Here is a 112,391-nt window from a genome sequence, read left to right on the forward strand (position 1 = left end):
GGCGCGCAGGCGCTCGTGGACGCGGGCGCCGATGCCGTGAAGGTGGGCGTCGGCCCGGGCTCGATCTGCACGACGCGCGTCGTGGCGGGGGTCGGCGTTCCGCAGGTGACCGCGGTGTACGAGGCATCCCTCGCCGCTCGCGAGAGCAACATCCCCGTGATCGCCGACGGCGGCCTGCAGTACTCGGGCGACATCGCCAAGGCACTCGTGGCGGGCGCCGAGACCGTCATGCTCGGCTCGCTCCTCGCCGGCACGGACGAGAGCCCCGGCGACCTCATCTTCGTCAACGGCAAGCAGTTCAAGAGCTACCGCGGGATGGGATCCCTCGGGGCCCTCCAGACCCGCGGCAAGAAGACCTCCTACTCCCGCGACCGCTACTTCCAGGCGGACGTGCCGTCGGACGAGCAGCTCATCGCCGAGGGCATCGAGGGCCAGGTGCCGTACCGCGGCCCGGTCGGCTCCGTGGTCTACCAGCTCCTCGGCGGCCTGCGCCAGTCGATGTTCTACACCGGCGCGCGCACGATCGACGAGCTGCGGATGAAGGGCAAGTTCGTGCGCATCACCGCGGCGGGGCTCAAGGAGTCGCACCCGCACGACATCCAGATGGTGGTCGAGGCGCCGAACTACCGCGGGTAGGCCGCCGGCCCCGGCCCGCTGCCGCCCGCCGACTGCTGCTCCCGCCCCGCCCGCCGATCCGGAGGACGCCACGCCGCGATCCAGGCCGCGCGCCCAGGACGGACGGCGCGCCGTCCTCCGCAACGGAGCCGGGCGGTCGCGCGCGCCGGTCCTCCACAGCCGCTGATGCCCTGGCCCGTGTACTGCTCGGACCCTGGGCGCTTCGTGACGCGCTAGCTCCCGCAGGATTGACCCACTCGGGTCGAGACGGGAGCGGAACATGAAGGCAATGAGGGCTCGGCTGCTGGCCGAGCGCGGCGCGGCGACGGCGGAGTACGCGGTCGCGACGCTGGCGGCGGTCGGCTTCGCCGGCCTGCTGGTGGTGATCCTGCGGTCGGAGGAGGTGCGCGGCATGCTCACCGACGTCGTGCGCCAGGCACTCACCCTGCCCGGATGACCTCGGGCGAGCGCGGGGGCGTGACCGCGGAGCTCGCGGTCGCGCTCCCCGCTGTGGTGATCCTGCTAGCGACGTGCCTGTCCGGAATCGCGGTGGCGGGGCAGCAACTGCGGGTTCAGGATGCCGCGGCTCTTGCCGCGCGCACCCTCGGGCGCGGCGGCGACCCGCACGCCCTCGCCTCTCGCCTCCTGCCCGGCGCGCAGGTCATCCCGAGCGCGGACGGCGACCTCGCCTGCGTCACGGTCGCCCTCCCGGCCCGCGGCCTCCCGATCACGCTCACGGCCCGGTCGTGCGCGCTGGACGCCGGGAGGTGAGTGGTCGCGGGCCTCGTGCCGTGAGCGCCGGAGGGGACGATCGCGGCGCGGGCACGGTCGTCGCGCTCGGGCTCGGCCTGGGCATCCTCGCGGCCACCATGCTTGCCGTGCCCCTCTTCTCTGCGCTCGCTGCACGGCACGCCGTGACGGGTGCGGCGGACGCCGCGGCACTCGCCGGAGCCGATGCGGCGAGCGGCCTCGTGTCCGGGTTTCCGTGCGAGGTCGCGGCGCGGGTGGCGCTGGCGAACGGCGCCATAGTCGAGAGCTGCCGGGTCGACGGGCTGGTCGTGACGGTCTCGGTCGGGCGCACCGTCCTGGGTTTGTCCCTGAGCGAATGGGCCTCTGCCGGTCCGGCGGGTTCCGCCCCCGATTAGGCAGAGGCGTGGTTCTGGTGTGTATGGTGTCGCTGACGGAGGTCAACCGTGCTCCGTACCTTTACTTAGGAGTGTTGTGCCCGTGAAGCTCGTCATCGTCGAGTCGCCGACCAAGGCCAAGACGATTGCCCAGTACCTGGGCGAGGGCTACGAGGTCCAGTCGTCCGTCGGACACATCCGCGACCTCATCGAACCCAAGAACCTCCCCGCCGAGCTCAAGAAGGGCTCGCTCGGCAAGTTCTCTGTCGACGTCGAGAACGGGTTCGAGCCGTACTACGTGGTCTCCGACGCGAAGAAGAAGACCGTCGCCGATCTGAAGCGGGCACTGAAGAACGCGGACGAGCTCTTCCTCGCCACTGATGAGGACCGCGAGGGCGAGGCCATCGCGTGGCACCTGCTGCAGGAGCTGAAGCCGAAGGTTCCCGTGAAGCGCATGGTGTTCCACGAGATCACGAAAGACGCCATCCAGCACGCCATCGAGAACCCGCGCGAGCTCGACACGGCGCTCGTCGATGCACAGGAGACCCGGCGCATCCTCGACCGCCTCTACGGCTACGAGGTCTCGCCCGTGCTGTGGCGCAAGGTCGGGCCCGGTCTGTCGGCCGGCCGTGTGCAGTCAGCGGCCACCCGGCTCGTCGTCGACCGGGAGCGCGAGCGCCTGGCGTTCGTCACCGCCGCGTACTGGGACCTCATCGCCCAGTTCACCCCGAAGGGCGACAAACAGGACTTCGAGTCCCGCCTGGTGCGCCTCGACGGCAAGCGCATTGCGGCGGGCCGCGACTTCGACGACCGCGGAAACCTCAAGGGCGATGCGATCGTCGTGGACGAGGCCGCGGCCGAGTCGCTGGCCACGGCCCTGCGCGACCCGAGCGTTCCGATCACCGTCACGAGCGTCGAGTCCAAGCCGTACACGCGGCGGCCGGCCGCTCCGTTCACCACCTCGACCCTACAGCAGGAGGCCGGCCGCAAGCTGCGGTTCTCCGCGCGGCAGACGATGAGCGTGGCCCAGTCGCTCTACGAGAACGGCTACATCACCTATATGCGCACCGACTCCGCCACGCTCTCGCAGCAGGCGATCGACGCGGCGCGCACCCAGGCCCGCAAGCTCTACGGCCCCGAGACGGTGCCGGACGCCCCGCGCGTCTACGCCGGGAAGAGCAAGAACGCGCAGGAGGCGCACGAGGCGATCCGCCCCTCGGGCGACACCTTCCGCACGCCGAGCGAGCTGCAGCCGGTGCTGCGCGGCAACGACTGGAAGCTCTACGACCTGATCTGGAAGCGCACAGTCGCGTCGCAGATGGCGGACGCTAAGGGCTCGACGGCCTCCATCACCATCGGCGCCGGCCCCACGAGCACGGGGTCCATCGCCGAGTTCGTCGCGACGGGCACCATCATCACGTTCCGCGGCTTCATGCACGCGTACGAGGAGTCGCAGGACGAGGAGCGCAACGAGACCTCCGAGGCGAAAGAGGCCAAGCTGCCTCCGCTCACCGAGGGGCAGTCGCTGAACCTGGTCGATGTCGAGGCCAAGGGGCACGAGACATCCGCGCCCCCTCGCTACACCGAGGCGAGCCTCGTGAAGACGCTCGAGGAACTGGGTATCGGGCGCCCGTCGACGTACGCGTCGATCATCTCCACGATCATCGACCGCGGCTACGTGACTCCGCGCGGCCAGGCCCTCGTGCCCAACTGGATAGCCTTCTCCGTGGTGCGCCTGCTGGAGGAGTACTTCGCCGACCTCGTCGAGTACGGCTTCACCGCCGGCATGGAGGACGACCTCGACCGCATCGCCGGAGGTGAGGCGGACCGCGTCGAGTGGCTCACCGGCTTCTACTTCGGCAGCACCAACCACCGGGGCCTGCGCACCGTCATCGACAATCTCGGCGAGATCGACGCTCGCGAGATCAACTCGATCCGCATCGCAGACGACGTGACGCTGCGCATCGGCAAGTACGGCCCCTACCTCGAGGCGCCGGGCGAGACCCCGGAGACCCCGCGCCGCGTCAACATCCCGCAGGACCTGGCTCCGGATGAGCTCACCGCCGAGAAGGCACGCGAGCTGATCAACGCGCCGGTGGTGGGCGACCGCGTCATCGGCGTCAACCCGGAGAACGGCAAGGAGATCGTCGCGAAGGACGGCCGGTTCGGCCCCTACGTCACCGAGCTCGAGCCGGAGCCCGAGCCGGTCGAGCCCGAGTACGTGCTCGACAAGAAGACCGGCGAGCTCAAGGAGAAGAAGGTGAAGAAGCCCGTGGCCGTGAAGCCGCGCACGGCCTCCATCTTCAAGTCCATGGATCTCGCGACCATCGACCTCGACACCGCACTGGCCCTACTCTCCCTTCCCCGCGTCGTGGGAGTCGACCCCGAGAGCGGCACCGAGATCCTCGCGCAGAACGGCCGCTACGGCGCCTACCTCAAGCGCGGCACCGACACCCGCTCGCTCGTGAGCGAGGACGACATCTTCGCGATCGACCTCGCCGGGGCGCTCGAGCTGTACTCGCAGCCCAAGTACGGCAACCGTGCGGCGTCGAGCGCGCTCGCCGAGTTCGCCGAGGACCCGGTGAGCGGCAAGCCGATAAAGATCAAGGACGGCCGGTTCGGCGCCTACGTGACCGACGGCACGACCAACGCGACGATCCCGCGCGGGGAGCAGATCGAGGACATCGACTACGACCGCGCCGTGCAGCTGCTCGCGGACAAGCGCGCCAAGGGCCCCGCCAAGCCCAAGGCGAAGGCGGCCCCGAAGCGCAAGGCGCCCGCGAAGAAGGCACCGGCGAAGAAGGCTGCCTCCTAGTGGAACAGCGGGCCGGCCTGTTCATCACCCTCGAGGGCGGCGACGGGTCGGGCAAGTCGACGCAGTCGGCGCGCCTCACCGGCTGGCTGACGGATGCCGGGCACGCGGTCGTCGTGACGCGCGAGCCCGGCGGCACCTCCCTCGGGCTCGAGTTGCGCGACATCGTGCTGCACCGCCGCGGCGAGATCGCCCCTCGAGCGGAGGCGCTCCTCTACGCCGCTGACCGCGCCCACCACATCGCCACCGTCGTGCGCCCCGCGCTCGACCGGGGCGAGATCGTGGTGCAGGACCGCTACATCGACTCGTCAGTCGCCTATCAGGGCGCCGGCCGGGTGCTCGACGGCGACGAGGTGCGCGGCATCTCACTGTGGGCCACCGAGAACCTGCTTCCCGACCTCACCGTCCTCCTCGACCTGCACGAGGCCGACGGCCGCGACCGCATGGCCGAGCGCACCAAGTACGACCGGCTCGAGGCCGAGAAGAGCGACTTCCACGCGAGGGTGCGCGCCGGATACCTCGCGCTCGCCGCCGCGGAGCCGGAGCGGTTCCTCGTGCTCGACGCCACGCTGCCGATCGACGAGCTCGCTGCGGCAATCCGCGAGCGCGTCGAGTCGCTGCTCGCGGCACAGGCTGGTTGAGTAGTGCGCTCTGGCGCGCGTATCGAAACCCGGTGGGTTGAGTAGTGCGCTCTGGCGCGCGTATCGAAACCGGAGTTCGGGGTTGGGGTTTCGATACGGCCGCGGGCGGCCTACTCAACCCGCCGGGTTTCGATACGGCCGCGGGCGGCCTACTCAACCAGCTTCTCGTCAGCGCCCTGCTTTAGGCTGTGCCCATGGCCGCTGTATGGGACGAACTGACCGGGCAGGCCGATGCCATCGCGGTCGTCGAGGCCGCGGCATCCGCATCGGCGCTCGGGGGCAGTGACGACTCGTCGATGACTCACTCGTGGCTCATCACGGGGCCGCCCGGGTCCGGCCGCTCGAACCTCGCCTACGCGTTCGCGACCGCGCTGCTGAGCCCCGGCACCCCCGAGGGCGACGCCGCGGCGGCGCGCCAGGTCGCGGCCCGCACCCACCCCGACCTCGGGGTGCTCGCGACCGAGCGCGTGATCATCCCCATCGAGGATGTGCGCCAGCTCGTCGCCACGAGCCAGTTCTCGCCGAGCGTCGGCCGCTACCGCGTCATGATCATCGAGGATGCCGACCGCATGGCCGAGCGGACCTCCAACGTCCTCCTCAAGGCCCTGGAGGAGCCGCCGCCGCGCACGGTGTGGATACTCTGCGCGCCGAGCGAGGCCGACCTCATCCCCACGATCCGCTCGCGCGTGCGCACCGTGCGGCTGCGCGTGCCCGACATCGCCGAGGTCGCCGAGCTGCTCGAGCGGCGCGACGGGGTGGACTCCGCGATCGCCCTCCGCGCGGCCCGTGAGGCCCAGTCGCACATCGGCATGGCCCACCGGCTGGCGACCAACGCCGAGGCGCGCGCGCGGCGCGAGCGCACGCTCGACATCGCGCTGGGCATCCGCTCGGTCTCCGGCGCCGTGCTCGCCGCGGTCGCGCTCCTCGATCTCGCGAAGGCCGACGCCGAGGCGATCACCGAGGAGAAGGACGCGGAGGAGCGCGATGCGGCCATGCGGTCGCTCGGCATCGAGCCCGGGGGCACGATCCCGCCGGCGCTCCGCAGCCAGCTCAAGGCCCTCGACGAGGACCAGAAGCGCCGCGCAACCCGCAGCCTGCGCGACGGCATCGACCGCATCATGGTCGACCTGCTCTCGCTGTACCGCGACATCCTGCTCATCCAGCTCGGCGTGCCGGGGGAGCCGATCAACGTGCGTATCCTCGACCGCCTCGAGTCCGCGGCATCCGGCTGCACGCCTGTTGACACGCTCGCAACGATGGATGCGATAGCGACCGCGCGCGAGCGCATCGAGAGCAATGTCGCGCCGGCGCTCGCCCTCGAGGCCATGCTCGTCACCGCCATCCGCACCGGGAGAAACTCATGAAGCACCGGCCGCTCGTCGCCATTGCGCTCGCCGCCGCCGTGATGCTCCCGCTCAGCGGCTGTGTCTCCTGGTTCCTCCCACCCACCTCCGGCGCGAGCGCGACCTCGTCGCCCACCGGGGAGGACGTCGCCGCCGACCTCAAGCCGTTCTACGACCAGGTGCTCGTCTGGAAGGACTGCCAGGGCGGCATGCAGTGCACGACCGCGAAGGCGCCGCTCGACTGGGCAAAGCCGACCGCGGGCAAGATCGAGCTCGCACTCATCCGCCAGCCCGCCCAGGGGAACCGTCTCGGCTCGCTGCTCGTGAACCCGGGCGGCCCCGGCGGGTCGGGCTACGACTTCATCAAAGACAGCGTCGACTACGCCACGGATGCCCGCCTCCAGTCCAGCTTCGACATCGTCGGCTTCGACCCCCGCGGCGTGAACCGCTCCACCCCGGTGAAGTGCTACAAGAACCCCGCCGAGCTGGACGCCTACCTGTACGACATCTACCCGGGCGTCCCCGGCAGCGACGAGTGGCTGGCCGCCGCGAACAAGACCATGAAGACGTTCGGGGAGCGCTGCCTCGAACTCACGGGCCCGCTGCTCGGAGACGTCGACACCCCGAGCGCCGCCCGCGACCTCGACATGCTGCGCGCCGCGCTCGGCGACAAGAAGCTCAACTACCTCGGCTACTCCTACGGCACCCTGCTCGGCCAGGTCTACGCGGAGCTGTTCCCCGACAAGACGGGAAGGCTCGTGCTCGACGGCGCGGTGGACCCCGCGGCGAGCGACTTCGACGGCACCGCCACCCAGGCGAAGGGCTTCGAGAGCGCGCTGAGGGCCTTCCTGGCGGACTGCTCGAAGCAGAGCGACTGCCCGTTCTCCGGCTCGGTCGACGACTCCATGCTCGAGATCCGCGCGCTGCTCGACAGCCTCGACGCGAGCCCGCTCTCCAACCCCGACGACGGCCGCAAACTGGGCAGCAGCGCGATGTTCACGGCGATCATCCTGCCGCTCTACAACGCCGACAACTGGATGTACCTCCGGCAGCTGTTCACCGGCGTCAAGCAGGGCGACGCCACCTACGCGTTCCAGCTCGCCGACAGCTACAACGGCCGCAACCCCGACGGCACCTACGCCGACAACCAGACCGAGGCGTTCATCGCGATCAACTGCCTCGACGCGCACGGCGACGGCAACGTCGAGCAGATGCGCGCCGAAGCGGCAGAACTCACGAAGATAGCGCCCGTCTTCGGCCCGCAGATGTCGTGGGGCGGCACGGGATGCCCGAACTGGCCGGTCCCGCCGAAGCGCGACCGCGTCCCGATCGTGGCCGCGGGGTCCGCCGACATCCTCGTGATCGGCACGACCAACGACCCTGCCACCCCGTACACCTGGGCGCAAACGGTCGCCTCGACACTCGAGCACGGGCACCTCATCACCTTCACGGGCGAGGGGCACACCGCGTACAACAAGTCGAACTCCTGCGTGAACGACGCGGTCGACGACTACTTCGTGAACGGGACGGTCCCCTCCTCCGATCCGAGGTGCTGATGCCCCGAGCCCGAGCGCCCCGCTAGGCTCGGCTCGTGACCACGGCAAACACAGTCCTTTCGCGCGCCCCGTTCGTCGCCGCCGCGACAGCTTTCGTCCTGCTCCTCTCGGGCTGCTTCTTCGGCGGCTCCCGGCCCGAGGTGGTGCCCGACTCGGATGCGCCGACCGCCCTCGCGCCGTACTACACGCAGAAGGTGACCTGGAAGGCGTGCGGCGACGGCGCGGAGTGCGCCACGGTGATCGCCCCCATGGACTGGGCGAACCCCTCGCCGGAGACCGACATCACGCTCACCATGGCGCGGCATCAGGCCAAGGGCACCAAGCTCGGCTCGCTGTTCGTGAACCCGGGCGGCCCCGGGGCGTCCGGCTACGACCTCGTCCACGATGATGTCGATTTCGCAGTGGATAGCGCGCTGCAGCAGAACTTCGACGTGATCGGGTGGGATCCGCGGGGAGTCGGGCGCTCGACGCCCGTCACCTGCTACGACGGGCCGGAGCTCGACCAGTACATCTACGGCCTGCCGGTCAACCCGATCGGCACGCCCGAGTGGCTCGCCGAGGTCACGCAGTCGTCGATCGACTTCGGCCAGGCCTGCCTCGAGAACACCGGCCCGGTGCTGCAGTTCATCGACACCCAGAGCACCGTGCACGACCTCGACATGCTCCGGTCCATCGTGGGTGACCGGAAGCTCAACTACCTCGGCTACTCCTACGGGAGCGACATCGGCTCGTACTACATCGAGAACTTCCCCGAGAAGGTCGGCCGCATCGTCCTGGACGGCGCCACCGACTCGTCGATCTCCGTCTTCGAGGTCGGGCTCGTGCAGACCGCCGGCTTCCAGCTGGCCCTCGGGAACTACCTCACGGCGTGCCCCGACATGTTCGACGACTGCCCCTTCCAAGACGGTAAGGATGCCGCGCTCGCGACTATCCGCGGCCTCTACGACCGCTACGACGCGAACCCCGTCGCGGCACCCGACGGCCGCATGATGGATGCCGGCGTGCTCGACACCGCCATGAGCATGGCCCTCTACTCCGAGGACTCGTGGAGCTACCTCAACGACCTGTTCTCCGAGGCCGAAGCCGGGCAGACCGACACGGCGTTCTTCCTCTCGGACTACTACTACAGCCGCGACACCGACGGCACGTACGCGGACAACTCGTTCGAGGCATTCATCGCGATCTACTGCGTGGACTACCCGGTCGAGGCCGATCCGGCCGTCCTCGCCGACCAGAACGTGCAGCTGCAGGCCGCCTCGCCGACGACCTACCGCGGCTACCCGCCGGTGGGCGACCTCACGTGCGCGAACTGGCCGTACAAGTACACCGGCCCGCCGCTCACCGAGCTCACGGGCAAGGGAGCGCCCGACGTCCTGATCGTCTCCACGACCGGCGACCCCGCGACTCCGTACCAGTGGGGTGTCGCGCTCTCCGAGCAGCTCGAGAGCGCCCACCTCATCACCTACAACGGCGAGGGCCACACCGCGTACAACAAGTCGAACTCGTGCGTCGACGACGCCGTGGACGACTACTTCGTGAAGGGCACGGTGCCGTCCTCCGACCCCAACTGCTGATCCGGCGCAATATTGCACTCTGTGCAAGAATGGTGATGTGACAACCACCGACCTGACCGGGCTGGGCCTTCGCGAGCGAAAGCGCCTCGCAACGCGGCGTGCCATCCAGGTCGCGGTGCTGGAGCTGCTGGCCGAGCGCGGGTTCGACGGCGTCACGGTCGACGAGATCAGCAGGCTGGCGGACGTCTCGCCGCGCACCTTCTTCAACTACTTCGCCTCCAAAGAGGAGGCCATGCTGGGGGACTCCCCGGAGCTGCCCGACCAGAGGGTGATCGACGAGTTCCTCGTCGGTCGGGGGAGCGTGCTCGACGACCTCGTCACGGTGCTCCGGCACGCCGGCGACAAGTCAACATCGGACGCCGAGATGCTCCACCTGAGGCACCAGCTCCTCAAGCAGTTCCCCCAGCTGTTCGCTATGCGGATGGCGAGCATGCGCGCGTTCGAGGAGAGCGTGGGCGAGATCGTCGCCCTGCGCCTCGGTCGGGACGAGCCCGCACTCGCGGCCGACGCCGATCGACTCAGCAGCAAGGCCCGTCTCATCACCCTTGTCGCCTTCGCGACGATGCGCCACGCGTGGACCTGCTGGGCGCACAGCGAGGCCTCGACCTTGCTCACGGACCAGCTCGACGAGTCTTTCGCGGAACTCAAGTCCCTGTTTGCGTCCGAGCCCGCCTGAACTTCGGCTAAGCTTTCATGCTGTGCCTCGGGAAACCGGGCCCGCCGCCCTAGCTCAGTCGGTAGAGCATCTCACTCGTAATGAGAAGGTCAAGAGTTCGATTCTCTTGGGCGGCTCTGTATATATGGCGCGATCTTCGCACGCTCAGATCGACGCGTTCGTCACGAGCCGGAGTGCATCGGCGCGTTTGTCACGAGCCGGCGTCCTCCGGCGCGGTCGTCACGTGCTGGCTCAGATCGACGCGTTCGTCACGAGCCGGGCCGGCCGCCGAATTGTCCCCCTTAGTGCGGACATCCGGCGCGATCTGTGCCCCCAGTGTGCGGGTGAACTCGATGGTTTGTACCCCCATTTCCTTGCCGGGTACCCCGAGCCGCCCTACGTTGGTCGCGAAGACACAACTGCACGGGGGTACTGATGAAGAGGATCGCGTTTCTCGCGACGCTCTTCACAGCCGTGCTCGTCGTCGTCCTCCCCTTCGTCGGTGGAGGCGGGCCGGGGCTCACGTCCCAGGCGGTGGCCGATTCGGGTTCGGCCACCCCGCTGCTCGCCTCGATGACGTTGCCGGCTAACGCGCCGGTGGTCGAAGCGCCTCGGGTGGCGCTCGCGACCACCGTGCGCGTGACCGACGAGTACGCCGCAGCCCAGGCCGCCGCGGCCGCAGAGGCGCTCACGCAGGACTGGGAGCACATCGCGCAGAAGCCCGTGCCCAAGCCTGTTCCTGTGGTGCTGGATGACGGTTCGCTTAACCCTGACCGCCGCGCTCAGCTCGCAGACCAGGGTCTCAGCTGCCCCGGTGACGCGGGCGGCGGAGTGGGCGGCGCACCCAGCGCCTACTCGGCCCAGGGTGTCGCTGGCACGACCTCGGACGACCTGGCCTCGTTCGTCTACACGTACAACGCGATCCGCCTCGAGAACTGCCTCGAGCCCATCCCGTATGGAAACTTCTACTACGACTCCTGCATGGAGGCGCGCCTCTTCTGGATGGCCGAGTCGCCCAGCCCCGACCCGGCCGACGCCTGGGGCCACATGGGCTCCGTGCGCAGTGACGGGGTGCCGAGCGTCGGCTGCGACGGCAACCTCGCGGGCGGCTCGGGCAACACCGGCGCGACAGTCGCCAGCAAGTGGTGGTACTCGCTCGATCACCGGGCCTCGCTGTACCGGCCCGGGGATGATGTATCTGGTGCGTGCATCGCCTTTGCGATGACCCACGGCGGCATCGACGAGCCCTACGACTTCACCCGCGCCGCCGCCCGCTGGACGTGGTGCTAGCTCCGACCTCGAAGGCAGCCGCCCCGAGTATCATGGCCGGGTGACGGATTCGAACGACCAGCCGACCGAGGTGTTCAGCCGTCGCGCGGCGCGCGGGGGCACGACGAAAGCCCCGTCATCCGGAGGTCCCGTCGCCAGCATGCGCGCCGTCATCGCGAAGCACCCGACGGCCTGGTTGTTCTCGGCGCTCGGCGTCGTCTTCCTCCTTCTCGCGACGGGAGCCCTGTTCGCCGGCATCGCGTCGGGCTCGGGCAAGGCCGAGGCGGTTCCTCTCCCGACGGAGAGCGCGCCGCCGCCCCGCCCGCAACCGAGCGCCGTGCCCGCCGGCACGCACCTGCGAACGTGCTCCATCGCCAGCGCCGCCGCCCTCCCGAACCTCGGAACGCTCGCGGCCTCGGTGATCAACGCCAGCACGGGCGAGGTCCTCTTCGACCGAGGCGGTGCGACTGGCGCGCCGCCCGCCAACGTGAGCCAGCTGCTCACGGCCGCCAGCGCGATCAAGATCCTCGGCGCCAGCACGCAGCTCTCCACCCGGGTCATCGACGGCTCATCGCCGGGCTCGATCGTGCTCGTGGGCGGCGGCGACCCCACCCTCGCGACCACGTCCGACAGCTTCTACGAGGGCGCCCCGCTCATCGCCGACCTCGCGAGCAAGGCGATGGCGGCGTACACCGCGAAGCACCCGGCCGACCCCATCACGCAGATCGTGCTCGACACCTCGCTGTGGAACGCCTCCGACAACTGGGACCCGTCGTGGCCGTCATCGGAGCGCGCCAACGGCTACATGTCGTTCATCACACCCCTCATGGTCGACGGCGATCGTGACGACCCGACGAACAGTGAGAGCGCCCGCGGCGAGGACCCGATCATGCGGGCCGCGCAGGCCTTCGCCGACGCCGCCCACCTGACGGGCGTATCCTTCTCCACCGGTACCGCGATCGGCTCGACCGTGCTCGCCGAGGTCAAGTCGCAGCCGGTCAGCACCCTCGTCGGCCAGATGCTGCTCAGCGGCGACAACACCCTCGCCGAGATGCTCGCGCGCGTGATGTCCAAGAAGGCGCAGTTCGACGGCTCCTCCGCCTCCATCGCCCAGATGATCCCCGCCACGATGAAGGACCTCGGGCTCGACACCGCCGGCCTCGTGAGCGTGGACGGCTCCGGCGAGAGCCCCAACAACCTCGTCCCCCCGAAGCTCATCGCCCAGCTGCTCGTGAAGATCAAGGCGAACGAGGCCGACCTGGGCACGATCTACTCCGGGATGCCCGTGGCAGGCGAGTCCGGGAATCTCTACGACCGCTTCTCGGGCGACAATGCCGCCGCGAGCGGCAAGGTCGTCGGGGTGACGGGCTGGATCACCAACGAGCGATCACTGGCGGGCATCATCAACGCGGCGGACGGCACCGCCCTGGCCTTCGCCTTCTACGGGCTGGGCGAGGTCATCTCGACCGATACCAAGGAAGCGCTCGACACCCTGGCCACCGCCGCGTTCACGTGCGGCAACAACCTCTCCAACAACTGACCGGAGGCATCCCGTGACGTCTGCGCTGTTCATCATCGACGTGCAGAACGACTTCACCGAGGGCGGGGCGCTGGGTGTTGGCGGGGGCGCCGCCGTGGCGGCGGGGATCGCGCGGCTATTGGCCGGGCATCCCGACCGCTATGACTACGTGTTTGCCTCGCGCGACTGGCACGACGCGGACAATGACAACGGCGGGCACTTCTCCCCGTCGCCGGACTTCGTGGACACCTGGCCTCCGCACTGCGTCGCCGGGACCGCCGGGGCCGAGTACCACCCGGCGCTGGACCCGTCCGTGTTCGACGTGCACGTGCGCAAGGGGCAGGGCAAGCCCGCGTACTCGATCTTCGAGGGCACCACGGACGGCGGTGAGACCGTGCCCGCCGCGCTCGACCGGCTCGGGATCACGGAGGTCGACGTCGTGGGCATCGCGACCGACTACTGCGTGCTCGCGTCGGCGCTCGACGCGCTCGACTCGGGCCGGAGCGTCCGAGTGCTCACGGACCTGGTGGCGGGCGTCGCGCCCGAGAGCAGCGCTGCCGCACTGGAGCGGCTGGACGCCGCGGGCGCCCGCATCGTCTGAGCCGACGGGCTCCTGAGCCGGCCGTCCTCGCGCGAACCATCGCCGCAGAGGGGAGAATGGGCAGATGCCGTCATCCGATTCGGGCACCGACCTCGGCGAGTTCGTCGAGGTCGCCCCGCCGCCCGCGCGCGGCCCCCTCGTCCGCCTGCTGCTCTCGCTGCTGACCGCGGGCCTCGTCCTCGGCGTGGTGGTGGTCATCGGCAGCTGGCTGTTCGGCACCTTTGCGCAGACCGAGCAGGGGCTGTGCCGCATCACCTGGGCGCCGTGCACCGAGCTCTCCGCCGCTAGCGTCGAGCAGCTCTCCGGGGTCGATCTGCCCGAGGGCACCGAGGTGGTCTCCGGCTACGCGCAGGAGCTCGGCACCCTGACGGAGTTCCGCGCGGAGGTCGTGCTCCCGGAGGGCGGGCGCGTCACGATGTCGAACGCCTACCAGGAGGCCGCCGCCCTCGACCCGGTGCCCGCTGCCGCCCGTGATCTCTCCCAGGCGCGGTACTGGCAGAAGCCGGTGGAGGACGCGGAGGGCTACGCCGTCGCCGTCACCGGCGCCCGTGCCGACGGCCGCGAGGTGATCGTGTTCGACGAGCGACAGGTTCCCACGAACCGGTGATCATCCCCGTGACCGACCTGGCCGACCCGCGCCTCGCCGACTACTCGCACCGGACCGATGTCGCCCTCAAGAAGGCCCGCGGCACGGAGCACGGCATCTACCTCGCCGAGTCTGCCCTCGTGCTGTCGCGGGCGCTGCGTGCCGGGCACGTCCCGCGCTCGGTGCTCGCCCTGGGCGGCACGGCCGAGGAGGCGGTGGCCCTCGTGGGGGAGGACGTGCCCGTGTTCTCCGGGCCCGGCGAACTGCTCGCCGAGCTTACCGGGTACGAACTGCACCGCGGTCTGATCGGGTCGATGAACCGTCCGGCCCTGCCGAGCGTGAGTGCGCTGATCCGGGATGCCCGCCGCATCGTCATCCTCGAGAACGTCGCCGACCCGACGAACGTGGGGGCGATCTTCCGCTCCGTGGCCGCGATCGGCGCCGACGCCGTGCTCGTCACGCCTCGCTGCTCCGACCCGTTCTACCGCCGCGCGATCCGGGTCTCGATGGGCACGGTGCTCCAGGTGCCGTGGACGCGACTGGGCGAGTGGGATGCCGCGCGCACTGAGCTCGCGGGCTTCCATGTTGCGGCACTCGCCCTGGCCGACGGCGCCGTTCCCCTGCGCGAGTTCGCCGCGGCCGCGCCCGAGCGGGTGGCCCTCGTCCTGGGTGCCGAGGGGGAGGGGCTCACGCCCGAGGCGCTCGCCGTCGCCGACACGGTCGTGACGATCCCGATGCGGCACGGCATCGACTCGCTCAACGTCGCCGCGACTGCCGCCGTGGCGATGTGGGCGCTCGCGGGTTGAGTAGGCCGCCCGCGGCCGTATCGAAACCCGGTGGGTTGAGTAGGCCGCCCGCGGCCGTATCGAAACCTACTTAGCCCGCACCGAGTTGTTGCGCGCGTCGTGCGTCAGCTCGACCAGCCCGAGCTTCTCGAGCAGGGGCGGCAGGTACATCCCGAACCTGCCGCGGTAGCCCTTGCGCAGGCCGTACCAGCCGCCCACCGGGTTGCTCTCGGAGCGGCCCCACGCCTCGACCGTGCCCTCCGCGGCGGGCTTGTTCTCGTCCGCGGCGCCGAGCTGCACCCAGTCGCCCTGCTCGCGCAGCCATGCGGCGAGGTCCTCGATGGCGCGCACCTGGTACTTGAGCGTCGTGGACCCCACCACGCAGACGAGCTCGTCGCCGTCGCGATACATCGTGTAGCTCGAGCTGCCGGGGGCGGTCACGAGCTCCCAGGGGTCGTCCTTCGTGCCAGCTTCCATGGGGTCACCGTACCCCTGCGGGCTGCGTCACACCAGCAGCTGGTGCTTCGCGAGCTGCTTGTACAGCGGGGTGGTCTTGACCAGCTCGGAGTGCGTGCCGACGCCGACCACGCGGCCGTGGTCGAGCACCACGATCTGGTCGGAGTCGACCACCGTCGACAGCCGGTGCGCGATCACGATGAGGGTGCGGTTCTCGGCCACGGCGTCGATAGCCTCGCGCAGCATCTGCTCGTTGAGCCCGTCGAGCGACGAGGTCGACTCGTCGAGCAGCAGGATCGGCGGCGCAGCGAGGAGGGTGCGCGCGATCGCGAGGCGCTGGCGCTCGCCGCCGGAGAGCATCACTCCGTCTTCGCCGACCGCCGCGTCGAGGCCCTTCTCGTTGCGCTCGAGCACCTCGGTGAGGTTGACGGCCGCGAGCACCGCGACGCACTGCTCGTCCGTGGCATCCGGAGCGCTCAGCAGGAGGTTCTGGCGGATGCTCCCCGCGAGCACGGGGGCGTCCTGCTCCACGTACCCGATCTGCGAGCGCAGGTCGGTGCGGTCGAGGCCGCGGATGTCGATGCCGCCGAGGCGCACCACGCCCGACGTGGGGTCGTAGAACCGCTCGATGAGCGCGAGGATCGTGCTCTTGCCGGCGCCGGACGGGCCGACGAGGGCGGTGCGCTTGCCGCGCTCCGCGGTGAAGGAGACGCCGTGGAGGACGGTGAGGTCGTGGGCCGCGTCGTCGTCCCGCAGGGCGACGGCCTCCGCGGGGTACGTGAACACCACGTCCTCGAAGCTGATCGCCGCGTCGGTCTCGATGGCGGCGACCGGCACGATCGCGGCATCCCCGTCGGTCTCGCTCGGGAGGCTGATGATCTCCTGGATGCGGCCGAGCGCGCCGAGCGCCTGGTTCGTCGAGTTGATCGCCCCGAACGCACTGCCGAGGGGCGCGATCATCATGAACAGGAACAGGATGAACGAGATGAGGCTCGCGATGGTGATCGCCCCGCTGGCCACCCGGAAGCCGCCGACGCCGAGGACCACGAGCAGCGACACCTGCAGCGCGATTCCGGCGACCGGGACCACGAGCGCCGAGATCTTCGCCACCTGGATTCCCATGGTCCAGGCGCCCTCGGCGTCCTTCTCGACCGCGGCGATCTCGCGCTCGGTTGCGTTGGACGCCCGCACCGTGCGCACGGCGCTGAGACTGCGCTCGACCGCCGAGGCGAGGTCGCCGACCTTCTCCTGCTGCTTGCGGCTGGCGACCCGGATGCGGCCGGAGAGCAGCACCACGGTCACGACAGAGACGCCGATGACGAGGACGGTGAGCCCGAGCAGCACGGGGTCGATCACGAGCATGGCGATCAGCGCCCCGATGAAGACGAGCGCGCCGCCGATGGCGTCGATGAGGCCCTGGGTGATGACGGCGTACAGCAGCGTGGTGTCAGACCCGACCCGCGAGACGAGGTCGCCCGTGCGCCGGGTGTCGAATTCGCTGATCGGCAGCCGCAGCATCCGGCGCACGAGCTGGCGGCGCGCGGAGAGCACGACGCTCGTCCCGGTGCGCTGCAGCAGGTAGTGCTGGAAGCCGCTGAGCAGGGCCGAGGCGACGACGAGGCCGACGAGCACCCACACGATCGCGCCGAGTGCGCCGCCCGCCTGCACGGTGGTGATGAGCTGGCTGACCAGGAGCGGCTGCGCGAGCGAGGCGCCGGCGGAGAGGATGCTCAGCCCGATGACCACCCCGAGGATCGTCTTGTGCTCCGCGAGGTAGGGCAGCAGCTGGCTGAACTTCGCCTTCGGGCCGTCGTCGTTCTTCGGGGAGAACATGCCGCGGCGTGGGGTTTCGGTGTTGCTCATGGTTCCTAGTCTTTCGTGGCGCGCGGGAGTGCGCGTACTGCTGTCGGGGTAGTCGTCAGCCTCTGCCGTACTTCTTGTGGACTGCCTGCCGCGAGACGCCGAGGGCGATAGCGATGAGCTGCCAGGGCGCGCCGGCGTTGCGGGCGCGGCGCACGGTCACGGCCTCCACCCGGTCGAGCTCGCGGTGCAGCTCGGCGATCGCGTTGAGCGCGACGATGGGGTCGTCCGAGCCTGCCGAGGCGGCGAGGGTGTGGATCGTACCGGTGTCCATGCCGTCAACCGTAGTTGACACCGTTGTGCCTGTCAACTTGGGTTGACGCGAATCGAGTGGACAGTGTGAACATATCGTCGGTTGTTGTTAGTGTCGTCTGGTGCCAACTTCCGTCATCACAGCGAACGCTCTCACCAAGAAGTACAAGGACTTCGCCGCCGTCGACGGCATCAGCTTCGAGGTCGCGCCGGGGGAGTCCTTCGGCCTGCTCGGGCCCAACGGTGCCGGCAAGTCCACGACCATGCGCATGGTGGGCGCGGTCTCCACCCGCACGAGCGGCGACCTCAGCATCCTCGGCATGGATCCCAACGACCACGGCCCCGAGATCCGCTCCCAGCTGGGGGTGGTGCCGCAGGCCGACAACCTCGACACCGAGCTGCGCGTGCGCGACAACCTCCTCGTGTACGGCCGCTACTTCGGCCTCCCGCGTGCGGCCATCGCCAAGCGCGCCGACGAGCTGCTCGACTTCGCCCAGCTGACCGAGAAGTCCAAGGCCAAGGTCGACGATCTGAGCGGCGGGATGAAGCGGCGCCTCACCATCGCGCGCGCCCTGATCAACGACCCCCGGATCCTCCTGCTCGACGAGCCCACGACGGGCCTCGACCCGCAGGCGCGGCACATCCTGTGGGACCGTCTGTTCCGGCTCAAGGAGCAGGGCACCACCCTCGTGCTGACCACCCACTACATGGACGAGGCCGAGCAGCTCTGCGATCGGCTCGTCGTCGTCGACAAGGGCCAGATCATGGCGGAGGGCTCGCCCGCCGCGCTGATCCGGGAGCACTCCAGCAAGGAGGTGCTCGAGGTGCGCTTCGGCTCAGACAAGAACGAGGGCGCCGCCGCGAAGCTCGAGGGCATCGGCCGGCTGGAAGTGCTTCCCGACCGCATCCTCGTGTACTCCGAGAACGGCGAGGCCGCTCTGGTCGAGGTCGTCAAGCGCGGGCTCGAGCCCATCACGAGCCTGGTGCGGCGTTCGTCGCTGGAGGACGTCTTCCTGCGCCTCACCGGTAGGACGCTGATCGAATGAGTGCGGCAACCAGCGTGCGGGTCGGCAAGGCCTGGTACGTCACCGAGCACAAGATCCGCGCCATGCGCGGTTACACGGGCACGCTGATCGCGACGGCGATCGGCACCCCGTTCCTCTACCTCTTCGCGTTCGGCGTGGGCCTCGCGACGCTCATCACCCAGAACGTCGGGCCGGGCGGCGTGACCTACCTGCAGTTCGTGGCGCCCGCGCTGCTGGCCTCCGCCGCGCTGCTCGTCGCGCAGGAGGAGTACACCTTCGGCATCCTGCTCGGGCTGAAGTGGAACCCCACCTTCGTCGCCATGAACTCCACGCCGATCACACCGCGGCAGATCGTCGACGGCATCATGCTGTTCGTCCTGATCCGCATGCTCATCACCACGGTCATCTACTTCCTCGTGATGGTACTGTTCGGAGCCATCACGTCGGCGTGGGGCGTGCTGGTGATCGTGGCCGGGCTTCTCGCCGGGTTCGCGTTCGCGCCGGTCGCCGCCTACTCCGCCACCATTGAGGAGGACCGGGGTCAGTTCGCGATCCTGCAGCGCACGATCATCCTGCCGCTCACGCTCTTCAGCGGCACGGTGTTCCCGCTCACCCAGCTGCCCGTGTACCTGCAGTGGATCGGGTGGATCTCGCCGCTGTGGCACGCGAGCGAGCTCGGGCGGCAGTTCTCGTACGGGCCGACGGAGCCGATCTGGCTCACGGTCACCCACGTGCTGTACCTGGTCGGGCTCGGCGTGCTCGGCTGGCAGCTGTGCGTGCGCAACGTGGCGAGGAGGTTGAACAAGTGACGGTCACCACGACGAAGGCGAGCGGCGGCGTGCGCGCCCTCTACTCGGGCAACGCGCGCGCGGTGGTCGGCCGCGGCCTGCTCGCCACCCGCAGCACCAACTGGATCATCGTGCTCACCGGCGTGTTCGAGCCGGTGTTCTACCTGCTCGCGCTCGGCATCGGGCTGGGCGGCTACATCGGCGGCGTGCAGAACGCGCAGGGCGACACCATCCCGTATGCGGCATACATCGCGCCCGCGCTCCTCGCGGTGTCGGCGATGAACGGCGCCATCTACGACTCCACGTGGAACGTGTTCTTCAAGATGCACTTCGGCAAGCTCTACCAGGGCATGCTCGCGACCCGCCTGGGGCCGTTGGATGTCGCGCTCGGCGAGATCTCGCTGGCCCTGCTGCGCGGCGCGGCCTACGGGCTCACGTTCCTCCTCGTCATGCAGGCGCTCGGCCTCAACCTGGCGTGGACCGCCGTGCTCGCCCTGCCCGCGATCCTGCTCATCGCCTTCGGGTTCGCGAGCCTCGGCATGGGCATCACGAGCTACCTCAAGACGTTCCAGCAGATGGACTGGATCCAGTTCGTGATGCTGCCGATGTTCCTGTTCTCGGCGACGTTCTACCCGCTGACCGTGTATCCGGCGCCGATCCAGTGGTTCATCCAAGCGCTGCCGCTGTGGCACGGGGTGGAGCTGGTCCGCGGGCTCACGACGGGCGCGATCGGCCCGGTCATGCTCGTGCACCTGCTGTACTTCGTGGTGATGATCGCCCTCGGGCTCGTGTTCACCACGCGCCGGCTGCGGGCGCTGTTCCTCGACTAGCCGGCCGCCCCTCCGGCCCATGCGGAGGTTTCGACACCATGCGGCTGCCGAAACCTCCGCATGGGGTCAGAGACTCCGCGTCGCTTGAGCGGCCGCAGTTCTCGCGCGCTACTTCACGGACTTGATCGGGATGACCGCGAGGCCGCCCAGGGCGGCGGCGACGGCCGAGGCGATGAACAGCCCCGTGAACCCGCCGAGCGCCGCGACGATGGCGGAGCCGACGAGCGGCGCCACCGCCTGCGGCACGGCGGTCGCGATGTTCATGATGCCGAGGTCTTTGCCGCGCGTGTGCGAGCTCGGCAGCACCTGGGTGGCGAGCGCCTGGTCGACGGCCATGTAGCAGCCGTACCCGAGGCCGAGCATCGCGGCACCGACCAGGGCGATCGTGAAGTCCGGGATGAAGGCGAGCAGCAGCGCCGCGAGCCCCTGCAGGTAGGCGGCCGCATAGACGAACGGCTTGCGCTTGCGGATCACGTCGCTGAGCTTGCCGAATCCGAGCGCGGCGACGATGAAGAAGACGAGGTACACGGCGGTGAGCGTGAGCAGGTCGTCCTCGGCTGTCGCCTCGCGGCCGAGGCCGAACATGATGAAGTACAGCAGCAGAGTCGTGCCGAGGGCGTTGCCGAGGTTGACGAGGATGCGGCCGAGCAGCGTCCACCCGAAGTCGGGGTGGGCGACCGGGTTGATCCAGAACCCCTTGATGAGCGCGGCGAGGGTGAACGGCGGGCGAAGCACCTTCGGCAGCACCTCGTCCTTCATCGTCAGGGCGAAGGGCAGGACGAGCAGGGCGACGGCCACGGCGGAGACCGCATACCCGGCGAGGAGGCCGAGCGAGAGGACCGTGACCAGCAGGATGCCCAGCACGGTGCCGATCGCCTGCGGGGCCGAAACCCAGCCCGAGACGAATCCGCGCTGGTTGACCGGCACCTGGTCGGAGATCGTCGCCGTGATGGCGGCGGTGACCATGCAGAAGCCGATGATCGCGAGCGACCAGAAGATGCCGACGCCGACGATGTTCGTCTGCAGGCCGAGAAGGAACAGCGCGAGGGCGAAGACGCCGCCGCCGATCAGGATCCACGGCCGCCGCCGCCCGAGCTTCGACGTCGTGCGGTCGGAGAGCGCGCCCGTCAGCGGATAGGTGATGAGTGCGCACGCGCCGGCGATACCGGAGATGATGCCGAAGGCGACGACACTCTCTGTCCAGTCGGTGGGATGCAGGATGCTGTCGACCTGCGTCGGCAGCAGCAGCTGCACCGGGGTGAGCTGGGCGAGCCAGATCCCGAACCAGGCGGTCGCGAAGAGCGCGATCCACCCGGCGGTGACCTTGCGCTTCGGCTCGGCGAACGGTGTGAAGGCGGCGGGGAGTGTGGGGGTCGTCACCCCGTCAGGGTAGCGCTTCTGGAGGACTAGCCCCGGATGCCCCGCAGCACGATCGCCGTCGCGAGTGCCGCCTCTGCGGCCTCCGCGCCCTTGTCCTCCTTCGAGCCGGGCAGACCGGCGCGGTCGAGGCCCTGCTGCTCGTCGTCGAGGGTGAGGACGCCGAAGCCGACCGGCTTGCCGGTGTCGAGCGCGACCCTCGTGAGGCCGTCCGTCGCGGCGGCGCTCACGTACTCGAAGTGGGGCGTGCCGCCGCGCACGATGACGCCGAGTGCCACGACGGCGTCGGCACCGGCATCCAGCGCCGCCTTGCTCGCCAGCGGCAGCTCGAAGCTGCCGGGGACCTGCACGATCGTGATCTCTGCGCCCGAGGCATCCAGCACCCGCTTCGCGCCGGCGAGGAGGCCGTCGGCGATCGCGTGGTGCCAGAGTCCGGAGACGATGGTGACCTTGAGTCCAGTGCCGTCGGTGTCGAGTACGGGGTGGCCTTCGCCGCTCATGAGTGTGCCTTCTCTTCTAGTACTTCGTTGGTGGGGAGCGCGTGCCCCATACGGTCGCGCTTGGTCTCGAGGTAGCCCTCGTTGTTCTCGCCGACGCCCACGACGAGCGGGACGAGCTCGGTCACCACCACGCCGCGCTCCTCGAGCTGGCGGCGCTTCTCGGGGTTGTTGCTCAGCAGGCGGATCGACGTGAGGCCGACATCCTTGAGGATCGCGTATGCGGCGCCGTAGTCGCGCGCGTCAGCCGGGAGGCCGAGCGCCAGGTTGGCGTCGAGGGTGTCGAGGCCGTCCTCCTGCAGGCGGTACGCGCGCAGCTTGTTGATGAGGCCGATGCCGCGGCCCTCGTGCCCGCGGAGGTAGACGACGACTCCGCCCTCCTGCTGGACGGTGTCCAATGCGGCCTGGAGCTGCGGGCCGCACTCGCACTTCTGCGAGCCGAACGCCTCGCCCGTGAGGCACTCGGAGTGCACGCGCACGAGCGCGCCATCATGGAGCGGACCTTTGATGAAGGCCACGTGGTCGGCCCCCGTCGAGCGGTCGCGGTAGGCGCGCACCGTGAAGGGACCGTGGTCGGTGGGGATCGTCGTCTCGACTTCGAACGACACGCGCTTGAACTCGGGGAGCGGCTCGATGGCCTCCGGGATGGTGTCGCAGCGGTGCTCCTGCAGCCATTCGATGAGGGCCGCGATCGTGATGACGAGCACGCCCTCGCGGAGCCCCAGCTCGAGGAGCCCGGGCAGGCGCATCATCTCGCCGTCGTCGGCGACGATCTCGGAGATCGCGGCCACGGGGGAGAGGCCCGCGAGCTTCATGAGGTCGACCGCGGCCTCGGTGTGCCCGTCCCGCTCGCGCACGCCGCCGTCGACGGCGCGCAGGGGGAGGATGTGGCCGGGGCGGTGCAGGCTGCCCGGCGTCGAGTCGGGGTTCGCGAGCACGCGGAGCGTGTGCGACCGGTCGGCCGCGCTGATCCCGGTGCTGAGCCTGTCGGCGGCGTCGACGGAGACGGTGTACGCGGTGCCGCGGGGGTCCTCGTTGACGGCGACCATCGGCGGCAGGTTGAGCTTGTCGGCGATCTCGTTCGTCATGGGCGCGCAGATGAAGCCGGAGGAGTGCTTCACCATCCACGCGATCCACTCCTGGCTGGCGAGCTCGGCGGCGATGATGACGTCGCCCTCGTTCTCGCGGCCCTCGTCGTCGGCGACGATGATCGGCCGACCGTCCCGCAGCGCCTCGATGGCCTCGGGGATGGTGGAGAGACTCATGCGAACTCCTTCAGTCGTGCGACGTGGCGGGCGAGGATGTCCGTCTCGATGTTGACGCGATCGCCCGGCGTGAGGCCGCCGAGCGTGGTGGCGGTGAGGGTCTCGGGGATCAGGGACACCTCGAACCAGTCCGTGCCGACCGCGCTCACCGTGAGGGAGACGCCGTCGACGGCGATGGAGCCCTTGCGGGCGACGAGGGGGGCGACATCCGGCGCCAGGCTGAACCGCAGGACGCGCCAGGCGCTGCCGTCCGTCTCCGAGATGAGCGTCGCCGTGCCGTCGATGTGTCCCTGCACGATGTGGCCGCCGAGGCGGTCGCCGACCTGGGCGGCGCGCTCGATGTTCACGCGGCGATCGGCCGACATGGCGTCGAACCAGCTCATGGCGATCGACTCGGCCATGACGTCGGCGGTGAACCAGTCCGGGCCCTGGTCGACGACGGTGAGGCACACGCCGCTGACCGAGATCGAGTCGCCGTGCTTGGCGTCGGAGACGGCGAGGGGTGCGCGGACCGTCAGGCGGGCGGCATCCGCGCCCCGCTCCCAGGCGGTGACCTCGCCGAGCTCTTCGATGATTCCGGTGAACATGGTTACTCCTTCGGGCGGGCGGTGATCAGGAGGTCGTCGCCCAGTGATTCGACGGCGGTGATACGGAGCTCGCGGGCTTCGCCGATGCTCGCGACGCCGATGTCGTCCACGGCGAGCTTGTCGCCGCCGAGCAGTTTCGGCGCGAGGTAGACGAGGTACTCGTCGACGAGCCCGGCGGCGATGAACGCGCTGGCCAGTGTCGGGCCGCCCTCGACGTAAGCGCGGCGGATGCCCTGCTCGAACAGCCACGTGAGCACCTCGTCGAGGTTCCGGGAGCCCGTCTCGAGCACGCCGCGCGGGTGGTCCCACAGTTTCGCGTCGCCCGGGATCGGGCGCGTGCCGATCACCACGGGGAGGGGCTGCTGCTCGAGCAGCTCGCCAGCGTCGCCCCGCGCCGTGAGCGTGGGGTTGTCTGCGAGCACGGTGCCGGTGCCGACGAGGATGGCGTCGCTGGCGGCGCGCTGCTCGTGCACCCGCTGCCGCGCGGCGGTGCCGGTGATCCACTGGCTGGAGCCGTCGGCGGCGGCCGCCCGCCCGTCGAGGGTGGACGCCCACTTGACGGTCACGTACGGGCGCTGGAGCCGGGCCGCGGTGAGCCACACGTGCAGGAACTCCTCGGCCTCGTCGGCGAGCACGCCCGACTCGACGGCGACTCCGGCGTCGCGGAGGGTCTGCGCCCCGTCGGAGCTGTTCTTGCCGGGGTCGGAGATCGCGTAGACGACCTTCGTGATTCCCGCCGCGATGAGTGCGAGCGAGCAGGGCCCCGTGCGGCCCGTGTGGTTGCAGGGCTCGAGGGTGACGACGGCGGTGAGGCCGGTCGCATCCGCGACCTTGGAGAGCGCGTCGACCTCGGCGTGCGGTGTGCCGGCGCCGCGGTGCCAGCCCTCGGCGACGATGGTGCCCTCCGCGTCGAGGAGCACGCAGCCGACCTGGGGGTTGACGCCGAGCGCCGGCCCGTTGGCCGCGAGGGCGAGCGCGTGGCGCATCGCGGTCTGGTAGGTCTGGTTCATCCGTGTCCTGGTCTTCTCGAAAGACGGACTCCGGGTTAAGCGGATCGACAATGCCGAACCGCCGTGCTTCCTCTCATCCGGACTGAGGGCTGCTGCCAACCCATTACCGTCGGTCCCGGAATTCCACCAGGTCAACCCTCCTTGCGGAGGGCTCGCGGACTATCACCGCCGGTTCGGACTTTCACCGACCCCGGAGCACGTTTACTACGACGAGTGTAACGCCGGGGGCCGGGGAGTATTCCCGGAGGGGGGTTGAGTGGGCCCTCTAGGGCCGTATCGAAACCCGGTGGGTTGAGTAGGCCCTCTAGGGCCGTATCGAAACCTCGCCCTCGTTCAACCGGTTTCGATACGCGCGCCAGAGCGCTCTACTCAACCGACGGGTTTCGATACGCGCGCTAGTGCGCACTACTCAACCAGCGGGTTTCGATACGCGCGCCAGAGCGCACTACTCAACCAGCCAGCAGCGCCGGCAGCCCCGCGAGCGACCGGATCACGTGCACGCCGGCCGCCGCCTCGGCCTGCTCGTCCGGGGACGGCTCGCGGTCGCGCAGCAGCCACACCCCGGTGAGCCCGGCGTCACGGGCGCCGATCGCGTCGGTGTGCAGCCGGTCGCCGACGTACACCGCCTCGGACGGGTCGACCCCGAACAGCGCGCAGGTGTGGAGGAAGATCGAGGGGTTCGGCTTGGGGACGCCGAACTCCCCGCTCGTGACGACGTGCTCGAAGTGGGCGGCGAGCTCGAGCGTGTCGAGCTTGGGCTGCTGGAAACTCGGGATCCCGTTGGTGATCATCCCGAGACGGAGGCCCGCCGTCGTCAGCGCGCGCAGGCAGGGGAGCGCGTCGTCGTAGAGCGTCCACGCGCGCACGTACTCGAGGAGGTACTCCTCGAACCAGGCCTCCGCGTCGGCGTCGGAGTCGAGGGCGACGTCGAACCCGGCCATGAAGTCGCGAGCGCGGGCACGGCGCTGGCCGAGGTAGTCGAGCTCGCCGGTGAGGTAGCGGTGGTAGTGCTGCTCCTCGAGCGCGTCCCAGCGATCGAGGTGGGCCGCGGCGTCGACCTCCGGCAGCGTCGAGGCGACGTGCGCGGCGATGCCGTCCCGCACCGCCTGACGGTGGTGGAAGAGCGTGTCGTCGAGGTCGAACAGTGCGACGCGGATCACGGCAGCGGCCAACCGGGCTTCTCGCTGCGGTCGTCGGTGGCGGCGAGCATCCCGTGCCACGCGGTTGCGGGGGCCCCGTCTCGGGCGGCCAGCGCGGTCGGCCCCTCGCCCGTGTGCGTGAAGCCGAGCTTGCGCGCGACCCCGGCCGAGGCAAGGTTGCCCGGCGCGCACTCCCACGCGATCGAGGCCCAGCCCTGTGCGAACAGCCAGTCGACGACGGCCGTCGCTGCCTCCGTCATGTACCCGTGGCCGCGGTGGGGCGCACCCAGCCAGTAGCCGACGTCGCCGGATGCCCCGCGCGCGCCGATCATCCCGACGAGGTCGTCCCCCGCCCGGATCGCCCAGGTGTACTCGCGCTCGTCCTCCCAGCCGATCGGCACGAGCGACTCGACGAACTGGACAGCGTGCTTGCGCTCGTAGGGCCAGGGCGTGTTCATGGTGGTCTCGAACAGCGGGTCGGCGCAGTACTCGGCGATGAGGGCCACGTCGGCGAGGGTCGGCTGGTCGAGCACCAGGCGCTCGGTGGTGAGGGCGACCGGGATCATGCGCGGGGCAGGAAGCCGACGCGGTCGTAGGCGCGCGCGAGCGTCGCATCCGCGATCTCCGCCGCCCGGTCGGCATTGCCGGCGAGGATGCGGTCGAGCTCGGCCCTGTCATCGAGAAGCTCCAGCGCCCGCGCCCTGATCGGGCCGAAGGTCTCCGTCACGACCTCAGCGAGCCCTGACTTGAAGTCGCCGTACCCGTGCCCGGCGTACTCGTCCTCCAGAGAGGCGATCGACCGGCCGGTCAGCACCGAGTAGATAGTGAGCAGGTTGGAGATGCCGGGCTTGGCGGCCTGGTCGAAGCGCACGCTGCCCTCGCTGTCGGTGGTCGCCGACTTGATCTTCTTCGCGCTCACCGACGGCTCGTCGAGCAGCCACACGACGCCCTTCTCCGAGGATGCCGACTTGCTCATCTTGTTCCCGGGCTCCTGCAGGTCGTAGACCTTCGCGGTCTCCTTCTGGATGCTCACCTCGGGCACCACGAAGGTGTCGCCGAACCGCTGGTTGAAGCGGGTGGCGAGGTCGCGAGCGAGCTCGATGTGCTGGCGCTGGTCCTCCCCGACGGGGACGATCTCCGTGTCGTAGAGGACGATGTCGGCCACCTGCAGGATCGGGTAGGTGAACAGGCCCACGTTGGTGCCGTCCGCCCCCTGCTTCTGCGACTTCTCCTTGAACTGGATCATGCGGCTCGCCTCGCCGAACCCGGTGATCGTGTTGAGGACCCACGCCAGCTGCGCGTGCGCGGCGACCTGCGACTGCACGAACAGAATGGACTGCGCGGGGTCGATGCCGGCGGCGATGTACTGGGCCGCCGTGCGGCGGGTGGCCTCGCGCAGCTGCGCCGGGTCCTGCGGAACCGTGATCGCGTGCAGGTCGACCACGCAGAACACGGCGTCGTGCGTCTCCTGCAGCTCCTTCCACTGCAGCAGCGCCCCGATGTAGTTGCCGATCTGGAGGGAGGCGGCGGAGGGCTGCATGCCGGAGAAGAGTCGGGGCTTGGTGCTCATCCCCCGATTCTTCCAGACGGAATGGCAGGCCGAGGTCGGCGGGCTAGATCGCGTAGTCCACCACGACCGGCGCGTGGTCGCTCCACCGCTGGTCGTGGGCCGCCGCGCGGTCGACGGCGTAGTTCGCGACAGTTGCCGCGAGGGCGGGCGTCGCCACGTGGTAGTCGATGCGCCAGCCGGTGTCGTTGTCGAACGCCTGACCGCGCTGCGACCACCAGGTGTAGGGGCCGTCGACCTCGCCGGCCCATCTCCTGCCGACGTCGACCCAGCCGAGACCGGGGCCCGTCGTGCCGTCGACTCCCTCGACCGGCTCGCCGAGCGGGCCGAAGAACCTGTCGAAGTAGGAGCGCTCGCGGGGGAGGAACCCGGCCTGGTTCCGGTTGCCGCGCCAGTTGCGGATGTCGAGCTCGCGGTGGCCGACGTTGAGGTCGCCCACGATCACGGCGAACTCGCTGTGCCGGGCGAGCTCCGGCATCCTCTCCTCCATGGCGTCGAGGAACTTCCACTTCTCCGCCATCTTCGCTGCGTCGGTCGCGACCCCGGAGTGCACGTAGGTGCTCACGACGGTCACGACCCTGCCGTCGACCTCGTAGTCGGCCTCGAGCCAGCGGCCCGCGCTGTCGAAGTCGTCGGCGCCGAGGGCGACGCGGTGGATGCTTGCTCTGTTGCGCGAGGCGATCGCGACGCCCGCGCGGCCCTTCGCGGTGGCCGCGTCGTGCAGGATGTCCCACTCCGGCCCGAGGAGCGCCTCGAGGTCCTCCGTGGACGCGCGCACCTCCTGCATCGCGAGGATGTCGACGTTGCGGTCGGCAAGCCAGTCGCCCATCCCCTTGCGGAACGAGGCGCGAACCCCGTTGGTGTTCACGGACGCAATGCGGAGGGCCATGCCCCAAGCCTAGAGAGCGGCACCGACACCGGTCGGCGGCTCCGAGGTCTTGCGCCCCTTCATCCGGCGCCCGCTCAGGTCGACTCCGTCGTCGTCCGAGCTCACGGCGATCCAGGTCGCCCCCACGAGCGTGACTTGGCAGATCAGGTTGAACCAGATGAGGAGTCCGATGATGACGGCGAACGACGCGAGCAGGGGGTTCTTCGTGGCGCCGCCGAGCAGCGAGCTTCCGAGCGCCTGCAGCACGCCGAGCGCGATGGCGGCGAGCAGCACGCCCTGCGCGAGCTGGCGGAACGGGATGTGGATGCCCGAGACGATCCGGTAGAACGTGCCGAGCACCACGGCGTCGAGCACAAGAACGATGAGGAGGCCGACCGCCCGGGCGGCGATGATGGCGAGGTCCGACTCCTGGTCGACGCCGAGCCAGTCGAACACCGAGCTGAGCGCCGCCGTGCTGAACACGGAGAGGCCGGCGGAGAGCACCATGGCCAGCCCGAACCCGAGGGCGAGGCCGAGGTCTTTGAGCTTGAGCAGCAGGAAGTTCGTCGGGGCGGTGGGCAGGCCGAAGAGCAGGCGCACGGCGTCGCGGCCCGAGGCGAGCCAGCCGAGCGCGGTGAAGAGGAGGCCGACAGCGGCGATCGCGCCGGTCCAGGTCAGGATGCCGGAGGAGAAGAGGGAGTCGGCATTGATGGCCCCGCCCATACCGGTATCGATGAGGCCCGGCACGTTGGTCTGCAGCAGCGTGAGGAAGGCCTGCTCGAGCTCCGGGTTGGACTTGATCGCGAAGCCCGCGATGGCGAACCCCACCCAGATCGCCGCGAACACCGCGAACAGCGCCTGGTACGAGAGCCCGGCGGCCAGCAGAGGGCCGCCTTTCGCGTTGTACTGCATGAACACCCGCACGGGCTTGAGCTTCTGCACCCGCGTGACGACGGCCGCGATCCGCTGTTTCAACGCCATTCCCTCACCCTAGGGGGCCCGGGAGCGGCGACCCGAAGCCTTGACATTAGGCTGGCCCCGGGCAACGTCGACGGAGAGGACCAATTCAATGGAACTGCACGGAGTGGGTGTCGGGCGCGGTATCGCGGTCGGCCCGATCCTCAGGATGCCCGACCCCCTGCCCGAGCCCGAGGCCGGCAGCCACGCCGGCGACGCGGCGGCCGAGTACGCGAGGGTGCAGGAGTCGCTCACCGCCGTCTCGGAGGAGCTCGCCGCGAAGGGCGCCAAGGCCGGCGGCGAGGCGCAGGCCGTGCTCGAGGCCGCGTCCATGATGGCGCAGGACCCGACGCTGAGCGACGACGTCAAGGCGCGCATCGACTCCGGCACGACAGGCGAGCGGGCGGTCTTCGAGGCCTTCGCCGCGTTCCAGGAGATCCTGATCGGCATGGGCGGCTACATGGCCGAGCGGGCGACCGACCTCGGCGATGTCGCCCAGCGCATCATCGCCCACCTTCGCGGCGTTCCGGCTCCTGGCGTGCCCACGAGCGACACCCCGTTCATCCTCGTCGCCCCCGATCTCGCGCCCGCCGACACGGCCCTGCTCGACCTCGACAAGGTGCTCGGCCTCATCACCCGCGACGGCGGCCCGACCAGCCACACCGCGATCCTCGCGCGCTCCAAGTCGATCCCTGCCATCGTCGGGGTCACGGGGGCGCTCGACCTCGCGGACGGCACGGTGGTGGTGGTGGATGCCGCGGCCGGCCTCGTCACGTCCGACCCCGGCGAGGCGCTCATCGCCGACGCGAACTCCCGCATCGCGGCCCGTGCCGCGGCCTCGACGATCCCGATCGTGGACGGCGCGCTCGCCGACGGCACGAAGGTGCCGCTGCTCGCGAACGTCGGCTCTCCGAAGGACGGCCCCGGCGCGGTCGAGCTCGGCGCGGAGGGCGTCGGCCTGTTCCGCACCGAGTTCCTCTTCCTCGACTCCAAGACGGCGCCGACGGTGAAGGAGCAGCAGGAGAAGTACACCGAGCTGCTCTCGTACTTCCCCGGCAAGAAGGTCGTCGTGCGCGCCCTCGACGCCGGCGCGGACAAGCCGCTCGCCTTCCTCAACGCCGCCCACGAGGAGAACCCGGCCCTCGGCCTCCGCGGGCTGCGCGCGCTGCGGGCGAGCGAGCAGATCCTGCTCGACCAGCTCACCGCGCTCAAGGGGGCGCAGGATGCCACCGAGGCCGACCTCTGGGTGATGGCGCCGATGGTGGCGGACGCCGAGGAGACCAAGTACTTCGTGAAGCTCGGCAAGGCGCTCGGGCTCAAGACCGTGGGCGTGATGGCCGAGGTGCCGTCGCTCGCGGTGATGGCCGACCAGGTGCTCGCGGCAGCGGACTTCGTGTCGATCGGCACCAACGACCTGACCCAGTACACGCTGGCGGCGGACCGCATGCTGGGCTCGGTCGCGAGCTACCAGGACCCGTGGCATCCCGCGGTCCTTCGACTGGTCAAGATGCTCGGGGACGCGGGCGCCGCCGCGGGCAAGGGCGTCGGCATCTGCGGCGAGGCGGCGGCGGACCCGCAGCTCGCCGTCGTGCTCGTCGGCCTCGGTGCCACCACGCTCTCGATGACGCCCGCCGCGCTCGCGGACGTGCGGGCCGAGCTGGCGACCGTCACTCTGGAGCAGGCGAAGGCCAGAGCAGCGGCAGCCCTGGGCGCCTCGGACGCCGCCTCCGCGCGAAAGGCTGCGGCGGGCTGAGCCGTGGCCCCCGAAGAGGGGGTGCCGCGAGTTTCTTGACTTCGCGTCATAATCCACCCGTAGTGGGGTCTCTCTGTATGAAGGAAGTACTAGTGCAACCTTCATCCCACAGGGGACAATAAAAGAGGACCCGGGAATGGATCAGGGGGATGAGCGAAAATGAAGGTCCGGAGCCAACCACTTCGGACGAGTCACTGGTTGAGCGCACGCGGTCGGGGGACCAGCGTGCGTTCGCAGAACTGTGGCGCCGTCATTATCGCTCGGGGGCACGAGTCGCCCGCCAGTTCACGTCGTCTATAGATGCCGATGACCTCGTCTCCGAGGCCTACACGCGCATCTATCAACGTGTTCTGGCGGGCGGCGGCCCGACCGGCGCATTCCGCCCGTACCTGTACACGACCATCCGCAATCTCGCATCGACCTGGGGCGCCAAATCCAGGGACGTCCAGGTGGATGACATCGCAGACTTCGAAGATCCGGACACGATCGACGACCCGGCAGCTCTGGCTCTCGACCGCACCCTGACGGCGCGCGCGTTCCGCAGCCTGCCCGAGCGCTGGCAGTCCGTGCTCTGGTACACCGAGGTGGAGGGCATGGACCCGCACGAGGTCGCGCCCATCCTCGGCATGACGGCCAACGGCGTCGCCGCGCTCTCGTACCGCGCCCGCGAGGGCCTCCGGAAGGCGTGGCTGCAGGCCCACATCAACGACGCCTCCGCCTCGGGCGAGTGCCAGTGGACCATCTCCCGCGTCGGCGAGCACGCGCGCCACAGTCTGAGCGCACGCGACCAGGAGCGCATGTCGTTCCACCTCGCCACCTGCGCCAAGTGCTCGATCATCGCCGAGGAGGTCGACGAGGTCGGCTCGCGTCTCGCGCTCGTCATGCTGCCGATCCTGCTCGGGGGTGTCGCGGGCGGCGCTATGCTCGCGACCTTCGGCCACGCCGGCTCGGCGATGGCCGCCGCCGCGGACGCCATCCCCGCCCTCCCGGAGGCCATCGGGGCCGGGGCGGCAGCCGCCGGTGCCGGAGCCGGCGCGCTCGGACTGTTCGGCTCGGCCACGGCGCCCGTCGCCCTCGTCGGCGGGCTCGCGATCGCGGTCGCGCTCGGCGGCGGCGTGGTCGCCATCACCTCGAATGCACCGGATGCCGACACCACCTCGGCCACGTCGACCAGCGACCCCGGCGCCGGCACTGTGGCGCAGGGTCCGCTCGCGGTCGACGTGGACGCCCCCACGCCGACGCCCTCGCCCGTGGACCCCTCCAACGTCGACGGCGTCGTCGGGGGAGTCGGCACCGTCGTCGACTCGGTGGTCGACACGATCACGGATGACGACGGCCAGATCGCCACCGTCAGCATCAGCCTGAGCGGCACCGGTACCCCCGGTGCGCAGGTGTCCCTGCAGGCGCTCGGGCAGGTCTACGCGACCACCACAGTGAGCGCGGACGGCAGCTACTCGATCAGCGCGTCGGCCATTCCGGGCGGGCTCGCCTCGCTCGACCTCGTGCAGACCGTCGACCGGGAGTACCTGAAGGGGCTGCTCGGCACGGGCATCCTCGGGAATGTCCTGGGCACTGTCGACGAGCTCGTCAACAAGCTCATCACGCCGCTCGGCCTCGCGAGCAACTCCGGCGGAATCGCGATCAACCTCGTCGGCTGAGCGCTTCCCTGTGCTCCGCGGGTCCGGTCGTGCCGCACGTCGCGCTACAGAATTCGAGTTGCGCTACTGAAACATCTGTAGCGCGACCAGGAAGCTGTAGCGTCACCGCGCGGCCGCGCCACCGCGCGGCCGCGCCGCCGCGCCACGCGCGGCCGCGCCACCGCGCCACCGCGCCACCGGAATAGTTTCGCCGGCCCGCGTCATAGTTGCGCGATTCGGGAGTCTCCCTAGGTAGGACATACCCGTCCCGCCTCCTCGACGTCAATCTGGGAGGCCACGGCCCCGCCCCTGCGCCCCCAGAACGCAGGAGGCGGGGCCGGTTTTTGGGCGCGGTCCCGCCCACGCGCGTCCAGTCGGGAGTTGTGCCCGCTCAGACAACGACGAGCGACCGAAACTCCCGAGCGAGCGAACGCGCGAGCGCGCGAACGACCGCACGGCCGAGCGTCGAGCGAGCGAACGGGGCGCGACCTACGGCTTGCCGCGCAGGATCGCCTGCTTGACCTCGGCGATCGCCTGCGTCACCTGGATGCCGCGGGGGCAGGCGTCCGTGCAGTTGAAGGTCGTGCGGCAGCGCCAGACGCCCTCCTTGTCGTTGAGGATGTCCAGGCGCACCTGGGCGTTCTCGTCGCGGGAGTCGAAGATGAAGCGGTGCGCGTTGACGATCGCGGCCGGGCCGAAGTACTGGCCGTCGGTCCAGAACACGGGGCAGCTCGAGGTGCAGGCCGCGCACAGGATGCACTTGGTGGTGTCGTCGAAACGCGCGCGCTCGACGGGGCTCTGCTTGCGCTCCTTGCCGTCCTTGGGCAGGCCGCCGGCCATGAGGAACGGGTTCACCGACTTGAAGGAGTCGAAGAACGGCTCCATGTCGACGACGAGGTCCTTCTCCAGCGGAAGGCCCTTGATCGCCTCGACGTAGATCGGCTGCGAGATGTCGAGGTCCTTGATGAGCGTCTTGCAGGCGAGGCGGTTGCGGCCGTTGATGCGCATGGCGTCAGAGCCGCAGACGCCGTGGGCGCACGAGCGGCGGAACGTGAGCGAGCCGTCCTGCTCCCACTTGATCTTGTGGAGGGCGTCGAGCACGCGGTCGGTGCCGTGCAGCTCGACGTCGAAGTCCTGCCAGCGGGGCTCGGTGTCCACGTCCGGGTCGAAGCGGCGGATGATCAGCGTCGCGGTGAAGGTCGGAATCTCCTCCGGCACGCTCGGCTTGGACTCCATGACTGCGTTCGACATCAGTACTTTCTCTCCATCGGCGGGTAGTTCGTGATCACGACAGGCTTCCAGTCGAGACGGATGTGCTCACCCGCGTCTGCGGACTCCGGGTCGCCCACGAGGTAGGCCATCGTGTGCACGAGGAAGTTCTCGTCGTCGCGCTTCGGGTAGTCCTCGCGCATGTGCCCGCCCCGGGACTCGTGGCGCGAGCGCGCGGAGTAGACGAGCACCTCCGCCAGGTCCAGCAGGAAGCCGAGCTCGACGGCCTCGAGCAGGTCGGTGTTGAAGCGCTTGCCCTTGTCCTGCACCTGGATGTTCTTGTAGCGGGCGCGGAGCGTCTCGATGAGCTCCGTGACCTCCTTCAGGCTCTCCTCGGTGCGGAAGATCTGCGCGTTGCGGTCCATGGAGTCCTGCAGCTCCTTGCGGATCACCGCGATGCGCTCGGTGCCGTCACCGGAGCGCACCATGTCGAGGATCTTCTGGATGCCCGCAGTCGGGTTCTCCGGCAGGGGGAGGAACTCCACGCCGCCCTGCACGTACTTCACCGCGTTCTGGCCGGCGCGCTTGCCGAAGACGTTGATGTCGAGCAGCGAGTTCGTGCCGAGGCGGTTGGAGCCGTGAACGGAGACGCAGGCGCACTCGCCCGCCGCGTAGAGGCCCTTCACGACCGTGGTGTTGTCGCGGAGCACTTCGGCGTCGACGTTGGTCGGGATGCCGCCCATTGCGTAGTGCGCGGTGGGGAGCACGGGCACCGGCTCGGTGTACGGCTCGACACCGAGGTAGGTGCGCGCGAACTCCGTGATGTCAGGGAGCTTCTCGTCGATCACCGCGGGCTCGAGGTGCGTGATGTCGAGGTAGAGGTAGTCCTTGTTCGGGCCGGCGCCGCGGCCCTCGCGGATCTCCAGGGCCATCGACCGCGCGACGATGTCGCGGGGGGCGAGGTCCTTCAGGGTCGGCGTGTACCGCTCCATGAAGCGCTCGCCGGAGGCGTTGCGCAGGATCGCGCCCTCGCCCCGTGCGGCCTCGGAGAGCAGGATGCCGAGGCCCGCGAGCCCGGTCGGGTGGAACTGGAAGAACTCCATGTCCTCGAGGGGCAGGCCCTTGCGCCAGATGATGCCGACGCCGTCACCGGTGAGGGTGTGGGCGTTGGACGTCGTCTTGAAGATCTTGCCGAAGCCGCCCGTCGCGAAGACGATCGCCTTCGCCTGGAAGACGTGGAGATCGCCGGTCGCGAGCTCGTAGGCCACGACGCCGGAGGGCTGCTCGACGCCGTCGACCTCGGTCATGACCATGTCGAGCACGTAGTACTCGTTGAAGAAGTTGATGCCGAGCCGCACGCAGTTCTGGTACAGCGTCTGGAGGATCATGTGGCCGGTGCGGTCGGCGGCGTAGCAGGCGCGGCGCACAGGGGCCTTGCCGTGCTCGCGGGTGTGACCGCCGAAGCGCCGCTGGTCGATCTTGCCGTCGGGCGTGCGGTTGAAGGGGAGGCCCATGTTCTCGAGGTCGATGACCGCGTCGATGGCCTCCTTCGCGAGGATCTCAGCCGCGTCCTGGTCGACGAGGTAGTCGCCGCCCTTGACGGTGTCGTAGGTGTGCCACTCCCAGTTGTCCTCCTCCACGTTGGCGAGCGCCGCGGCCATGCCGCCCTGCGCTGCCCCGGTGTGGGAGCGGGTGGGGTAGAGCTTGGAGATCACCGCGGTGCGGGCGTGCGGTCCGGCTTCGATGGCGGCGCGCATCCCGGCACCGCCCGCGCCCACGATGACGATGTCGAACTGGTGGTAGTGCACGCCGTCAACCACGGCGCCGTCTTCGAACTCAGCCACTAGGGCACCGGGCAGAAGCTGGGGAGCAGGTCGGCCGGGGAGCCGGCGGGGCAGGGGTCGAACGTGTAGATCACAAGGGTCCCAAGGATGAGGAGGACGGCGGTCGAGACCGCGACCGCGCCCAGGAGGATGCGGCGCACGACCGGCTGGTTGGCGTAGTCGTTGATGATGGTGCGGATGCCGTTGGCGCCGTGGATGAGGGCGAGCCAGAGCAGCAGCGTGTCCCACACGACCCAGAACGGGTCGGCGAGCTTGCCCGCCACGAACGCGAAGTCGATGGCGTTGACGCCCTCGCCCGCGACGAGGTTGACGAAGAGGTGGCCGAAGATGAGGACGACGAGGACCACACCGCTCGCGCGCATGTAGATCCAGCCCCACTTCTCCCAGTTGATGCCGCGCTTCTTGCGCCGCTGGATCGCGGGGCTGCGGGGTGCTTCGATCAGGGACATCAGTGCGCTCCAAAGATGTGCATGAACTGGCGCGGCACGAAGCCGATGAGGAGGACTGCCCAGAGCCCGATGACGATCCAGAACATCAGCTTCTGGTGCTTGGTGCCCCAGCTGGAGAAGTCGATGAGGATGATCCGGAGTCCGTTGAGGGCGTGCAGCCCGATCGCCGCGACGAGGGCTGTCTCGCCCAGGCCCATGATCGGCGTCTTGTAGGTGTTGATCACCGCGTTGTACGCCTCGGGGCTCACGCGCACGAGGGCGGTGTCGAGGATGTGCACGAGCAGGAAGAAGTAGATGGCCACACCGGTGATGCGGTGCAGCACCCACGACCACATGCCCTCGCGGCCCCGGTACAGCGTTCCCGCCGGACGTCTGGGCATGGCGATCTTGGGCGCGGCGGGCTTGTCGCCCACCAGGGTACCCGCCGTCTTCTCTGGCACGAGCAACCCCTCCTTGCGGAATGAGGGCCGCGCTGCTTCTGTCGAACCTGGCGGCCGGGTTATGTCCGGAAAGCGGACGCTTCCCAGTGTATTGCGGCCGAACGGCGCCCGCCGCTTAGGCCCGCCTAAATAGCTTGATGTCGAGATTGTTTTGGTAAGAACCCGGATTCTTTAGCGATTACAGCGCCACCGGCGCAGACCGGCGCGCGATGACGCTCTCGTAGTGCCCGACGAGCTCGTCGCAGATCGACGCCCACGACTTTCCGAGCACGGCCCGCCGGCCAGCCTCTCCCATGCGGGCCCGCAGCTCGTCGTCGATCACAAGGCCCTCGACGAAGGCGCGCAGCTGGGCGTCGTCTCCGGGGGTATAGAGGAATCCGTTCACGCCGTGGTCGACGAGGTCGATCGGGCCGCCCGCCCGCGGCGCGACGACGGGGATTCCGGTCGCGTGCGCCTCCTGCACGGTCTGGCCGAAGGTCTCCTCAGTGCCGGTGTGCAGGAAGACGTCGAAGCTCGAGTACGCGGTGGCGAGGTCGGCGCCGCCCATCGAGCCGAGCATGGCCACGGGCATCCCGGCCAGCTGCTTCTTGAGGGCGGGCATCGAGGGCCCGTCGCCGACGAGGACGAGCCTGATGCCCTCCAGCCCGCGCAGCGCGGCCATGCGCTCGACCTGCTTCTCCGGGGCGAGGCGGCCGACGTAGCCGACGATCACCTCGCCGCGGGGGGCGAGCCGCTGGCGCAGCCGCTGGGTGGCGGCATCCGCGCGCTTGTTGGGGTGGTACGTGGTGAGGTCGACCCCGCGGCCCCAGCGCGCGAGGCGCTGGACGCCCGCCGCCTCGAGGTCGGCCATCGACGCGCTCGAGGGCACGAGAGTGAGGTCCGCGCCCTCGTGGATCCAGCGGACGATCCGCCAGGCCGCCTTCGTGAGGGCCCCGAGGTGGTTGCGCCGCGCGTAGCCGGCGACGTCGGTCTGGAAGATGGCGACCGAGGGGATGCCCAGCCGCCCGCCCGCGGCGATCGCCTGTGCTCCGAGCAGGAAGGGCGAGGCGGCGTGGATCACGTCCGGCCTGAAGTCCGCGATGAGCTTCTGCACGAGCGGGCTCGGCAGTCCCATCGGGAACTGGCGGTAGGCGATAGCGGGCACCTCGTGCACGCGGAATCCCGCGTACTCCTTCGGTGCTCCTGCGGCCGGGACGATGACGATCGCCTCGTGCCCGTTCGCGGCAAGGTGGTCGAGTACCTTCTTGACGCTGTTGGTGACTCCGTTGACGGTGGGGAGGAAGCTCTCGCTGACGACCACTACGCGCATGACTATGACGCTAGGAAGGCCGGATGGCGGGACGGGGCCGGTGCCATGGAGCCGGGGTGAATGGCTCCTTAAGTCTAAGTTTGACGCTATGAGCACACCGAAGGCGTTCGACGACTTCTACAGCGTGATCCCCGCCGGCGGCATCGGCTCGCGCCTGTGGCCGCTGTCGCGGGCGGACGCCCCGAAGTTCCTGCACGACCTGACCGGCTCCGGCCAGACCCTGCTGCGGGACACGTGGGACAGGCTGGTCCCGCTCTCCGGCTCCGACCGGATCATGGTCGTCACGGGCCGCGCGCACCGCGCCGCTGTGGAGGAGCAGCTGCCGGAGCTGGCCGACCCGAACGTCGTGCTCGAGAGCGAGCCGAAGGACTCGTCCGCCGCCATCGGGCTCGCCGCCGCGATCCTGCTGAAGCGGGAGCCCGGCGTGATCGTCGGGTCGTTCGCCGCCGACCACGTCATCCGCGACATCCGCGGCTTCCGGCGTGCTGTGGGCGAGGGCATCGCCGCCGCCCGCGCCGACTACATCGCCACGATCGGCATCACGCCGACCGAGCCCGCGATCGGGTTCGGGTACATCCACTGCGCCGGCCCGCTCGCCATCGAGGGCGCGCCGAACGCCGTCGGGGTGGAGTCGTTCGTCGAGAAGCCCAACCTCGCGACGGCGGAGCGGTACCTCGCCGACGGCGACCACCTGTGGAACGGCGGGATGTTCATCGCGCGCGCCGACGTACTCCTCGCGCAGCTGGGCGAATCGCAGCCCGAACTGCTCGCGGGCCTCACCGAGCTCGCCGAGGCGTGGGACACCCCCCGCCGCGGCGCCGTCGTCGACAGGGTGTGGCCGCGGCTCACGAAGATCGCCATCGACTACTCGGTTGCCGAGCCCGCCGCGGCCGCGGGCAGGCTCGTGGTCATCCCGGGCGACTTCGACTGGGACGACGTGGGGGACTTCGCCTCGATCGCGAAGCTGCACTCGGGCGGCCGTAAGTCCGACCTCGCGATCCTCGGGGAGAATGCCCGCGTGCTCGCCGACGCCTCCACGGGCGTCGTGATCAGCCAGAGCGGCAGGCTCATCTCGCTCATCGGCGTGACCGACATCGTGGTCGTCGACACCCCAGACGCCCTCCTCGTGACCACCACGGCCAACGCCCAGCGCGTCAAGGCCGTCGTTGACGCGCTCAAGCTCTCGGGGCGCAACGACGTGCTCTGAGCGGTAACGTTTCACGCATGTCGAAGTCATTTGCATTCCGTGCCAGCGCCGTGATCGGCGCCGCCGTGCTCCTGCTCGCCGGCTGCGCGCCCGCGCCGGAGAAGCCGGGCGAGAACGGCGGGGGCGAGCAGTTCTGCGCCCGCATGGTCACCAACTCCGGCGGCCTCGACGACCGCTCGTTCAACGACGCGAGCTGGAAGGGCCTCCAGCAGGCCGAGAAGGACTTCGGCATCGACGCCGACGTGCTCGTCTCCAACTCCGAGACGGACCTCGCCCCCAACGTGCAGCAGGCCGTCGACACCGGCTGCGGCTTCGTGCTGACCGTCGGCTACGAGCTCGCGGACGCGACCGCCGACCAGGCCGCGAAGAACCCTGACGTCGACTTCGCGATCGTCGACGAGGTCGTGGATGCCCCGAACGTCAAGCCGATCGTCTTCGACACCGCCCAGGCGGCCTACCTCGCCGGCTACCTGGCCGCGGGCGTGACCAAGACCGGGAAGGTCGCCACGTTCGGCGGCGGCAACCAGCCGCCCGTGACCCTGTTCATGGACGGCTTCGTGGACGGCGTCGCCAAGTACAACGAGGTGCACGGCACCACGGTCGTCGCGCTCGGGTGGGACAAGGCGGCGCAGGACGGCGTCTTCACCGGCGACTTCGAGGACATCAACAAGGGCCTCACGATCACGCAGGGGCTCATTGACCAGGGCGCCGACGTGATCCTCCCCGTCGCCGGCCAGGTGGGCGAGGGTGCGGCCCGTGCCGCCCTCGACTCGAACGGCAAGGCGTCGATCATCTGGGTCGACTCCGACGGCTACGACGTTCTCGCCGCGGAGTTCCGCCCGGTGCTGCTCACCTCAGTCCTGAAGAACACGGGCGACGCGGTCGTCGAGATTGTCAAGTCGAGCATCGACGGCACCTTCGACAACAAGCAGTACGTCGGCACCCTCGAGAACGGCGGGGTCGATATCGCCCCGTTCCACGACCTCGCGAGCAAGGTGAGCCCCGAGCTGTCGGCGGAGATCGACGGACTGCGCGCCGACATCATCAGCGGCGCCCTCGTCGTGACGAGCCCGAACACCCCCAAATAGCTGGTAGCGGGCGGTTTTCGTCCCACTTTGTGTCCGGCTGATTTCGGCGCCGTCGCGAGTTTGTAACCTTTCAGCGACGGCCCGGAATTAGCCCGTTCGGGGTTCGTAACTTTATGTAACCTGTAAGGCACTATGTCCCGACGTTCCTCGGCGGGCAGCATCTTGGAGGACACCTTGAGAATCACCTCTCGCGGCCGCGTACTCGGCGGTATCGCACTGATCGGATCGAGCGCCCTCGTGCTCGCCGGTTGCGCAGCAGCACCTGAATCCACTGGCGACAGCACCGAAGGTGCCAGCGACTTCATCCCCTGTATGGTCTCCGACCTCGGTGGCTTCGACGACAAGTCGTTCAACCAGCTCGGCTTCGAAGGCATCAACGACGCGGCTGACAAGCTCGGTGTCGAGGCCATCACCGTGCAGTCCGACGCTGAGACCGACTACGGCCCCAACATCCAGCAGCTCGTCGACCAGGGCTGCAACCTGATCGTCACGGTCGGCTTCGCCCTCTCGGCCGCCACGGTCGAGGCTGCCCTCGCCAACCCCGACGTCGAGTTCGCCATCATCGACGACGCGGCTGACAACGACTTCGACGGCAAGGTCGACGCTCCGAACATCAAGCCCATCGTGTTCAACACGGCTCAGGCCGCGTTCCTCGTCGGCTACGCCGCGGCGAGCTACTCGAAGGCCGGAATCGTCGCGACCTGGGGCGGCATGAACTTCCCCACGGTCTCGATCTTCTCCGACGGCTTCGCCCAGGGTGTTGCGTACTACAACTCCGAGAAGGGCACCGCTGTCCAGGTCCTCGGCTACGACCCCGCCGACCCCAGCACCTACACGCTGACCGGTGGCTTCGAGGCCAACGACGTCGCCAAGTCGACTGCGCAGAACTTCATCGACCAGGGCGCCGACGTGCTGCTCCCGGTCGGCGGACCGATCTACCAGTCGGCAGTTGCCGCCATCACTGACTCGGGCAAGGACATCGCCCTCGTCGGTGTCGACGCCGACCTGTTCGTGACGGACCCGAAGACGGACGACATCATCCTCACGTCGATCCTCAAGGGCATCAAGCAGGCCACCGACGACGTCGTCTCGGCTGCCGCCGCCGGCGACTTCTCGAGCGACGCCTACATCGGCACGCTCGAGAACGACGGGGTCGGCTACGCCGACTTCCACAACTTCGCCGACAAGGTCTCCCCTGACCTCGCTGGCGAGCTCGACAAGATCAAGGCGAGCATCATTGACGGCACCATCCCCGTCAAGTCCTACCTTGGCTAGTCACTAGCACCACACCGGTCGGGGAGGCCAGCTCAGCTGGTCTCCCCGACCTCGTTAACTTTCCCCCCACGCGGTCGACGAAGCCCGCGCATTAGATTGGTTCACATGAAGCTAGAACTTCGCGGGATCACCAAGAGGTTCGGTTCGCTGGTCGCCAACGACCACATTGACCTGACGGTCGAACCGGGCGAGATCCACAGCCTCCTTGGCGAGAACGGGGCTGGCAAGTCCACCCTCATGAACGTGCTCTACGGCCTCTACCAGGCCGACGAGGGCGAGATACTGCTGGACGACGTGGTCCAGCACTTCTCCGGCCCCGGCGACGCCATGAAGGCGGGCATCGGCATGGTGCACCAGCACTTCATGCTCATCCCGGTGTTCACCGTCGCTGAGAACGTCATGCTCGGCCACGAGGACACCAAGGGCCCCGGTCTGCTCGACCTCGCCGGCGCGCGCGCCAAGGTGCGCGAGATCTCGCAGCGGTTCGGGTTCGACGTCGACCCGGATGCCCTCGTCGACGATCTGCCCGTGGGCGTGCAGCAGCGCGTGGAGATCATCAAGGCGCTCTCCCGGGACGCGAAGGTCCTCGTGTTCGACGAGCCCACCGCCGTGCTCACCCCGCAGGAGACCGACGAGCTCATGGTCATCATGCGCCAGCTCAAAGAGGCCGGCACCTCCATCGTCTTCATCACCCACAAGCTCCGCGAGGTGCGCGAGGTCGCCGACCGCATCACGGTCATCCGCCTGGGCAAGGTCGTCGGCGAGGCGTCGCCGACCGCGACGAACGCCGAGCTCGCCTCCCTCATGGTGGGGCGCGCCGTCGACCTCACCGTCGACAAGGGACCGGCCAAGCCGGGCGCCGCCGGCCTCGTCGTCGAGAACCTCACGGTGCTCGACCCCCGCAACCAGATAGTCGTCAACAACGTGAGCTTCGACGTGCGCGAGGGCGAGGTGCTCGCGATCGCCGGAGTGCAGGGCAACGGCCAGACCGAGCTCACCGAGGCGCTCATCGGCCTGCAGAAGAGGGTCTCCGGCACGATTACCCTCGACGGCAACTCGTTGCGCGGCAAGTCGGTGCGGCACATCATCGATGCCGGCGTGGGCTTCGTTCCGGAGGACCGCACGGAGGACGGGCTCGTCGCCGAGTTCACGATCGCCGAGAACCTCATGCTCGACCGGTCGGACCAGCCGCCGTTCGTGAAGGCCGGCACTCTGCAGCTGAAGGAGCTCGCGCAGTTCGCGGAGGAGAAGGTCACGGAGTTCGACATCAGGGCGCAGGGGATCACGACGCACGTCGGCCGGCTCTCCGGCGGCAACCAGCAGAAGGTGGTCCTCGCGCGCGAGCTCAGCCGCACGCTGCGCCTCTTCGTCGCCGCCCAGCCCACCCGCGGCCTCGACGTCGGGTCTATCGAGTTCGTGCACACGCGGATCGTCGCGACGCGGGATGCCGGCGTGCCCGTCATCGTCGTGTCCACGGAGCTCGACGAGGTGGTGGCCCTCGCCGACCGTATCGCCGTGATGTACCGCGGCGGGATCGTGGGCATCGTGCCCGGCGACACCCCGCGCGACGTGCTCGGCCTCATGATGGCCGGCGAGGTCCCCGCGTCGATCGCAACTGCATCCGCTGCAACGAAGGAGTCGGTGGCATGAGCGACCAGCAGATCCCGGTCAAGGGCCAGGTGCCCGAGGCTCCCGAACCCGGTCAGCCCGCGACGGTAGTCGCCGAGCCGTCGAAGGCCCAGCAGGTCCTGCGCGAGATCCTCGGCGGCAGCGCCATGATCTCGGTGCTCGCTGTCATCCTGGCCCTGCTGGTGGGCGCGATTCTCATCGCGTTCACCGACAAGCAGGTGCAGGCGGCATCCGGCTACTTCTTCTCCCGGCCGGGCGACACCATCAAGGCGATCTGGGATGCCGCGTCCGGCGCGTACTCCGCGCTGTTCCAGGGCTCGATCTACAACTTCAAGCGCCCCGGTTTCGCGGCGGGCATCCGGCCGCTCACGGAGACGCTCACGTTCGCGACCCCGCTCATCGCGGCGGGCCTCGGCGTGGCTGTGTCGTTCCGGGTCGGCCTGTTCAACATCGGCGGACGCGGGCAGATGCTCGTCGCCGCCGGTGCCGCGGGCTACGTCGGCTTCGCGTGGGACCTGCCGTTCCCGCTGCACCTCATCGTCGCGGTGCTGGCAGGTATGGCCGCCGGCGCGATCTGGGGCGGCATCGTCGGCCTGCTCAAGGCGACGACCGGCGCCCACGAGGTGATCGTGACGATCATGCTCAACTACGTCGGGTTCTACCTGATCGGCTACATGCTGCGCACCCCCGGGCTGCTGCAGGCGCCCGGCTCGACGAACCCGAAGTCGGCTCCGATGCTCGACTCGGCAGTGTTCCCCGACCTGTTCGGGCCCGGCTACAACCTGCACTGGGGCTTCATCGTGGTCGTCGCCGCGACGGCCTACGTCTGGTACCTGATCAACCGGTCCAGTCTGGGCTTCCAGTTCCGCGCCGTCGGCGAGAACCCCAACGCGGCCCGGGTCGCGGGCATCAAGGTCAAGAGCATCTACGTCTACGCGATGCTCATCTCGGGCGCCCTCGTCGGGCTCGCGGGCGTCGCGCAGGTGCTCGGCACGGTCACGAGCGGATTCTCGAGCGGAATCGACGCGGGCATCGGCTTCGACGCGATCACTGTCGCGCTGCTGGGCCGGTCGCGGCCGATCGGGGTGTTCTTCGCGGGCATCCTGTTCGGTGCGCTGAAAGCCGGCGGCTATTCGATGCAGGCGGCGCAGGGCATCCCGATCGACATCGTCCTCGTTGTGCAGTCGCTCATCGTCCTGTTCATCGCGGCACCTCCGCTCGTGAGGGCGATCTTCCGGCTGCCGATACCCGGCGTCGTCAAGGCGCCCCGCACCCCCGTCACCTCTGCACGGAAGACCGAGGCCACCAAGTGAGCACCGTCGAGTCCACTACGCACGGCGTGCCCTCCGCGGCGCCGATCGTGCTCGAGCGCGCGGCGGTGCGCAACTGGAAGCCGCCGATCGGCCTCGCCGCCTTCGCCGTGATCGCGGTCCTGATCTTCGTGATCGGCGGTCGCGGCGGCACCACCACCTTCAAGCTCTCGACCGATAGCGACCTCATCCAGCTGCCGCCGATCTTCGCGCCCGTCACGCTGGTGACCACTGTCGTGATCGTGCTGCTGTTCCTGGGCGCGATCGCCTCCGCGTACCTGTCCTTCCGGGCGCGCAAGACGCCGCTGTGGCTGACCGCGGTCTTTGCGCTCCTGTTCCTCGCGGCGTTCCTGACGTGGGCTGCCGCGGACGCGACAATTCCGATCCCCGGGCTGCTCGTGGGAACCGTCGGCCTCAGCGTTCCGCTGATCTTCGGAGCGCTCGGAGGCGTCATCTCGGAGCGGGTGGGCGTGGTCAACGTCGCGATCGAGGGGCAGCTGCTCGCCGGCGCGTTCGCCTCGGCCGTCGTGGCCTCGGTCACCCAGCAGCCGATCGCTGGCCTTCTCGCGGCGACGATCGCGGGCGTGCTCGTGTCGTTCGTGCTCGCGGCGTTCTCGATCAAGTACATCGTCGACCAGGTGATCGTGGGCGTGGTGCTGAACGTGCTCGTCGTCGGCCTGACGAGCTTCCTGTTCTCCAAGGTGCTCGCGCCGAACGCGGCCGTGCTCAACAGCCCCCCGCGCTTCGAGCGGATCCCGATCCCGATCCTCGGCGAGATCCCGATCCTCGGGCCGGTGCTGTTCCGGCAGACGATCATCGTCTACATCATGTACATTGCGGTCGCCGTGGTCTGGTTCGCCCTGTTCAAGACGAAGTGGGGCCTGCGCCTGCGCTCCGTCGGCGAGCACCCCCAGGCGGCGGACACGGTCGGCATCAACGTCAACCGCACGCGCTTCTGGAACGTCTCCCTCGCGGGCGCGATCGCCGGCTTCGGCGGTGCGTACTTCACCCTCGGCTCGGTCGGCGGGTTCAACAAGGAGATGACGGCGGGCGCCGGATTCATCGCCCTGGCGGCCGTCATCTTCGGCCGGTGGGACCCGATCCGCGCGACGCTGGCCGCCCTCCTGTTCGGCTTCGCGTCGAACCTGCAGAGCGTGCTGAGCATCATCGGCTCACCGGTGCCCAGCGAGTTCATGCTGATGCTCCCGTACCTCGTGACGATCTTCGCGGTCGCGGGCCTCGTCGGACAGGTGCGCGGCCCAGCCGCGTCCGGAAAGCCGTATATAAAGTCATGACCCAGTCCATTGATTGGGACGCCCTGCGGGACGTCGCCAAGGATGCCCTTCAGCACGCCTACGTGCCGTACTCGAACTTCCCGGTGGGCGTCGCCGCCATCGTCGACGACGGCCGCGTGATCTCGGGAGCCAACGTGGAGAACGCCTCCTACGGCCTCACGCTGTGCGCCGAGTGCGCCCTCGTGTCGTCGCTGCACATGACGGGCGGCGGCAAGCTCGTCGCCTTCACGTGCGTCGACGGCCACGGCAACGCGCTCATGCCGTGCGGCCGCTGCCGGCAGCTGCTGTTCGAGCACTCCGCGGACGGGATGCTCCTGGAGACGGTCTCGGGCATCAAGACGATCGACGAGGTCATCCCCGACGCGTTCGGCCCCCGCACTCTGGAGGCCTACCGTGGTTGAGGCGTTCGACGTCGTCGACCTCATCCGCACCAAGCGCGACCGCGGCGTGCTCTCGACGGCCCAGATCGACTGGCTCATCGACGCGTACACCCGCGGCTATGTCGCGGACGAGCAGATGTCGGCCATGACGATGGCCATCTTCCTCAACGGCATGGAGCGCTCGGAGATCCGCGACCTCACACTCGCGATGATCGCGTCCGGCGAGACGCTCAACTTCGACGGGCTCGACAAGCCGACGACGGACAAGCACTCGACCGGCGGTGTGGGGGACAAGATCACGCTGCCCCTGGCCCCGCTCGTGGCATCCTTCGGCGTCGCTGTTCCCCAGCTCTCGGGCCGCGGCCTCGGCCACACCGGTGGCACCCTCGACAAGCTCGAGAGCATCCCGGGCTGGCGCGCGCACCTGTCGAACGACGAGTTCATGCAGCAGCTGCGGGATGTCGGTGCAGTCGTGTGCGCGGCGGGCTCCGGCCTCGCGCCCGCCGACGGCAAGCTCTACTCGTTGCGCGACATCACGGGGACTGTCGAGGCGATCCCGCTCATCGCGTCGTCGATCATGAGCAAGAAGATCGCCGAGGGCACTGCCGCCCTCGTGCTCGACGTCAAGTTCGGCTCCGGGGCCTTCATGCAGGATCCGGCCCGCAGCCGCGAGCTCGCCGAGACCATGGTGAGGCTGGGCAACGACGCCGGGGTGAAGACCGTCGCGCTGCTGACCAACATGAACGTGCCGCTCGGGCTCGCCATCGGCAACGCCAACGAGGTGCGCGAGTCCGTCGAGGTGCTCTCCGGCGGCGGACCGGCCGACGTGGTCGAGCTCACCGTGGCCCTGGCGCGCGAGATGCTCGCGCTCGCCGGCCAGCCCGACGCCGACGTGGAGGCGGCACTCAAGGACGGCCGCGCCATGGACTCCTGGCGCGCGATGATCGCCGCGCAGGGCGGGGATCCGGATGCCGCGCTCCCCGTGGCTCGCGAGTCCCAGGTGGTCACCGCGGACCGCGACGGAGTGCTCACCACGCAGCACGCCCTGCCGTTCGGCATCGCCGCCTGGCGCCTCGGAGCCGGTCGCGCCCGCAAGGAGGATCCCGTCGACCACGCCGCGGGCATCGACCTGCACGCGAAGCCCGGCGACACGATCACGAAGGGGCAGCCGCTCTTCACGCTGCACACCTCGGACGCGGCCCGGTTCGCCCGCGCCGTCGAGGCCCTCGAGGGCGCCTACGCGATCGGGGACCCCGGTTCCGCGATCGACAACGGCGGCCCGCTCATCGCCGGCCGCGTCGACTAGCGCGCCGCCGCGCGCCCGCACCCGTCCCGCGCGCCGCGCCGCACCCGTCGCCGAGATCCGGCGATCGTCCCTTCACGGGCACCCGCAACGGACGATTGCCGGATCTCACCCGGTCCATCCGCGCTCGCGGAGTCGACGGCGCAGCCGTGCGACCAACGCGCTCGAGTCGGCGAGGTCGTCCGCCGAGATCCGGGTGTGGTGCCAGCCCGCGTCCTGCAGCAACGGGACTCGCGCGAGATCCTTGCGCCACTGCCGAGGGTCCGTCCGGTGGTGATCGCCCTCGTAGTCCAGCGCCATTCTGTAGCGCGGGATCTGCAGGTCTGGCGTCGCGATGGGTGACCCGATCGCGTCGCAGACCTGCTCGTTGACGAGCATCCCCGGCAGTCCCGCCCGGATGAGGCGGAGACGGATCACGGACTCCGGCGGGGAGTCTGCGCGGTCGGTCATGAGCGGAACAACCCGCGTGAGGCGTGCGAGCCCGCGCCGGCCGTGGAACCGCTCGATCGCCCCCTCCAGGGAGCGGACTGTCGCCCGGTGGCCGCGAAGACGTCGTCGCCACAGGATGTTGTCGCCGGCGGCGAGCAGCTCCTCCTCGTCGAGAAGTGCGGAGAGGTCGCACAGGGTCCGCTCGAGGGAGGTGAGCCGGAGTCCCCGGCGGACGATGACATCAACGGGCGCGATCGCGAGCCGGTGTCCCCTCACTCCCGCCCCTCCCGGAGGCGTGCGGTCCTGCGCGACGCCGACGTCGAGTGGCAGTGCCTCGATCAGACGGAGCGGGAGGGGAATCTCGTGGAGCTGCGCGGCGGTGGCGTGGGAGAAGAACGCGTGCGCGGGCATCCGGACCGCATAGGCGCGCGCCATCCCCGCGCAGTCGAGTGCTTCGCCGGCGGGCACTCGCACTCCCCAGAACGGCCGCTGGAGGTCGCTGCCGCGGAGTCTCGCCGGCGTGAGCCCGGCGCCGAGCCCGGCCCCCACTGCGAAGGGTCCGCTGAACTCGTCGGGAATCGGTATCCGGGGCATCCGCCCATCGAACTCGAAGCGAGCGGTGCGCGGTTAGCGGTCTCCACAGCCTGAGATCCGGCCTTCGTCGGTTCGCATCGGAGTTGAAGCGCCGATTGTAGGATCTCAGCGTCGGGCTAGAGCTCGGGGTCGCCGATCCGCTCCAGGGCGTCGACCACGAGCGCCCAGAACTTGGGGTGGTCGAGCTTGCGCGCCACCTGGGTGGTGCAGTCATCGGGCGCGGGGGCGCGGAAGTCGGCCACGGTCATCCCGAGCGTCAGGGTGCCGGTGAGCTCGACGTCGAGCGGCACTCGCACGGTCTCCATGACCGTCGGGTCGATGACGAACGCGACAGCGCAGGGGTCGTGTACCGGGGGATGCTCGAAGCCCTGCTGGTCGCGGTAGGTGTGGCCGAAGAACTCCAGCAGCTCGCCCACGAAGCGCGCCGGCCCCGTTCCGACGGCGGCGATGGAGGCGGCCACCGCGGGGGTCGCGAGCGCCTCGTGGGTGAGGTCGAGGCCGACCATGGTGAGCGGCCACTTCTCGTTGAACACGATGTGGGCGGCCTCGGGGTCGATGACGATGTTGAACTCGCTAGTCGCGCTCCAGTTGCCGACGTTGACCCCGCCGCCCATCAGCACGACCTGCTTCACGCGGGTGGCGATGCGCGGCTCCTTGCGGACGGCCATGGCGATGTTCGTGAGGGCGCCCGTGGGTACGAGCGTGATGGTGCCCGGATCCGCCGCCATCACGGTGTCGATGATGAAGTCGACCGCGTGGCGGTGGTCGAGCTCGATGGTCCCGAGGGGCAGGACGGGCCCGTCGAGCCCGCTCTCGCCGTGGATGGAGTCGGCAACCTCGACCTCGCGCACGAGCGGCCGGTGGGCGCCGCGGGCGAAGGGCACGCCCGTGATCCCGGCGACCCGCGCGACTGAGAGCGCGTTGCGCGTGACCTTCTCGATGGTCTGGTTGCCCATCACCGTCGTGACGCCGACGAGCTCGATCTCGGGGTTGCCCCACGCGAGCAGCATCGCGATCGCGTCGTCGTGGCCGGGGTCGCAGTCGAGGATGATCTTCGTGGGCACCGTTCGAGGCTAGTACCCAGCAGCGGGAACGGTAGATTTGACCCATGAACGCCGCTGCTGACGACTACATCATGCCCGGGGGTGGGGCGAGCATCACGGCGCTTCCCAAGGTCTCGCTTCACGACCACCTCGACGGCGGGCTGCGACCGCAGACCATCATCGAGCTCGCCGACGCGATCGGCATGGAGGTTCCTGCTCCGGATGCCGCGGCTCTCGGTACCTGGTTCGCCAACCAGTCCGACTCCGGCTCACTCGTGGAGTACCTCAAGACGTTCGACATCACCACCGGCGTGATGCAGACCCCGGAGGGCCTCACGCGCGTAGCCCGCGAGTTCGTGCAGGACCTCGGTGCCGACGGTGTCGTGTACGGCGAGATCCGCTGGGCTCCGGAGCAGCACCTCACCCGCGGCCTGACCCTCGACCAGGTGGTCGAGGCAGTGCAGGAGGGCCTGGAGGCGGGCGTTGCCGATGTCGCGGCCACCGGGGCGAGCATCCGGGTCGGCCAGCTCGTCAGCGCCATGCGCCACGCCGACCGCGGCCTGGAGATCGCCGAGCTCGCCGTGCGGCACCGCAACAACGGCGTCGTGGGCTTCGACATCGCGGGCGCCGAGGCAGGCTTCCCGGCGGGCAACCTGCGCGAGGCGTTCGACTACCTCGCACACCACTACCTGCCCGCGACCGTGCACGCGGGCGAGGCGGACGGCATCGAGTCGATCCGCGGCGCGCTGTTCGACGGCCGCGCCCTGCGGCTCGGCCACGGCGTGCGCCTCGCCGAGGACATCACGACCGCCCGCGAGGACGACGAGAACACCTACGTCACGCTCGGCCCGGTCGCCCAGTGGGTGAAGGACCGCGAGATCGCCCTCGAGCTGAGCCCGAGCTCGAACCTGCAGACCGGCGCGATCGAGCAGTGGGGCGCCGAGCTCGTCGACCACCCGTTCGACCTGCTCTACCAGCTCGGCTTCCGCGTGACGGTGAACACCGACAACCGCCTGATGAGCGCCACCTCGCTCAGCCGCGAGCTCTACCTGCTCGCCGAGGCGTTCGGCTACGACCTCACCGACCTCGCCGTGTTCCAGCTCAACGCCGCCGCGGCCACCTTCCTCCCGCTCGAGGACCGCGAGGAACTCGCCGACATCATCACCGCCGGGTTCGAAGCGGCCTAGGGATGACCCTGCCCCCGCTCCCGCAGAGCGCCATCGTGATCGCCGCCGAGGCGGCCGACTGGCGCGCAGCGGTGACCCTCGCGGGCGATGCGCTCGCGCGGTCGGGGGCCGCGCGCCCGGGGTACTCGGGCGAGATGATCCGGATGATCGAGGAGCACGGCCCCTACGTCGTGATCGCGCCGGGGCTGGCCCTCGCGCACGCGCGGCCCGGTCCCGAGGTCCTCGCGGAGGGTCTCTCGATCGTCACCCTCGCGACGCCGGTCAACTTCGGCCACCCGTACAACGACCCGGTGCGGGTGATCCTCGGGCTGGCGGTCATGTCGTCCTCCGAGCACCTCGCGGCGGTCGCGGCGGTGGCGAACGTGTTCAACGACTCGACGGCGATCAACGACCTCGCCGCGGCGACGACTGTGGAAGAAGTGCAACGGATCATGCGCGCATGAAGATCGTGACCATCTGCGGGGCGGGGATCGGCAGTTCGGGCATCCTCAAAGTCAACGCGGAGCGCGTACTGCGCAAGCTCGACATCTCGGCCGAGGTCGTCGCCGCCGACATCGCCTCGGTGCGCGAGGTCGCCGCCGACGCGCAGGTGATCCTGACGTCGCCGGAGTTCGTGGAGGCGATCGGCAAGACCTTCGCGGACGTGATCGTGGTCGAGAACTACTTCGACACGGCCGAGCTGAGCGCGAAGCTCGAGGCGGCGCTGGGCTCCTAGGCCAGCAGCTCGCGCATCCCCGCGTCCAGCTCCGCCACCACGGCCTCCGCCGCGGCGCGCCGCTCGGCGGCCGTGCCCGAGTCGCTCGACGCGTCGATGTAGACCTTGAGCTTCGGCTCCGTGCCACTGGGGCGCACGATCACGCGCGCCCCGCCGTCGAGGTGCAGCCGCAGGATGTCGCCGGCCGGGTACTGCTCGAAGCCGTCGATGAAGTCGTCGATCCGCTCGACCGCGATCCCGCCGACCTTCGCGGGCGGGTTCGCCCGCAGGCGGTCCATGGCCGCGCCGATGAGCGCGAGGTCGTCGAACCGCAGCGAGATCTGCCCGGACGCGAACGCGCCGAACCGGTCGGCGAAGTCGTCGAGGTGGTCCTCGACGGTCTTGCCCTGCGCCTTGAGCTGCGAGGCAAGCGAGAGGAAGTCCACGGCCGCCGAGACGCCGTCCTTGTCGCGGACGATCTCCGGGTCCACGAGGTATCCCAGCGCCTCCTCGTAGCCGTACGAGAGGCCGGGCACGCGCGAGATCCACTTGAACCCGGTGAGCGTGTCCTCGTACTGCAGGCGGTACGCCTGCGCGACGGCGCGAAGAGCGGGAGACGAGACGATGGATGCCGCGAGCACCCCGTCCGCCCCGGCGCGCTCGGCGGCCCGCCACCCGAGCAGGTACCCGGTCTCGTTGCCGGTGAGGCGGCGCCAGCCGCTCGCCGACGGGATCGCCACGGCGAGCCGGTCCGCGTCCGGGTCGTTCACGATGGCGAGGTCGGCACCGACCTCCGCCGCCCGGGCGAACGTGAGGTCCATGGCGCCGGGCTCTTCGGGGTTGGGGAACGCGACAGTCGGGAACGCGGCATCCGGCTCGATCTGCTCCGTCACCACGTGCGGCTCGCCGAAGCCGGCCGCCGCGAACACGGCGCGCGCCGTCTCCCACCCGACGCCGTGCATGGCCGAGTAGACGAAGTTCAGACCGGCGCCGACCTGCGCGAGCGCGGCCGTGGCGCGCACGTACTCGTGCAGCACCGAGTCGTCGGCCACGATGAAGTCGGTCGAGCGCGGCAGGTCGCTGATCGAGCCGGCCGCGATCTTCTCGATGTCCGCCGCGATCTCGCCGTCGGCCGGGGGCACGATCTGCGAGCCGTGGTCGTCCTTGCCGAGGTAGACCTTGTAGCCGTTGTCGTTGGCCGGGTTGTGGCTGGCCGTCACCATGACGCCCGCGCTCGTGTCGAGGTGGCGCACCGCGAAGGCGAGAACGGGAGTGGGGAGGTGCCGTGGGAGGAGGGTCGTCGTGACGCCCGCGCCCGCCATGATCGTGGCGGTGTCGCGCGCGAAGACCTCCGAGTTGCGGCGGCCGTCGTACCCGATCACGATGCTGGGGCTCGGGTGCTGGGAGAGCAGGTACGCGGCGAGGCCCGCGGCGGCCTGCGCGACCAGCACGCGGTTCATCCGCGTCGGCCCGGCGCCGAGCTCGCCCCGGAGGCCGGCCGTGCCGAACTGCAGGCGGGAGGCGAACCGCTCCTCGAGCGCTGCGCCGCCGGCCGCGATCAGGGCCTCGAGCTCGGCGCGAGTGGCGGCATCCGGATCCTGTGCGAGCCAGGCCCGCGCGGCCTCGGCCGCCGTCACAGCTCTGCCACGATCTGCGCGAGAAGCCCGCCGAGGCGCGCCTCGGCGTCCTTGCCCGCCTGGATCACCTCTTCGTGGCTCAGGGGCGTCTTCTGGATGCCCGCTGCGAGGTTCGTGATGAGGGACATCCCGAGGATCTCCATGCCCGCCTGCCGCGCCGCGATCGCCTCGAGCGCGGTGGACATGCCCACGATGTGCCCGCCGATCGCCTTCGCCATCTGCACCTCGGCGGGGGTCTCGTAGTGCGGCCCGCGGAACTGGCAGTACACGCCCTCATCGAGGCTGCCGTCGACGGTCTTGGCGACGGCCCTGAGCCGCGCGCTGTAGAGGTCGGTGAGGTCGATGAAGGTCGCGCCCTCGAGCGGCGAGTCCGCCGTGAGGTTGATGTGGTCGCTGATGAGCACGGGGGTGCCCGGTTTCCAGGTCTCCTTGATGCCGCCGGCGCCGTTGGTCAGGATCATGGTCGTGGCGCCGGTCGCGGCCGCCGTGCGCACCGAGTGGACGACCCGGCGCACGCCGTGGTTCTCGTAGTAGTGGGTGCGTGCGCCGATCACGAGCGCGCGCTTGCCGCTCGGCAGCAGGATGGAGCGCAGGGTGCCGACGTGCCCCTCGAGGGCCGGCTTGCCGAACCCCACGATGTCCTGCGCGGTGATCGTCGCGGTGGTCTCGCCGATGAGGTCCGCGGCCTTCGCCCAGCCGCTGCCGAGCGTGAGGGCGATGTCGTGCCGGTCGACCCCGGTCTTCTCTGCGATCTGCGCTGCGGCTTCGGCGGCGATGTCGAACGGGTTGAGATCGGGATTGTCCAGAGGATTCAGCATCCCAACACTCTAGGACTCGACGACGGTTTTGAGGCCCTTGTCGTTTATCCCCACGGTCTACGCTCGGGCCCGGCGGCGGGCAAGCCGGTTGCATTTAAGGGAGGATTGAGGCATGGCCTATGAATTCGAGCGGAAGCAGCGCATTGCGATTCTCGGCGGAGGCCCCGGCGGCTACGAGGCCGCCCTCGCGGGCGCGCAGCTCGGCGCCGATGTCACCCTCGTCGAGCGCGAGGGCGTCGGCGGCTCCGCGGTCCTGACCGACGTCGTCCCCTCCAAGTCGCTCATCGCCACCGCGGAGGCCACCAACGGCATCGGCGAGGCCGCCGACCTGGGCGTGCAGTTCTTCACCCGCTCCGACTCCGGGCGCGCCGTGCGCCCCGAGGTCACCGTCAACCTCGCCGCGGTGAACGCGCGGCTCATGCGCCTCGCGCGCCAGCAGTCCGAGGACATGAAGTCGCAGCTGATCAAGGCCGGCGTCCGCATCATCCACGGCGAGGGGCGCCTCGACGGTCCGCAGCGCATCGTGGTCTCCACGGGCAAGGGCAAGGCGGGAACGGACTTCGACGAGGTGGATGCGGACACGATTGTCGTGTCCGTGGGCGCGCGCCCGCGCATCCTGCCGACCGCCAAGCCCGACGGCGAGCGCATCTTCACCTGGACGCAGCTCTACACGCTCGAGGAGGTGCCCGAGCATCTCATCGTCGTCGGGTCGGGTGTGACGGGCGCCGAGTTCGCCTCCGCGTACACCGCCCTCGGCTCGCAGGTGACCCTCATCTCCTCCCGCGACCAGGTGCTCCCGGGCGAGGACCAGGACGCGGCCCGCGTCATCGAGGACGTCTTCAAGCGCAACGGGATGACCGTGCTCTCCAAATCACGCGCCGACTCCGTGAAGCGCACCAAGGACGGCGTCGTGGCAACCCTCTCCGACGGCCGGACTGTGGAGGGGACGCACTGCCTCCTCGCGGTCGGGTCCATCCCCAACACGGAGGGCATCGGACTCGCCGAGGCCGGCGTGCAGCTCACCGAGTCCGGCCACATCAGGGTCAACCGCGTCGCGCGCACCTCGGTGCCGTCGATCTACGCGGCGGGCGACTGCAGCGACTTCCTCCCGTTGGCCTCCGTGGCGTCGCAGCAGGGCCGCACGGCCGTGTTCCACGCCATGGGGGACGCCGTGAACCCCACCGAGCTGCGCAACATCACCTCGAACATCTTCACCCAGCCGGAGATCGCCACCGTCGGATGGTCGCAGAAGCAGATCGAGGACGGCATCGCGCAGGGCGACATCTACAAGCTGCCGCTGGCGTCCAATCCCCGCGCGAAGATGATGGGCATCAAGGACGGCTTCGTGAAGCTGTTCGCCCGCACCGGCTCGGGCACCGTCATCGGGGGCGTGATCGTCGCGCCGCACGCATCCGAGCTCATCCTCCCGATCGCGCTCGCCGTCGAGCACCGGCTCACGGTCGACCAGCTGGCGCGCGCGTTCAGCGTCTACCCGTCGCTCACGAGCAGCATCACGGATGCCGCGCGCGCGATGCACATCGTCAACTAGCGCCGGCTAGCGCCGCGCGCGCCGGCTGAGATCCGACAATCTGCGCTTCCCTGGTGGCCTGAAGCGGCGATTGTCGGATCTCATCCCGGGCGGGGTGGCCGTCAGGGGCGGAGGCCGCCGAAGAAGGCGCGGATGTCGCCCACGAGCAGGTCGGGCACCTCGAGGGCGGCGTAGTGGCCGCCGCGCTCGTGCTCGGTCCAGTGCACGATGTTGTCGTTGTCCCGGTCCGCGAACGCCCGGATGGACTGGAAGTCGTCGGGGAAGAGCGCCACCCCCATCGGCGCGTGGTTGACGGACGGCTCGGCTGCAGCCCGGGCATCCTCGAAGTAGTAGCGCACCTGGCCGGCGGCGGAGTTCGCGAACCAGGCGACGGACACCTCGGTGAGGATGGCGTCGAGCGGCACCGACGACGGGCGGTCGAAGCCCATGAAGAGCTCGCTGTAGGCGAGCTGCCCCGCGGGGGAGTCGGCGAGGCCGACGGCCACCGTCTGGGGCCGCGAGGCGTTCATCGTGTTGTAGCCGCCCACGGACTGGAACCACTGCATGAACTCGAGGGCCGCGTAGTCCTTCGGCCCCAGGGTGTCGAACTCGCCCTCGGCACCGCTCGGGAAGGAGAACGCCTGTAGCACGTGCAGCCCGACGAGGCCCTCCGGCTGGAGGAGCCCGAGCTCCCGCGCGACATTCGCGCCGAAGTCGCTGCCGTGAACGCCGTACGTGCTGTACCCGAGACGGCGCATGAGGGTGTCGAAGAGCCCTGCGACGCGTGCCGTGGTCCAGCCGCCGCCGACCACGGGGGAGCTGAATCCCACGCCGGGCGCGGACGGGATCACGACGGAGAACGCATCCTCCGCGCGACCGCCGTGCGCGACCGGGTCGGTCAGCGGCCCGATGAGGTCGAGGAAGTCGACGAACGAGCCGGGGTAGGAGTGCGCGAGCAGCAGCGGCGTCGCGCCCGGCTCGGCGCTCGGCACGTGCACGAAGTGGACGGGCTGGCCGTCGATCTCGGTGACGTACTGGGCGAACTCGTTGAGCCGTGCTTCGACGGCGCGCCAGTCGAGCTCGGCCCAGCGGTCGAGCGCGGTGGTGAGCCAGGCGGCGGTGACGCCGTAGCGGGCGTCGTCCTCGGGTGCCGGCTGCGGCAGCCGGGTGTTCGCGATGCGAGCGCGGAGGTCGGCGAGGTCGGCCTCGGGGATGTCGATGCGGAAGGGACGGATGGCGGCAGGGCCGCGGCTGTTCGTTGTCATAGCTCCACGGTAGAAGCCATATAGGAACGAATCGTTCCTGTTGCCGGCAATACTTGTCCCATGACCGATACGTCTGCCCGCCTCCTCGCCATGCTCTCGCGGCTCCAGTCCCGACCGCAATGGTCCGGCACCCAGCTCGCCGACGAGCTCGGTGTCACAACGCGCACGATCCGCAAGGACGTCGACCGACTGCGCGCGCTGGGGTACCCCGTCGACGCCGTCCGGGGCCGGGACGGCTACTACCGCCTGGGCGCCGGAACCGCGCTCCCGCCCCTGCTGCTCGACGACGAGGAGGCGGTGGCGATAGTAGTCGGGCTCCGCCAGGCGACGGGTCTGGCCGGTGTCGAGGAGTCGAGCGCGCGGGTTCTGGCCAAGCTCGAGCAGGTCTTCCCGCCGCGACTGCGGCCCACGCTCGACGCGCTCAGCTCGACGATCACCCGCGGGCCCGAGGTGACCGACAGCGTCGACGACGTCCCGGAGATCGACCACGCCGTGCTCAGCCAGGTCGCCACGGCGATCCGGGATGCCGAGTGGCTGCGGTTCGACTACCCGGGCGACGACGAGCCGCACGCGGTCGAGCCCTACCGGCTCGTGGTGTGGCAGCGCCGCTGGTACCTCGTCACGCGCAGCACGGTCACGGGCGGGTGGGGCATCTACCGCGTCGACCGGATGAGCCTTCGCGCCCCCACTCGGCGCCGGTTCGTGCCGCGCGGTCTCGACGAAGCTGACTACACGGACTTCGTGGTGCGGGAGGTGGCGTCGAGCGGGTGGAGCGTGCACGCCCGGATCACGGTGCTCGCCTCCGCCGAGGAGGTGCTGAGGCGCATCAACCCGGCGGTCGGCGTCGTCGAGCCGATCGACGAGTCGCGCTGCGTGCTCGTCACCGGCGCCGACAGCGTCGAGACCATCGCGGTGTATGTCGGCCTGCTCGACCTCGAGTTCGAGGTCGATGCGCCCCAGGCCCTCGTCGCCCGCATCCGCGAGCTCGGGGCGCGCTACGCCCGCGCGGTCAGTCCGCGATAGACATCAGGAGGTGGCCCGACGAGACCGTGGTGCCGACCGCGGCGTTGATGCCCGTGATCGTCCCGTCCTTGTGGGCGGTGAGCGGCTGCTCCATCTTCATGGCCTCGAGCACGAGGATCAGGTCGCCCTTGACGACCTTGTCGCCCTCGGCAACGGCGAGCTTCACGACGGTGGCCTGCATGGGCGCCTTCACCGAGTCCCCGGTGACTGTCGACACGGATGACGACGCCCGGCGCTTCGGCGGAGCCGCGAGGGCCGTGCCGCCGCCGGTGGTGGGAACGAGCTTCGTCGGCAGGGAGACCTCGACCCGCTTGCCCCCGACCTCGAGGACCACGTTGTGGCGCGCGACGGGAGCCGAGCCATCCGGAAGCGAACCGCTCCACGGCTCGATGTCGTTGTTGAACTCGGTCTCGATCCAGCGGGTGTAGATCGAGAAGGGGCTCGACGTGAACGCCGGGTCTCGCACGATCTTGCGGTGGAACGGCAGCACGGTCGGCAGGCCGGCGACCTCGAACTCGTCGAGGGCGCGGCGGGAGCGCTCGAGGGCGTCCTCGCGGGAGGAGCCGGTCACGATGAGCTTGGCGAGAAGGGAGTCGAAGGCGCCGCTGATCACGTCGCCGGTGGTGACGCCGGAGTCGACACGGACTCCGGGGCCGCCGGGCATCCGGAGCACGTTGACCGGGCCGGGAGCGGGCATGAAGTTGAGCCCCGGGTCCTCGCCGTTGATGCGGAACTCGAAGGAGTGGCCCACGGCGACCGGGTCGTCGTAGCCGATGGCCTCGCCCTCGGCGATGCGGAACTGCTCGCGGACGAGGTCGATGCCCGTGACCTCCTCGGAGACCGGGTGCTCGACCTGCAGGCGGGTGTTGACCTCGAGGAAGGAGATCGTGCCGTCCTTGGCGACGAGGAACTCGCAGGTTCCGGCCCCCAGGTAGCCGACCTCCTTGAGGATCGCCTTCGACGACGTGTACAGGGCCGCGTTCTGCTCGTCGGTGAGGAACGGCGCCGGCGCCTCCTCGACGAGCTTCTGGTGGCGGCGCTGCAGCGAGCAGTCGCGGGTGGAGATCACGACGACATTGCCGTGGGAGTCCGCCAGGCACTGGGTCTCGACGTGGCGCGGCTGGTCGAGGTACTTCTCGACGAAGCACTCGCCGCGGCCGAAGGCGGCGATCGCCTCGCGGGTCGCGGACTCGAACAGCTCGGGGACCTCTTCACGGGTGCGCGCGACCTTGAGCCCGCGGCCGCCGCCGCCGAACGCCGCCTTGATGGCGACGGGGAGGCCGTACTGGTCGACGAAGTCCAGCACCTCGTCGGCGCCCGAGACGGGGTTGAGGGTTCCGGGCGCGAGCGGGGCTCCCACCTTCTCCGCGATGTGGCGCGCGGAGACCTTGTCGCCGAGCTTCTCGATCGCGTCGGGGGAGGGGCCGATCCAGATGAGCCCGGCGTCGATGACGGCCTGGGCGAAGACGGCGTTCTCGGCGAGGAACCCGTACCCGGGGTGCACGGCGTCGGCGCCCGAGCGGCGGGCCACGGAGAGCAGCTTCTCGATGACGAGGTACGTCTCGGCAGACGTGGTGCCGTCGAGGGCGTAGGCCTCGTCGGCGAGCTTCACGTGCCGGGCATCCCGGTCCTGATCGGCGTAGACCGCGACGGACGCGATGCCGCTGTCTTTGGCGGCGCGGATCACGCGTACTGCGATCTCTCCACGGTTGGCGATGAGGACCTTCGTGATGCGAGACATAATCCCCCAGCCTATTGGGGCACGGCCGTGCCGGATGAGGGGGTCCCCACAAAAAGAACGGCTACAAGCGCGGCAGGTTCCACAACGAGTGCCATTCGACGCCGAACTCCAGCAGGAGCGACCGGAGCGTCGACACCGAGAGGCCCACCACCGCGTGCGGGTCGCCCTCGACGCGCGTGATGTACGCCGAGCCGAGGCTGTCGATCGTGAAGGCCCCCGCGACCTGCAGCGGCTCGCCGGTGGCGATGTACGCGTCCACCTCAGCGTCGGTAAGAGAGGAGAAGGTGACGGATGCCGTAGCCACAGCCCCCACGGCGCCCTTCGCCGAGCCGCCGCGGTGGTCGATGAGCCAGTGCCCCGAGTGCAGGAGCCCCGTGCGGCCCCGCTGCGCGAGCCACCGCTCGCGAGCCACCTCGGGCCGGTGCGGCTTGCCGTACAGCTCGCCGTCGAGCTCGAACGCGGAGTCGCCGCCGAGGATGAAGCCGTCCAGCTCCGGGCCGACCACCGCCTCGGCCTTCGCCCGCGCGAGGAGGGCCACGAGCCCCGGTCCGTCGAGGGGGCCGGCCGCCGCGGCGACCGCCTCCTCGTCCACGCCGGACGACAGCAGCACGGGCTCCACCCCGGCCGCGCGCAGCGTGGCGAGCCTCGCGGGCGAGGTCGACGCGAGGTACAGGCGCACAGTGCTCCTATGCTCGGAGGATGGGTGAGTGGGCCGGCAGGCCGATCGAGATCGACGTTACCAACATCGCGCACGGGGGAGTCTCGGTGGCGCGCTACGAGGGCCGTGTCGTGTTCGTCGCCGACGCCATCCCCGGCGAGCGGGTGGTCGCACGGGTGAGCGACGACCGCAAGGCCACGTTCTGGCGCGCCGAGACGGTGGACGTCGTCATCCCGAGCCCGCACCGCAAGGACCACGTCTGGTCGGCCGCCGCCCTCGACCGCGACCCCGCCGACCGCGCCGGCGGGGCCGAGTTCGGCCACATCGAGCTCGCCCACCAGCGCGAGCTCAAGCGCCAGGTGCTGACCGAGTCCCTCGCCCGCATGGCGAAGGTAGACCGGGATGCCGCGGTCGAGGCCCTCCCCGGAGACGAGGAGCGCTCCGGCACAGGCTGGCGCACCCGGGTGCGGCTGCACGTGGGAGAGGACGGGCGGCCCGGGCCGTACGCCGCGCGCTCCCACCGCGTCATCCCGGTCGCGGACCTGCCGCTCGGCACCGACGAGCTCTCCGCCGCGGCCCCGCTCACGCAGAACTTCGACGGGTTCGACCACGTCGACGTGATCAACCCCTCGACCGGCGGCACGCGCCTCGTGATCGGCGACCAGAAGCCGTCGACGATCACCGAGGTCGTGGCGGGGCGGGAGTTCCGGCTCTCGGACCGCGGGTTCTGGCAGGTGCACCGCTCCGCCGCCGAAGCGCTGACCGAGGCCGTGCAGACGGCTATCGACGGCGACCTGTTCGACCCCCTTGCGCACAACCTCGACCTGTACGGCGGCGTCGGCCTGCTGGCCGCGGCGGTCGGCGACCGGTTCGGCCCCGCGACGCGCATCACGAGCGTCGAGAGCGATCCGAGGGCTACCGACTTCGCGGCGGAGAACCTCTCCGAGTGGCTCGGCGCCCGTGCTGAGACGGGACGGGTCGAGCGCTGGGTGCGCGAGCTCGCGGCGGCCGCATCCCCCACCGAGCGCGCCCGCCTGGCCAAGGGCACTGTCGTTCTCGACCCGCCCCGCTCGGGCGCCGGCAAGGACGTCGTCGACACGATCGCGGGCCTCACCCCCGCGCAGGTCGTGTACGTGGCGTGCGACCCGGTGGCCTTCGCGCGCGACGTGGAGCTGTTCCAGCGGCACGGCTACGAGCTCACTGCACTGCGCGCGTTCGACCTCTTCCCCAACACGCACCACGTCGAGGCGGTGGGCACTCTCACCCGGTCCTGAGTGTCTCCTGCGCCTTTCGGCGGCCACGACACTACGATGGGGTACCACCCGCACCCGCGAGAACGGAACAGCATGGCCCAGCCAACGACGATGGAGACGGACGGCCCGACCCCCGCCTCCCTCGTGCGTGTCGCCGTGGTCGACGACCACGAATCGGTTCGGCTCGGGCTCAAGGCGGCGTTCATCGACCAGGGCTACGAGTTCGTCACCGCGGCGGCGACCGTCGACGAGTTCGTCGCGAGCCTCGACGGCCGCGAGGTGGACGTCGTCGTGCTCGACCTCTCCCTGGGTGACGGCTCCACGGTCACCGACAATGTGAAGCGCGTGCAGGCCACGGGCTCTGCCGTGCTCGTGCACTCCATCGCCGACCGGGTTGCGAGCGTTCGGGAAGCGCTCGCAGCCGGGGCGGCGGGGGTCATCCCGAAGTCCTCGGCGACGAGCACGGTGCTCGCTGCCGCAGCCACCGTCGCCCGTGGCGAGGTGCTCAACAACCTCGAGTGGGCGACCGCGATCGACGCCGACCGCGACTTCGCCAAGGCGCAGCTCGGCCGGCGCGAGCGCGAGATCCTGCACCTCTACGCCTCCGGCCTCCCTCTCAAGCTCGCAGCACAGCAGCTGGGCATCGGGTACTCGACCGCCCGCGAGTACCTCGACCGCATCCGGGTCAAGTACGTCGAGGTGGGAAGACCGGCTCCGACCAAGGTCGACCTGCTGAGGCGCGCAGTGGAGGACGGCATCCTGCCCGGCCTCGACCCGGACGGCGGAGATGGCCGATAGCGTCACGACCGTGCGGGCGCTGCCGCAGAACAAGCAGCCGCGCAACCCGATCAGCCGCAAGCAGGTCGAGAAGGTCATCTCCCGCAGTGTCGCGGTGTTCGGGATCGTCTTCGGCGCCCAGACCGTCCCGTGGCTGCTCGGCCAGCTCGACGAGGCCGAGCCGATCTGGCTCTGGATCGTCGTCCCCGCCCTGTTCGGCACCCTCGTGGTGGTGCTCGTGCTCTCCATCGCCCAGGTCTGGGTGCGGCCCATCCAGGGCATCTTCGCCGTGCTGTACCTCCTGGCGCTGGTCTCGTGGCCGTTCTTCGTCCTGCCCGGCGCGGACGTCTTCCAGGGCATCCACTGGTTGAACTACCTCATCACGGTCGCTACCGCGATGGCGGCGATCGCGTTCCCGACGCTCATCACCACGATCTACCTCTTCGTCTGCCCGATGATCTACGTGATCATCCGCATCACCCCGCTCGGCGGCGGCGCCAGCTGGCCGCTCGCCCTGTTGGAGGGCGTGTACGCGCTCATCCTGGGCTCCGCCATCGTCATCATCGTGACCATGCTGCGGCAGGCGGCCAGCTCGGTCGACAACGCGCAGGCGACCGCCCTCGACCGCTACAGCCACGCCGTGCGCCAGCACGCCACGGAGGTCGAGCGCGTGCAGGTCGACTCGATCGTGCACGACAGCGTGCTGACGACCTTCATCTCCGCCGCCCGGGCGTTCACCCCGCAGGCGCAGGAGCTCGCGGCGACCATGGCCGGCAACGCGATCGGCTATCTCCGGGATGCCGCGGCCGCGAGCCCCGACGACGGCACCACCGTGCGCTTCACCTCGCTGGCGGAGCGCATCACGGACGCGGCGGCCGCCCTCTCGAGCCCGTTCGAGCTGCGCATCCGGAGCGTCGGCACCCGCTCGCTGCCCGTGCACGCCGCCGAGGCGATCTACTCGGCCTCCGTGCAGGCGATGGTCAACAGCCTCCAGCACGCGGGGGAGGAGGGCGTCTCGCGCTGGGTCGCCGTCCGCGGTGTGGCCCCGGGCGGCATCGAGGTCGTCATCGGCGATACCGGAGCCGGGTTCGACATCTCGGAGCGCAGCGAGCGCCTCGGCGTGCGGGTCTCCATCCTCGAGCGCATCTCCAACGCGGGCGGGCGCGCGACCGTGCAGTCGGCGCCGGGCGAGGGCACGATCGTGAGCATCCGCTGGCCGCACGCGAGCCCGCCGCCCGTCACGGAGTTCGGGGGCGGCGCGTGAACATCGGCGTCCCCCGCTACCTCATCGTCGGCATGGCCGGCCTGTTCTCCGCGTACCACCTCGTGCTCGCGACCTACACGCTCGACATCCCGCGCCACACCGCGCCGATCTTCGTCGCCATGGCCCTGTACGCGGCGGCGACGATCATCAGCCTGCTGCCGTGGGGCCCGGTGCGGATGCCGATCTGGATGGCCGCGTTCAACTTCGCCATCGTCATCGCGATCACCCTTCTCGTCGCGAACGAGCTCGACTTCGGCCGCCCCGGCGGCACCGGCTACGCGAGCTGGTACGTGGCGGCGAGCGGCACCCTCATGACGATCACGTCGACGCGGGGCCGGCACACGTTCGCGTGGCTGGGCATCGGCTTCCTCGTGGTCCACACCGTCGTGGGCGTCGGCGCTGTCGGCCCGGCCGGGATCTTCTCCCTCGGGATCGTTGGCAGCGCATCCTGGGTCGCCGTCTCGCACGTGCTGAGCACCGCCCTCGCCAAGGCGTCCAAGGATGCCCAGCGCTTCGCCCTCGCGGAGCGCGAGGCCACCGACTGGCAGGCTGCACAGGAGGCGCACGTCCACGAGCGCCAGTTCAGGCTCGGGCAGACCAGTGCCATGGCGCTCACCATGCTGCGCCAGATCCAGGAGAGCGGCGGCAACCTCACCGACGAGCAGCGCCGCGAGTGCGCCTACCTCGAGAGCGCCATCCGCGACGAGATCCGCGGCCGGAAGCTGCTCAACGACGCCGTGCGCGACGAGGTGATGAGTGCGCGCCGCCGCGGCGCGACCGTGACCCTGCTCGACGAGGGCGGCATCGACGACCTCTCCGACGCCGAGCTGGACCGCGTGCTCAACCGGCTCGCGCTGGCCATCCACGAGACCAATGCCGACAAGGTGATCGCGCGGACCGTGCCCGAGGGCTCCGACGTCGCGGTGACCGTGGTGGGGCTGCGCTCCGTGGCCGACGGCGAGTCAGTGGCGCTCGGCCAGGACTCCCTCGAGGACGACGAGGTCGACCTGTGGCTCGAGATCCCGCGGGTGCCGGTCACGCCGTAGTCTGCGCCAGGAGCGGCCCGCCCCGCTGGGCGCGGCGGGCCGCTGGACAAGCAGAAGGGCCGGGGGTGCAGTGCACCGCATCCGGCCCTTCGCTAAAACCCGGGTCAGGGCGATAACCCGAATATCGCCCTGACCCGCCCCCAATACATTGGCCCGCTTACCCTAGTCGGCCAATGAATGGTGATGTTCTCCAAGGGAGGAACATCTAGCAATAACAACTATGCGGGGGCGACAGGGGTACGCAAAGTCGTCTCTTTGGGGGACTCTTGGGGGACATTTAGCCTTCACACAGTGAACGAGTACCCCGATATTCCGGTATTTCGGGGTTCGAGCGGCGAGGGCAACAGGGGTACATTCTTCGGAATCCGGGCCATATCGCCCGTCCGACGGGGGTAGAACGGTCTGTTTCAGTCGTTCAAGCTGCGGAATTCGTTGTCTCGGGATGCCCAATCTAGGCGAACCGCAGGAAACCCCCGTTCGGGGGGTGCTTTTCCCCAATCGCGGGGATCAGCCCGAAAAACTCCGCCACGCACCGGGGCCGGGCGTCAGGGGAGTGCGCAGCTGCCGCTGGCTCCGCTGCCACGCCGAGACGCCGGGGCCGCCCTCGGCCCCGAGCTCGTCGGCCAGCTCGGCCAGTGCCTGGGAGACCACGACGGTGACCGCGGCGATGTCCTCGGGGGTCGCCGACGGGGAGATGACGCGGATGTCGGGGTCGCTCACAGCGGGATGTTCCCGTGCTTCTTGGGCGGCAGCGACGCGCGCTTGGTGCGCAGCGCGCGCAGCGCCTTGATGACAGCGACGCGCGTGGCGGCCGGCTCGATGATGCCGTCCAGCTCCCCGCGCTCGGCGGCGAGGAACGGGGATGCCACGTTGTACGTGTACTCGTTGGCGAGTCGGGTGCGCACCGCCGCCACATCCTCGCCGGCGGCCTCCGCAGCCTTGATCTCCCCGCGGTACAGGATGTTGACGGCGCCCTGGCCGCCCATGACGGCGATCTCGGCGGTCGGCCACGCGTAGTTGAGGTCGGCGCCCATCTGCTTGGAGCCCATGACGATGTACGCGCCGCCGTAGGCCTTGCGGGTGATGACGGTGACGAGGGGCACGGTGGCCTCGGCGTAGGCGTAGAGCAGCTTGGCGCCGCGGCGGATGACGCCGGTCCACTCTTGGTCGGTGCCGGGGAGGTAGCCGGGCACGTCGACGAGGGTGAGGATCGGGATGTTGAACGCGTCGCAGAAGCGGAGGAAGCGCGCCGCCTTCTCACCGGCCTCGATGTTGAGCGTGCCGGCCATCGCGTTCGGCTGGTTGGCGATGACGCCGACTGTGCGGCCCTCCACGCGGCCGAAGCCCACGACGATGTTGGGCGCGTAGAGCGGCTGGGTCTCGAGGAAGTCGCCGTTGTCGACGATGTGCTCGATGACGGTCTTGACGTCGTACGGCTGGTTGGGGCTGTCGGGGACGATGCTGTTGAGCTTGCGGTCCTCGTCCGTGATCTCGAGCTCGACCTCGCTCTCGTACACGGGCAGCTCGGCGAGGTTGTTGTCCGGCAGGAAGCCGATGAGGGTCCGCGCGTAGTCGAGCGCGTCATCCTCGTCGCTGGCCAGGTAGTGCGCGACGCCGGAGATCTTGTTGTGGGTGAGCGCGCCGCCCAGCTCCTCCATGCCGACGTCCTCGCCGGTGACGGTCTTGATCACGTCGGGGCCGGTGACGAACATCTGCGACGTCTTGTCGACCATGATCACGAAGTCGGTGAGCGCGGGGGAGTACACGGCGCCACCGGCGGCCGGGCCCATCACGATCGAGATCTGCGGGATGACGCCCGAGGCCTGGGTGTTGCGGCGGAAGATCTCGCCGTACTTGCCGAGGGCGACTACGCCCTCCTGGATGCGAGCGCCGCCCGAGTCGAGCATGCCGATGATGGGCACGCCGGTCTTGAGGGCGTGGTCCATGACCTTGATGATCTTCTCGCCGGCGACCTCGCCGAGGGAGCCGCCGAAGATCGTGAAATCCTGCGAGTACACCGCGACCTGGCGCCCGTGGATGGTGCCGAGCCCGGTGACGACCGCGTCGCCGTAAGGGCGGTTCTTCTCCATGCCGAACGCGTGCGTGCGGTGGCGCACGAACTCGTCGAGCTCGACGAACGAGCCGTGGTCGAGCAGCTGCTCGATGCGCTCGCGGGCGGTCTTCTTCCCCTTCGCGTGCTGCTTCTCGATGGCGGCCTCGCCACTGGCCGTGACGGCCTCGTGGTAGCGCACCTTCAGGTCCGCGATGCGGCCAGCGGTCGTCGACAGGTCGGGGGCGTGGGTTTCGTCGGTCACGCTGTCACTTTACCCACCCCGCCTCCCGCACGACTTTGGGGGAAGGTACAAAGATGGGGGCATGAGCCTTCCCCTCAGCAGCGCCATCGCCACCCGCCTCGACGTGCTCGACGAGGCGGGCTCCACGAACGCCGTGCTGGTCGAGCGGGCGCGGGCGGGCGGCGAGCCCGAGTTCTCGGTGGTCGTCACGACCAACCAGACCGCGGGCCGGGGCAGGCTCGGCCGTACCTGGACGGCCCCGCCCGGCAAGACGATCGCCGTCTCCGTGCTGCTCTCCCCGCCGGACCGGCTCGGCTGGCTGCCGCTGCTGGCCGGCCTCGCGATGACGAGGGCGGTGCGCTCCCTGGTCGACGGCCACGCCGTGACGCTGAAATGGCCGAACGACGTGCAGGTCGACGGGCTGAAGGTCTCGGGCCTCCTCGCCGAGCTCGTGCCGGGCGCGGGCGTCGTGATCGGCGCGGGCCTCAACCTCACCATGGAGGAGTCCGAGCTGCCGACCCCGGTCTCCACGTCCCTCACCCTCGTGGGCGCCCCCGCGGACGGCCTCGTGGACCGGGCGCTCGCCGCCTACCTCGGCCAGCTGAAGGAGCTCTACGACGGGATGCTCGGGGGCAGCGACATCCGGGCGCTCGTCGAGGCGGAGTGCAGCACGATCGGCCGCGGCGTGCGCGTGGAGCTGCCGGGCGGCGACGAGCTGTTCGGCACCGCGACAGGTATCGACGCCGAGGGCCGGCTCGTCGTCCAGCCGCTCGACGAGAACGGGCGCAGAGCCGAGCCGCGCGCGGTCGCGGCGGGCGACGTCACGCACCTGAGGTACCAGTGACCGAGACCGTGGTCGCCCGGCTCCGCCCGCACGCACGGGCGCTGTTCTGGCCCACGGTGCTGCTGCTCGTCGTGGCGGCGGGCGTCGGCTTCCTCTCGGGAACGTTCCGTGAACAGTGGCAGAACACCGTGCTGCTCTCGGTGGCGGGGGCCGTGGCACTCGTGGGCTGGCTCGCGCCCCTGCTGCGGTGGGCCTCGCGCAACTACACGATCACGACCCGGCGGGTGGTCGTGGCATCCGGGATCCTCGCGCGCACGCGCCACGAGGTGCTGCTGAGCCGCATCGAGGCCGTGAGCGTGGAGCGGCGCGGTCTGCAGGCCGTGTTCCGCAGCGGGGACGTGGCCGTGGCGGAGGACGTGGTGCTGCGGGACGTGCCGGCCGCCGGGCTCGTGCAGGCGGCCATCCACGACCTCGTCGAGGGCACCGAGCCGTCATTCGGGTCAGATAGGGTGCACGCGTGAAAATCTCCGTGATCGGGTGCGGCTACCTCGGTGCCGTGCATGCCGCCGCCATGGCGGATCTGGGCCACGAGGTGGTCGGCGTGGACGTCGACCCCGCGAAGATCGCGCAGCTCTCCTCGGGGGTCGCGCCGTTCTTCGAGCCCGGGCTCAGCGACATCCTCGCCTCGTCGCTCGCGACCGGGCGCCTGCGCTTCACCACCGACATCGCCGAGGTGCGGGGTGCGGCAGTGCACTTCGTCGCCGTCGGCACGCCCCAGCTCGGCGACAGCTACGCGGCGGACCTGCGGTATGTGGATGCCGCCGTCGCCGCGGTCCTCCCGCACCTGCAGCCGGGCGACCTGGTGGCGGGCAAGAGCACGGTGCCGGTGGGGACCGCCGCACGGCTCGCCGACCTCGTCGAGGGAGCCGGCGGCCGCCTCGCCTGGAACCCGGAGTTCCTGCGCGAGGGCTTCGCCGTGAAGGACACGCTCTCGCCCGACCGGCTCGTGTACGGCGTCCGACCGGGCGATGACGCCTCCGTCGCTGCGCTCAACGAGCTCTACGCGGCGACGATCTCCCGCGGCACCCCCGTGGTCGTCACCGACTTCGCGACCGCCGAGCTCGTGAAGGTCGCGGCGAACGCGTTCCTCGCGACGAAGATCTCGTTCATCAACGCCATGGCGGAGGTCGCGGAGGCGACCGGGGCCGACGTGACCCAGCTCGCCGACGCGATCGGCTACGACGCGCGCATCGGGCGGCGGTTCCTCAACGCGGGCCTCGGCTTCGGCGGCGGGTGCCTGCCGAAGGACATCCGCGGGTTCATGGCCCGCGCGGAGGAGCTCGGCGTCGACCAGGCGCTCGGCTTCCTGCGGGAGGTCGACTCGATCAACCTGCGCCGCCGCGAGCGCATGGTGGACCTCGCGCGGGAGGTGCTCGGCGGCGAGCTCGAGGGCAAGCGCATCGCGGTGCTCGGCCTCGCGTTCAAGCCGGACTCGGACGACGTCCGCGACTCCCCGGCGCTCGACGTGGCGGCCCGGCTGGCCGAGCTCGGCGCGATCGTGCGCGCGACGGACCCGGAGGCGATCGAGACATCCCGCCGGATCCGCCCGACGCTCGACTACGTCGCGAGCCCGGAAGAGGCGGCGGAGGGCGCGGATGCCGTGCTCCTGCTCACCGAGTGGGCGCAGTACCGCGAACTGGACCCGGTACAGCTCGGGTCAGTCGTGGGCACCCGCGCGATCGTCGACGGCAGGAACTGCCTCGACCCGGTCGCCTGGCGCAGCGCCGGCTGGCAGTACCGCGCCCTCGGCAGGCCGTAGCGGCCCCACCCCGTCATCGGCGGGCCTCAACGGCATCGACCGGCTGGGGTGGAACACCCACGACCGGTAGAACGCGAAGCGGAAGACCGTGCCGAGCCCGAGGCCGATCACGTTGCCCGAGATGTTGTCGGCGAGCACGCTCGTGAACCCCAGGGCGTAGTGCGAGATCCACAGGCACGCGAGCGTGATGAGCATGCCGCCGAGGCTCACGATCACGAACTCGACGCCCTCCCGCACGACCTGGTCGCGCTTCGTCGCGCCGAATGTCCAGTACCGGTTGCCCACGTAGTTGGCGGCGATGGCGAGGCAGGTGGAAATGACCTTCGCGATGAAGGGGCCCTCGTGGATGTTCGAGGGCTCGAGCACCGTCGCGCGCAGGAGGTTGAAGACGCCCACGTCGATCACGAAGCCGATGATGCCGACGACGCCGAAGCGCGCGAGCTGGGACATCAGCAGGCGCATGGCGTTCCCCCGGGGTGCGACAGAATGGAGTGGTCGGTGCAGTGTAACTGAGGAGAACTGAGTGTCCCTGACAGTAGGTGTCATCGGCGGCGGCCAGCTCGCGCGGATGATGGTCCCCCCGGCGATCGAGCTCGGGCTGGGCATCCGGGTGCTCGCCGAAAACGAAGGAGAATCGGCCGGGATCGCCGTCACGCAGCTCGGCGACTACCGCAGCGTTGACGATGTCCTGCGTTTTGCGGAGGGCGTGGACGTCGTCACATTCGACCACGAGCACGTTCCGCAGGCGGTGCTGCGCGCGCTCGTGGCCTCCGGTGCTGCAGTGCATCCCGGGCCCGACGCGCTGCTCTTCGCGCAGGACAAGCTGCGCATGCGCGAGCGGCTCACCGCGCTCGGCCTTCCCGTGCCGGAGTGGGCCGCCGTGTCGTCCATCGCCGATCTCGACGCCTTCATCGCCGCCCACGGCGGGCGGGCCGTCGTGAAGACCGCGCGCGGCGGCTACGACGGCAAGGGCGTGCGCGTCGTGTCGTCCGGTGCCGAGGTCGCGGAATGGTTCGACGACGACGACCCGCTGCTCGTCGAGGAGCTCGTCGAGTTCCGGCGGGAGCTGTCGCAGATGCTCGCGCGGCGCCCGAGCGGCGAGATCGCCCTCTGGCCGCTCGTGGAGTCGATCCAGCGCGGGGGAGTGTGCGTCGAGGTCATCGCGCCGGCCCCCGGCGCCTCGAGCCGGCTGCGCGAGGTCGCCGCCGAGGTCGCGACCGCCATCGCCGCCGAGCTCGGCGTGACGGGCGCGCTCGCGGTCGAGCTCTTCGAGACGACGGACGAGCGCATCCTCATCAACGAGCTCGCGATGCGGCCCCACAACAGCGGGCACTGGACTATCGACGGCTCCGCCACGAGCCAGTTCGAGCAGCACCTTCGCGCGGTCCTGGACCTGCCGCTCGGCCCGACCGGCGCCCGAGAGCCGTGGAGCGTCATGGTCAACGTCCTGGGTGGCACGAGCGAGAACCGCTACCCCGCCGCGCTCGCTGACCAGCCCGCGGCGAAGTACCACTTCTACGGCAAGGAGCCGCGCCCCGGCCGCAAGGTCGGGCACGTCACGGCGGGCGGCGACGAGCTCGAAGAGGTCGTGTTCCGGGCGCGTGCCGCAGCGGCGTTCTTTGAGGATTGACACCTACGCTTATCGGGTGACCGAACCACTAGTAGCCGTCGTCATGGGCTCCGACTCCGACTGGAGCGTGATGGCCGACGCGTCCGCCGCCCTCACGGAGTTCGGGATCGCGCACGAGGTGCAGGTGGTCTCGGCGCACCGCACCCCCGAGCGGATGATCGCCTTCGGCAAGGAGGCGGCGGGCCGCGGCATCCGGGTCATCATCGCCGGTGCCGGCGGCGCCGCGCACCTGCCGGGCATGCTCGCCTCCGTGACCACGCTCCCCGTGATCGGAGTGCCCGTGCCGCTGGCGAAGCTCGACGGGCTCGACTCACTGCTCTCCATCGTGCAGATGCCGGCGGGCATCCCGGTCGCGACCGTCTCCATCGGCGGCGCGCGCAACGCAGGACTTCTCGCGGCCCGCATCCTGGCGTCGGGGGATGCGGCCCTGACGGAGAAGCTCGCGGAGTTCGCGCGGTCGCTCGAGGCCCTCGTGGTGGAGAAGAACGCCGCCCTCAACCGCTCGCTATGACGGCCACGAGCCCCGTCCGCTACCCGGACCTGCGCAACCCGAGCGTCATGACGCGGCGGGCGTGGGTGCTCGTGCTGCTGAACGTGCTCATCCCGGGCTCGCCCCAGCTCATCGCCGGCAACCGGAAGCTCGGCCGGTTCGCGGTCACCACGACGTTCATCCTGTGGGCGGTGGTGATCGTCGCAGTCGGGATGTACTTCCTGGTGCGGCCCACGTTCATCACCTTCGCCACGAACTACTTCGCGCTGTGGATCGCCCAGGCCGCGATCCTGTTCTACGCCGTGCTGTGGATCATCCTGTCGATCGACACCGTCCGCCTCATCCGCCTGGTCAGGGTCGCGCCGAAGGCCCGTGCGGCGGTGGCGGGGCTCGCGGTCGTCGCCCTCGTCGCCGTGGGCGGCACGGCCGCGTACGGCGTCATGGTGGCCGGGGTCACCCGCGACACGGTGGGCGATGTCTTCGCCGGGCAGACCGTGGTGCCGCCCGTTGACGGCCGCTACAACTTCATGCTCCTGGGCGGCGACGCCGGCCCCGACCGCGACGGCCTGCGGCCGGACAGCATCTCGGTCGTGAGCGTCGAGGCCGACACCGGCAAGGCGACGATCATCGGCATCCCGCGCAACATGGAGTACGTGCCGTTCGTCGAGGGCTCGCCCATGCTGGCCGAGTACCCGAACGGCTACGGCACCGACGGCTGCGACGTCGATGTGTGCCTCATCAACTCGATCTACACCGAGGTCGAGCTCGACCACCCCGACCTCTACCCCGACGCCGTGAAGAACGGCAGCAACCCGGGCATCGAGGGCATGCGGGATGCGGTCGAGGGCCTGTTGGGCATCACGATCCAGTACTACGTGCTCATCGACATGCAGGGGTTCGCCGACCTGATCGACGCCCTCGGCGGCATCACGATCACCGTGGCGGATCGCCTGCCGATCACCGACGAGGTCGACGAGAACGGCCAGCCCTACGACCCGGACACGACGTGGATCGAGCCCGGTGTGCAGCTCATGGACGGCCCGAAGGCGCTCGCCTACGCGCGGATTCGAGCCGGCACCACGGATTACGCGCGCATGGAGCGCCAGCGCCAGGTGCAGGAGGCGATCCTGCAGCAGTTCGAGCCGGCGAACATCCTCACGAAGTTCCAGTCGGTGGCGCAGGCCGGCGCGCAGGTGGTCAGCACCGACATCCCGCAGGCAGTGCTCGGCCAGTTCGTCGACCTCGCGGGCAAATCGCGCAGCCAGGAGATCGCGACCCTGGAGCTCGTCCCGCCGGACGTGGACCCCGAGGACCCCGATTTCGACTACGTCCTGCAGCTCGTGTCAGAGGCGCTCACGATCACGCCGCCGGACCCGAAGGGCTAGCGGCCGACAGGCCGGTTGAGTAGGCCGCCCGCGGCCGTATCGAAACCGTCTCGATACGCGCGCCAGAGCGCGCTACTCAACCCGCTACAGGTCGGCGTGCAGCTGCCAGACCTTCTCGGCCGAGCTGCGCCAGCTGAATGCCTTGGCGCGGTCCGAGCCCGAGTACGCGAGCCGCTCGGCGAGGGCGGGGTCGCCCAGCACGGAGTTGATGCCGTCCGCGAGGCGCTCCGGGTAGCCCTCGTCGTCGCCGCGCTCGACGACGACTCCGGCGTCGACGGCGAGCTCGAGCAGGGCGGGCGCGTCGGAGTGGACGACCGGCGTTCCCAGCGCGAAGGCCTCGAGCACGGGCATCCCAAAGCCCTCTTCGAGGTTCGGGTAGGCGAAGACGGCGGCGCGGTCGACGGCGACGGCGAGGTCCTCGTCCGTGAGGGTGCCGAGCCCGCGGACGCGCGAGGAGTCGAGGCCGGCGGCCGCGACCGCGGCCGCGAGGGCCGCGTCGTCCGGGTCGGGGCCGACAATGAGCAGGGGCACGCCGCCGGAGACGCGCGGCATGCCGGCGACGAGCTGGTCGATGCCCTTGCGCGGCTCGAGCCCGCCGATGGCGAGCACGTAGCTGTCGGGCAGGCCGAGGCGCTCGGCGCGCTCCTGGGCGTCGACGGGGACGTCGAGGGCGGTGCTCGCCGCGCCGCTGATCACGCGCACGCGGTCGCCCAGGTCGATGATCTCCCCGAGCTGGCCGGCCACGGCGTGGCTGGGCACGACGATCGCGTCGGCGTAGCGCTGCGCTCGCTTGAGCATGGACCGCTGCCAGGAGACCGTGCGGGGGCTGAGGGAGTCGGGGCGGGACCACGCGACCGTGTCGTGCACGGTCACGGCGATCTGGTCGCCGTCGTTGAGGCGGTCGTGGCGGGCGAGCGGCGCGAGCAGGCTCGTCGCGTGCACCATGCCCTTGCCCGGCAGGCGCGTGAAGCCGTGCTGCCAGGCCGCCTGCAGCTCGCGGCGGGCGAGGGTGCTCTTGTGCAGGGCGCGCAGCCCGGGCAGGCGCTCCTCGATCGCGATGTAGTCGGGCTCCGGGGATGCCGCGACCACGGCCTCCACGTAGCAGCCCCGCGGGGCCGTGGCGATGAGCTCGCGCACGAGCTCCTCGGTGTACCGCCCGACGCTCCCGGGCGCTGAGACGAGCATCTCGTCCATGATGACGCGGAGAGTGGTCATTGTGCTTCCAGGGCTCCCGAACTGAATGCCGCGGCCAGCGCCTCCCGCCAGTCCCGCAGCGGCTCGATCCCCGCCGCGAGCCACGCATCGTGGCCGAGGACGGAGTAGGAGGGGCGCGGAGCCGGGCGGACGAAGTGTGCGCTGTCGGTCGGCTTGACCCTATCAGGATCGTGCCCGCCGAGCTCGAACACTGCGCGGGCGAACTCGAACCAGCTCGCCTGCCCGGAGCTCGTTCCGTGGTAGATGCCGGCGGGCGCGTCCGCGTCGGCCATCCGCACGATCTGCCGGGCGAGGTCCATGGTCCAGGTGGGCTGGCCGATCTGGTCCGTCACGACGTCGACGGTCTCGCGCTCCGCCGCAAGGCGCAGCATGGTCCTGGGGAAGCTGGGGCCGTGCTCGCCGTAGAGGTACGCAGTGCGCAGGATGCGCGTGCCCGCCGGGTCCGCCTCGAGGGCGAGCACCTCGCCCCGGGCCTTGGTGCGCCCGTAGGCGGACTGCGGATCGCGCGGCGCATCCTCGGGGTACGGCGCCGTGGCGCGCCCGTCGAAGACGTAGTCGGTGGAGAGCTGCACGAGCGCGGCGCCGTGGGCCGCGGTCGCGCGCGCGAGGTTCTGGGCGCCGAGGGTGTTCACCGCGTGGGCGTCCTGCTCGTGGGTCTCAGCGTCGTCCACCCTCGTGTAGGCGGAGGCGTTGACGACCACGTCGAAGCCCTCGACAGCGGCGAGGACGGCGCCCGGGTCGGTGACATCGAGCTCGGCGCGGGTGAGGCCCGTGGCATCCCGGTCGCCCAGCACCGCCATGAGGTCGGTGCCGAGCATGCCGCCCGCACCCGTGACGAGCCAGCGCTTCTCAGGTGCGCGGGTCACAGGGCGGCGCGCGCCTTGAGCGGCTCCCACCACGCGCGGTTGTCGCGGTACCACTGCACGACGTCGGCGAGACCCTGCTCGAACGGCACGAGCGGCTCGTAGCCGAGCTCGGCCCGGATCTTGGAGATGTCGACGCTGTAGCGCAGGTCGTGGCCCAGCCGATCCTGCACGCGGTCGACGTAGGACCAGTCCTTGCCGGTCGCGTCGAGGAGCAGCTGCGTGAGCTCCTTGTTGGTGAGCTCGGTGCCGCCGCCGATGTTGTAGATCTCGCCGGCGCGGCCGTTCACGAGCACCATCGCGATGCCGCGCGTGTGGTCGTCCACGTGCAGCCAGTCGCGGATGTTGTTCCCCTCGCCGTAGAGCGGCACGTGCTTGTCGTCGATGAGGTTCGTGACGAAGAGCGGGATGACCTTCTCCGGGAAGTGGTACGGGCCGTAGTTGTTCGAGCACCGGGTGATCGAGAGGTTGAGGCCGTGCGTGCGGAAGTAGCTCCGTGCGAGCAGGTCGCTGCCGGCCTTCGACGCGGAGTAGGGGGAGTTGGGCTCCAGTGGGCGCGACTCGTCCCACGAGCCCTCGGCGATCGAGCCGTACACCTCGTCGGTGCTCACGTGCACGAAGCGCTTCAGGTCGTGGCGCAGGGCGGCGTCGAGCAGCCGCTGCGTGCCCAGCACGTTGGTCTCGACGAAGATGCCGGAGTCGCGCACCGAGCGGTCGACGTGCGACTCGGCGGCGAAGTGCACGACGGCGTCGACCGTCGGCAGAAGGGCGTCAAGCAGCTCGGCGTCGCGGATGTCGCCGTGCACGAAGGAGTACCGCGTGCTTGATGCCACCGGCGCGAGGTTCTCGGGGTTGCCCGAGTAGGTCAGGGCGTCGAGAACGACGACCTCGGCGCCCTCGAGCCCCGGGTACGCGTCCTCGAGGGTGCGGCGTACGAAGTTCGAGCCGATGAAGCCGGCCCCGCCGGTCACGAGAATTCTCATTGGTTCCTCACCACACGCCGATCGCGATCAAAAGTCCAATTATCCTCCGGTCGCGCGGGCGGCGGCGCATCTGCTCCGAGCGGCGGGCGAGCGCCCAGCGGGCCCGGATGCCCCGGCCCTCGAGCAGGGCGAGCATGCCCTCCAGCCCCGGCCGGGTCTCCGCAGGCGCGACCTTGAGCGCCGCCCGGGCGTGGACGATAGCCTGCTGGCGGTGCCAGTGCTCGCGGATGAGCTTCAGGCGCGCGAGCGCCGAGCCGACGCCGGTGTTCGAGCCCATGACGTTGTCGTCGTGCTGCCGGTAGTCGAGCGTCGGGGTGCCGTCGATGTGCCAGGACAGGTTGGCGCCGCGGGCGAGCGCATAGATGAGGGAGTCGTGGAAGTCGGCGGTGCGCGCGGGGGAGTCGTCGTCGGCGAGCTGCGCGGCGACGAGGGCGGCGAGGCGAGGCGTGAGCACGAACGTCGAGCCCGGGCCGGGGCTCTCTGTGAGGTAGTCGAACTCGCGCTGGGGGTAGTCCTTCTTGATGAGAGTGCGGACGCCGGCGGGCGTGAAGGCAGTGATGCTGCCCGAGACCCCGTCGTGGCCGCCCTCGCGCAGCAGGCGCACGTGCCGCTCGAGCTTGCCCGGCAGCCAGACGTCGTCCTGGTCGCTGAACGCGAGGTAGCCGTCCGCCGGAGGGGAGACCAGCTGAGCGAGCCGGTAGAAATTCGGTGCGGAGCCGCCGGAGGGCCCCATCGACGGCAGCACCGTCACACGGGGGTCGCCCGCTGCCTGATCGAGGAGCCACTCGCGCGTGCCGTCGGTCGACTCGTCGTCGAGGGCGACGACGCGGACGCGCACGCCCTCCTGGCTGAGAATGCTCGCGAGCTGCTCGGGGAGCCAGCGGCGCCCGTTGTAGGTCGCGAGGAGCACGACCACCTCAGGCAGCTCGGGGGCGGGGGGCATGGTCAGCAATTGTAGCCTTGACGCATGTCCGCCCCCTCGATCTCCGTCGCGCTCTGCACGCACAACGGCGGGCGGTATGTGCGCGAGCAGGTCGAGAGCATCCTGCGGCAGACGGTTCCGGTGAGCGAGATCGTCCTGTCGGACGACGCGTCGACGGATGACACGGTCGCGATCGTCGAGGCGGCGGTGGCGGGCTCGGGCGTGAGTCTCGTCGTGCTCCGCAACTCCCCGGCACTCGGCGTCGTCGCGAACTTCGAGCAGGCGGCCTCCGCGTGCACCGGCGAGCTCATCGCCCTGTGCGATCAGGACGACGTCTGGCACCCCGACAAGCTCGAGCGCATCGTCGCCGCCTTCGGGGAGGGCACCCTGCTCGTGCACTCGGACGCCGCGCTCGTGGACGGACAGCTGCAGCGGCTCCCGTCTACCCTGCTCGAGAGCCTCGAGGCCACCGCCGCCGAACGGCGCGAGCTCGCGGACGGCCGCAGCTACGACACCTTCCTGCGCCGCAACCTCGTGACCGGCGCGACGGCCGTGCTCCGCCGCGAGCTGCTCGAGCCGGCGCGGCCGTTCCCGCCGTCCTGGGTGCACGACGAGTGGCTGGCGATCATCGCCGCCGCGGTCGCCCGCACCGCCCTCGTGGACGCGGAGCTCATCGACTACCGGCAGCACGGCGGCAACCAGATCGGGGCGAGCAAGCCCACGCTCCGGTACAAGATCGGCAAGCTGCTCGAGCCGCGCACCGGCCGCAATGACATCCTCGTCGACCGCGCGACCGCGCTCGTGGGGCGCATCGAGGTGGTGGCGCCGGCCCGCGCCGACTCGGCGCGGCGCAAGCTCGCGCACGAGAAGTTCCGCCGCAGTCTCCCGCGCGTGCGCGTGCTGCGGGTGCTCCCCGTGCTCGGTGCCGTGCTCGGCGGCCGCTACGCGCGCTATAGCAGGGGCATCCCGGACGCCGTGCGCGACGTCGTCCAGCCCGACCGCTGAGCCCCGCACGTTAGGATCGAGGCCGTGCAGATTCGAGAGCTGGCCATCGCCGACGCGTGGGAGATCACCCCGGTGCCGTGGCCGGACGACCGGGGGCTGTTCCTCGAATCCTTCCGGTACGACACCCTCGAGCAGGCGACCGGGCGGCCGTTCGCGCTCAAGCAGGGGAACACCTCTGTCTCGCGGCGCGGAGTGGTCCGCGGCATCCACTTCGCCGACACCCCTCCCGGCCAGGCCAAGTACGTCTCGGTCGCGCACGGCGCCGGCATCGACTTCGTGATCGACATCCGCGTCGGCTCGCCCACGTTCGGCCAGTGGGACTCGGTGGTGCTCGACTCCCAGACCCGCCGCTCCGTGTTCATCTCCGAGGGGCTCGGGCACGCCTTCGTCGCCCTCACTGACGACGCCACCCTCACGTACCTGGTGAGCTCGACCTACAACCCCGCGGCCGAGCACGACCTCACCCCGCTCGACCCGGAGATCGGCCTCGTGTTCCCGGCCGAGCTGGGCGAGCCCGTGCTCTCGGCGAAGGACCTCGCGGCGCCGACCCTGGCCGAGCTGCTCGCGGCGGGCGCCCTGCCCGACTACGCAGCTCTCACGGCGTTCTACGCGGAAGGCGCGGTCTGACATGCGCGGAATCATCCTCGCCGGCGGCAGCGGCACACGGCTGTGGCCCATCACCAAGGGCATCTCGAAGCAGCTCATGCCCATTTACGACAAGCCGATGATCTACTACCCCCTCTCGACGCTCATGAGCGCGGGCATCCGGGAGATCCTGATCATCACGACGCCCGACGACCAGGAGTCCTTCCGCCGTCTGCTCGGTGACGGCAGCGAGCTCGGCATCTCACTTCAGTACGCGGTGCAGCCCTCGCCCGACGGGCTCGCGCAGGCCTTCCTCATCGGCGAGGAGTTCATCGGCGGGGAGAAGGTCGCCCTCGTGCTCGGCGACAACATCTTCCACGGCGCGGGCCTCGGGTCGAGTCTGAGCAGCCACGCCGACATCGACGGCGCCCTGATCTTCGCGTACCACGTGAGCAACCCGCGGGCCTACGGCGTCGTCGAGTTCGATGCTGACCTCCGCGCCGTGTCCATCGAGGAGAAGCCCGAGCAGCCCAAGAGCAACTTCGCCGTTCCCGGCCTCTACTTCTACGACAACTCGGTAGTCGAGATCGCGAAGACGATCACCCCGAGCGCGCGGGGCGAGCTCGAGATCTCCACGGTCAACGAGCACTACCTCGACCGCGGCGCACTGAGGGTCGATGTGCTCGACCGGGGCACCGCGTGGCTTGACACCGGCACGTTCGTCTCGATGGTGCAGGCGAGCGAGTTCGTGCGGGTGATCGAGGACCGCCAGGGCTACAAGATCGGGTGCATCGAGGAGCTCGCCTGGCGCGCCGGCTGGATCGACGACGCGCAGCTGGCCGCGCTCGCGCAGCCGCTGCTCAAGAGCGGATACGGGGAGTACCTGGCGCGGCTGCTCGCGGAGAAGCAGTGACGAAGGTCCTCGTCATCACGGGCGACCCGGTCGGCCCGCGCATGGCGGGACCCGCGATCCGGGCCTGGAACATGGCGTCGGTGCTCACCGCCGACGGCAACGAGGTCGCCCTCCTGACCACGACCCTCCTCGAGCCGGTGGAGGCTCCGTTCGCGCTGCACCGCGTGGTACCCGGGGATGACGAGGCGTTCGCCGCGCTCGAGGCGTGGGCGGACGTGATCGTGTTCCAGGGCCACGCGATGGCCCAGTTCGACGCGCTGCGCCGCACCGAGAAGGTCGTGGTCGCCGACATCTACGACCCCATGCACCTGGAGATGCTCGAGCAGGGTCGCGAGCTCGGGCCCGCGACGTGGAACCTGCGCGTCACCACGGCCACCGCCGTGCTCAACGAGCAGCTCGCGCTCGCGGACTTCTTCCTGTGCGCGTCCGAGCGGCAGCGGCTGTTCTACCTCGGCCAGCTCACCACCCTCGGCCGCGTGAACCCGGCCACCTACGAGAACGACCCGCACCTGTCGCAGCTCATCGCCGTCGCGCCGTTCGGGCTCTCCGCCGAGCGGCCCGTGCACGAGGCGGAGGTCGTCAAGGGCGTCCGGGACGGCATCACCGCCGACGACAAGCTGCTCATCTGGGGCGGCGGGCTGTACAACTGGTTCGACCCGCTCTCGCTCATCCGCGCGGTCGCGGGGGTATCCGCGCGCCGCGACGGGGTGAAGCTGTTCTTCCTGGGCACGAGGCATCCCGGAGTCGACGAGATGGGGATCGTGCGCGAGTCGTTCGACCTCGCCCGCGAGCTCGGCGCGCTCGACCGGTCCGTGTTCTTCAACGAGACCTGGGTGCAGTACGACCAGCGCCAGAACTACCTGCTCGAGGCCGACGCCGGCGTGAGCACCCACATGTCGCACATCGAGACGACCTTCGCGTTCCGCACGCGCATCCTCGACTACCTCTGGGCGGGCCTGCCCATGGTCGTCACCGACGGCGACAGCTTCGCCGAGCTCGTGGAGGCCGAGGGGCTCGGCGTCGTCGTGCCCGCACAGGACGTCGCCGCCCTCGAGGCCGCGATCGAGCGCGTGCTCTTTGACGAGGACTTCGCTCGGATGACGCGCGCCAACGTCGAGCGCGTGCGCGAGCAGTTCGCGTGGGAGCGGGCGCTCGCGCCGCTCGTCGAGTTCGTGCGCGCCCCGCACCGGGCCGCGGACCACGCGACCGGACGCGCCAGCCGCTCGGCCGGCGGCAAGCGCCGCAAGCCCTACGGAGCCGCCCACGACGCCCGCATGTTCTGGCACTACCTCCGCGCCGAGGGACCCGCGAAGGCCATCGCACGGGTTGCCTCGCGGCTGCGCCGCAGCTGACTCCCGGTAGGCTGGAGCGCTATGAGAGTTCTCGTCGCCGTGCCCGCGCTCAATGAGGCGGACGTCATCGGCCAGGTGCTCCAGTCGCTCTCGGCGGTGCATCCTCTGGAGGACGTCGTCATCGTCGACGACGGCTCCCGCGACGCGACAGCTCAGATAGCCAGGGATGCCGGCGCGCGCGTCGTCTCGCACGCGATCAACCTCGGGGTGGGCGCCGCCATGGGCACGGCGTTCAAGTACGCGGTGCGCAACGGCTACGACGCCGTGATCCAGTTCGACGGCGACGGGCAGCACCGGCCGGAGAACATCGCCGCCCTCGTCGCGGGGCTCGACAGGGCGGACATCGTCATCGGCAGCCGCTTCCTCGACGGCGGCACGTTCAAGTCGTCCGCTGCGCGCCGCGGGGTGCAGCGGCTGATCGCGCGTGTCGCCTCCGCCTACGCGCGCACCAGGCTCACCGACGCCACGAGCGGCTTCCGCATCGCCGGCCCCCGCGCCCTCACCATCTTCGCCGAGCACTACCCCGTCGAGTGGCTCGGGGATACCGTCGAGTCGATAGTTCTCGCCACGCGACAGCACCTCACAGTCGCCGAGATCCCCACCGTCATGAACGAGCGGGCTGGCGGGACGCCATCGCAGTCCGTGTTCCGGGCGACCCTGTACACGGCCCGCATCCTGTTCATCCTCGGGCTCGCGAGCATCCGGAGCGTACCGCCGCAGCTGCGCGCCGCGCGCCGGGCGAACAAGGAGGCTGCCGCATCATGACCCCTCAGGTCCTCGCCATCGCCATGGCCGTCGTGCTCCTGCTCGCCGTGATCTTCCTGTTGCGCTCGTACGTGCTGCCGGAGAAGTACGCCGTGCTCTGGCTCATCGCCTCGATCGCCGCCATCGTGCTGTCGGCCTGGCCGGGGCTCCTCGACGCCATCAGCCACTTCTTCGGCATCGCCTCATCGATCAACCTGCTGTTCGTCGGTGCGTTCTTCGTCGTCTTCCTGATCCTCATGCAGGTCAGTCTCGAACTCGCCAAGACCCGGGACGAGCTCCGCAAGGTCGTGCAGAAGCTGGCGCTCGACGTCGAGAGGGCCTCACGGGACAGTGACGATGACTGAGAAGGAACCGGGCCGCCGCTTCCGCTTCCGGTGGATCCTGCTCGCCCCCGTGCTCGCGCTGATCGCGCTGTCGGCCTGGGCGTTCGCGTCGCCGATCGGCGCCGGGCCCGATGACGACTACCACGTGGTGAGCATCTGGTGCGCCGACGGCGGCAGCGCGGAGTGCGAGCCGGGTTCGTCGGCAGCCACGCGCATCGTGCCCAACTCGTTCGTGCGCATCGCCTGCTACGCGCAGGTCGAGTCGCGCAGCGCCGACTGCACCTACGACTACCTCAAGGACACCACACCCAAGGAGATCGACCGCGGCAACTTCGCCGGCGAGTACCCTCCCGTGTACTACGCGGCGATGCACCTGTTCGCCGGCGACGACGTGCAGGTGAGCGCGCTCGCCATGCGCCTCATCAACGCCGGACTCTTCGTGGGGCTCGCCACGGCGCTCTTCGCCCTACTGCCGCTCGACAGGCGCCGCACGCTGCTGTGGGGCTGGCTCATCGCGCTCGTTCCCCTCGGAATGTTCATCATCCCGTCCAACAATCCGAGCGGATGGGCGGTCACGGGCGTCGGCACGGCATTCCTCGCCCTGCTCGGGTGGTTCGAGGCCACGGGCCGCCGACGCTGGGCGCTCGGCGCGCTCTACCTCGTGGGCGTCGTGATGGCGGCGGGCGCCCGGGGCGACGCGGCCGTCTACGTCGTAGGGGCCACCGTGACCGCGGTCATCCTCACGATGATGCGCACGCGCGCCTACCTGCTCTCCGCGATTCTGCCCCTCGTCGGGCTGATTGTCGCCTTCGCGTTCTTCGCGAGCGCCGGACAGTCGGGAGTCGCATCCTCGGGCTTCACGAGCGATGGCGGCGCGAGCGCGGTCAATCCCGTCACGGGGGAGACCGGTGCGGGAGCACCGCTCAGCGGCTTCGCTCTTGCCGCGTACAACCTGCTCATGCTCCCCCTGCTCTGGACGGGAGTGTGGGGCACGTGGGCCCTCGGGTGGCTCGACACGCAGCTCCCCAGCATCGTCCCGTGGGCCGCGGCCTCCGCTTTCATCGTCGTCGGATTCGCCGGTATCGGCAGGATTGACTGGCGCAAGGCGCTCGCTGTCGGGGGTACTCTCGCGGTGCTCGTCGCCCTTCCGGTCTACGTGCTCACCGCGGGCGGCGACCAGGTGGGCGCGAACCTGCAGCCGCGCTACCTGCTGCCGCTCATCGTGCTCTTCGCGTTCCTGCTCGTGACAGACCCGGCACGCACCGGGATCAGCTTCACGCGCGTGCAGACCTTCGCCATCCTCGCGGCGCTCGCGGTCGCCAACTTCGTGTCGCTGCAGGTGAACATCCGCCGCTACGTCACGGGCGCCGACCAGCAGGGCCTGAACCTCGACGACGGTGCCGAGTGGTGGTGGCCCGGCTTCCCGGTCGGGCCCTCCGCGGTCTGGGTGATCGGCGCGCTGGCGTACGCCGGCCTGCTCGCCGTGGTGTGGCCGCAGCTGCGGCGGACCGAGCCGGTCCGGTCCGAGCCCGCCCTCAACGCCTGAACGGCCCCTCCCTGAGGAGGAGCCGTTCACGAGCAGGCAGGACTAGGTCAGCGGCTGCATCGACGCGACCTTGTACAGCTTCGGCGCGTCGTTGATGGCCTTGATCGCGGTCGCGAAGTCAACGCCCACGACATCGAGGTACCACTTGAGGTTGGGGTAGCGCGGGGTGTTCTCCTCCTCGACGAGGCGCAGGGCCTCGTCGCGGGTGATGTCGCCCTCGCGGATCTGGTTGCTGCGGAAGGTATCGTGCTCGGTGAACCCGGCAATCGTGTAATACGCGTAGTTGTAGAACGCCGCCGTGCCGTCGCCGATGCGCCAGGTGGTCTGGGTGTCGGGCGCGCGCTCCCAGTCGTACTCGCTGTCCAGCGTGTCTTCGATCTGCTTCTCGTCCCAGCGCCAGTAGTCGAAGATGTGGAAGTAGTCCGTCTTCTCCGTGAAGCTGCGGTAGTACTCGCCTAGCAGCGTGTCAGGAATCGAGCGGTTGAAGTACCCGGGGCTCTGGAACATGGCCTTGAGTCGCAGCGACTGGTAGCGCAGCTGCTTCATCGCGCCGTGGCTGTAGACCCTCTCCTCGGCGAAGTCCGGCGGGACGCCCAGGAAGCCCGACTTGAAGTGCGTGACCTCGAGCGGGTTGATGCCCCACAGGTTGAGGCTCACGCCGGTCTGGCGCTTGAGCGTCTCGATGTGGCGGAAGAAGTGCTTGTCGCCCGCGGTCAGCACGCTGAGCATCCCGAGGTGCGGCGATTTGATCCACGCGTTCAGGTTGCGGCGGATGTAGTCGCGCTTCTTCGTGATGTCCGCGGCGACGATGATGTTCTCCACGCCGAGCTTCGACGACATTCGGCTGACATTGCGGCGGCCGAGGTCGGTGACCATGCCCCAGTCGTAGGTGTACGTGACCGGGCGCAGCTCGAGCTCGTGGATGATGAGGTGCAGGCCGTACGAGCTGTCGCGACCGCCGGAGAAGGGCACCAGCACCTCGTCGCCGCTCGCGCGGCGGAACGGCTTGATGAGCTCGAACAGCTCTTCCTTCGGGCGCGGGTGGTTGCGGGGCTTGTAGTGCTGGCAGTAGTTGCAGACGCCGTTCTCGTCGAACGAGATGAAGGGCATGGTCTCGGGCAGGATGCACTTCGTGCAGCGGCGGAAGTCCGGCTTCGGGTACTGGAGGAGCTTCTCCTCCTCGAGGGAGACGCCGAGGCCGGGGACCAGGTCGAAGTCGCGGTTCGCCCACTCCGTGACGCCGATCTCCTCGGCCTGCGGGGGCACGTCGATCACGAGGCTCTCGCCGCCGCGCAGCTGACGGATGTTCTCCGCGCCGATCTCGCGCAGCGGGTAGGACTCCGAGGAGAACACCGTGCCGCCGGACTTCTCGCCCACGTACAGGCTGCCGTTGTTGGAGAAGAGCAGCAGCTTGCCCAGCGCCGGCACGAGGGCCGCGCACGCGACGACGCCCTCGGTGATGCTCAGCACGCGCTCGGCGGCGGTCTCGATCGAGCCGCCCTCGGCGAGGTGGGAGGCGATGATCGCCGGAATGACCTCGGTGTCGACCTGGAGCGCCGGGGTCTTGCCCAGCAGGTTCCAGATCGCCTCCTCGTTCACGACAATGCCGTTGTGCAGCACCAGCACCTGCTCGCGGAGGACGGGCTGGTTGTCACCGGTGCCGTTGGTCACGAGCCGGCTGTGGCCGAAGAACAGGTTTCCGAGCGGGGGGATGCGCTTCAGGAGCCACCCGATCGGGTAGTCGGCCCGGTAGGCGTGGAAGCTGCTCTTGTCGCGGATGATCATGCCGCTCGAGTCGCGGCCCCGCTGCTGGGCGTGCTTGACGAGAGTCTTCGTCGACGTGGAGTCGAGGGCATCCTCACCTATGTAGCCAAAGATTCCACACATGTGTTGTCGTCCGATCTGAAGTCTCAGGGGTGGAGGACCTGTCGCCCGGCCCTGCTGCGCGGGCCCGCCGGTCGCTCAATTATGCCATGCGCGTCTGAGACGGCAGGCGGGCCGGCCGGTCCCGGGCGATCAGGCGGTCGCCTTGCCGATGACGCGGTACGGGATGCCCGGCCACTGCTCGGCGGAGGACACCCGGCGCCCGTCGATGAAGGCCTTCAGCCCGGGCAGCTCCGCCGGGGTGAGGGAGCGGTACTCGCTGTGGTCGGCCTGCACCACCACAGCGTCGACGTCCTCGCCGAGGTGGTACGGCGTGAAGCCGAGTTTGACGAGCTCATCGTCGGTGTAGAGCGGATCCTGTACGACCGGGACCGCCCCGCGCTGCGTGAGCGCCTGTACCGCGCCGAAGACGCCGGAGAATGCCGTCTCCTTCACGCCGCCGCGGTACGCGGCGCCGAGCACGGCGACCTTCGCGCCGGTCAGGTCGCCGTAGGCGCCCTCCAGCAGGCCGATCGTGTAGTCGGGCATGCCCGCGTTGGCCGCGCGCGCCGCCGAGACGACGGTGGCCTCGGGGTCCGTCCAGAGGTACAGGCGGGGGTAGACCGGGATGCAGTGACCGCCGACCGCTATGCCGGGCTGGTGGATGTGCGAGTACGGCTGCGAGTTCGAGGCCTCGATGACCTGGTACACGTCGATGCCGGCGGTGGACGCGTAGCGCGCGAACTGGTTGGCGAGGCCGATGTTCACATCGCGGTAGGTGGTCTCGGCGAGCTTCGCGAGCTCGGCGGCCTCCGCGCTGCCCAGGTCCCAGACCCCGTTCGCGCGGACCAGGTCGGCGCGCTCGTCGAAGTCGAGCACCTCGCGGTAGAAGTCGACGGCCTTGGCGGCGCCGCGCTCGCTGAGCCCGCCCACGAGCTTGGGGTACTTGCGGAGGTCGGCGAACACGCGGCCCGTGAGCACGCGCTCGGGGGAGAACACGAGGTCGAAGTCGACGCCCTCCGTGAGGCCCGAGGCCTCCTCGAGCATGGGCTTCCAGCGGGTGCGGGTGGTGCCGACCGGGAGCGTGGTCTCGTAGGACACGAGGGTGCCGGGGGTGAGCACCGCGCCGAGCGACTTGGTCGCGGCATCCATCCACCCGAAGTCGGGCTCCGCGGTCTCCTCGTCGACGAACAGCGGGACCACGAGCACGACGGCGTCGGCGCCGGGCACGGCCTCGGAGTAGTCGGTGGTGGCGCGCAGCCTGCCGGCGGGAACGAGCTCGGAGAGCTTCTCCTGCAGGTGGGCCTCGCCCGGGAACGGCTCGGTGGCCTGGTTCACCAGGTCGACGGTGTGCTGCGAGACGTCGACGCCGATGACGTCGTGGCCCTTGCTGGCGAACTGGACGGCGAGCGGCAGGCCGATCTTGCCGAGGGCGATGACAGCGATCTTCACGGGGTTTCTCCAGGGGTATGTCGAAGTTTTCAATCCTACGCGCCGATGACCGCGAGGCTCTGGTCTACGACCGTCGTCGCGATCGAGCCGAGCGAGTACTGGGCGGCCGACCACCGCGCGAGCTCGGCCCGTGCGGCGGGCGGGAGGGGGGATGATGCGGCGGCGATCATGGCGGTGGCCGCGGCGTCGACGTCGTAGTCCACGGCCACCCCGGCGCGGGGGTGCTCGGAGTCGCGAAGGAAGGCGACCGTCGGTCCCCGCCCGGCGTAGACCACGGGGCATCCCGCCGCGAGCGAGGAGTAGACCTTCGTCGCGAGCGCGTAGTCGTTCGGGGGAACAGGCGAGAGGCTGGCGACGGTCGCCGTGGCTCCCGCGATGATCGGGGAGAGGTCGGCGGGCGGGATGGGCCCGTGGAACTCGATCGAGTCGGCGAGCCCGAGCTCGTCCGCACGGGCGCGCATCGGCTCGCGCTCCTCGCCGTTGCCGTAGTAGAGCAGCCGGGCTCCAGGGTGCTGCGCCACGACCTGCGGCATCGCCTCGACGAAGATGCCCGCCCCGTGCCACTCGGAGTGCGTGCCCGCGTAGACGAACACGGGAGGCGACGGCGGGGTCTGCCCCTCGTAGCGGAAGTCCTTGGTGTCGGCGCCGAACCCGATGGGCACTGCGGGCGTCTGGATGCCCACCTCGCGGAACCGGTCGATGAGCGGCTGGTGGGCGGCGAAGAGCATCTTGGCCCCGCGCAGCCCCCAGGCCTCGAGCCGGCGCAGCGTGCCGATGACGACCGGGTTGGTGGTGACCAGCTCGGCGGCCTCCGTCCAGTAGTCGGCGGCGCGCACGACGTACGGGGTGCGGCGCAGGGCGGAGACCACCCGGACGACGGCGACCGTCGTCGGGGGCGGCTCGACGATGTAGAGGTCCGCGCGGCGGGAGAAGAGCATCCGGAGGGCCAGCGGGATATCGAAGCTCATGTAGCTCAGGTACCCGCGCACGTAGTGCTGCTTGTCGCGCTTGACCGGCGCCCGGCGAACGTCGATACCCGGTGGGTCGTCGATGACCGCGCCGCGCGGCGGGCGCGTGGTCAGCACCGTGACCTCCCAGCCGCGGTCGCGGAACTCCTCTGCCCAGATCCGCAGGATGCCGGACGCTGCGGAGACCTCCGGCCCGAAGATCCGGGTGGCGATGACCACCCTCATCGACGGTCGGCGAGCAATCTCGCGACCAGCGCGTCCTGCGTGGCACGGTCGGGCTCGCTCGAGAGCTCGCGCGCCGAGCGGTCGGAAGCCTGCTTGAATGTCGCTACGTCGGCGGCGGTGATGCCCCGCAGCGTCTCGACGAGTCCGTCGGTCGTCGTGTCGCGGGTGATGAGGCCCAGCTCGTACTTGGCGATGTAGGAGTCGATCTCGGGAGCCGGCGAGAAGATGAGCCCCAGGCGCGCCTGGACGAAGTCGAAGAACTTGTTGGGCAGCACGTAGAGATGGCTGAGCGTCTTGAGCGGGTAGAGGAAGACGCCGAGGTCGTACTCGTTGAGCACGGTCGGCAGCGTGTCCGGCGGCACGGGGTCGTGCACGGTCACGCGCTGCGAGCTCGCCGCGAGCTTCTTGAGCTCGGCGAGGTGCCCGCCCGGCACCTCCAGCAGGTACAGGTCCAGCGAGAACCTGTCGCCCAGGATCTGGACCGCCTCGATGAGCTCGACGATGTTGCGCTCGGTGTCGGCCGTGCCGCTGTGCACGAGGCGAATGCGGTCGGGATCGACGGGCGAGGGCCTCAGATCGCTGCGGTAGTCGGGAGCGTTGCGCACGAGTCCGGCTTCAACACCGAACTGCTTCGTGTAGAGCCCGGCAAGCCCCGAGCTCACGCTTGTCGCGGCGGAGGTGCGGGGAAGGTACTTCTCGCACAGGTACTGCATGTACGGCCCGACGAGGAGGCGCCAGATGAAGACCGTCGCGCGCTCCTCGGGGGCCCACTCGTGCATGTCGGCGTAGACCTTCGCCTCGCCCGCGGCGGCGAACGCCAGCGGCAGAGCGCGTGCGTCGTTGGCGACGACGAGGTCGTACGGCCCGGAGGCGACAGTCTCGCGCACGACCGCCTTCTCGCCCGGTGCCGTGAGCTCGACCGCGTTGTGCAGGTGGAGCGCGAGCTTGAGCACCCCCAGAGGCGTCTCGGGAAGCGACGACGCCTTGTCGGGAATCTGGATATGGCGCGCCACGCCCTCAGGGGCAGGCCCGTACCCGACGGTGGTCACGTCCCCGTGCTTGCGCAGCACTTCGAGCTGGCGCAGCACTCGGGAGTCGGCGTGGATGGGCGAGAACGAGACGCAGAGGATGCGGGGGCGGGCGGCGGTCACGCTACGAGCCCTCCGTCGCCCTCGCCCAAGCCTGCCAACTGCACCTGCAGGCCGAACTGCGGGACTGCCGAGGCGAGGTCGTGGAACGACCCCTTGCCGAGGATGCGGCCGCGGTCGAGGTAGCAGATCTGGTCGTAGTCCTTGATCGTCGAGATGCGGTGCGCGACGGCGATGATCGTCACCTCGCCGTGCAGATCCTTCAGGGCTCGGACCACGTCATCCTCCGTCTTTGTGTCGAGCGAGCTGGTCGCCTCATCGAGCACCAGCACGAGCGGGTCTGAGTAGAGTGCGCGGGCGATGCCCAGCCGCTGCTGCTGGCCGCCGGAGAGCGAGACTCCGCGTTCGCCGATCCTCTCGTCGATGCCGTGCTCACGGGCCGCGACCAGGGAGCTCAGCTGGGCCTTCTCGAGCACCTGCAGGACCTTCTCGCGGTCGTAGTCCTCGTCCCAGGTGAGAGCCACGTTCTGGCCGATGGTTCCGTCGAACAGTGTCACTCGCTGTGGGACGTAGCCGATGCGCGAGCGCCAGGCGTGGATGACCTCGGGAAGAGGCGTCCCGTCAATGGCGATCACGCCGTCGGTCGGGAGCCGGAGCCCGAGGAGGAGGTCGATGAGCGTGGACTTGCCGGAGCCGCTGGGCCCGACGATGCCGAGTGACGAGCCGAGGGGGATCTCGAGGTCGAGGCGGTGGAGCACGGAGTCGCTGCCCGCCGGGTAGCGGAACTCGATGTCGCGGAGCTCGAGCGCGCGCGGCGCTGCCGGCAGCACCGTCGCGTCAACACCGCCGAGGGCGTCCGTCGCGTTGGCCTCAGCGCCGTGGAGGTCGTTGACCACGTCCTTGACCCAGGGCACGCTCGCCGTCGCGCTGATCATCGAGGCCTGGATGCCGGTGAGGGCGGGGATGAGTCGAAGGCCCGCGACGCCGAAGAGGGCGACCGCGATGATCGCGGTACTGAGCCCGCCGATGAGGTAGCCGGTGCCGCCGATCAGGAGGAATCCGCCGACCAGGGCCGTCTCGTAGGCGTAGCGGGGGATGTTGCCCAGGAAGGCCAGCGTGGCGCGGGCCTTGACGGCGCCCTTCCGGTGGCGTGCGACCACCACCTGGATCTGCTCCAGGCGGCCGCGGAGCGTGAGCTCTTTCATGGCCTCGACCATCTCGATGAGCAGACGGGCCACGCGGTAGCTGTAGTCGCGGTTGTCGCTCGAAGCGCGCAGCGTGCGCTTGGTCACGACCTGGTTGATCAGCACAGCGACGAGCCCGAGGTACACGAGCGAGAGCAGCGCCGTGACCGGCTGCGCGACGATGAGGACGGCGAGGGTGAGCACGATGGTGAGGATGCTCCCCGGCACGGTCAGGAGGGAGAGGATGAGGCTCGAGATCGCCACGGAGATGCCCGTATCGGCGATGCGGGTGAACTCCACGGTGCTGCGCTTGGAGCGCTCCTCCCACGTCGCGCCGAGGTAGGCACGGAACATCCGGGCGCCGATCTCGAACTCGTAGTGGGCGAACTGGCGGGTGGCGATCCAGTGCATGACCACCGCCAGCACGCTCTTGACGATGATGAGGCCGCACGCAATCAGGAGCAGCCACGGCGTCGCCGTATCGGGGAGCTGCCCGAGGATCGGGAGGGTCACGGCCGTGCCCGAGGCCACCGGCGTGATGATGAGGGCGATGAGCGACATCGCCGCGACGTCGAACAGCGAGAGGATCGCCGTGCAGACGAGGTAGATGACGAGGAATTGCCGAGCTCGGCCGGGTAGCAGCGGCAGGAGGTCGCGAAGGGCACTCCACAGATCTTTCATTTGCGTCAGGCTACCATTGGTGCGCTTGCGTTCAGCCGGGTGCGCGGGCCCCTGAACCCCTGACGCGGCGCGGAGGTGCCATGGTCGACGCGGTCGCACTGCTCGACCGGGCGCCGGAGCCCGTCCGCCGCTTCGCCTACCGGATCGCCGCCGGGCAGGGACTGCTGGGCCGGTTCGCGGATGCCGCGCGATTCCGCTTCTCGTCGGCGGACGTGCCCGCCCTCCCTCCGATCCGCGAGGAGCCGGTGCGGCTCTTCCTGGGACCGGCGAACTCGGCAGGCCAGGGCTATCAGTGGGCGCGCGGCATCGAGCACTACCTGCCCGAGGTCGCGGCCGTCGCCATGCACGGGATCGGTGTGGGCCCGTTCCAGCCCGAGGCAGACCTGAGGGTGCCTGTCGCCGTGTTCCAGCGCTCCGCCGCCTGGCACGACGCCCTCGAGGAGTTCCTCGCGCACCAGACCCACGTGGTGTGGGAGTCGGGGCTGCCGCTGCTGGGCCGGCGCTACGGCTCAGACCCGGCCGTCGAGCTTGCCCGCCTCGCGCAGCGCGGCGTGCACGGTGCGCTCCTGTTTCACGGCAGCGACCTGCGCCCGCCGTCGCGGCACGCCGCGTCCAGCGAGTGGTCGCCCTTCCACGAGCGGACCGGGACTGTGCGCGCGCTCGAGGAGACCGCCGCCCGCAACGCCGAGCTCGTGGCTCGTACCGGCGTGCCCGTGCTCGTCTCGACCCCCGACCTGCTGCAGTGGCAGCCGGATGCCGCGTGGTTCCCGGTCGTCGTCGACGCGGCCCGCTGGCGCTCGGCCCTGGACCCGCGCGAGACCCGCCGCGTTCCGATCGTCGCACACGCGCCGTCGCAGCGCTGGCTCAAGGGGACTGATCGCATCGAGCCCGTGCTTCACAGGCTCGCGGACGAGGGCGTTATCGAGTACCGCCGCGTGGTGAACGTGCCGCACGCTTCGATGCCGCAGTTCTACGCGGAGGCGGACATCGTCCTCGACCAGTTCGCACTGGGCAGCTACGGAGTCGCGGCCTGCGAGGCGATGGCCTCGGGCAGGCTCGTCATGAGCCACATCGACAGCCCGACGCGTGACCGGGTGCGGCAGCTGACGGGCCTCGACCTGCCCGTGCACGAGGCGACGATCGACTCGCTGGAGGCCGAGCTGCGCCGAGTCGCCGCCGAGCCCGAGGCGTTCAGCGCTCTTAGGGCGGCGGGCCCGGCCTTCGTCGAGGCCGTGCATGACGGGCGCCGGTCTGCGGCCGCCATAGCCCCGTTCCTGGGTGTCACGGCCTGAGACGTCAGCGCATCAGGGCGATGGCGGCGAGGAACCGCGGCATGGCCTCGCGGTGCAGCAGCCTCCGCATCGACGCCGGGAGAATATTCGACGGGCGCCGGTAGTCGGTGAGGACGGCGAGCTCGGCGGTCAGCCCGGCGATGTCCGGGATGCCCGCGAGCCCGTTCACGATGCGGGACTCCCGGCGGCTCAGGATGCCCGGGGCGGTCGGGGCGAGGGCGAGGATTCGGCGCACACCGGCGGTGAGCGCAGGGAGGTCCGCGGCAGGGTCCCCCGCTCTGAGCGATGCGGCGAGCACGTCCATGATGTGGGTGCGCAGGAGCTTGACCGCGAAGGACTCCCTCTGCGCGGGCGAGAGCGTCGACGTGAACGACTCGGCGAGAACGCTGTCCAGGAACAGGAGCGACTCGGCGGCGGGCTTCGGGGTGCTCGAGGTGCGGTTGGCGGGGTCGTCCTCGTGGATCAGGTAGCCGGGGGCGTTCCGCGCGAGGCTGATCCGGGCATCCGAGTACCAGAGCGAAGCGCCCTGGATCACGTCCTCCCCGGTGCGCAGCCCTGTGGCCATCCGAAGACTGCCGAACCGTTCTCGCGAGACGAGGCCGAGCTGCACTGTGCGATAGGCGAGGCGGTCGCGCACACCGTCGAGCCCGCGCGCGCGGAACGGGCGCGTGGGAGGGCTGCGGGTCGCGGCGCCCGGTGCGGTGCGCAGGGGCGGGATGACGACGTCCGCCCCATCACGTCGGGCTACGGCCACCCACGCGTCTACCGCGCCGGGCTCGTACTCGTCGTCGGAGCCGAGGAGGGCGGTGAACTCGGCGGTCGCGGCATCCAGACCCGCATTGATCGGTCCGGCCGGACTCGGGATGCCGTCGGCCACATGGATGAGGAGCACGCGTGGATCGTCAGCCCACGCGCCGAGGGCCGCGGCGATGCTGACGGTCTCGATGTTGTGGCACGCGACGATGACCCGGGTGTCGACGCCGGCCGTCGTGAGCACCGACGAGACGGCGCGCGCGATGGGGCGCCGGTCGGTGTGGACCGGGATCACGACGTCGACGACGGCAGGGCTCATGCGGGGTCGAACAGGGCTTCGATCGCGCGACCCCAGATCGTTACCTGCTTCTCTGACGAGAGAGCGTGCGCCGACTCGTCGGCCCGTGCCTTCCACTCGCTGATCTGCTCGGGGGTGAGGGCGTCGAGGACGCGTGTGACGGATGCGACGCCGAAGTCGTCGGACACCGCGCCGAAGCCGTTCGCCTCGACGAGGTTCCTCATCTCGGGCGACGGGCCGATGACGAGGCCGAGCCGCGCCTGGACGTAGTCGAACAGCTTGTTCGGCAGGGCCCACTTGTTGTTGTAGTTGGTGGGCGCGATGACGTTCATCCCGACGTCGTAGCCGTTGAGCAGCGCGATCAGCTTCTCGTACGGCGCTGCCTCGGGGAAGCGGATGCGGTCGGACGCCGCGGAGCGCTCGTGCAGCTCGCGGACGTAGTCGGGGTCGTTGCCCATCAGGTAGAGGTCGAGCGTCACGTCGGTGGTCGTGCCCATCGCGGCGTCGATGAGGACCTCGATCCTGCGGTTGCGATTGGAGGCGCCGCTGTGCACGAGCCGGATCGGGCTGCCGACGGGCCGGACCGCGAGATCGGCGTACGGCGCCGCGTTGGTCACGACCCCGGCCTCGACTCCGTACACGCGCCGGTACTCGTCGGCGATCCCCTGCGCGACGGTCGTCATCGAGCGCGCGCGGGGGAGGAAGCGCCGGCACATCCAGCGCACGTACGGTGCCACGAACCAGCGCCAGATGAGCAGCTCCTCGTTCTGCCGCGGAGCGTACTCGTGGATGTCGGCGTGCACGCCGTGCAGCGGGTCGAGCGAAAGTGCGAGGCCGATGGAGTCGATGTCGTTCGCGAGGACGGCGTCGAACCGGGGGAGCGGCCCGAGCACCGCTTGGGCGTGCGGCACGACCGGCTGGTTCCAGTAGATGTGGCGGTAGCGCCGCAGGATGAGCTCGCTCCGCCTCCACCTGCGGATGCCGTAGGCGTCGCTGAGCTGGAGGTGCTCCACGCGCGGATCCGGGGCGGGGCCGTACCCGCAGGTCGTGACGTCGTAGCGCTCCGCGAAGTACTTGACCTGCTTGAGCACGCGCGCGTCTGCCGAGATGTTCGAGAACGAGAGGATGAGCAGACGGGGACGGCTCATGGGCTCTCCGGACCTTTCACTTGCTGTCGAGGGCGTTCTGCAAGTCTACGGTTCGGCGGGCGACACGCGGCCCAGTCTCCCCGGCGCAGGGGTGCCTCGCCTATGCTCATAGCAGTTCGGAGGAGCGGGGTATGGGACGGCGTTCGCCTGAGGGGAAGGCGCGCAGGGGCTCGGGAATGTCCGTAGGGGGCAGGGTCCTTGGCATGCTGCTGGCTGGTGTGACGCTCGTCGGCGCCCTCGTGGCGGTCCAGCCGGCGGAGCCGGCCCAGGCTATCAGCGGCTCGGAGTTCAACCCGGGCTACATCATCTCCGACGAGAACTTCTACAACGGCGCAGCCATGAGCTCGGCCCAGATCCAGTCCTTCCTCGACGACAAGATCGGCACGTGCCAGACGACCCGGTGCCTGAACGTCGCCGTCGTTCCGTTTGCCAGCCGGGCGGCCTACTACTCCACGGACACCGGCAACCTGGTGTGCTCGGACATCACCGGCGGCAACCTCCGGGTCTCCGAGCTCATCTACCGCGTACAGGCCGCGTGCGGAATCTCGGCCAAGGTCATCCTCGTCACGCTCCAGAAGGAGCAGGGCCTCGTTACCAGCACCGCCCCCGGCGACTGGGCCCTCCGGGCCGCGATGGGCATGGGATGCCCCGACACCGCGGCCTGCGACGACGCCTTCGCAGGGCTCGCCACCCAGATCTTCGCGGGCACCCGCCAGCTCAAGATCTACAAGGCCGCCGAGTTCGGCCGCCAGCCCGGCCTGCAGTATGTGCAGTACAACCCCGACACATCCTGCGGCGGCACCAACGTCACCGTGCGCAATTACGCGACCGCCGCCCTGTACAACTACACGCCGTACCAGCCCAACTCCGCGGCGCTCGCGAACCTCGGCGGAATCGGCAACGACTGCTCCAGTTACGGCAACCGCAACTTCTGGGTGTACTACACGAACTGGTTCGGCCCGACCACCGAGATCCTCTGCGTGGGCAACCCCAGCCGCGACATCTCGCGCTACTGGGACTCCGTGGGCGGCGCGAGCAGTCCGCTGGGATCCCCGGTCTCGCCGGGCGTCGCCGCCGGGCCTGCGGGCACCGTCATCGGCTACTACGCCAACGGCAACATCTATTGCACGCCCCGGATAGGGCCGTACGGGGTCGTGGGTGACATCGTCACCAAGTACGCGGCGATGGGCGGCCCGTCCAGCTCCCTCGGCTCCCCGGTCTCGACGCGGGCCGTGTTCTCAGCGGGCGGCGTGAGCGGCTATCTCCAGGAGTTCCAGTACGGCACCATGCTCTCGTCGACGACGACGGGCACGTACGGCGTGCTGCACGGCACGATCCGCACGGCCTGGGGGCAGCGCGGCGGTTCGGGCGGTGCGCTCGGGTGGCCGGTCAAAGACCAGGAGACGGTCGCCGGCGGCGTCCGGCAGCAGTTCCAGAACGGGCTCATCATGGCGCCGACCGGCAAGGCGGCCATCGTCCTGACCGGGGCCATCGCCGCGTACTGGAAATCCGGCTCGACCGCGACGGTCCTCGGCTCGCCCACGACCTCCGACTCGCCCCTGGTGGCGGGCGGCGTGACGGGCACTGTCCAGTACTTCGATCGCGGGATGGTGCTCTCCTCGACCACGACGGGCACCTTCTCCGTGCTCACCGGCTCCATGCGTACGGCATGGGGAGCCCAGGGCGGCTCGGGCGGAGCCCTCGGGTGGCCCGTGGGCGAGCAGCAGGCTATCGGCGACGGCTACCGGCAGGCCTTCCAGCGCGGCACCGTCTTCGCCTCGGCGACAGGTGCGGGGGGAACGCTCTCGGGCGACATCGCCACCTACTGGAGCGCCGGCACGAACGCCACGAGGCTCGGCTACCCGACGGGGTCGGCCACCAGCTGGACAGCGGGCGGCGTATCCGGGTCCCTGCAGTACTTCGAGAAGGGCATGGTCCTCTCGTCCGCGACCACGGGAACCTACTCCGTGCTCACGGGCGCCATCCGCGACGCGTACGGCGCGCGGGGCGGCTCCGGCGGCTCGCTCGGCTGGCCGACGGGCGACCAGCAGACAGTCTCCGGCGACGTGCGCCAGCAGTTCCAGGGAGGTCTCCTCTCCCTCGGCACGGGTCTCACCGGCGACATCGCCGCGTACTGGGGCACGGGCGCCAACGCGAGCCGGCTCGGCATGCCCACGTCGGCAGCAACAGCGCTGACAGCGGGCGGCGTGACCGGCACCCTGCAGTACTTCCAGCGCGGCATGGTGCTCTCGTCCGCGGCGACGGGGACGTACTCGGTACTGACCGGCGCGTTCCGCACCGCGTGGGGTGGCGCGGGCGGCTCGGGCGGCTCGCTGGGGTGGCCCACTGCCGACCAGGAGTCGGTCGCCGGCGGCGCGCGCCAGCAGTTCCAGCGCGGCGTCGTGATGGTGCCCGCCGGCGGCGCGGGCGGGGTGCTCACCGGCGACATCGCGACCTACTGGAGTGCCGGTACCAATGCCTCCAAGCTCGGGATGCCCATCTCCTCTCCCACGGCGTGGACTGCCGGCGGGGTATCCGGAACCCTGCAGTACTTCGAGAAGGCCATGGTGCTGTCGTCCGCGACGACGGGAACGTTCTCGGTCATGACGGGCAGCATCCGGACGGCCTGGGGCAGTGCTGGCGGTACCGGCGGTTCGCTGGGCTGGCCGACCGCCGACCAGGAGCCGATCTCCGGCGGAGTGCGCCAGCAGTTCCAGAACGGCTTCGTGATCGCCCCGACGGGCGGCGCGGGCGCCGTGCTGTCCGGCGAGATCGCCGCCTACTGGGGCACTGGGTCCAACGCGTCCCGACTGGGCTCGCCGATCTCCTCGCCATCCGCCTGGACAGCCGGCGGCATCTCGGGGACCCTGCAGACCTTCCAGCGGGGCACCGTGCTGTCGTCGACGACGAGCGGGACCTTCGCCGTGCTCGACGGCCCCGTCCGCGGCGCGTGGAGCGCCCAGGGCGGATCCGGCACGATCGGCTGGCCGACCGGCGACCAGACCGCGGCCAACGGGATCGTGAGCCAGGCGTTCACCAAGGGGATGCTCCGGATCACCTCTGACGGAGCGGTGATCGCCCTCGTCGGGCAGTACAACGACTACTGGTCGGCAGGCTCGAACTCGACCCTGCTCGGCGTGCCGACAGCGCCCGTCGTGACGTGGACGGCGAGTGGCGTTTCGGGCTCGTACCTGGTGTTCGAGAAGGGCATGGTGATGTCGTCGGCGACCACCGGCACCTTCGGAGTGCTGAACGGGCCGATCCGCACGACCTGGGGCGGCGCTGGGGGTTCGGGCGGTTCGCTCGGGTGGCCTACGGCCGATCAGCAGACCGTGTCCGGAGGCGTGCAGCAGCAGTTCCAGCACGGCATCGTGATGGTCCCCACGACGGGCTCGCCGTACATCATTCCGGGGTAGCGCACGTCGGGGCCGGGCATCAGTTCGGTGATAGAAATGTCACTATGCCTTCTGAGACGCCCGCGTTCGCCAATCCGATCCACGTGGGGCGTCCCAACGTGGCGCGGCCCGACGAGTTCCGCCGCCTCGTGGACGGCGCGCTCGATCGTCTCTGGCTGTCGAACGACGGGCCCCTGGTCCGTGAGTTCGAGGCCGCCGTCGCCGAGTACCTCGGGGTCAAGCACTGCCTCGCGATCAACAACGGCACGATCGCGCTCGAGATCCTGATCCGGGCGGCGGGCCTGTCCGGCGAGGTCATCGTGCCGTCGTGGACCTTCATCGCCACGGCCCACGCCCTCCAGTGGCTCGGCATCACGCCCGTCTTCGCCGACGTGGACCCGGAGACGCACTGCCTCGACCCCGAGTCCGTGCGGTCGAAGATCACGGAGCGCACGACCGGGATCATCGGCGTGCACCTCTGGGGGCGCGCGGCGCCGGTGGACGAGCTTCAGGCGATCGCCGACGAGCACGGACTCACCCTCCTCTACGACGCCGCTCACGCATTCGGCGTCTCGTCAGGCGACCGCATGGTCGGCAACTTCGGCAACGGCGAGATCCTGAGCTTCCACGCGACGAAGTTCTTCAACGCGCTCGAGGGCGGCGCCGTTGTCACCAACGACGACGCGCTGGCGGAGCGCGTTCGCCTCATGCGCAACTTCGGCTTCGCGGGCGAGGACAACGTGATCAGTGAGGGCACGAACGGCAAGATGTCGGAGGTGTCGGCAGCGATGGGGCTCTCCAACTTCGGGGGCCTCGACGATCTCATCGGTGTGAACCGGCGCAACTACGAGGCGTACGTTCGCGGAGTCGCGGATATCCCCGGGCTGCGCATCCTGCACATCAGCTCCGAGAACCGCAGCAACTACCAGTACGTGGTGCTTCTCGTAGAGGAGGGCAGCGCAGTGTCGCGGGATGACCTCCTCGCTGAACTGCGGTCGAACAACGTCCTGGCGCGCCGGTACTTCTGGCCGGGCTGCCACCGGATGGAGCCCTACCGCACGCTGCAGCCCGACGCGGCGAGCTCGCTCCCCGTGACGGAGCTGCTCGCGGACCGCGTCATCGTCCTTCCGACCGGCACCGCTGTGAGCGAGGATGACGTGGCCGTGATCACGGGCATCCTCGGGGCGGCTTCGGCACGCGCGGCGCACTGACCATGGGAGACGTGCTCCACGTCGTGAGCAGTCCTTCCTTCCTCGAGTTCACGGCGGGGGTGTTCGAGGAGGCCGCACCGGGGCGCAACGTCGTCGCTGCGGTGGACGTGGCCCCCGAACGGCTGCACCTGCCCTCCGCCGTTCGCGTCGAGCACCTGACCGCAGCGGAGTCAGGACGCCTCGCCGATCTTGCCGCGCGCAGCGACATCGCCATCTTCCACGGCGTCACGGCCTCGGTGGCCGGAGCGCTCGCGTCCACTCCGTCGTCCACTCTGCGGGTCTGGAGCGGGTGGGGCGGCGACTACTACGGCACGTCGCTAGACCGCTACGCGGGGCAGTTGTCCCCGTCCACGCGCCGCCTGGTGAGGAGCACCTACCGGCCGACGATCTGGCTCGCGCGCGGACGCTCCGCCCTCACCCACGGGCCCGTGCTGCGCGCGGCGGCGGCTGCCACCGACGTGTTCTCCGCACCGATTCCGAATGATCTCGCAGCGTTCCGCCGCCGGTTCCGCGGCTTCCACGGGAAGTACAGCCAGCTCAACTACGTGAGCGTTGAGGACTCGATCGCGACGACCGAGACCGCACTCGGCCGGGACGTCCTGGTGGGCAACTCGGCGACTCCGAGCAACAACCACGTCGAGCAGTTCGAACTGCTTGCGCGGCAGGACCTGGGCGACCGGCGGGTGATCGTGCCGCTGAGCTACGGCGACCTCGACTACGCGGCCCTCGTCGTGCGAGAGGGGAGGAGGATCCTGGGCGACCGCTTCGAGCCCCTCACCGACTTCATGCCCCTCGATGCCTACAACGAGGTGCTCGCGCGCTGCGGCGTCGTGATCATGGGCTCTCGGCGCCAGCTCGGGCTCGGGAACATCCTGCGCGCGGTCTGGCAGGGCGCCCACCTCGCGCTCGATCGCCGCAACCCGACGGTGGACTACCTGCGCGAGCGCGGCGCGGCCGTGACGCTCCTCGAGGAGATCGATCGCGACGGACTCCCCACGGGCCCGCTCTCCGACGAAGCGGTGGCGGCGAACCGGGGCTTCCTCGACGAGTACTGGGGCCGCGATGCTGTGGTGCGCAACGCGCGCGCCCTCATCGCCCTCGCCTGACGCGCGGGGTCAGCGGCCGTCGCGCTGGGCCTCGAACCGCCGCAGGCCGTCAAGCACGCCCTCGCGGTCGCGCTCGCGGTGCCGGCGGTTGCCGATGTAGACGCCCCAGGGCTCCAGGTCGCGGGTCACCACCGAGTTCGCGCCGACTACCGCGCCCTCGCCGACCGTGACACCGGGCAGCACGACGGCGTTGGCGCCGATGATGCAGAACCTGCCGATCGAGATCGGTGCGCGCAGGGCGTTGCGGTAGTCGGAGAACTCCGCGGGGATCGTCGAGTTGCCGAAGCCGCCGTGGATGAAGTCGTCGGTGCCCGTGAGCAGCCTCGCACCCTGGGATACGGCGGAGTAGTCACCGACCTCCACCCGCTCTCCTCCCGTGATGGACGAGAAGCACGCGATGTGCACGTAGTCGCCGAGCACGACGGGGTCCCTCGCCACGATGAGCGTGAAGTCGTCGATGAGCACGGGATTGCCGAACGTGATGTTCTCGGCACCGATGATCCTGGCCCCGCCGTACGCGGTGACGCCCTCGGGAAGCTCCATGGTCGTCAAGTCTAGGCGGCGGTCGTCGCGCGCTCCCGGTCGCGGCGGTCCTTCCAGCCGCGGATCGCCTTCTCCGCCGGCGCCTCGACGAAGTGGTGGATGCCGGCCGAGAGTGCGAGGGCCACGGCGAAGATGCCGGCCCCCCAGATGAGGTTTGTCCCGCCCCCGCCTCGCGGCCCGCCGATGACGTTGAGCACCGCGTACATCACGGTCGCGTGCACCAGGTAGAACGCGTAAGACCAGTTGCCGAGCCGCACCATGACGGGATGGGCCAGCCAGCTCCGGCGACCGCGCAGGGTCGCCGACGCCACGGCCAGGATGAGCAGAGCGCACGCGATCGTCGCGAACTCGTTCGAGTACCTGACTGGCAGCGCGGAGAACGCGCCCAGCTCGGGGCCGAGGGTGATCCACGCGATTGTCGCGGCGAAGAGCACCCAGGCCAGCCAGACCGGGATGCGCGGCCTCCAGCCCTGCGTGAGGGCCCACGCGAGCCCCATGCCCAGCACGAACTCAGGTACTCGCTCGAACGGCAGCGGGACGAATCCCGACCACCCCGGCACAAGGGTCGCGGCGCTCCGGTAGGCGAACGCGACGGCGACCGCGCCTACGGCGACAAGCAGCGCTCCGCGCAGGGCGAGCCTGCGCAGCAGCGCTCCGAGGTAGGGGTGGATGGCGTAGAAGAGGGCCTCGCAACTCAGGGTCCAGGCCGCGGGGTTGCCCGAGAACAGGATGGCCGGATCCTTGCTGAAACCCTGCAGGAGCACCACCGACAAGAGCAGGATCGGGACGCTGAACGGCTTGACCCAGCTGTGCTCGGGAGCTGCCAGCGTGTAGAACACCGGGATCGCCAGAAGCAGCGCGACCATGTGGGCGGGCCAGATCCGCGCGAAGCGCCGCACGTAGAACGTCGACACCCTCAGGGCGGGGCGCATCGACCACGTGAGCACGAAACCGGAGAGGACGAAGAAGAAGGTGACTCCGAGGAATCCGAGTCTCAGGGGGAAGTCGAACGGAACCGGCAGCGGCCCGAAGACCTGCATGTGGTAGCCGAACACCCAGAACGCCGCGAGCCAGCGAAGTCCCGTCAGCGCGTCCAGCCGAGGTCGGGGCGCCTCCAGGTCGGCCATCTCCTACAGGCGCCAGTTCAGGCCGTCGGCCACCATCTTCTCAGCGATCTCGACGACGCGCGTGCCCTCGGCGAGCGTGACGATGCCCCTGGGCTCGCCCGCGATGACGGAGTCGCGGAACGCCTCGTGCTCGGCGAGCAGCGGCTCCTTGCGCTCCAGCGCGAAGCGGGTCCAGTCACCCTCGGAGACACCGCGGAACTCTCCCGGGTCCCAGGCGACCTGGATCCGCGCGTTCTCGTAGAACGTGAGGTCGGCGGTGAGGGTGTCCGCGACCAGCACGCCCTTCTCGCCCGTGATGATGGTCATCCGCTCCTTGAAGGGGGTGAGCCAGTTGACGATGTGCGACGCGATAGTGCCCCCACTGAGCGTTCCCGTGGCGACGACCATGTCCTCGTGCGCGCGGCCGCTGCGGAAGGTGGTGCGCGCGTTGACCGACACGTACTCCTGCTGCGTCACCCACGCGGTCAGGTCGATGTCGTGGGACGCGAGGTCCTTGATGACGCCCACGTCGGCGATGCGGCCGGGGAACGGGCCCTGGCGGCGCGTGGCGATCTGGTAGATCTCGCCCAGGAAGCCGTCTTCGATGCGCTGCCGAGCGGCCTGCAGGGCCGGGTTGTAGCGCTCGATGTGACCGACGCCGCCCACGAGGCCCTTGCTCGCGAACAGGTCGCGGAGGGTTGCCGCGTCCTCCGCGGTGGAGGCCACGGGCTTCTCGATAAGGGCGTGGATGCCGGCATCCGCCAGCCTCTGGCCCATCTCGAGGTGGTAGATCGTCGGGGCCGCGACGACGACGTAGTCAACGCCCAGGGCGAGGAAGTCGTCGAGGTCGTGGATGACCGGCTTGTCGTGGAAGCGCTCGGGAGTGTTCGGGGCGGGGTCGTAGACACCCACGAAGTCGACGCCCTCGAGCCCGGCCATCACGCGGGCGTGGTTGCTGCCCATGACGCCGAGGCCGAGGACCCCCGCGCGCAGAGTCACGCGCCGGCCTTCGCGACTGCGTTGACCGCTTCGACGATGGCGCCGAGCTCGTCCTCACTCAGCGAGGGGTAGATCGGCAGCGACAGCACCTGCGTCGTCGCGAGCTCGGTGACCGGCAGGTCGAGGTCGAGCCTGAAGGACGGCAGGCGGTGGATGGGCGTGGGGTAGTACGAGCCCGAGCCGACGCCGCGGGCAGTGAGCTGCTCGGCGAAGGCGTCGCGGTCGTGGTCGACGACGCGGATCGTGTACTGGTGGTAGACGTGCACGGCGCCCGGCGCGGTCGGGGGAGTGACGACGCCTTCGAGGTGCTCGTTGAGGAACGCGGCGTTCGCCTGGCGCTTGGCCGTCCAGCCGGCGAGCTTGGTGAGCTGCACCCGCCCGATCGCGGCGTGGATGTCGGTCATGCGGGTGTTGAAGCCGACTACCTCGTTCTCGTAGCGGCGCTCCATGCCCTGGTTTCGCAGGACCTTCGCGAGTCGCGCGACCTCGGCGGACGGCGTGGTGATCATGCCGCCCTCGCCCGAGGTCATGTTCTTGGTGGGGTAGAACGAGAAGCTTCCCGCGATGCCCCACGCGCCCACGGGAATCCCGTCGACTGACGCGGCGTGCGCCTGGGCGGCGTCCTCGAAGAGCAGCAGGCCGTGCTTGTCGGCGATCGCCTTGATCGCGACGAGGTTGGCGGGATGCCCGTACAGGTGCACGGGCATGATTGCCTTCGTGCGCGGGGTGATGGCGGCTTCGATGGCTGCCGGGTCCGTCGCGAAGTAGTCCAGCTCGATGTCGACGAACACCGGAGTCGCCCCCGCCAGCGCGACGGCGTTGGCCGTCGCGGCGAAGCTGAACGACGGCACGATGACCTCGTCGCCGGGGCCGACGCCCGCGGCGAGGAACGCCATGTGCAGGGCGGAGGTGCCGGAGTTGACGGCGACGGAGTGCACGCCGTTCACGATCTCCGAGAACTCCGCCTCGAACGCCGCGACCTCAGGGCCCTGGGCGAGCATCCCGGAGCGCATCACGCGGTCTACCGCCGCGCGCTCCTCATCGCCGATCTCGGGCCGTGCTGCTGGAATCATCGTTACTGCACCTCAATCAATTCGTGATCGCCGACCTGTCGGTAGCGAGCTCCGGTCACCGGGCAGAGCCACTCTCCCGGGCTGTCTTCCGTGAGGGGGTGGCCGGCAGTGCCGACCCACCCGACGCGCCGCGCGGGGCTGCCCACGACGAGCGCGAAGTCCGGGACATCCTTGACCACTACGGCGCCCGAGCCGACGAGCGCCCAGCGGCCGATGACGACAGGCGCCACGCAGGTCGCGCTTGCGCCGATCGATGCGCCCTCGCGGATGTCGACGCCCACCGGGTGCCAGTCGTCAGCCGACTTGGGGGTGCCGTCAGCGTTGATGGCGCGCGGGAAGTGGTCGTTGGTGAGCACGGCCGCGGGGCCGATGAAGACGCCGCGCGCGAGCTTCGCGGGCTCGTAGACGAGCGCGTAGTTCTGGATCTTGCAGTTGTCGCCGACGTCGACGCCGGTGCCGATATAGGCGCCGCGGCCGACGATCACGTTGGCGCCGATCGAGGCGCCCTCGCGCACCTGCGCGTAGTGCCAGACCTTCGCCCCGTCGGCGATGGTGGCGCTCTCCGCCACATCCGCCGTGGCGTGCACGTAGCCGGTCGAGGGGCTCATGGGATCTCCGAAAACAGGAAGCGGCGTACGGACGACTATTGATCCTAGCCGGTCTGGCCGTGCGTACCCCCGGCGGTAGGGTTGGCGCCATGCAGTACGGGCTCGCCAGACGGATCGTCGGTTTCGCGGGCCTGCCCTTCCTCTCCCTCATCACGCCGTTCCTCTTCCTCCCGATCCTCGCCAGGGTCGCGGGAGCCGACGCCTGGCTCGCGATCGCGGTCGGCCAGTCGACCGGCGGTTTCCTCGCCCTCGTCGTCGCCCTGGGCTACAACACCGTCGGTCCGCCGCTGGTGGCCGTCGCCGCCGACTTCGACCGGCCGCGCCTCCTCGCGCGCAGCCTCCGTGCCCGGCTCGTTCTCTGGGTGCCGAGCGCGCTCGTCGCCGTTGCCCTCGCCGCGCTCATCGCCCCCGGCAGCCACCGGCTCGAGGCCGCCCTGATGGCACTCGCGATGACGCTCACCGGGCTCTCGTCCGCCTGGTACATGATCGGGCTCGGCCGCGCGGCCTCCATCGCCCTCTACGAGATCGCGCCGCGCATCGTGGCGACGATCGCGGCGGCCGTCATCGTTCTCGCGGGCGGACCCGTCGTCTGGTACCCGCTGCTTCTCATCGCCGCACTCGCGCTCGGCGTCGCGGTGTACGCGGCACGGACGCTCCACGGCGCGGACCTGGCGGCAGGCCGATGGTCCGACGTGGCGGGCGTCTTCCGCGCCAACCGCTCGGCCGTCGCGATCGAACTCGCGGGCGGTGCGTACAACTCTCTTGCCGTGACCTTCGTGGGCGCGACCGCGTCGGCGGCGCAGGCCGCGTCCTACGTCTCGGGGGACAAGCTCTACCGCATGGGGCAGTACTCGGTCTCCGCGCTCGGCAACGCACTGCAGGGCTGGGTCGTGGAGAAGGGCTCAGCGGAGTTCGGGATGCGCGCGCGGCGGTCGTTCGTGCTTCACCTCGGCCTGGGCATCCTGGGCTTCGCCGCGTTCGCCCTCCTCGGACCATGGCTCTCGGGGGTGCTGTTCGGCGAGCACGTGGCCATCGACCTCCCCACGGCGCTGGGGCTCGGTACCGCGACGATCGGGATCGCGCTCGGCACGGCGCTCGGCCGCATCATCCTCATCGGAATGGGCGCGCGGCGCGCGTTCCTCGCGAGCGTGGTGCTCGCGGCGTGCATCGGGGTGCCGGCGATCGTTGTGCTCTCGGCCCTGTTCGGCGCGGCCGGCGGCGCGTGGGGCCTGGCGGTCGGCGAGCTCGTGTCGGTGACGGCCCAGGCGGTGTCGGTCGTGCGGCTGCGGCGCCGGGCGGGCGCGTTCATCGTCGCGGTCGACCGGGAGGCCGACTGGGGATCAGACGGCGTCGTCCGGGACTAGCGGGATCGCGAAGGCCCGCCGCCAGCTGAGCTCCTGTGCCGCCTTCACCGTGCACACCACGAACATGAGCCAGCCGTACTCGACCAGCATCGAGCTCTCCGCCAGCGAGGTCAGGATGAGCGCGACGAGCACCAGCGCGGGCCAGGTGAACACCGTGCTGCGCCTGCGGCCCGCGAGCAGCCACGACCGGGTGAAGGTGAGGATCACCAGCCCGACGAAGATCACGAGTCCCACGAATCCGAGTTGGAACAGCACGTCGAGATAGGCGTTGACGGCCGACGTCGGTTCGCGCTCGCCGGGGACTGTGAAAATCGGGAAGGGCAGGATGTCCGGCCGCCAGTACCCGACCCAGCCCCAGCCCTCGAGCGGGTTCTGGGGCACGAAGTCGAGCACCCGGCTCCACAGCGTCAGGCGGTAGCTCAGGTCGCTGTTGGCGCTGAACAGGTTGATGATCGGATTGCGCAGGAACCATGCCACGATCGCCAGCGCGAGGGCCAGCGCGAGCAGCCCCAGCTGCCAGAACCGCCGGCGCTCGGGGGTGAGGCGGCGCAGGAGGTAGAGGGCGACCACGGCGAGGCACACCGTCAGGAACACCGCGCTGATCACGGGCGACCGCGAGAGCAGGACGGCCGCGCCGCCCAGCACGAGCGAGCCGATGCCGACCTGCTGGCTCACCGACCGGGTGCGAAGCTCGGTGCCGAACGTGATGACCGCGAGCAGCGCGAGCAGCCCCAGTTGGTTGCGGCTGCCCATGATGCCCTGGATCGGGCCCAGCACGTCGAGGTCGCCCTGGATCTCGAGGAACCGGATGGGCGCGTCGATGAGCAGCCCCGAGAGGATCTCGAGGGCGAGGGACACCACGAGGGCAGCCCGGAACACGTCGCCGAATGCCCGCACGATCTGGATGGTGTCGCGCACGAGCGAGATGCAGATCCCCAGCACGCTGAAGGCCAGCAGGTAGAGGAGGCCGCTGACCGTGGCGCCGCGGTAGTTGCTCCACAGCACCGAGAGGCACGCCCAGCCGACGAACGCCAGCAGTGACACCGGCATGAGCGCGAACCAGCGGAACTCCGCTCGCCGCGCGAAGGCCATTGCGCTCATGAGGAGCACCAGGACGACGAGCATGCCGACGAGCCCGGCCCACCCGATAAGCCGCACGATCAGCTCCGAGGCCACCGCGACGCCGATCGCGGCCACCGTCGTCGCGCTCGCGAGGCGGGGGCTCTCGAGCGCCGACTGGACGGCGGCCGGGATCGAGGTCACTGCGCCGCCGGGTCCGGGCGGTGGTCGGTCTTGGTCTTCACGGCCATGAGGGCGAGGAGGAAGATGCCTCCCTCCACGAGCATCCTGCTCTCGGCGACACTCTGCACCAGCTGCGCGACGAGGACGAGCAGAGGAAGGAGCGTCGCCGCGGTGAGGGGGCCGGGCCGGCCGGGCGCGAACTGCGGCCGGTCGATCGCGAACGCCCACGAGCGCGCGAGGGTCGAGATCACGAGCGCGCCCATCACGACGAGGCCGATGATGCCGAGCTGCAGCCAGATGTCGAGCCAGGCGTCGTGCGCGTGCAGCTGGCGCACGCCGTTGTTCTCCGCGAGGTGGTCGAACGGGGCGACCCACGGCACCCAGTAGCTCACCCAGCCCCAGCCGAACACGGGCCGCTGCTGTGCGAGCTCGATGACGTTGTGCCAGATCGTCGCGCGGTTGGTGAGGTCCGGCGACTTGCCGAGCAGGGCGAAGAGCTGCGTCGAGAACACGAGGGCAGTGCCCACCGCCCCGGCGACGACCACGACAATGCTCCCGTAGGTGATCGACCGCGCCCGGGGTGTCGCCGCCCGGCGCACGAGCAGCACGGCGGCGACCACCACGAGCACGGCGGCGAGGCCGATGATGTTGGTCGCGGCGCGCGTGAGCACGAAGCACACGGCGGCGACGGCGAGCCACAGCACGGTCCAGCGCTTGCGGTAGGCCCGGTCGAACAGCTGGATGCCGAACACGATCAGGCCCAGCAGAGCCGCGAATGAGAGCAGTGCCGAGTTGCCGACGATGCCCTGGATCTTGCCGTCGCCGAAGAGCTCGTCGCGGGACCAGTACAGCATGAGCGGGATCTTGTCCGGCAGGTTCGCGTAGTCGACTCCCGGCTGCGCGACGATCGGCAGGACCGGGTGGCGGATGATCGTGGCGACCACCAGCTCGAAGACGATCGACAGCCCGAGCACGAGGCGAAGGGCGCGGCCGAGCCCCCGCAGGATCTCGGCCCAGGTGTACGTCACAGAGACGGCGACAGCGCCGGCGACCGTGAGCCAGGTCGACGCGACCCCCAGCGCGGAGGCACCCGGGTAGAACGACCACGCGATCGACAGCGCCGCGAGTGCGAGGAACGCCAAGAGCGGGAAGGGCAGGGATGACACCCGCCACCGGTCGCGCTGCAGCACGAGCAGCGCCACGGAGGCGATGGCCATGAGCCCGACCACGACGGCCCAGCCGGCCCAGCCGATCGTGTAGCGCCATGCATCGCCCGCGAGCAGGGTGAACAGCACGACGACCAGGAACACGGCCCGGGCGCGCCGGTTCTCGATCAGTCGCATGGTCCCAAGGTTAGAGGACGGGCCCGCTCAGACGAACGCGGCCTTGCCCGTGATCGCGCGGCCCACGATGAGGGTGTTCATCTCGCGCGTTCCCTCGTACGAGTAGATGGCCTCGGCGTCGGCGAAGAACTTGATCACGCCGTAGTCCATCACGATGCCGTTGCCGCCGAACAGCTCGCGGCACCAGGCGACGGTCTCGCGCATCCGGCTCGTCGTGTACTCCTTCGCGAGGGCGGAGTGCTCGTCCTTCTGGATGCCCTCGTCGAGCATCTCGGAGACGCGGGTCACGAGCCCGATCGAGGAGGTGATGTTGCCGAGGCTCTTGGCGAGGAGCTCCTGGACGAGCTGGTGGCTGCCGATGGGCTTGCCGAACTGCACTCGCTCCTTGGCGTACGCGACCGCGGCGTCGTACGCGCCGATCGAGTTGCCGACCGCCGCCCACGCGACCTCGGCGCGGGTGAGGCGCAGCACGGCGGCGGTCTCGCGGAAGCTCTGCGACTTCTGCAGGCGGTTGGCCTCCGGCACGACCACGTTCTCGAGGACGATGTCGGCGTTCTGCACGATGCGCAGCGCCTGCTTGTTCTCGATGCGCTTGGCCGAGTAGCCGGGGGTGGAGGTGGGGACGATGAATCCCTTGACCTGGTTGTCGTCCTCGTCGCGGGCCCAGATGATCGTGACGTCGGAGATCGAGCCGTTGCCGATCCAGCGCTTGGCGCCGTTGATCACCCAGTTGTCGCCGTCGCGCTTGGCGACGGTCTGCAGCCCCTGGGCGGTGTCGGAGCCGGAGAGGGGCTCGGTGAGGCCGAAGGCGCCGAGCAGCTCGCCGCTGGCGAACTTGGGCAGCCACTCCGCGCGCTGCTCGGGCGAGCCGGCGACGGCGATCGAGCCCATGACGAGGCCGTTCTGCATCCCGACGAGCGTCGCCACCGAGGCGTCGACGCGCGCGAGCTCGAGGGCCACCCAGCCGCGGAACACCGCGCTGTTCGGGAACTGCTGCGTCTCCTCCCACGGCTGGCCGAAGAGGCCGAGCTCGGCGAGGCCCTTGACGACGACGTCGCGGTCGAAGAACTCCGCCTTCGCCCACAGGTCGTTCGCGACGGGCCGCACCTTCTCGTCGAGGAAGGCCCTCAGGCGCACGATCAGGTCTTTCTCCTGGTCGGTGAGCTTGTTCTCGAATCCATAGAAGTCAGCGCTGATCGTCTCGAAAGTCATGGTCGAACTGTAGGGCCGCGACGGGGGAGCTTCCAGACCATTGGTACTTTGGTCCAATGAGCAGGAAGAGTGGTCACCCGTGTTTGTAGGCATCACCAATACCCCCAGGGACTACGCGTGGGGCTCGCGGGGCGAGATCTCGGCGCTGCTCGGCCTCGGGCCCACCGACCGCACGGAGGCCGAGCTGTGGCTGGGCGATCACCCCGGCTCGCCGGCGCGCGTGGTGGAGTCGGAGAAGACGCTCCCGGACGTGGAGACGGGCCGCCTGCCGTTCCTGCTCAAGGTGCTCGCAGCCGGGTCCGCCCTCTCCCTCCAGGCGCACCCGACGATGGACCAGGCGCGCGAGGGCTTCGCGCGCGAGAACGCGCTCGGCATCCCGCTGGACGCCCCGAACCGCAACTACAAGGACGCCTACTACAAGCCCGAGCTGATCTACGCGGTGAGCGACGAGTTCCACGCGCTGTGCGGGTTCCGGTCGGCGGCGGGCATCCGGCAGATCTTCGACCGGCTCGGCCTGGCCGTCGGGCGGCTCGCGGGCGACGAGTCCCTGCGGGACGTCTTCGAGTGGCTCATCACGCGCGGCGACGGCGTGGACGAGCTCATCGCGGCGGTTGTCGCGGCGCCCGCCGACGGGAGCCCGGAGCTCGCCACCGCCCAGCTGCTCGCCGAGCAGTACCCCGGCGACCCCGGCATCGTCATCTCCCTCATGCTCAACCGAGTGACCCTGGAGAAGGGCGAGGTGCTGTACCTGCCGGCGGGGAACATCCACGCCTACCTCGAGGGCGTCGGCATCGAGCTGATGGCGAGCTCCGACAACGTGCTGCGCGGCGGGCTCACCCCGAAGCACATCGACGTGCCCGAGCTGCTCTCCGTGCTCGACTTCACCCCCGTGCCCGTGCCGCACCTCGCGCCGGAGCATCCGTCGGCCGGCGTCGAGGTATTCCGCCCGGACGTGCCCGACTTCGTGCTCGCCGTCATCGAGGACGAGGGCTCGTACGAGCTCACCGGCCCCGCCATCGCGCTGTGCACGGAGGGCGACCTCGAGGTCGTGGGCTCCGGATCCGCCTACAACCTCTCGCGCGGCGACGCCGTGTACGTCACCGCCGACGAGGGGGCGCTGTCGTTCGCCGGTCTCGGGACGGTGTTCCTCGCGACGACAGGCATGGGGCGTCCAGTACCGTAATCACATGACCCGCGCACTCATCACCGGTATCACCGGCCAGGACGGCCTCTACCTCGCCGAGCTGCTGCTGTCGAAGGGCTACGAGGTCTACGGCCTGATGCGCGGCCAGAACAACCCGAAGCGGGCGCTGCTCGAGCAGCTCGTGCCGGGCGTGACCATCCTGACCGGCGACCTCACCGACCTTTCCAGCCTGATGCGCGCTCTGGCGGCAGCCAAGCCCGACGAGTTCTACAACCTGGGCGCGATCTCGTTCGTCGCCTACTCGTGGGAGAACGCGCACCTCACCACCGAGGTCACCGGCACGGGCGTCCTCAACGCGCTCGAGGCCGTGCGGCTGCACACCATGGCCACCGGGCAGCAGGTGCGGTTCTACCAGGCCTCCAGCTCCGAGATGTTCGGCAAGGTGCAGACGGTGCCCCAGAACGAGGACACGCTGCTCTGGCCGCGCTCGCCGTACGGCGTCGCCAAGGTCTACGGCCACTACATGACCATCAACTACCGGGAGTCGTACGGCATGCACGCCTCCTCGGGCGTGCTGTTCAACCACGAGTCGCCGCGCCGGGGCCCCGAGTTCGTGACGCGCAAGGTCAGCCAGGCGGTGGCCCGCATCTCGCTCGGCCTGCAGGACGAGCTCGTGCTCGGCAACCTCGAGGCGCAGCGCGACTGGGGCTTCGCGGGCGACTACGTCGAGGCGATGTGGCTCATGCTGCAGCAGGACGTCGCCGACGACTACGTGATCTCCACGGGGGAGACCCACACCATCCGCGCCCTGCTCGACGCGGCGTTCACCGCGGTCGGCATCGACGACTGGAGCGGCCTCGTGACCCAGGACCCGCAGTTCATGCGCCCGGCCGAGGTCGACCTCCTGGTCGGCGACTCGACCAAGGCGCGCGAGAAGCTGGGCTGGGTGCCCAAGGTCGGGTTCCAGGAGCTCGTCAGCATGATGGTCGAGTCGGACGTCGCAGAGCAGAAGCGCCTCAACGGCGTCTCATGACTGTCGCTCTCATCACCGGTGTCACCGGGCAGGATGGCAGCTACCTCGCGGAACTCCTGCTGGCCGACGGCTACGAGGTCCACGGGCTCACGCGCGATCCTGGCGAGTCGGTGACGCCCGGGGTGGTGGCGCACCGCGTCGACCTGGCGGCGGGCGGCGAGGTCGCGGGCGTGATCGCGGCGGTCGCACCGGACGAGCTCTACAACCTCGCGGCGATCAGCTCGGTCTTCCAGTCGTGGGAGGAGCCGCTGCTCACGGCGCGGATCAACGGCCTCGCTGTCGCCGAGATGCTCGGCGCCCTGCGCTCCTCCGGCAAGCCCGCGCGCTTCGTGCAGGCGTCGAGCGCCGAGATGTTCGGCGCCCCCGAGTCAAGCCCGCAGAACGAGTCGACGGCGATCAGGCCCACCTCTCCCTACGGTGCGGCCAAGGCGTACGCCCACGGCCTCGTGGGGGCGTACAGGGCAGCCGGGATGTTCGCCTCCTCCGTGATCCTCTACAACCACGAGTCACCGCGCAGGCCAGAGGCCTTCGTCACGCGCAAGA

105 protein-coding genes, 1 tRNA gene, 1 pseudogene and 1 riboswitch (2 of these 108 running past the window's edge) are annotated in these 112,391 nt (G+C 69.9%); of the genes and pseudogenes, 59 read left to right on the forward strand and 48 right to left on the reverse strand.

Features of this window, described 5'->3' with window-relative positions; all coding sequences use genetic code 11:
• From guaB to AC1RTC_RS09825, 16 genes are all read left to right on the forward strand, one after another.
• A protein-coding gene (gene guaB / locus AC1RTC_RS09750) for an IMP dehydrogenase (RefSeq protein WP_493155334.1) crosses the window boundary here: on the forward strand, positions 1 to 636 show its 3' end. It extends 867 nt beyond the left edge of the window; only the last 636 of its 1,503 coding nucleotides appear in the window; its start codon lies off the left edge, out of view; its stop codon occupies positions 634 to 636.
• Positions 637 to 895: 259 nt separating this feature from the next.
• A complete protein-coding gene (locus tag AC1RTC_RS09755) occupies positions 896 to 1,072 on the forward strand; it encodes a DUF4244 domain-containing protein (protein WP_493155335.1) in 177 nt (58 codons plus the stop codon).
• Entirely contained in the window at positions 1,069 to 1,386 is a 318-nt protein-coding gene (locus tag AC1RTC_RS09760) for a TadE family type IV pilus minor pilin (protein WP_493155336.1), read from the forward strand. The genes AC1RTC_RS09755 and AC1RTC_RS09760 overlap by 4 nt, the downstream gene beginning before the upstream one ends.
• 20 nt (positions 1,387 to 1,406) lie before the next feature.
• Positions 1,407 to 1,760: an Rv3654c family TadE-like protein gene (locus AC1RTC_RS09765; protein ID WP_493155337.1), complete on the forward strand. Its 354-nt coding sequence runs from the start codon at positions 1,407 to 1,409 to the stop codon at positions 1,758 to 1,760.
• 76 nt (positions 1,761 to 1,836) lie between these two features.
• The gene (topA, locus tag AC1RTC_RS09770) at positions 1,837 to 4,554 is read left to right on the forward strand and encodes a type I DNA topoisomerase (RefSeq protein ID WP_493155338.1); all 2,718 of its coding nucleotides are present in this window, start codon (positions 1,837 to 1,839) and stop codon (positions 4,552 to 4,554) included.
• On the forward strand, positions 4,554 to 5,192 hold the full coding sequence (tmk, locus tag AC1RTC_RS09775) for a dTMP kinase (protein ID WP_493155339.1): 639 nt from the start codon (positions 4,554 to 4,556) through the stop codon (positions 5,190 to 5,192). The genes topA and tmk overlap by 1 nt, the downstream gene beginning before the upstream one ends.
• A 194-nt stretch (positions 5,193 to 5,386) precedes the next feature.
• Positions 5,387 to 6,556 carry a DNA polymerase III subunit delta' gene (locus tag AC1RTC_RS09780; RefSeq protein WP_493155340.1) on the forward strand — a complete coding sequence of 390 codons (1,170 nt, stop codon included), beginning with the start codon at positions 5,387 to 5,389 and terminating at the stop codon, positions 6,554 to 6,556.
• Positions 6,553 to 8,091, forward strand: a complete 1,539-nt coding sequence (locus AC1RTC_RS09785) for an alpha/beta hydrolase (protein ID WP_493155341.1) — start codon at positions 6,553 to 6,555, stop codon at positions 8,089 to 8,091. Before AC1RTC_RS09780 ends, AC1RTC_RS09785 begins: the two co-directional genes overlap by 4 nt.
• A 35-nt stretch (positions 8,092 to 8,126) precedes the next feature.
• Complete coding sequence (locus tag AC1RTC_RS09790) at positions 8,127 to 9,665, forward strand: alpha/beta hydrolase (RefSeq protein WP_493155342.1); 1,539 nt, start codon at positions 8,127 to 8,129, stop codon at positions 9,663 to 9,665.
• Positions 9,666 to 9,702: 37 nt separating this feature from the next.
• A complete protein-coding gene (locus AC1RTC_RS09795) occupies positions 9,703 to 10,341 on the forward strand; it encodes a TetR family transcriptional regulator (RefSeq protein ID WP_493155343.1) in 639 nt (212 codons plus the stop codon).
• 43 nt (positions 10,342 to 10,384) lie between these two features.
• Positions 10,385 to 10,457: transfer RNA gene (locus AC1RTC_RS09800), tRNA-Thr, on the forward strand.
• A gap of 298 nt (positions 10,458 to 10,755) precedes the next feature.
• On the forward strand, positions 10,756 to 11,610 hold the full coding sequence (locus AC1RTC_RS09805; RefSeq protein ID WP_493155344.1) for a hypothetical protein: 855 nt from the start codon (positions 10,756 to 10,758) through the stop codon (positions 11,608 to 11,610).
• A 40-nt stretch (positions 11,611 to 11,650) separates the two neighbouring features.
• Positions 11,651 to 13,129, forward strand: a complete 1,479-nt coding sequence (locus AC1RTC_RS09810; protein ID WP_493155345.1) for a D-alanyl-D-alanine carboxypeptidase/D-alanyl-D-alanine-endopeptidase — start codon at positions 11,651 to 11,653, stop codon at positions 13,127 to 13,129.
• A 13-nt stretch (positions 13,130 to 13,142) separates the two neighbouring features.
• Positions 13,143 to 13,709, forward strand: coding sequence for an isochorismatase family protein (locus tag AC1RTC_RS09815; RefSeq protein WP_493155346.1), 567 nt, complete (start codon positions 13,143 to 13,145; stop codon positions 13,707 to 13,709).
• A 64-nt stretch (positions 13,710 to 13,773) separates the two neighbouring features.
• Positions 13,774 to 14,316 carry a hypothetical protein gene (locus AC1RTC_RS09820; RefSeq protein WP_493155347.1) on the forward strand — a complete coding sequence of 181 codons (543 nt, stop codon included), beginning with the start codon at positions 13,774 to 13,776 and terminating at the stop codon, positions 14,314 to 14,316.
• A complete protein-coding gene (locus tag AC1RTC_RS09825) occupies positions 14,313 to 15,101 on the forward strand; it encodes a TrmH family RNA methyltransferase (protein WP_493155348.1) in 789 nt (262 codons plus the stop codon). Before AC1RTC_RS09820 ends, AC1RTC_RS09825 begins: the two co-directional genes overlap by 4 nt.
• Positions 15,102 to 15,167: 66 nt before the next feature.
• On the opposite strand, the gene AC1RTC_RS09830 is transcribed toward AC1RTC_RS09825, so the two are convergent.
• Genes AC1RTC_RS09830 through AC1RTC_RS09840 form a run of 3 tightly spaced genes read right to left on the reverse strand, consistent with a single transcriptional unit; the run spans position 15,168 to position 17,670 of the window.
• On the reverse strand, positions 15,168 to 15,557 hold the full coding sequence (locus tag AC1RTC_RS09830; protein ID WP_493155349.1) for a DUF6855 family protein: 390 nt from the start codon (positions 15,555 to 15,557) through the stop codon (positions 15,168 to 15,170).
• A gap of 27 nt (positions 15,558 to 15,584) precedes the next feature.
• Positions 15,585 to 17,399 carry an ABC transporter ATP-binding protein gene (locus tag AC1RTC_RS09835; RefSeq protein WP_493155350.1) on the reverse strand — a complete coding sequence of 605 codons (1,815 nt, stop codon included), beginning with the start codon at positions 17,397 to 17,399 and terminating at the stop codon, positions 15,585 to 15,587.
• A gap of 55 nt (positions 17,400 to 17,454) precedes the next feature.
• A complete protein-coding gene (locus AC1RTC_RS09840; protein ID WP_493155351.1) occupies positions 17,455 to 17,670 on the reverse strand; it encodes a hypothetical protein in 216 nt (71 codons plus the stop codon).
• Between the two features lie 100 nt (positions 17,671 to 17,770).
• Here AC1RTC_RS09840 and AC1RTC_RS09845 point away from each other — a divergent pair, with 100 nt between their 5' ends.
• Genes AC1RTC_RS09845 through AC1RTC_RS09855 form a run of 3 tightly spaced genes read left to right on the forward strand, consistent with a single transcriptional unit; the run spans position 17,771 to position 20,291 of the window.
• Positions 17,771 to 18,694, forward strand: a complete 924-nt coding sequence (locus AC1RTC_RS09845; RefSeq protein ID WP_493155352.1) for an ABC transporter ATP-binding protein — start codon at positions 17,771 to 17,773, stop codon at positions 18,692 to 18,694.
• A complete protein-coding gene (locus AC1RTC_RS09850) occupies positions 18,691 to 19,482 on the forward strand; it encodes an ABC transporter permease (protein WP_493155353.1) in 792 nt (263 codons plus the stop codon). Before AC1RTC_RS09845 ends, AC1RTC_RS09850 begins: the two co-directional genes overlap by 4 nt.
• The gene (locus tag AC1RTC_RS09855; protein WP_493155354.1) at positions 19,479 to 20,291 is read left to right on the forward strand and encodes an ABC transporter permease; all 813 of its coding nucleotides are present in this window, start codon (positions 19,479 to 19,481) and stop codon (positions 20,289 to 20,291) included. The genes AC1RTC_RS09850 and AC1RTC_RS09855 overlap by 4 nt, the downstream gene beginning before the upstream one ends.
• 108 nt (positions 20,292 to 20,399) lie before the next feature.
• Here AC1RTC_RS09855 and AC1RTC_RS09860 read toward each other — a convergent pair whose 3' ends face one another.
• The 10 genes from AC1RTC_RS09860 to AC1RTC_RS09905 form a co-directional block, all read right to left on the reverse strand.
• Positions 20,400 to 21,671 carry an MFS transporter gene (locus tag AC1RTC_RS09860; protein ID WP_493155355.1) on the reverse strand — a complete coding sequence of 424 codons (1,272 nt, stop codon included), beginning with the start codon at positions 21,669 to 21,671 and terminating at the stop codon, positions 20,400 to 20,402.
• A 26-nt stretch (positions 21,672 to 21,697) separates the two neighbouring features.
• A complete protein-coding gene (ribH, locus tag AC1RTC_RS09865) occupies positions 21,698 to 22,168 on the reverse strand; it encodes a 6,7-dimethyl-8-ribityllumazine synthase (protein ID WP_493155356.1) in 471 nt (156 codons plus the stop codon).
• Positions 22,165 to 23,430: a 3,4-dihydroxy-2-butanone-4-phosphate synthase gene (ribB, locus tag AC1RTC_RS09870; protein WP_493155357.1), complete on the reverse strand. Its 1,266-nt coding sequence runs from the start codon at positions 23,428 to 23,430 to the stop codon at positions 22,165 to 22,167. The genes ribH and ribB overlap by 4 nt, the downstream gene beginning before the upstream one ends.
• On the reverse strand, positions 23,427 to 24,017 hold the full coding sequence (locus tag AC1RTC_RS09875) for a riboflavin synthase (protein WP_493155358.1): 591 nt from the start codon (positions 24,015 to 24,017) through the stop codon (positions 23,427 to 23,429). The genes ribB and AC1RTC_RS09875 overlap by 4 nt, the downstream gene beginning before the upstream one ends.
• Before the next feature lie 2 nt (positions 24,018 to 24,019).
• Complete coding sequence (gene ribD / locus AC1RTC_RS09880) at positions 24,020 to 25,027, reverse strand: bifunctional diaminohydroxyphosphoribosylaminopyrimidine deaminase/5-amino-6-(5-phosphoribosylamino)uracil reductase RibD (RefSeq protein WP_493155359.1); 1,008 nt, start codon at positions 25,025 to 25,027, stop codon at positions 24,020 to 24,022.
• 60 nt (positions 25,028 to 25,087) lie between these two features.
• A riboswitch (FMN riboswitch) is annotated at positions 25,088 to 25,229 on the reverse strand.
• Positions 25,230 to 25,476: 247 nt separating this feature from the next.
• The gene (locus tag AC1RTC_RS09885) at positions 25,477 to 26,187 is read right to left on the reverse strand and encodes an HAD family hydrolase (RefSeq protein WP_493155360.1); all 711 of its coding nucleotides are present in this window, start codon (positions 26,185 to 26,187) and stop codon (positions 25,477 to 25,479) included.
• Positions 26,184 to 26,732, reverse strand: a complete 549-nt coding sequence (locus AC1RTC_RS09890) for a GNAT family N-acetyltransferase (protein WP_493155361.1) — start codon at positions 26,730 to 26,732, stop codon at positions 26,184 to 26,186. The genes AC1RTC_RS09885 and AC1RTC_RS09890 overlap by 4 nt, the downstream gene beginning before the upstream one ends.
• Positions 26,729 to 27,736, reverse strand: a complete 1,008-nt coding sequence (gene trpS, locus AC1RTC_RS09895; RefSeq protein WP_493155362.1) for a tryptophan--tRNA ligase — start codon at positions 27,734 to 27,736, stop codon at positions 26,729 to 26,731. The genes AC1RTC_RS09890 and trpS overlap by 4 nt, the downstream gene beginning before the upstream one ends.
• A 43-nt stretch (positions 27,737 to 27,779) precedes the next feature.
• Positions 27,780 to 28,622: an exodeoxyribonuclease III gene (locus AC1RTC_RS09900; RefSeq protein ID WP_493155363.1), complete on the reverse strand. Its 843-nt coding sequence runs from the start codon at positions 28,620 to 28,622 to the stop codon at positions 27,780 to 27,782.
• A gap of 9 nt (positions 28,623 to 28,631) precedes the next feature.
• Positions 28,632 to 29,582, reverse strand: a complete 951-nt coding sequence (locus AC1RTC_RS09905; RefSeq protein ID WP_493155364.1) for a YihY/virulence factor BrkB family protein — start codon at positions 29,580 to 29,582, stop codon at positions 28,632 to 28,634.
• 88 nt (positions 29,583 to 29,670) lie between these two features.
• Here AC1RTC_RS09905 and ptsP point away from each other — a divergent pair, with 88 nt between their 5' ends.
• Positions 29,671 to 31,311, forward strand: coding sequence for a phosphoenolpyruvate--protein phosphotransferase (gene ptsP, locus AC1RTC_RS09910; RefSeq protein ID WP_493155365.1), 1,641 nt, complete (start codon positions 29,671 to 29,673; stop codon positions 31,309 to 31,311).
• Positions 31,312 to 31,460: 149 nt separating this feature from the next.
• Positions 31,461 to 32,969 (forward strand): sigma-70 family RNA polymerase sigma factor, encoded by a 1,509-nt coding sequence (locus tag AC1RTC_RS09915; protein WP_493155366.1) that lies wholly within the window; start codon positions 31,461 to 31,463, stop codon positions 32,967 to 32,969.
• Between the two features lie 468 nt (positions 32,970 to 33,437).
• Here AC1RTC_RS09915 and AC1RTC_RS09920 read toward each other — a convergent pair whose 3' ends face one another.
• The 5 genes from AC1RTC_RS09920 to AC1RTC_RS09940 all read right to left on the reverse strand — a co-directional run bounded on the left by AC1RTC_RS09920 (position 33,438) and on the right by AC1RTC_RS09940 (position 38,199).
• Positions 33,438 to 34,199 carry a succinate dehydrogenase iron-sulfur subunit gene (locus AC1RTC_RS09920; RefSeq protein ID WP_493155367.1) on the reverse strand — a complete coding sequence of 254 codons (762 nt, stop codon included), beginning with the start codon at positions 34,197 to 34,199 and terminating at the stop codon, positions 33,438 to 33,440.
• Positions 34,199 to 36,001: a succinate dehydrogenase flavoprotein subunit gene (gene sdhA / locus AC1RTC_RS09925; RefSeq protein WP_493155368.1), complete on the reverse strand. Its 1,803-nt coding sequence runs from the start codon at positions 35,999 to 36,001 to the stop codon at positions 34,199 to 34,201. Before sdhA ends, AC1RTC_RS09920 begins: the two co-directional genes overlap by 1 nt.
• On the reverse strand, positions 36,001 to 36,450 hold the full coding sequence (locus AC1RTC_RS09930; RefSeq protein WP_493155369.1) for a succinate dehydrogenase hydrophobic membrane anchor subunit: 450 nt from the start codon (positions 36,448 to 36,450) through the stop codon (positions 36,001 to 36,003). Before AC1RTC_RS09930 ends, sdhA begins: the two co-directional genes overlap by 1 nt.
• Positions 36,450 to 36,830: a succinate dehydrogenase, cytochrome b556 subunit gene (gene sdhC / locus AC1RTC_RS09935; RefSeq protein WP_493155577.1), complete on the reverse strand. Its 381-nt coding sequence runs from the start codon at positions 36,828 to 36,830 to the stop codon at positions 36,450 to 36,452. The genes AC1RTC_RS09930 and sdhC overlap by 1 nt, the downstream gene beginning before the upstream one ends.
• Positions 36,831 to 37,068: 238 nt before the next feature.
• Positions 37,069 to 38,199: a glycosyltransferase family 4 protein gene (locus tag AC1RTC_RS09940; RefSeq protein ID WP_493155370.1), complete on the reverse strand. Its 1,131-nt coding sequence runs from the start codon at positions 38,197 to 38,199 to the stop codon at positions 37,069 to 37,071.
• 88 nt (positions 38,200 to 38,287) lie between these two features.
• Here AC1RTC_RS09940 and AC1RTC_RS09945 point away from each other — a divergent pair, with 88 nt between their 5' ends.
• The 8 genes from AC1RTC_RS09945 (at position 38,288) to AC1RTC_RS09980 (ending at position 47,689) form a co-directional block, all read left to right on the forward strand.
• A complete protein-coding gene (locus tag AC1RTC_RS09945) occupies positions 38,288 to 39,406 on the forward strand; it encodes a mannose-1-phosphate guanylyltransferase (protein ID WP_493155371.1) in 1,119 nt (372 codons plus the stop codon).
• Positions 39,407 to 39,423: 17 nt separating this feature from the next.
• On the forward strand, positions 39,424 to 40,494 hold the full coding sequence (locus tag AC1RTC_RS09950; protein WP_493155372.1) for a BMP family lipoprotein: 1,071 nt from the start codon (positions 39,424 to 39,426) through the stop codon (positions 40,492 to 40,494).
• Positions 40,495 to 40,668: 174 nt separating this feature from the next.
• Entirely contained in the window at positions 40,669 to 41,769 is a 1,101-nt protein-coding gene (locus AC1RTC_RS09955) for a BMP family lipoprotein (protein ID WP_493155373.1), read from the forward strand.
• Between the two features lie 105 nt (positions 41,770 to 41,874).
• Positions 41,875 to 43,419 (forward strand): ABC transporter ATP-binding protein, encoded by a 1,545-nt coding sequence (locus AC1RTC_RS09960; protein WP_493155374.1) that lies wholly within the window; start codon positions 41,875 to 41,877, stop codon positions 43,417 to 43,419.
• Entirely contained in the window at positions 43,416 to 44,711 is a 1,296-nt protein-coding gene (locus tag AC1RTC_RS09965; protein WP_493155375.1) for an ABC transporter permease, read from the forward strand. The genes AC1RTC_RS09960 and AC1RTC_RS09965 overlap by 4 nt, the downstream gene beginning before the upstream one ends.
• Positions 44,708 to 46,003 (forward strand): ABC transporter permease, encoded by a 1,296-nt coding sequence (locus AC1RTC_RS09970; RefSeq protein ID WP_493155376.1) that lies wholly within the window; start codon positions 44,708 to 44,710, stop codon positions 46,001 to 46,003. The genes AC1RTC_RS09965 and AC1RTC_RS09970 overlap by 4 nt, the downstream gene beginning before the upstream one ends.
• Complete coding sequence (locus AC1RTC_RS09975) at positions 46,000 to 46,404, forward strand: cytidine deaminase (RefSeq protein ID WP_493155377.1); 405 nt, start codon at positions 46,000 to 46,002, stop codon at positions 46,402 to 46,404. The genes AC1RTC_RS09970 and AC1RTC_RS09975 overlap by 4 nt, the downstream gene beginning before the upstream one ends.
• The gene (locus tag AC1RTC_RS09980; RefSeq protein WP_493155378.1) at positions 46,397 to 47,689 is read left to right on the forward strand and encodes a thymidine phosphorylase; all 1,293 of its coding nucleotides are present in this window, start codon (positions 46,397 to 46,399) and stop codon (positions 47,687 to 47,689) included. The genes AC1RTC_RS09975 and AC1RTC_RS09980 overlap by 8 nt, the downstream gene beginning before the upstream one ends.
• Before the next feature lie 105 nt (positions 47,690 to 47,794).
• Here AC1RTC_RS09980 and AC1RTC_RS09985 read toward each other — a convergent pair whose 3' ends face one another.
• Both AC1RTC_RS09985 and uriH read right to left on the reverse strand, forming a co-directional pair.
• Positions 47,795 to 48,709: an endonuclease domain-containing protein gene (locus AC1RTC_RS09985; RefSeq protein ID WP_493155379.1), complete on the reverse strand. Its 915-nt coding sequence runs from the start codon at positions 48,707 to 48,709 to the stop codon at positions 47,795 to 47,797.
• Positions 48,710 to 48,825: 116 nt separating this feature from the next.
• Complete coding sequence (gene uriH, locus AC1RTC_RS09990; RefSeq protein ID WP_493155380.1) at positions 48,826 to 49,773, reverse strand: uridine-preferring nucleoside hydrolase UriH; 948 nt, start codon at positions 49,771 to 49,773, stop codon at positions 48,826 to 48,828.
• Between the two features lie 44 nt (positions 49,774 to 49,817).
• Between uriH and AC1RTC_RS09995 the strand changes: the two genes are divergently transcribed.
• From AC1RTC_RS09995 to AC1RTC_RS10005, 3 genes are read left to right on the forward strand one after another with little or no spacing between them, the layout of a single operon-like run.
• Complete coding sequence (locus AC1RTC_RS09995) at positions 49,818 to 50,939, forward strand: adenosine deaminase (RefSeq protein ID WP_493155381.1); 1,122 nt, start codon at positions 49,818 to 49,820, stop codon at positions 50,937 to 50,939.
• Between the two features lie 2 nt (positions 50,940 to 50,941).
• Positions 50,942 to 51,382: a PTS sugar transporter subunit IIA gene (locus AC1RTC_RS10000; protein ID WP_493155382.1), complete on the forward strand. Its 441-nt coding sequence runs from the start codon at positions 50,942 to 50,944 to the stop codon at positions 51,380 to 51,382.
• Positions 51,379 to 51,654 (forward strand): PTS sugar transporter subunit IIB, encoded by a 276-nt coding sequence (locus AC1RTC_RS10005; RefSeq protein WP_493155383.1) that lies wholly within the window; start codon positions 51,379 to 51,381, stop codon positions 51,652 to 51,654. Before AC1RTC_RS10000 ends, AC1RTC_RS10005 begins: the two co-directional genes overlap by 4 nt.
• On the opposite strand, the gene AC1RTC_RS10010 is transcribed toward AC1RTC_RS10005, so the two are convergent.
• On the reverse strand, positions 51,651 to 53,270 hold the full coding sequence (locus tag AC1RTC_RS10010; RefSeq protein WP_493155384.1) for a phospho-sugar mutase: 1,620 nt from the start codon (positions 53,268 to 53,270) through the stop codon (positions 51,651 to 51,653). The two genes, AC1RTC_RS10005 and AC1RTC_RS10010, sit on opposite strands and share 4 nt — an antisense overlap.
• Positions 53,267 to 54,088 (reverse strand): purine-nucleoside phosphorylase, encoded by an 822-nt coding sequence (locus AC1RTC_RS10015; RefSeq protein WP_493155385.1) that lies wholly within the window; start codon positions 54,086 to 54,088, stop codon positions 53,267 to 53,269. Before AC1RTC_RS10015 ends, AC1RTC_RS10010 begins: the two co-directional genes overlap by 4 nt.
• Positions 54,089 to 54,200: 112 nt before the next feature.
• On the opposite strand from AC1RTC_RS10015, the gene AC1RTC_RS10020 reads away from it, so the two are divergent.
• A complete protein-coding gene (locus AC1RTC_RS10020) occupies positions 54,201 to 55,637 on the forward strand; it encodes an NAD(P)H-quinone dehydrogenase (protein ID WP_493155386.1) in 1,437 nt (478 codons plus the stop codon).
• Positions 55,638 to 55,738: 101 nt separating this feature from the next.
• Here AC1RTC_RS10020 and AC1RTC_RS10025 read toward each other — a convergent pair whose 3' ends face one another.
• On the reverse strand, positions 55,739 to 56,881 hold the full coding sequence (locus tag AC1RTC_RS10025; RefSeq protein ID WP_493155387.1) for an epoxide hydrolase family protein: 1,143 nt from the start codon (positions 56,879 to 56,881) through the stop codon (positions 55,739 to 55,741).
• A 60-nt stretch (positions 56,882 to 56,941) separates the two neighbouring features.
• On the opposite strand from AC1RTC_RS10025, the gene AC1RTC_RS10030 reads away from it, so the two are divergent.
• Positions 56,942 to 57,904: a helix-turn-helix transcriptional regulator gene (locus AC1RTC_RS10030; protein ID WP_493155388.1), complete on the forward strand. Its 963-nt coding sequence runs from the start codon at positions 56,942 to 56,944 to the stop codon at positions 57,902 to 57,904.
• Here the strand turns inward: AC1RTC_RS10030 and AC1RTC_RS10035 are convergent.
• Positions 57,891 to 59,645, reverse strand: a complete 1,755-nt coding sequence (locus AC1RTC_RS10035; protein WP_493155389.1) for an acetyl/propionyl/methylcrotonyl-CoA carboxylase subunit alpha — start codon at positions 59,643 to 59,645, stop codon at positions 57,891 to 57,893. The genes AC1RTC_RS10030 and AC1RTC_RS10035 overlap by 14 nt on opposite strands.
• Before the next feature lie 61 nt (positions 59,646 to 59,706).
• Positions 59,707 to 60,324, reverse strand: coding sequence for a Maf family protein (locus tag AC1RTC_RS10040; protein WP_493155390.1), 618 nt, complete (start codon positions 60,322 to 60,324; stop codon positions 59,707 to 59,709).
• 20 nt (positions 60,325 to 60,344) lie between these two features.
• Between AC1RTC_RS10040 and AC1RTC_RS10045 the strand changes: the two genes are divergently transcribed.
• The 4 genes from AC1RTC_RS10045 (at position 60,345) to AC1RTC_RS10060 (ending at position 64,643) form a co-directional block, all read left to right on the forward strand.
• On the forward strand, positions 60,345 to 61,577 hold the full coding sequence (locus tag AC1RTC_RS10045) for a class I SAM-dependent RNA methyltransferase (protein WP_493155391.1): 1,233 nt from the start codon (positions 60,345 to 60,347) through the stop codon (positions 61,575 to 61,577).
• A gap of 72 nt (positions 61,578 to 61,649) precedes the next feature.
• Complete coding sequence (locus tag AC1RTC_RS10050; RefSeq protein ID WP_493155392.1) at positions 61,650 to 62,354, forward strand: response regulator transcription factor; 705 nt, start codon at positions 61,650 to 61,652, stop codon at positions 62,352 to 62,354.
• Complete coding sequence (locus tag AC1RTC_RS10055) at positions 62,344 to 63,597, forward strand: sensor histidine kinase (protein WP_493155393.1); 1,254 nt, start codon at positions 62,344 to 62,346, stop codon at positions 63,595 to 63,597. The genes AC1RTC_RS10050 and AC1RTC_RS10055 overlap by 11 nt, the downstream gene beginning before the upstream one ends.
• Positions 63,594 to 64,643, forward strand: coding sequence for a DUF8320 family protein (locus tag AC1RTC_RS10060; RefSeq protein WP_493155394.1), 1,050 nt, complete (start codon positions 63,594 to 63,596; stop codon positions 64,641 to 64,643). Before AC1RTC_RS10055 ends, AC1RTC_RS10060 begins: the two co-directional genes overlap by 4 nt.
• Positions 64,644 to 65,150: 507 nt before the next feature.
• Here the strand turns inward: AC1RTC_RS10060 and AC1RTC_RS10065 are convergent.
• Both AC1RTC_RS10065 and AC1RTC_RS10070 read right to left on the reverse strand, forming a co-directional pair.
• Complete coding sequence (locus AC1RTC_RS10065; RefSeq protein WP_493155395.1) at positions 65,151 to 65,363, reverse strand: acyl-CoA carboxylase subunit epsilon; 213 nt, start codon at positions 65,361 to 65,363, stop codon at positions 65,151 to 65,153.
• Positions 65,360 to 66,958, reverse strand: coding sequence for an acyl-CoA carboxylase subunit beta (locus tag AC1RTC_RS10070; protein ID WP_493155396.1), 1,599 nt, complete (start codon positions 66,956 to 66,958; stop codon positions 65,360 to 65,362). The genes AC1RTC_RS10065 and AC1RTC_RS10070 overlap by 4 nt, the downstream gene beginning before the upstream one ends.
• Before the next feature lie 61 nt (positions 66,959 to 67,019).
• Between AC1RTC_RS10070 and AC1RTC_RS10075 the strand changes: the two genes are divergently transcribed.
• Genes AC1RTC_RS10075 through AC1RTC_RS10085 form a run of 3 tightly spaced genes read left to right on the forward strand, consistent with a single transcriptional unit; the run spans position 67,020 to position 69,540 of the window.
• Complete coding sequence (locus AC1RTC_RS10075; protein WP_493155397.1) at positions 67,020 to 67,781, forward strand: biotin--[acetyl-CoA-carboxylase] ligase; 762 nt, start codon at positions 67,020 to 67,022, stop codon at positions 67,779 to 67,781.
• Entirely contained in the window at positions 67,778 to 68,242 is a 465-nt protein-coding gene (locus AC1RTC_RS10080; protein ID WP_493155398.1) for a PH domain-containing protein, read from the forward strand. Before AC1RTC_RS10075 ends, AC1RTC_RS10080 begins: the two co-directional genes overlap by 4 nt.
• Entirely contained in the window at positions 68,239 to 69,540 is a 1,302-nt protein-coding gene (locus AC1RTC_RS10085; RefSeq protein WP_493155399.1) for a UDP-glucose dehydrogenase family protein, read from the forward strand. The genes AC1RTC_RS10080 and AC1RTC_RS10085 overlap by 4 nt, the downstream gene beginning before the upstream one ends.
• Here AC1RTC_RS10085 and AC1RTC_RS10090 read toward each other — a convergent pair.
• Positions 69,439 to 70,002 (reverse strand): GtrA family protein, encoded by a 564-nt coding sequence (locus AC1RTC_RS10090; RefSeq protein ID WP_493155400.1) that lies wholly within the window; start codon positions 70,000 to 70,002, stop codon positions 69,439 to 69,441. The genes AC1RTC_RS10085 and AC1RTC_RS10090 overlap by 102 nt on opposite strands.
• A gap of 61 nt (positions 70,003 to 70,063) precedes the next feature.
• Here AC1RTC_RS10090 and AC1RTC_RS10095 point away from each other — a divergent pair, with 61 nt between their 5' ends.
• From AC1RTC_RS10095 to AC1RTC_RS10105, 3 genes are read left to right on the forward strand one after another with little or no spacing between them, the layout of a single operon-like run.
• Positions 70,064 to 71,170 carry a 5-(carboxyamino)imidazole ribonucleotide synthase gene (locus tag AC1RTC_RS10095; protein ID WP_493155401.1) on the forward strand — a complete coding sequence of 369 codons (1,107 nt, stop codon included), beginning with the start codon at positions 70,064 to 70,066 and terminating at the stop codon, positions 71,168 to 71,170.
• Between the two features lie 43 nt (positions 71,171 to 71,213).
• Positions 71,214 to 71,681: a 5-(carboxyamino)imidazole ribonucleotide mutase gene (purE, locus tag AC1RTC_RS10100; RefSeq protein WP_493155578.1), complete on the forward strand. Its 468-nt coding sequence runs from the start codon at positions 71,214 to 71,216 to the stop codon at positions 71,679 to 71,681.
• Positions 71,678 to 73,045 carry an LCP family protein gene (locus AC1RTC_RS10105; protein ID WP_493155402.1) on the forward strand — a complete coding sequence of 456 codons (1,368 nt, stop codon included), beginning with the start codon at positions 71,678 to 71,680 and terminating at the stop codon, positions 73,043 to 73,045. The genes purE and AC1RTC_RS10105 overlap by 4 nt, the downstream gene beginning before the upstream one ends.
• Positions 73,046 to 73,129: 84 nt before the next feature.
• On the opposite strand, the gene AC1RTC_RS10110 is transcribed toward AC1RTC_RS10105, so the two are convergent.
• The 5 genes and pseudogenes from AC1RTC_RS10110 to AC1RTC_RS10130 all read right to left on the reverse strand — a co-directional run bounded on the left by AC1RTC_RS10110 (position 73,130) and on the right by AC1RTC_RS10130 (position 77,049).
• Positions 73,130 to 73,747 carry a glycosyltransferase family 4 protein gene (locus tag AC1RTC_RS10110; protein ID WP_493155579.1) on the reverse strand — a complete coding sequence of 206 codons (618 nt, stop codon included), beginning with the start codon at positions 73,745 to 73,747 and terminating at the stop codon, positions 73,130 to 73,132.
• Positions 73,724 to 74,260 (reverse strand): annotated as a pseudogene (locus AC1RTC_RS10115) (glycosyltransferase); the annotation flags it as partial. The pseudogene AC1RTC_RS10115 and the gene AC1RTC_RS10110, both read right to left, overlap by 24 nt.
• Complete coding sequence (rfbD, locus tag AC1RTC_RS10120; protein ID WP_493155403.1) at positions 74,257 to 75,126, reverse strand: dTDP-4-dehydrorhamnose reductase; 870 nt, start codon at positions 75,124 to 75,126, stop codon at positions 74,257 to 74,259. The pseudogene AC1RTC_RS10115 and the gene rfbD, both read right to left, overlap by 4 nt.
• On the reverse strand, positions 75,123 to 76,106 hold the full coding sequence (rfbB, locus tag AC1RTC_RS10125; protein ID WP_493155404.1) for a dTDP-glucose 4,6-dehydratase: 984 nt from the start codon (positions 76,104 to 76,106) through the stop codon (positions 75,123 to 75,125). The genes rfbD and rfbB overlap by 4 nt, the downstream gene beginning before the upstream one ends.
• Before the next feature lie 7 nt (positions 76,107 to 76,113).
• On the reverse strand, positions 76,114 to 77,049 hold the full coding sequence (locus AC1RTC_RS10130; protein WP_493155405.1) for a glycosyltransferase: 936 nt from the start codon (positions 77,047 to 77,049) through the stop codon (positions 76,114 to 76,116).
• A 24-nt stretch (positions 77,050 to 77,073) separates the two neighbouring features.
• Here AC1RTC_RS10130 and AC1RTC_RS10135 point away from each other — a divergent pair, with 24 nt between their 5' ends.
• From AC1RTC_RS10135 to AC1RTC_RS10165, 7 genes are read left to right on the forward strand one after another with little or no spacing between them, the layout of a single operon-like run.
• On the forward strand, positions 77,074 to 78,033 hold the full coding sequence (locus AC1RTC_RS10135) for a glycosyltransferase family 2 protein (RefSeq protein WP_493155406.1): 960 nt from the start codon (positions 77,074 to 77,076) through the stop codon (positions 78,031 to 78,033).
• A 24-nt stretch (positions 78,034 to 78,057) separates the two neighbouring features.
• Complete coding sequence (locus AC1RTC_RS10140) at positions 78,058 to 78,660, forward strand: dTDP-4-dehydrorhamnose 3,5-epimerase family protein (RefSeq protein ID WP_493155407.1); 603 nt, start codon at positions 78,058 to 78,060, stop codon at positions 78,658 to 78,660.
• A gap of 1 nt (position 78,661) precedes the next feature.
• On the forward strand, positions 78,662 to 79,531 hold the full coding sequence (gene rfbA / locus AC1RTC_RS10145; RefSeq protein WP_493155408.1) for a glucose-1-phosphate thymidylyltransferase RfbA: 870 nt from the start codon (positions 78,662 to 78,664) through the stop codon (positions 79,529 to 79,531).
• Positions 79,528 to 80,883, forward strand: a complete 1,356-nt coding sequence (locus AC1RTC_RS10150) for a glycosyltransferase family 4 protein (RefSeq protein ID WP_493155409.1) — start codon at positions 79,528 to 79,530, stop codon at positions 80,881 to 80,883. The genes rfbA and AC1RTC_RS10150 overlap by 4 nt, the downstream gene beginning before the upstream one ends.
• Positions 80,884 to 80,904: 21 nt before the next feature.
• Positions 80,905 to 81,648, forward strand: a complete 744-nt coding sequence (locus tag AC1RTC_RS10155) for a glycosyltransferase family 2 protein (RefSeq protein WP_493155410.1) — start codon at positions 80,905 to 80,907, stop codon at positions 81,646 to 81,648.
• The gene (locus AC1RTC_RS10160) at positions 81,645 to 81,992 is read left to right on the forward strand and encodes a DUF2304 domain-containing protein (protein ID WP_493155411.1); all 348 of its coding nucleotides are present in this window, start codon (positions 81,645 to 81,647) and stop codon (positions 81,990 to 81,992) included. The genes AC1RTC_RS10155 and AC1RTC_RS10160 overlap by 4 nt, the downstream gene beginning before the upstream one ends.
• Positions 81,985 to 83,517 (forward strand): DUF2142 domain-containing protein, encoded by a 1,533-nt coding sequence (locus AC1RTC_RS10165; protein WP_493155412.1) that lies wholly within the window; start codon positions 81,985 to 81,987, stop codon positions 83,515 to 83,517. The genes AC1RTC_RS10160 and AC1RTC_RS10165 overlap by 8 nt, the downstream gene beginning before the upstream one ends.
• Before the next feature lie 42 nt (positions 83,518 to 83,559).
• On the opposite strand, the gene AC1RTC_RS10170 is transcribed toward AC1RTC_RS10165, so the two are convergent.
• The 5 genes from AC1RTC_RS10170 to AC1RTC_RS10190 all read right to left on the reverse strand — a co-directional run bounded on the left by AC1RTC_RS10170 (position 83,560) and on the right by AC1RTC_RS10190 (position 90,978).
• Positions 83,560 to 85,404, reverse strand: a complete 1,845-nt coding sequence (locus tag AC1RTC_RS10170; RefSeq protein ID WP_493155413.1) for a hypothetical protein — start codon at positions 85,402 to 85,404, stop codon at positions 83,560 to 83,562.
• Between the two features lie 129 nt (positions 85,405 to 85,533).
• A complete protein-coding gene (locus AC1RTC_RS10175) occupies positions 85,534 to 86,832 on the reverse strand; it encodes a nucleotide sugar dehydrogenase (RefSeq protein ID WP_493155414.1) in 1,299 nt (432 codons plus the stop codon).
• Between the two features lie 35 nt (positions 86,833 to 86,867).
• Positions 86,868 to 88,019 carry a glycosyltransferase gene (locus tag AC1RTC_RS10180; RefSeq protein WP_493155415.1) on the reverse strand — a complete coding sequence of 384 codons (1,152 nt, stop codon included), beginning with the start codon at positions 88,017 to 88,019 and terminating at the stop codon, positions 86,868 to 86,870.
• A 2-nt stretch (positions 88,020 to 88,021) separates the two neighbouring features.
• Positions 88,022 to 89,176, reverse strand: a complete 1,155-nt coding sequence (locus AC1RTC_RS10185) for a glycosyltransferase family protein (RefSeq protein ID WP_493155416.1) — start codon at positions 89,174 to 89,176, stop codon at positions 88,022 to 88,024.
• Positions 89,173 to 90,978 (reverse strand): ABC transporter ATP-binding protein, encoded by a 1,806-nt coding sequence (locus tag AC1RTC_RS10190; RefSeq protein WP_493155417.1) that lies wholly within the window; start codon positions 90,976 to 90,978, stop codon positions 89,173 to 89,175. The genes AC1RTC_RS10185 and AC1RTC_RS10190 overlap by 4 nt, the downstream gene beginning before the upstream one ends.
• An 80-nt stretch (positions 90,979 to 91,058) precedes the next feature.
• Here AC1RTC_RS10190 and AC1RTC_RS10195 point away from each other — a divergent pair, with 80 nt between their 5' ends.
• Positions 91,059 to 92,270, forward strand: coding sequence for a glycosyltransferase (locus AC1RTC_RS10195; RefSeq protein WP_493155418.1), 1,212 nt, complete (start codon positions 91,059 to 91,061; stop codon positions 92,268 to 92,270).
• Positions 92,271 to 92,274: 4 nt separating this feature from the next.
• Here AC1RTC_RS10195 and AC1RTC_RS10200 read toward each other — a convergent pair whose 3' ends face one another.
• Positions 92,275 to 93,342, reverse strand: coding sequence for a glycosyltransferase family 2 protein (locus AC1RTC_RS10200; RefSeq protein ID WP_493155419.1), 1,068 nt, complete (start codon positions 93,340 to 93,342; stop codon positions 92,275 to 92,277).
• Positions 93,339 to 94,469, reverse strand: a complete 1,131-nt coding sequence (locus AC1RTC_RS10205) for a glycosyltransferase family protein (RefSeq protein WP_493155420.1) — start codon at positions 94,467 to 94,469, stop codon at positions 93,339 to 93,341. The genes AC1RTC_RS10200 and AC1RTC_RS10205 overlap by 4 nt, the downstream gene beginning before the upstream one ends.
• 203 nt (positions 94,470 to 94,672) lie before the next feature.
• Here AC1RTC_RS10205 and AC1RTC_RS10210 point away from each other — a divergent pair, with 203 nt between their 5' ends.
• The 3 genes from AC1RTC_RS10210 to AC1RTC_RS10220 are packed head-to-tail and all read left to right on the forward strand — an operon-like array spanning position 94,673 to position 100,181.
• The gene (locus AC1RTC_RS10210; RefSeq protein WP_493155421.1) at positions 94,673 to 97,885 is read left to right on the forward strand and encodes a hypothetical protein; all 3,213 of its coding nucleotides are present in this window, start codon (positions 94,673 to 94,675) and stop codon (positions 97,883 to 97,885) included.
• A gap of 44 nt (positions 97,886 to 97,929) precedes the next feature.
• Complete coding sequence (locus AC1RTC_RS10215) at positions 97,930 to 99,075, forward strand: DegT/DnrJ/EryC1/StrS family aminotransferase (protein ID WP_493155422.1); 1,146 nt, start codon at positions 97,930 to 97,932, stop codon at positions 99,073 to 99,075.
• 2 nt (positions 99,076 to 99,077) lie between these two features.
• Entirely contained in the window at positions 99,078 to 100,181 is a 1,104-nt protein-coding gene (locus AC1RTC_RS10220) for a TDP-N-acetylfucosamine:lipid II N-acetylfucosaminyltransferase family protein (protein WP_493155423.1), read from the forward strand.
• Between the two features lie 9 nt (positions 100,182 to 100,190).
• On the opposite strand, the gene AC1RTC_RS10225 is transcribed toward AC1RTC_RS10220, so the two are convergent.
• From AC1RTC_RS10225 to AC1RTC_RS10245, 5 genes are read right to left on the reverse strand one after another with little or no spacing between them, the layout of a single operon-like run.
• Positions 100,191 to 100,724, reverse strand: a complete 534-nt coding sequence (locus AC1RTC_RS10225) for an acyltransferase (RefSeq protein WP_493155424.1) — start codon at positions 100,722 to 100,724, stop codon at positions 100,191 to 100,193.
• An 11-nt stretch (positions 100,725 to 100,735) separates the two neighbouring features.
• Entirely contained in the window at positions 100,736 to 101,851 is a 1,116-nt protein-coding gene (locus AC1RTC_RS10230; protein ID WP_493155425.1) for an acyltransferase family protein, read from the reverse strand.
• A 3-nt stretch (positions 101,852 to 101,854) separates the two neighbouring features.
• Positions 101,855 to 102,829, reverse strand: coding sequence for a Gfo/Idh/MocA family protein (locus AC1RTC_RS10235; protein WP_493155426.1), 975 nt, complete (start codon positions 102,827 to 102,829; stop codon positions 101,855 to 101,857).
• Positions 102,826 to 103,902, reverse strand: a complete 1,077-nt coding sequence (locus AC1RTC_RS10240; protein WP_493155427.1) for a DegT/DnrJ/EryC1/StrS family aminotransferase — start codon at positions 103,900 to 103,902, stop codon at positions 102,826 to 102,828. Before AC1RTC_RS10240 ends, AC1RTC_RS10235 begins: the two co-directional genes overlap by 4 nt.
• A gap of 2 nt (positions 103,903 to 103,904) precedes the next feature.
• Positions 103,905 to 104,510: an acyltransferase gene (locus AC1RTC_RS10245; RefSeq protein WP_493155428.1), complete on the reverse strand. Its 606-nt coding sequence runs from the start codon at positions 104,508 to 104,510 to the stop codon at positions 103,905 to 103,907.
• A gap of 89 nt (positions 104,511 to 104,599) precedes the next feature.
• Between AC1RTC_RS10245 and AC1RTC_RS10250 the strand changes: the two genes are divergently transcribed.
• Positions 104,600 to 105,874: a lipopolysaccharide biosynthesis protein gene (locus AC1RTC_RS10250; protein WP_493155429.1), complete on the forward strand. Its 1,275-nt coding sequence runs from the start codon at positions 104,600 to 104,602 to the stop codon at positions 105,872 to 105,874.
• Here the strand turns inward: AC1RTC_RS10250 and AC1RTC_RS10255 are convergent.
• The 3 genes from AC1RTC_RS10255 to AC1RTC_RS10265 are packed head-to-tail and all read right to left on the reverse strand — an operon-like array spanning position 105,851 to position 109,671.
• Positions 105,851 to 107,137, reverse strand: coding sequence for an O-antigen ligase family protein (locus AC1RTC_RS10255; RefSeq protein WP_493155430.1), 1,287 nt, complete (start codon positions 107,135 to 107,137; stop codon positions 105,851 to 105,853). The genes AC1RTC_RS10250 and AC1RTC_RS10255 overlap by 24 nt on opposite strands.
• Positions 107,134 to 108,459, reverse strand: a complete 1,326-nt coding sequence (locus AC1RTC_RS10260; RefSeq protein WP_493155431.1) for an O-antigen ligase family protein — start codon at positions 108,457 to 108,459, stop codon at positions 107,134 to 107,136. The genes AC1RTC_RS10255 and AC1RTC_RS10260 overlap by 4 nt, the downstream gene beginning before the upstream one ends.
• A gap of 27 nt (positions 108,460 to 108,486) precedes the next feature.
• Positions 108,487 to 109,671, reverse strand: a complete 1,185-nt coding sequence (locus AC1RTC_RS10265) for an acyl-CoA dehydrogenase family protein (protein WP_493155432.1) — start codon at positions 109,669 to 109,671, stop codon at positions 108,487 to 108,489.
• 79 nt (positions 109,672 to 109,750) lie between these two features.
• On the opposite strand from AC1RTC_RS10265, the gene manA reads away from it, so the two are divergent.
• The 3 genes in view from manA to AC1RTC_RS10280 are tightly spaced (at most 4 nt apart) and all read left to right on the forward strand, a layout consistent with a single transcriptional unit that may run on beyond the window.
• Positions 109,751 to 110,854: a mannose-6-phosphate isomerase, class I gene (gene manA, locus AC1RTC_RS10270; RefSeq protein WP_493155433.1), complete on the forward strand. Its 1,104-nt coding sequence runs from the start codon at positions 109,751 to 109,753 to the stop codon at positions 110,852 to 110,854.
• Positions 110,855 to 110,858: 4 nt separating this feature from the next.
• On the forward strand, positions 110,859 to 111,848 hold the full coding sequence (locus AC1RTC_RS10275; protein WP_493155434.1) for a GDP-mannose 4,6-dehydratase: 990 nt from the start codon (positions 110,859 to 110,861) through the stop codon (positions 111,846 to 111,848).
• Positions 111,845 to 112,391, forward strand: partial view of a GDP-mannose 4,6-dehydratase gene (locus AC1RTC_RS10280; RefSeq protein WP_493155435.1) — the 5' portion only. 392 nt of this gene lie beyond the right edge of the window; the window shows 547 of its 939 coding nt (coding positions 1-547); the start codon lies at positions 111,845 to 111,847; its stop codon lies off the right edge, out of view. Before AC1RTC_RS10275 ends, AC1RTC_RS10280 begins: the two co-directional genes overlap by 4 nt.

This window comes from Rhodoglobus sp. GW821-FHT12B09 (assembly GCF_058809925.1).

Bases quoted from the DNA above. Each gene is read 5' to 3' on its own strand.
- AC1RTC_RS09850 (WP_493155353.1), top strand. From the start codon at position 18,691: ATGAGTGCGGCAACCAGCGTGCGGGTCGGCAAGGCCTGGTACGTCACC.
- AC1RTC_RS09985 (WP_493155379.1), bottom strand. From the start codon at position 48,709: ATGCCCCGGATACCGATTCCCGACGAGTTCAGCGGACCCTTCGCAGTG.
- AC1RTC_RS09785 (WP_493155341.1), top strand. From the start codon at position 6,553: ATGAAGCACCGGCCGCTCGTCGCCATTGCGCTCGCCGCCGCCGTGATG.
- AC1RTC_RS10200 (WP_493155419.1), bottom strand. From the start codon at position 93,342: ATGAGCCCTGCCGTCGTCGACGTCGTGATCCCGGTCCACACCGACCGG.
- AC1RTC_RS10020 (WP_493155386.1), top strand. From the start codon at position 54,201: ATGGCCTATGAATTCGAGCGGAAGCAGCGCATTGCGATTCTCGGCGGA.
- AC1RTC_RS10205 (WP_493155420.1), bottom strand. From the start codon at position 94,469: ATGAGCCGTCCCCGTCTGCTCATCCTCTCGTTCTCGAACATCTCGGCA.
- AC1RTC_RS09805 (WP_493155344.1), top strand. From the start codon at position 10,756: ATGAAGAGGATCGCGTTTCTCGCGACGCTCTTCACAGCCGTGCTCGTC.
- AC1RTC_RS09890 (WP_493155361.1), bottom strand. From the start codon at position 26,732: ATGATCCCGGTCGCCCTCACCACCGAGCGCCTGGTGCTCGACCAGCCG.
- AC1RTC_RS10250 (WP_493155429.1), top strand. From the start codon at position 104,600: ATGCAGTACGGGCTCGCCAGACGGATCGTCGGTTTCGCGGGCCTGCCC.
- AC1RTC_RS10220 (WP_493155423.1), top strand. From the start codon at position 99,078: ATGGGAGACGTGCTCCACGTCGTGAGCAGTCCTTCCTTCCTCGAGTTC.
- AC1RTC_RS10190 (WP_493155417.1), bottom strand. From the start codon at position 90,978: ATGAAAGATCTGTGGAGTGCCCTTCGCGACCTCCTGCCGCTGCTACCC.
- AC1RTC_RS10135 (WP_493155406.1), top strand. From the start codon at position 77,074: ATGTCCGCCCCCTCGATCTCCGTCGCGCTCTGCACGCACAACGGCGGG.
- purE (WP_493155578.1), top strand. From the start codon at position 71,214: ATGGGCTCCGACTCCGACTGGAGCGTGATGGCCGACGCGTCCGCCGCC.
- AC1RTC_RS10035 (WP_493155389.1), bottom strand. From the start codon at position 59,645: ATGTCTCGCATCACGAAGGTCCTCATCGCCAACCGTGGAGAGATCGCA.
- ptsP (WP_493155365.1), top strand. From the start codon at position 29,671: ATGGAACTGCACGGAGTGGGTGTCGGGCGCGGTATCGCGGTCGGCCCG.
- AC1RTC_RS10170 (WP_493155413.1), bottom strand. From the start codon at position 85,404: ATGTGTGGAATCTTTGGCTACATAGGTGAGGATGCCCTCGACTCCACG.
- AC1RTC_RS10215 (WP_493155422.1), top strand. From the start codon at position 97,930: ATGCCTTCTGAGACGCCCGCGTTCGCCAATCCGATCCACGTGGGGCGT.
- AC1RTC_RS09830 (WP_493155349.1), bottom strand. From the start codon at position 15,557: ATGGAAGCTGGCACGAAGGACGACCCCTGGGAGCTCGTGACCGCCCCC.
- AC1RTC_RS10130 (WP_493155405.1), bottom strand. From the start codon at position 77,049: ATGCCCCCCGCCCCCGAGCTGCCTGAGGTGGTCGTGCTCCTCGCGACC.
- rfbB (WP_493155404.1), bottom strand. From the start codon at position 76,106: ATGAGAATTCTCGTGACCGGCGGGGCCGGCTTCATCGGCTCGAACTTC.
- AC1RTC_RS09930 (WP_493155369.1), bottom strand. From the start codon at position 36,450: ATGTCCCTGATCGAAGCACCCCGCAGCCCCGCGATCCAGCGGCGCAAG.
- AC1RTC_RS10025 (WP_493155387.1), bottom strand. From the start codon at position 56,881: ATGACAACGAACAGCCGCGGCCCTGCCGCCATCCGTCCCTTCCGCATC.
- AC1RTC_RS09905 (WP_493155364.1), bottom strand. From the start codon at position 29,582: ATGGCGTTGAAACAGCGGATCGCGGCCGTCGTCACGCGGGTGCAGAAG.
- AC1RTC_RS09840 (WP_493155351.1), bottom strand. From the start codon at position 17,670: ATGGACACCGGTACGATCCACACCCTCGCCGCCTCGGCAGGCTCGGAC.
- AC1RTC_RS09915 (WP_493155366.1), top strand. From the start codon at position 31,461: ATGAGCGAAAATGAAGGTCCGGAGCCAACCACTTCGGACGAGTCACTG.
- sdhC (WP_493155577.1), bottom strand. From the start codon at position 36,830: ATGCCCAGACGTCCGGCGGGAACGCTGTACCGGGGCCGCGAGGGCATG.
- AC1RTC_RS10015 (WP_493155385.1), bottom strand. From the start codon at position 54,088: ATGCTGAATCCTCTGGACAATCCCGATCTCAACCCGTTCGACATCGCC.
- trpS (WP_493155362.1), bottom strand. From the start codon at position 27,736: ATGAGCACCAAGCCCCGACTCTTCTCCGGCATGCAGCCCTCCGCCGCC.
- AC1RTC_RS10000 (WP_493155382.1), top strand. From the start codon at position 50,942: ATGACCCTGCCCCCGCTCCCGCAGAGCGCCATCGTGATCGCCGCCGAG.
- AC1RTC_RS10165 (WP_493155412.1), top strand. From the start codon at position 81,985: ATGACTGAGAAGGAACCGGGCCGCCGCTTCCGCTTCCGGTGGATCCTG.
- AC1RTC_RS10155 (WP_493155410.1), top strand. From the start codon at position 80,905: ATGAGAGTTCTCGTCGCCGTGCCCGCGCTCAATGAGGCGGACGTCATC.
- rfbA (WP_493155408.1), top strand. From the start codon at position 78,662: ATGCGCGGAATCATCCTCGCCGGCGGCAGCGGCACACGGCTGTGGCCC.
- AC1RTC_RS10210 (WP_493155421.1), top strand. From the start codon at position 94,673: ATGCTGCTGGCTGGTGTGACGCTCGTCGGCGCCCTCGTGGCGGTCCAG.
- AC1RTC_RS09920 (WP_493155367.1), bottom strand. From the start codon at position 34,199: ATGTCGAACGCAGTCATGGAGTCCAAGCCGAGCGTGCCGGAGGAGATT.
- AC1RTC_RS09760 (WP_493155336.1), top strand. From the start codon at position 1,069: ATGACCTCGGGCGAGCGCGGGGGCGTGACCGCGGAGCTCGCGGTCGCG.
- AC1RTC_RS09960 (WP_493155374.1), top strand. From the start codon at position 41,875: ATGAAGCTAGAACTTCGCGGGATCACCAAGAGGTTCGGTTCGCTGGTC.
- AC1RTC_RS10225 (WP_493155424.1), bottom strand. From the start codon at position 100,724: ATGGAGCTTCCCGAGGGCGTCACCGCGTACGGCGGGGCCAGGATCATC.
- AC1RTC_RS10090 (WP_493155400.1), bottom strand. From the start codon at position 70,002: ATGCGCCTGCTGATGTCCCAGCTCGCGCGCTTCGGCGTCGTCGGCATC.
- AC1RTC_RS09835 (WP_493155350.1), bottom strand. From the start codon at position 17,399: ATGAGCAACACCGAAACCCCACGCCGCGGCATGTTCTCCCCGAAGAAC.
- AC1RTC_RS09945 (WP_493155371.1), top strand. From the start codon at position 38,288: ATGAGCACACCGAAGGCGTTCGACGACTTCTACAGCGTGATCCCCGCC.
- AC1RTC_RS10005 (WP_493155383.1), top strand. From the start codon at position 51,379: ATGAAGATCGTGACCATCTGCGGGGCGGGGATCGGCAGTTCGGGCATC.
- AC1RTC_RS10240 (WP_493155427.1), bottom strand. From the start codon at position 103,902: ATGATTCCAGCAGCACGGCCCGAGATCGGCGATGAGGAGCGCGCGGCG.
- ribB (WP_493155357.1), bottom strand. From the start codon at position 23,430: ATGAGTCTCTCCACCATCCCCGAGGCCATCGAGGCGCTGCGGGACGGT.
- AC1RTC_RS09900 (WP_493155363.1), bottom strand. From the start codon at position 28,622: ATGGCCCTCCGCATTGCGTCCGTGAACACCAACGGGGTTCGCGCCTCG.
- AC1RTC_RS09820 (WP_493155347.1), top strand. From the start codon at position 13,774: ATGCCGTCATCCGATTCGGGCACCGACCTCGGCGAGTTCGTCGAGGTC.
- AC1RTC_RS10105 (WP_493155402.1), top strand. From the start codon at position 71,678: ATGACGGCCACGAGCCCCGTCCGCTACCCGGACCTGCGCAACCCGAGC.
- AC1RTC_RS09875 (WP_493155358.1), bottom strand. From the start codon at position 24,017: ATGTTCACCGGAATCATCGAAGAGCTCGGCGAGGTCACCGCCTGGGAG.
- AC1RTC_RS09780 (WP_493155340.1), top strand. From the start codon at position 5,387: ATGGCCGCTGTATGGGACGAACTGACCGGGCAGGCCGATGCCATCGCG.
- AC1RTC_RS10260 (WP_493155431.1), bottom strand. From the start codon at position 108,459: ATGCGACTGATCGAGAACCGGCGCGCCCGGGCCGTGTTCCTGGTCGTC.
- AC1RTC_RS10275 (WP_493155434.1), top strand. From the start codon at position 110,859: ATGACCCGCGCACTCATCACCGGTATCACCGGCCAGGACGGCCTCTAC.
- ribH (WP_493155356.1), bottom strand. From the start codon at position 22,168: ATGAGCGGCGAAGGCCACCCCGTACTCGACACCGACGGCACTGGACTC.
- AC1RTC_RS10230 (WP_493155425.1), bottom strand. From the start codon at position 101,851: ATGGCCGACCTGGAGGCGCCCCGACCTCGGCTGGACGCGCTGACGGGA.
- AC1RTC_RS10050 (WP_493155392.1), top strand. From the start codon at position 61,650: ATGGCCCAGCCAACGACGATGGAGACGGACGGCCCGACCCCCGCCTCC.
- AC1RTC_RS10245 (WP_493155428.1), bottom strand. From the start codon at position 104,510: ATGAGCCCCTCGACCGGCTACGTGCACGCCACGGCGGATGTGGCGGAG.
- AC1RTC_RS09975 (WP_493155377.1), top strand. From the start codon at position 46,000: ATGACCCAGTCCATTGATTGGGACGCCCTGCGGGACGTCGCCAAGGAT.
- AC1RTC_RS10195 (WP_493155418.1), top strand. From the start codon at position 91,059: ATGGTCGACGCGGTCGCACTGCTCGACCGGGCGCCGGAGCCCGTCCGC.
- AC1RTC_RS10265 (WP_493155432.1), bottom strand. From the start codon at position 109,671: ATGACTTTCGAGACGATCAGCGCTGACTTCTATGGATTCGAGAACAAG.
- AC1RTC_RS10045 (WP_493155391.1), top strand. From the start codon at position 60,345: ATGGGTGAGTGGGCCGGCAGGCCGATCGAGATCGACGTTACCAACATC.
- ribD (WP_493155359.1), bottom strand. From the start codon at position 25,027: ATGAACCAGACCTACCAGACCGCGATGCGCCACGCGCTCGCCCTCGCG.
- AC1RTC_RS10160 (WP_493155411.1), top strand. From the start codon at position 81,645: ATGACCCCTCAGGTCCTCGCCATCGCCATGGCCGTCGTGCTCCTGCTC.
- AC1RTC_RS09755 (WP_493155335.1), top strand. From the start codon at position 896: ATGAAGGCAATGAGGGCTCGGCTGCTGGCCGAGCGCGGCGCGGCGACG.
- AC1RTC_RS10055 (WP_493155393.1), top strand. From the start codon at position 62,344: ATGGCCGATAGCGTCACGACCGTGCGGGCGCTGCCGCAGAACAAGCAG.
- AC1RTC_RS10030 (WP_493155388.1), top strand. From the start codon at position 56,942: ATGACCGATACGTCTGCCCGCCTCCTCGCCATGCTCTCGCGGCTCCAG.
- AC1RTC_RS09965 (WP_493155375.1), top strand. From the start codon at position 43,416: ATGAGCGACCAGCAGATCCCGGTCAAGGGCCAGGTGCCCGAGGCTCCC.
- AC1RTC_RS09940 (WP_493155370.1), bottom strand. From the start codon at position 38,199: ATGCGCGTAGTGGTCGTCAGCGAGAGCTTCCTCCCCACCGTCAACGGA.
- AC1RTC_RS10075 (WP_493155397.1), top strand. From the start codon at position 67,020: ATGAGCCTTCCCCTCAGCAGCGCCATCGCCACCCGCCTCGACGTGCTC.
- AC1RTC_RS09995 (WP_493155381.1), top strand. From the start codon at position 49,818: ATGAACGCCGCTGCTGACGACTACATCATGCCCGGGGGTGGGGCGAGC.
- AC1RTC_RS09950 (WP_493155372.1), top strand. From the start codon at position 39,424: ATGTCGAAGTCATTTGCATTCCGTGCCAGCGCCGTGATCGGCGCCGCC.